This is a genomic window from Dactylosporangium vinaceum, from assembly GCF_019904175.1.
GTDB classification, from domain to species: domain Bacteria; phylum Actinomycetota; class Actinomycetes; order Mycobacteriales; family Micromonosporaceae; genus Dactylosporangium; species Dactylosporangium vinaceum.
Map to the genome: position 1 here is coordinate 8,843,413 of NZ_CP061913.1, position 115,343 is coordinate 8,958,755.

General features: G+C 73.0%; 101 protein-coding genes (2 of these 101 only partly in view). 58 read left to right on the forward strand and 43 right to left on the reverse strand.

Annotated features, from left to right (window positions below):
* Positions 1-123, reverse strand: partial view of a hypothetical protein gene (locus tag Dvina_RS39625; protein WP_223095058.1) — the beginning only. The gene continues 585 nt to the left of window position 1, outside the view; 123 of the gene's 708 nt are visible here — the first part of the coding sequence; its start codon is at positions 121-123; its stop codon lies off the left edge, out of view.
* Between the two features lie 107 nt (positions 124-230).
* On the opposite strand from Dvina_RS39625, the gene yczE reads away from it, so the two are divergent.
* A complete protein-coding gene (yczE, locus tag Dvina_RS39630; protein WP_246655613.1) occupies positions 231-875 on the forward strand; it encodes a membrane protein YczE in 645 nt (214 codons plus the stop codon).
* On the opposite strand, the gene Dvina_RS39635 is transcribed toward yczE, so the two are convergent.
* Complete coding sequence (locus Dvina_RS39635) at positions 835-1,200, reverse strand: STAS domain-containing protein (protein ID WP_223095060.1); 366 nt, start codon at positions 1,198-1,200, stop codon at positions 835-837. The genes yczE and Dvina_RS39635 overlap by 41 nt on opposite strands.
* 147 nt (positions 1,201-1,347) lie before the next feature.
* On the opposite strand from Dvina_RS39635, the gene Dvina_RS39640 reads away from it, so the two are divergent.
* The 5 genes from Dvina_RS39640 to Dvina_RS39660 all read left to right on the forward strand — a co-directional run bounded on the left by Dvina_RS39640 (position 1,348) and on the right by Dvina_RS39660 (position 5,939).
* The gene (locus Dvina_RS39640) at positions 1,348-2,841 is read left to right on the forward strand and encodes a SpoIIE family protein phosphatase (RefSeq protein ID WP_223095062.1); all 1,494 of its coding nucleotides are present in this window, start codon (positions 1,348-1,350) and stop codon (positions 2,839-2,841) included.
* A 13-nt stretch (positions 2,842-2,854) separates the two neighbouring features.
* Positions 2,855-3,856 carry a cobalamin B12-binding domain-containing protein gene (locus tag Dvina_RS39645; RefSeq protein WP_223095064.1) on the forward strand — a complete coding sequence of 334 codons (1,002 nt, stop codon included), beginning with the start codon at positions 2,855-2,857 and terminating at the stop codon, positions 3,854-3,856.
* Positions 3,857-3,890: 34 nt separating this feature from the next.
* Positions 3,891-4,934, forward strand: coding sequence for a DNA polymerase III subunit beta family protein (locus tag Dvina_RS39650; protein ID WP_246655614.1), 1,044 nt, complete (start codon positions 3,891-3,893; stop codon positions 4,932-4,934).
* Positions 4,935-4,942: 8 nt separating this feature from the next.
* On the forward strand, positions 4,943-5,365 hold the full coding sequence (locus Dvina_RS39655) for a hypothetical protein (RefSeq protein ID WP_223105964.1): 423 nt from the start codon (positions 4,943-4,945) through the stop codon (positions 5,363-5,365).
* A 160-nt stretch (positions 5,366-5,525) separates the two neighbouring features.
* A complete protein-coding gene (locus Dvina_RS39660) occupies positions 5,526-5,939 on the forward strand; it encodes a TrmH family RNA methyltransferase (protein WP_223095066.1) in 414 nt (137 codons plus the stop codon).
* Positions 5,940-6,012: 73 nt separating this feature from the next.
* Here the strand turns inward: Dvina_RS39660 and Dvina_RS39665 are convergent, their stop codons facing one another.
* The 3 genes from Dvina_RS39665 to Dvina_RS39675 all read right to left on the reverse strand — a co-directional run bounded on the left by Dvina_RS39665 (position 6,013) and on the right by Dvina_RS39675 (position 11,583).
* The gene (locus tag Dvina_RS39665) at positions 6,013-8,202 is read right to left on the reverse strand and encodes a carbohydrate-binding protein (protein WP_246655615.1); all 2,190 of its coding nucleotides are present in this window, start codon (positions 8,200-8,202) and stop codon (positions 6,013-6,015) included.
* A gap of 31 nt (positions 8,203-8,233) precedes the next feature.
* The gene (locus Dvina_RS39670; protein ID WP_223095068.1) at positions 8,234-10,426 is read right to left on the reverse strand and encodes an RICIN domain-containing protein; all 2,193 of its coding nucleotides are present in this window, start codon (positions 10,424-10,426) and stop codon (positions 8,234-8,236) included.
* Between the two features lie 164 nt (positions 10,427-10,590).
* Positions 10,591-11,583 carry a LacI family DNA-binding transcriptional regulator gene (locus Dvina_RS39675; protein ID WP_246655616.1) on the reverse strand — a complete coding sequence of 331 codons (993 nt, stop codon included), beginning with the start codon at positions 11,581-11,583 and terminating at the stop codon, positions 10,591-10,593.
* 179 nt (positions 11,584-11,762) lie between these two features.
* Here Dvina_RS39675 and Dvina_RS39680 point away from each other — a divergent pair, with 179 nt between their 5' ends.
* Positions 11,763-12,653, forward strand: coding sequence for an SAM-dependent methyltransferase (locus tag Dvina_RS39680; RefSeq protein ID WP_223095072.1), 891 nt, complete (start codon positions 11,763-11,765; stop codon positions 12,651-12,653).
* A 6-nt stretch (positions 12,654-12,659) separates the two neighbouring features.
* On the opposite strand, the gene Dvina_RS39685 is transcribed toward Dvina_RS39680, so the two are convergent.
* The 3 genes from Dvina_RS39685 to Dvina_RS39695 all read right to left on the reverse strand — a co-directional run bounded on the left by Dvina_RS39685 (position 12,660) and on the right by Dvina_RS39695 (position 15,542).
* The gene (locus Dvina_RS39685) at positions 12,660-13,532 is read right to left on the reverse strand and encodes a TIGR03560 family F420-dependent LLM class oxidoreductase (RefSeq protein ID WP_223095074.1); all 873 of its coding nucleotides are present in this window, start codon (positions 13,530-13,532) and stop codon (positions 12,660-12,662) included.
* 4 nt (positions 13,533-13,536) lie between these two features.
* Entirely contained in the window at positions 13,537-14,178 is a 642-nt protein-coding gene (locus Dvina_RS39690) for a hypothetical protein (protein WP_223095076.1), read from the reverse strand.
* 161 nt (positions 14,179-14,339) lie between these two features.
* Complete coding sequence (locus Dvina_RS39695) at positions 14,340-15,542, reverse strand: outer membrane protein assembly factor BamB family protein (RefSeq protein WP_223095078.1); 1,203 nt, start codon at positions 15,540-15,542, stop codon at positions 14,340-14,342.
* A gap of 118 nt (positions 15,543-15,660) precedes the next feature.
* On the opposite strand from Dvina_RS39695, the gene Dvina_RS39700 reads away from it, so the two are divergent.
* Positions 15,661-17,688, forward strand: a complete 2,028-nt coding sequence (locus tag Dvina_RS39700) for a phosphocholine-specific phospholipase C (protein ID WP_246655617.1) — start codon at positions 15,661-15,663, stop codon at positions 17,686-17,688.
* A 68-nt stretch (positions 17,689-17,756) separates the two neighbouring features.
* Here Dvina_RS39700 and Dvina_RS39705 read toward each other — a convergent pair whose 3' ends face one another.
* The 4 genes from Dvina_RS39705 to Dvina_RS39720 all read right to left on the reverse strand — a co-directional run bounded on the left by Dvina_RS39705 (position 17,757) and on the right by Dvina_RS39720 (position 22,878).
* Positions 17,757-18,794 (reverse strand): LacI family DNA-binding transcriptional regulator, encoded by a 1,038-nt coding sequence (locus tag Dvina_RS39705; RefSeq protein WP_223095082.1) that lies wholly within the window; start codon positions 18,792-18,794, stop codon positions 17,757-17,759.
* 96 nt (positions 18,795-18,890) lie between these two features.
* On the reverse strand, positions 18,891-21,074 hold the full coding sequence (locus Dvina_RS39710; RefSeq protein WP_246655618.1) for a discoidin domain-containing protein: 2,184 nt from the start codon (positions 21,072-21,074) through the stop codon (positions 18,891-18,893).
* A gap of 171 nt (positions 21,075-21,245) precedes the next feature.
* Positions 21,246-22,088, reverse strand: a complete 843-nt coding sequence (locus tag Dvina_RS39715) for a helix-turn-helix domain-containing protein (protein ID WP_223095084.1) — start codon at positions 22,086-22,088, stop codon at positions 21,246-21,248.
* A gap of 88 nt (positions 22,089-22,176) precedes the next feature.
* Entirely contained in the window at positions 22,177-22,878 is a 702-nt protein-coding gene (locus tag Dvina_RS39720; protein ID WP_223095086.1) for an SDR family oxidoreductase, read from the reverse strand.
* A 78-nt stretch (positions 22,879-22,956) separates the two neighbouring features.
* On the opposite strand from Dvina_RS39720, the gene Dvina_RS39725 reads away from it, so the two are divergent.
* The 5 genes from Dvina_RS39725 to Dvina_RS39745 are packed head-to-tail and all read left to right on the forward strand — an operon-like array spanning position 22,957 to position 27,337.
* The gene (locus Dvina_RS39725) at positions 22,957-23,556 is read left to right on the forward strand and encodes a TetR/AcrR family transcriptional regulator (RefSeq protein ID WP_223095088.1); all 600 of its coding nucleotides are present in this window, start codon (positions 22,957-22,959) and stop codon (positions 23,554-23,556) included.
* A 38-nt stretch (positions 23,557-23,594) separates the two neighbouring features.
* Positions 23,595-24,608: an ABC transporter ATP-binding protein gene (locus Dvina_RS39730; protein ID WP_223095090.1), complete on the forward strand. Its 1,014-nt coding sequence runs from the start codon at positions 23,595-23,597 to the stop codon at positions 24,606-24,608.
* Positions 24,605-25,396, forward strand: a complete 792-nt coding sequence (locus Dvina_RS39735) for an ABC transporter permease (RefSeq protein ID WP_223095092.1) — start codon at positions 24,605-24,607, stop codon at positions 25,394-25,396. Before Dvina_RS39730 ends, Dvina_RS39735 begins: the two co-directional genes overlap by 4 nt.
* A gap of 5 nt (positions 25,397-25,401) precedes the next feature.
* Complete coding sequence (locus tag Dvina_RS39740; protein WP_223095094.1) at positions 25,402-26,187, forward strand: ABC transporter permease; 786 nt, start codon at positions 25,402-25,404, stop codon at positions 26,185-26,187.
* A 46-nt stretch (positions 26,188-26,233) separates the two neighbouring features.
* Positions 26,234-27,337 carry an LCP family protein gene (locus Dvina_RS39745; RefSeq protein WP_223095096.1) on the forward strand — a complete coding sequence of 368 codons (1,104 nt, stop codon included), beginning with the start codon at positions 26,234-26,236 and terminating at the stop codon, positions 27,335-27,337.
* Between the two features lie 9 nt (positions 27,338-27,346).
* On the opposite strand, the gene Dvina_RS39750 is transcribed toward Dvina_RS39745, so the two are convergent.
* Entirely contained in the window at positions 27,347-28,039 is a 693-nt protein-coding gene (locus Dvina_RS39750) for a GNAT family N-acetyltransferase (RefSeq protein WP_223095098.1), read from the reverse strand.
* 196 nt (positions 28,040-28,235) lie between these two features.
* Here Dvina_RS39750 and Dvina_RS39755 point away from each other — a divergent pair, with 196 nt between their 5' ends.
* From Dvina_RS39755 to Dvina_RS39775, 5 genes are all read left to right on the forward strand, one after another.
* The gene (locus tag Dvina_RS39755; RefSeq protein ID WP_223095100.1) at positions 28,236-28,790 is read left to right on the forward strand and encodes a TetR/AcrR family transcriptional regulator; all 555 of its coding nucleotides are present in this window, start codon (positions 28,236-28,238) and stop codon (positions 28,788-28,790) included.
* 31 nt (positions 28,791-28,821) lie between these two features.
* Positions 28,822-29,070: a hypothetical protein gene (locus Dvina_RS39760; RefSeq protein ID WP_223095102.1), complete on the forward strand. Its 249-nt coding sequence runs from the start codon at positions 28,822-28,824 to the stop codon at positions 29,068-29,070.
* 107 nt (positions 29,071-29,177) lie between these two features.
* Positions 29,178-30,614, forward strand: coding sequence for an NADP-dependent phosphogluconate dehydrogenase (gndA, locus tag Dvina_RS39765; protein WP_223095104.1), 1,437 nt, complete (start codon positions 29,178-29,180; stop codon positions 30,612-30,614).
* Between the two features lie 177 nt (positions 30,615-30,791).
* Positions 30,792-31,871, forward strand: coding sequence for an LLM class flavin-dependent oxidoreductase (locus tag Dvina_RS39770; RefSeq protein ID WP_223095106.1), 1,080 nt, complete (start codon positions 30,792-30,794; stop codon positions 31,869-31,871).
* Positions 31,872-31,873: 2 nt separating this feature from the next.
* A complete protein-coding gene (locus Dvina_RS39775) occupies positions 31,874-32,461 on the forward strand; it encodes an FMN reductase (protein ID WP_223095108.1) in 588 nt (195 codons plus the stop codon).
* On the opposite strand, the gene Dvina_RS54800 is transcribed toward Dvina_RS39775, so the two are convergent.
* A complete protein-coding gene (locus tag Dvina_RS54800; protein ID WP_246655619.1) occupies positions 32,424-33,350 on the reverse strand; it encodes a GNAT family N-acetyltransferase in 927 nt (308 codons plus the stop codon). The genes Dvina_RS39775 and Dvina_RS54800 overlap by 38 nt on opposite strands.
* 53 nt (positions 33,351-33,403) lie before the next feature.
* Between Dvina_RS54800 and Dvina_RS39790 the strand changes: the two genes are divergently transcribed.
* The gene (locus tag Dvina_RS39790) at positions 33,404-34,678 is read left to right on the forward strand and encodes an MFS transporter (protein ID WP_223095110.1); all 1,275 of its coding nucleotides are present in this window, start codon (positions 33,404-33,406) and stop codon (positions 34,676-34,678) included.
* On the forward strand, positions 34,671-35,441 hold the full coding sequence (locus tag Dvina_RS39795; protein ID WP_223095112.1) for an arginase family protein: 771 nt from the start codon (positions 34,671-34,673) through the stop codon (positions 35,439-35,441). Before Dvina_RS39790 ends, Dvina_RS39795 begins: the two co-directional genes overlap by 8 nt.
* Here the strand turns inward: Dvina_RS39795 and Dvina_RS39800 are convergent.
* Entirely contained in the window at positions 35,438-36,376 is a 939-nt protein-coding gene (locus Dvina_RS39800) for a sulfotransferase (protein WP_223095114.1), read from the reverse strand. The two genes, Dvina_RS39795 and Dvina_RS39800, sit on opposite strands and share 4 nt — an antisense overlap.
* Positions 36,377-36,527: 151 nt before the next feature.
* Between Dvina_RS39800 and Dvina_RS39805 the strand changes: the two genes are divergently transcribed.
* The 10 genes from Dvina_RS39805 to egtD all read left to right on the forward strand — a co-directional run bounded on the left by Dvina_RS39805 (position 36,528) and on the right by egtD (position 44,353).
* Entirely contained in the window at positions 36,528-36,974 is a 447-nt protein-coding gene (locus Dvina_RS39805; RefSeq protein ID WP_223095116.1) for a DUF3307 domain-containing protein, read from the forward strand.
* Positions 36,975-37,011: 37 nt separating this feature from the next.
* Positions 37,012-37,524: an RNA polymerase sigma factor gene (locus Dvina_RS39810; RefSeq protein WP_223095118.1), complete on the forward strand. Its 513-nt coding sequence runs from the start codon at positions 37,012-37,014 to the stop codon at positions 37,522-37,524.
* Positions 37,517-38,533, forward strand: coding sequence for a WD40/YVTN/BNR-like repeat-containing protein (locus tag Dvina_RS39815; protein ID WP_223095120.1), 1,017 nt, complete (start codon positions 37,517-37,519; stop codon positions 38,531-38,533). Before Dvina_RS39810 ends, Dvina_RS39815 begins: the two co-directional genes overlap by 8 nt.
* Positions 38,534-38,615: 82 nt before the next feature.
* Entirely contained in the window at positions 38,616-39,014 is a 399-nt protein-coding gene (locus Dvina_RS39820) for a hypothetical protein (RefSeq protein ID WP_223095122.1), read from the forward strand.
* Between the two features lie 14 nt (positions 39,015-39,028).
* Positions 39,029-39,433, forward strand: a complete 405-nt coding sequence (locus tag Dvina_RS39825; RefSeq protein WP_246655620.1) for a thiol-disulfide oxidoreductase DCC family protein — start codon at positions 39,029-39,031, stop codon at positions 39,431-39,433.
* Positions 39,411-40,097, forward strand: a complete 687-nt coding sequence (locus Dvina_RS39830; RefSeq protein WP_223106256.1) for a TetR/AcrR family transcriptional regulator — start codon at positions 39,411-39,413, stop codon at positions 40,095-40,097. The genes Dvina_RS39825 and Dvina_RS39830 overlap by 23 nt, the downstream gene beginning before the upstream one ends.
* Before the next feature lie 84 nt (positions 40,098-40,181).
* Positions 40,182-41,381, forward strand: a complete 1,200-nt coding sequence (gene egtA, locus Dvina_RS39835) for an ergothioneine biosynthesis glutamate--cysteine ligase EgtA (RefSeq protein WP_223095126.1) — start codon at positions 40,182-40,184, stop codon at positions 41,379-41,381.
* Positions 41,374-42,621, forward strand: coding sequence for an ergothioneine biosynthesis protein EgtB (egtB, locus tag Dvina_RS39840; RefSeq protein ID WP_223095128.1), 1,248 nt, complete (start codon positions 41,374-41,376; stop codon positions 42,619-42,621). Before egtA ends, egtB begins: the two co-directional genes overlap by 8 nt.
* Positions 42,621-43,379, forward strand: coding sequence for an ergothioneine biosynthesis protein EgtC (egtC, locus tag Dvina_RS39845; RefSeq protein WP_223095130.1), 759 nt, complete (start codon positions 42,621-42,623; stop codon positions 43,377-43,379). Before egtB ends, egtC begins: the two co-directional genes overlap by 1 nt.
* Before the next feature lie 2 nt (positions 43,380-43,381).
* Positions 43,382-44,353: an L-histidine N(alpha)-methyltransferase gene (gene egtD / locus Dvina_RS39850; RefSeq protein ID WP_223105968.1), complete on the forward strand. Its 972-nt coding sequence runs from the start codon at positions 43,382-43,384 to the stop codon at positions 44,351-44,353.
* Positions 44,354-44,652: 299 nt separating this feature from the next.
* On the opposite strand, the gene Dvina_RS39855 is transcribed toward egtD, so the two are convergent.
* Both Dvina_RS39855 and Dvina_RS39860 read right to left on the reverse strand, forming a co-directional pair.
* Positions 44,653-44,982, reverse strand: a complete 330-nt coding sequence (locus Dvina_RS39855) for a PadR family transcriptional regulator (RefSeq protein WP_246655621.1) — start codon at positions 44,980-44,982, stop codon at positions 44,653-44,655.
* A gap of 29 nt (positions 44,983-45,011) precedes the next feature.
* Complete coding sequence (locus Dvina_RS39860) at positions 45,012-45,587, reverse strand: hypothetical protein (protein WP_223095132.1); 576 nt, start codon at positions 45,585-45,587, stop codon at positions 45,012-45,014.
* A gap of 306 nt (positions 45,588-45,893) precedes the next feature.
* On the opposite strand from Dvina_RS39860, the gene Dvina_RS39865 reads away from it, so the two are divergent.
* Together Dvina_RS39865 and Dvina_RS39870 are read left to right on the forward strand one after the other, a co-directional pair.
* Positions 45,894-48,554, forward strand: coding sequence for a serine/threonine-protein kinase (locus tag Dvina_RS39865; RefSeq protein ID WP_246655622.1), 2,661 nt, complete (start codon positions 45,894-45,896; stop codon positions 48,552-48,554).
* Between the two features lie 22 nt (positions 48,555-48,576).
* The gene (locus tag Dvina_RS39870) at positions 48,577-48,990 is read left to right on the forward strand and encodes a phosphatase domain-containing protein (protein ID WP_425516482.1); all 414 of its coding nucleotides are present in this window, start codon (positions 48,577-48,579) and stop codon (positions 48,988-48,990) included.
* 30 nt (positions 48,991-49,020) lie between these two features.
* Here the strand turns inward: Dvina_RS39870 and Dvina_RS39875 are convergent, their stop codons facing one another.
* Positions 49,021-50,223 carry an MFS transporter gene (locus tag Dvina_RS39875; protein WP_223095136.1) on the reverse strand — a complete coding sequence of 401 codons (1,203 nt, stop codon included), beginning with the start codon at positions 50,221-50,223 and terminating at the stop codon, positions 49,021-49,023.
* Positions 50,220-51,665: a bis-aminopropyl spermidine synthase family protein gene (locus Dvina_RS39880; protein WP_223095139.1), complete on the reverse strand. Its 1,446-nt coding sequence runs from the start codon at positions 51,663-51,665 to the stop codon at positions 50,220-50,222. Before Dvina_RS39880 ends, Dvina_RS39875 begins: the two co-directional genes overlap by 4 nt.
* Before the next feature lie 403 nt (positions 51,666-52,068).
* On the opposite strand from Dvina_RS39880, the gene Dvina_RS39885 reads away from it, so the two are divergent.
* The gene (locus Dvina_RS39885) at positions 52,069-54,093 is read left to right on the forward strand and encodes a M4 family metallopeptidase (RefSeq protein ID WP_246655623.1); all 2,025 of its coding nucleotides are present in this window, start codon (positions 52,069-52,071) and stop codon (positions 54,091-54,093) included.
* A 70-nt stretch (positions 54,094-54,163) separates the two neighbouring features.
* Here the strand turns inward: Dvina_RS39885 and Dvina_RS39890 are convergent, their stop codons facing one another.
* On the reverse strand, positions 54,164-54,973 hold the full coding sequence (locus Dvina_RS39890) for a haloalkane dehalogenase (RefSeq protein WP_223095143.1): 810 nt from the start codon (positions 54,971-54,973) through the stop codon (positions 54,164-54,166).
* Positions 54,974-55,012: 39 nt separating this feature from the next.
* Between Dvina_RS39890 and Dvina_RS39895 the strand changes: the two genes are divergently transcribed.
* Positions 55,013-55,393, forward strand: coding sequence for a hypothetical protein (locus tag Dvina_RS39895; RefSeq protein ID WP_223095145.1), 381 nt, complete (start codon positions 55,013-55,015; stop codon positions 55,391-55,393).
* 31 nt (positions 55,394-55,424) lie between these two features.
* Positions 55,425-58,610, forward strand: a complete 3,186-nt coding sequence (locus Dvina_RS39900) for an ATP-binding protein (protein WP_223095147.1) — start codon at positions 55,425-55,427, stop codon at positions 58,608-58,610.
* Here Dvina_RS39900 and Dvina_RS39905 read toward each other — a convergent pair.
* Positions 58,548-59,030: a GNAT family N-acetyltransferase gene (locus Dvina_RS39905; protein WP_223095149.1), complete on the reverse strand. Its 483-nt coding sequence runs from the start codon at positions 59,028-59,030 to the stop codon at positions 58,548-58,550. The genes Dvina_RS39900 and Dvina_RS39905 overlap by 63 nt on opposite strands.
* Positions 59,031-59,108: 78 nt before the next feature.
* Here Dvina_RS39905 and Dvina_RS39910 point away from each other — a divergent pair, with 78 nt between their 5' ends.
* From Dvina_RS39910 to Dvina_RS39930, 5 genes are all read left to right on the forward strand, one after another.
* Positions 59,109-59,621 (forward strand): hypothetical protein, encoded by a 513-nt coding sequence (locus Dvina_RS39910; protein WP_223095151.1) that lies wholly within the window; start codon positions 59,109-59,111, stop codon positions 59,619-59,621.
* A gap of 11 nt (positions 59,622-59,632) precedes the next feature.
* Entirely contained in the window at positions 59,633-60,748 is a 1,116-nt protein-coding gene (locus Dvina_RS39915) for a sensor histidine kinase (RefSeq protein WP_223095153.1), read from the forward strand.
* The gene (locus tag Dvina_RS39920) at positions 60,745-61,401 is read left to right on the forward strand and encodes a response regulator (RefSeq protein ID WP_223095155.1); all 657 of its coding nucleotides are present in this window, start codon (positions 60,745-60,747) and stop codon (positions 61,399-61,401) included. Before Dvina_RS39915 ends, Dvina_RS39920 begins: the two co-directional genes overlap by 4 nt.
* A 233-nt stretch (positions 61,402-61,634) precedes the next feature.
* A complete protein-coding gene (locus Dvina_RS39925; RefSeq protein WP_223095157.1) occupies positions 61,635-62,699 on the forward strand; it encodes a C40 family peptidase in 1,065 nt (354 codons plus the stop codon).
* 121 nt (positions 62,700-62,820) lie between these two features.
* Complete coding sequence (locus tag Dvina_RS39930) at positions 62,821-63,873, forward strand: helix-turn-helix domain-containing protein (protein WP_223095159.1); 1,053 nt, start codon at positions 62,821-62,823, stop codon at positions 63,871-63,873.
* Here the strand turns inward: Dvina_RS39930 and Dvina_RS39935 are convergent.
* Together Dvina_RS39935 and Dvina_RS39940 are read right to left on the reverse strand one after the other, a co-directional pair.
* The gene (locus Dvina_RS39935; protein ID WP_223095161.1) at positions 63,861-65,219 is read right to left on the reverse strand and encodes an extracellular solute-binding protein; all 1,359 of its coding nucleotides are present in this window, start codon (positions 65,217-65,219) and stop codon (positions 63,861-63,863) included. The two genes, Dvina_RS39930 and Dvina_RS39935, sit on opposite strands and share 13 nt — an antisense overlap.
* On the reverse strand, positions 65,209-67,236 hold the full coding sequence (locus tag Dvina_RS39940; RefSeq protein WP_223095163.1) for a vWA domain-containing protein: 2,028 nt from the start codon (positions 67,234-67,236) through the stop codon (positions 65,209-65,211). The genes Dvina_RS39935 and Dvina_RS39940 overlap by 11 nt, the downstream gene beginning before the upstream one ends.
* A gap of 82 nt (positions 67,237-67,318) precedes the next feature.
* Here Dvina_RS39940 and Dvina_RS39945 point away from each other — a divergent pair, with 82 nt between their 5' ends.
* Genes Dvina_RS39945 through Dvina_RS39955 form a run of 3 tightly spaced genes read left to right on the forward strand, consistent with a single transcriptional unit; the run spans position 67,319 to position 69,976 of the window.
* Positions 67,319-68,239 (forward strand): carbohydrate kinase family protein, encoded by a 921-nt coding sequence (locus Dvina_RS39945; protein ID WP_223095165.1) that lies wholly within the window; start codon positions 67,319-67,321, stop codon positions 68,237-68,239.
* Positions 68,240-68,284: 45 nt separating this feature from the next.
* Entirely contained in the window at positions 68,285-68,953 is a 669-nt protein-coding gene (locus tag Dvina_RS39950) for a SanA/YdcF family protein (RefSeq protein ID WP_223105971.1), read from the forward strand.
* A 12-nt stretch (positions 68,954-68,965) separates the two neighbouring features.
* Entirely contained in the window at positions 68,966-69,976 is a 1,011-nt protein-coding gene (locus Dvina_RS39955) for a nitronate monooxygenase (protein ID WP_223095167.1), read from the forward strand.
* Here the strand turns inward: Dvina_RS39955 and Dvina_RS39960 are convergent.
* On the reverse strand, positions 69,973-70,833 hold the full coding sequence (locus Dvina_RS39960; RefSeq protein ID WP_223095169.1) for a helix-turn-helix transcriptional regulator: 861 nt from the start codon (positions 70,831-70,833) through the stop codon (positions 69,973-69,975). The two genes, Dvina_RS39955 and Dvina_RS39960, sit on opposite strands and share 4 nt — an antisense overlap.
* A 236-nt stretch (positions 70,834-71,069) precedes the next feature.
* Positions 71,070-71,414, reverse strand: a complete 345-nt coding sequence (locus Dvina_RS39965; protein ID WP_223095171.1) for a hypothetical protein — start codon at positions 71,412-71,414, stop codon at positions 71,070-71,072.
* A gap of 442 nt (positions 71,415-71,856) precedes the next feature.
* Between Dvina_RS39965 and Dvina_RS39970 the strand changes: the two genes are divergently transcribed.
* Positions 71,857-74,733, forward strand: coding sequence for an ATP-binding protein (locus Dvina_RS39970; protein WP_223095173.1), 2,877 nt, complete (start codon positions 71,857-71,859; stop codon positions 74,731-74,733).
* A 23-nt stretch (positions 74,734-74,756) separates the two neighbouring features.
* Here Dvina_RS39970 and Dvina_RS39975 read toward each other — a convergent pair whose 3' ends face one another.
* From Dvina_RS39975 to Dvina_RS39995, 5 genes are all read right to left on the reverse strand, one after another.
* Entirely contained in the window at positions 74,757-75,539 is a 783-nt protein-coding gene (locus Dvina_RS39975; RefSeq protein ID WP_223095175.1) for an alpha/beta hydrolase, read from the reverse strand.
* A gap of 61 nt (positions 75,540-75,600) precedes the next feature.
* The gene (locus Dvina_RS39980) at positions 75,601-76,284 is read right to left on the reverse strand and encodes a class I SAM-dependent methyltransferase (RefSeq protein ID WP_223095177.1); all 684 of its coding nucleotides are present in this window, start codon (positions 76,282-76,284) and stop codon (positions 75,601-75,603) included.
* Between the two features lie 72 nt (positions 76,285-76,356).
* Positions 76,357-77,022, reverse strand: coding sequence for a response regulator (locus tag Dvina_RS39985; protein WP_223095179.1), 666 nt, complete (start codon positions 77,020-77,022; stop codon positions 76,357-76,359).
* Complete coding sequence (locus tag Dvina_RS39990; RefSeq protein ID WP_223095181.1) at positions 77,019-78,215, reverse strand: sensor histidine kinase; 1,197 nt, start codon at positions 78,213-78,215, stop codon at positions 77,019-77,021. The genes Dvina_RS39985 and Dvina_RS39990 overlap by 4 nt, the downstream gene beginning before the upstream one ends.
* 10 nt (positions 78,216-78,225) lie before the next feature.
* Entirely contained in the window at positions 78,226-80,217 is a 1,992-nt protein-coding gene (locus Dvina_RS39995) for a polysaccharide deacetylase family protein (RefSeq protein WP_223095183.1), read from the reverse strand.
* Between the two features lie 260 nt (positions 80,218-80,477).
* On the opposite strand from Dvina_RS39995, the gene Dvina_RS40000 reads away from it, so the two are divergent.
* On the forward strand, positions 80,478-81,611 hold the full coding sequence (locus Dvina_RS40000; RefSeq protein ID WP_223095185.1) for a cytochrome P450: 1,134 nt from the start codon (positions 80,478-80,480) through the stop codon (positions 81,609-81,611).
* A gap of 161 nt (positions 81,612-81,772) precedes the next feature.
* On the opposite strand, the gene Dvina_RS40005 is transcribed toward Dvina_RS40000, so the two are convergent.
* From Dvina_RS40005 to Dvina_RS40025, 5 genes are read right to left on the reverse strand one after another with little or no spacing between them, the layout of a single operon-like run.
* Positions 81,773-82,360, reverse strand: coding sequence for a hypothetical protein (locus tag Dvina_RS40005; protein ID WP_223095186.1), 588 nt, complete (start codon positions 82,358-82,360; stop codon positions 81,773-81,775).
* 6 nt (positions 82,361-82,366) lie between these two features.
* Positions 82,367-83,215 (reverse strand): carbohydrate ABC transporter permease, encoded by an 849-nt coding sequence (locus Dvina_RS40010; protein WP_223095188.1) that lies wholly within the window; start codon positions 83,213-83,215, stop codon positions 82,367-82,369.
* On the reverse strand, positions 83,212-84,183 hold the full coding sequence (locus Dvina_RS40015; RefSeq protein ID WP_380028725.1) for a carbohydrate ABC transporter permease: 972 nt from the start codon (positions 84,181-84,183) through the stop codon (positions 83,212-83,214). Before Dvina_RS40015 ends, Dvina_RS40010 begins: the two co-directional genes overlap by 4 nt.
* Before the next feature lie 12 nt (positions 84,184-84,195).
* Positions 84,196-85,491 (reverse strand): ABC transporter substrate-binding protein, encoded by a 1,296-nt coding sequence (locus tag Dvina_RS40020; RefSeq protein ID WP_223095190.1) that lies wholly within the window; start codon positions 85,489-85,491, stop codon positions 84,196-84,198.
* A 50-nt stretch (positions 85,492-85,541) separates the two neighbouring features.
* Positions 85,542-86,522, reverse strand: coding sequence for a LacI family DNA-binding transcriptional regulator (locus Dvina_RS40025; protein WP_223095192.1), 981 nt, complete (start codon positions 86,520-86,522; stop codon positions 85,542-85,544).
* 212 nt (positions 86,523-86,734) lie between these two features.
* Between Dvina_RS40025 and Dvina_RS40030 the strand changes: the two genes are divergently transcribed.
* From Dvina_RS40030 to Dvina_RS40070, 9 genes are all read left to right on the forward strand, one after another.
* Entirely contained in the window at positions 86,735-87,934 is a 1,200-nt protein-coding gene (locus Dvina_RS40030) for a Gfo/Idh/MocA family protein (protein WP_246656646.1), read from the forward strand.
* On the forward strand, positions 87,927-89,339 hold the full coding sequence (gene uxaC / locus Dvina_RS40035) for a glucuronate isomerase (protein ID WP_223095196.1): 1,413 nt from the start codon (positions 87,927-87,929) through the stop codon (positions 89,337-89,339). The genes Dvina_RS40030 and uxaC overlap by 8 nt, the downstream gene beginning before the upstream one ends.
* Positions 89,336-90,622, forward strand: coding sequence for an enolase C-terminal domain-like protein (locus Dvina_RS40040; protein ID WP_223095198.1), 1,287 nt, complete (start codon positions 89,336-89,338; stop codon positions 90,620-90,622). Before uxaC ends, Dvina_RS40040 begins: the two co-directional genes overlap by 4 nt.
* Entirely contained in the window at positions 90,610-91,917 is a 1,308-nt protein-coding gene (locus Dvina_RS40045) for a mannitol dehydrogenase family protein (RefSeq protein ID WP_223095200.1), read from the forward strand. Before Dvina_RS40040 ends, Dvina_RS40045 begins: the two co-directional genes overlap by 13 nt.
* Before the next feature lie 85 nt (positions 91,918-92,002).
* The gene (locus tag Dvina_RS40050) at positions 92,003-93,004 is read left to right on the forward strand and encodes a Gfo/Idh/MocA family protein (RefSeq protein WP_223095202.1); all 1,002 of its coding nucleotides are present in this window, start codon (positions 92,003-92,005) and stop codon (positions 93,002-93,004) included.
* Positions 93,001-93,357, forward strand: coding sequence for a cupin domain-containing protein (locus Dvina_RS40055; RefSeq protein WP_223095204.1), 357 nt, complete (start codon positions 93,001-93,003; stop codon positions 93,355-93,357). Before Dvina_RS40050 ends, Dvina_RS40055 begins: the two co-directional genes overlap by 4 nt.
* Before the next feature lie 117 nt (positions 93,358-93,474).
* Complete coding sequence (locus Dvina_RS40060) at positions 93,475-94,875, forward strand: pectate lyase (RefSeq protein WP_223095206.1); 1,401 nt, start codon at positions 93,475-93,477, stop codon at positions 94,873-94,875.
* A 55-nt stretch (positions 94,876-94,930) separates the two neighbouring features.
* On the forward strand, positions 94,931-95,116 hold the full coding sequence (locus tag Dvina_RS40065) for a hypothetical protein (RefSeq protein WP_223095208.1): 186 nt from the start codon (positions 94,931-94,933) through the stop codon (positions 95,114-95,116).
* A 44-nt stretch (positions 95,117-95,160) separates the two neighbouring features.
* Positions 95,161-97,605 (forward strand): RNA repair domain-containing protein, encoded by a 2,445-nt coding sequence (locus Dvina_RS40070; RefSeq protein ID WP_223095210.1) that lies wholly within the window; start codon positions 95,161-95,163, stop codon positions 97,603-97,605.
* A gap of 16 nt (positions 97,606-97,621) precedes the next feature.
* Here the strand turns inward: Dvina_RS40070 and Dvina_RS40075 are convergent, their stop codons facing one another.
* Both Dvina_RS40075 and Dvina_RS40080 read right to left on the reverse strand, forming a co-directional pair.
* On the reverse strand, positions 97,622-98,095 hold the full coding sequence (locus Dvina_RS40075; protein WP_223095212.1) for a hypothetical protein: 474 nt from the start codon (positions 98,093-98,095) through the stop codon (positions 97,622-97,624).
* Positions 98,096-98,122: 27 nt separating this feature from the next.
* Positions 98,123-99,859 carry a RyR domain-containing protein gene (locus Dvina_RS40080; RefSeq protein WP_223095214.1) on the reverse strand — a complete coding sequence of 579 codons (1,737 nt, stop codon included), beginning with the start codon at positions 99,857-99,859 and terminating at the stop codon, positions 98,123-98,125.
* A 129-nt stretch (positions 99,860-99,988) separates the two neighbouring features.
* On the opposite strand from Dvina_RS40080, the gene fxsT (Dvina_RS40085) reads away from it, so the two are divergent.
* Complete coding sequence (fxsT, locus tag Dvina_RS40085) at positions 99,989-103,537, forward strand: FxSxx-COOH system tetratricopeptide repeat protein (RefSeq protein WP_223095216.1); 3,549 nt, start codon at positions 99,989-99,991, stop codon at positions 103,535-103,537.
* A gap of 3 nt (positions 103,538-103,540) precedes the next feature.
* Here the strand turns inward: fxsT (Dvina_RS40085) and Dvina_RS40090 are convergent, their stop codons facing one another.
* Positions 103,541-104,407 (reverse strand): alpha/beta fold hydrolase, encoded by an 867-nt coding sequence (locus Dvina_RS40090; protein WP_223095218.1) that lies wholly within the window; start codon positions 104,405-104,407, stop codon positions 103,541-103,543.
* A gap of 115 nt (positions 104,408-104,522) precedes the next feature.
* On the opposite strand from Dvina_RS40090, the gene Dvina_RS40095 reads away from it, so the two are divergent.
* The 3 genes from Dvina_RS40095 (at position 104,523) to Dvina_RS40105 (ending at position 107,812) form a co-directional block, all read left to right on the forward strand.
* Complete coding sequence (locus Dvina_RS40095) at positions 104,523-105,641, forward strand: FxsB family cyclophane-forming radical SAM/SPASM peptide maturase (RefSeq protein WP_246655624.1); 1,119 nt, start codon at positions 104,523-104,525, stop codon at positions 105,639-105,641.
* Complete coding sequence (locus Dvina_RS40100) at positions 105,638-107,368, forward strand: HEXXH motif domain-containing protein (protein WP_223095220.1); 1,731 nt, start codon at positions 105,638-105,640, stop codon at positions 107,366-107,368. The genes Dvina_RS40095 and Dvina_RS40100 overlap by 4 nt, the downstream gene beginning before the upstream one ends.
* 246 nt (positions 107,369-107,614) lie before the next feature.
* Positions 107,615-107,812 (forward strand): hypothetical protein, encoded by a 198-nt coding sequence (locus Dvina_RS40105; protein ID WP_223095222.1) that lies wholly within the window; start codon positions 107,615-107,617, stop codon positions 107,810-107,812.
* 75 nt (positions 107,813-107,887) lie between these two features.
* Here the strand turns inward: Dvina_RS40105 and fxsT (Dvina_RS40110) are convergent, their stop codons facing one another.
* The 5 genes from fxsT (Dvina_RS40110) to Dvina_RS40130 form a co-directional block, all read right to left on the reverse strand.
* Positions 107,888-111,823 carry an FxSxx-COOH system tetratricopeptide repeat protein gene (gene fxsT, locus Dvina_RS40110; protein ID WP_223095224.1) on the reverse strand — a complete coding sequence of 1,312 codons (3,936 nt, stop codon included), beginning with the start codon at positions 111,821-111,823 and terminating at the stop codon, positions 107,888-107,890.
* A gap of 9 nt (positions 111,824-111,832) precedes the next feature.
* Positions 111,833-113,125 (reverse strand): TIR-like protein FxsC, encoded by a 1,293-nt coding sequence (locus tag Dvina_RS40115; RefSeq protein WP_343217057.1) that lies wholly within the window; start codon positions 113,123-113,125, stop codon positions 111,833-111,835.
* Positions 113,126-113,176: 51 nt separating this feature from the next.
* The gene (locus Dvina_RS40120; RefSeq protein ID WP_223095227.1) at positions 113,177-114,286 is read right to left on the reverse strand and encodes a hypothetical protein; all 1,110 of its coding nucleotides are present in this window, start codon (positions 114,284-114,286) and stop codon (positions 113,177-113,179) included.
* Positions 114,283-114,774: a SigE family RNA polymerase sigma factor gene (locus tag Dvina_RS40125; protein ID WP_223095229.1), complete on the reverse strand. Its 492-nt coding sequence runs from the start codon at positions 114,772-114,774 to the stop codon at positions 114,283-114,285. The genes Dvina_RS40120 and Dvina_RS40125 overlap by 4 nt, the downstream gene beginning before the upstream one ends.
* Before the next feature lie 81 nt (positions 114,775-114,855).
* A protein-coding gene (locus Dvina_RS40130; protein ID WP_223095231.1) for an ROK family transcriptional regulator crosses the window boundary here: on the reverse strand, positions 114,856-115,343 show its 3' portion. Its footprint extends 712 nt past the window's final position; only the last 488 of its 1,200 coding nucleotides appear in the window; the start codon falls outside the window, past its right edge; its stop codon occupies positions 114,856-114,858.

Sequence of the window (115,343 nt, forward strand, 5' to 3'; positions counted from 1 at the left end):
CATCGCGGTGGTGTAGGTGCCACCGCGGGCCGCGTCGCCGTCGTCCGTGCAGCCCGCCAGGGCCAGCGTCACCGCGACGCCACCGAGCGTCAGCAGTCGGAGGGATCTCGTCGCCATCGACACGCGGCCCATCCTGACAGACGCCCGGCGACGGGCGTAAGGGTCACGCACAGCCACCGAATCCCGATTGGTCCTAGGTGCGCCGGACCGGCTCGGGCAGGCTCAAGATCATGCGCCTGCTCCTGCCCCTGCCCAACGACCGCCGGCTGCTGCGCTGGACGATGCTGCTGTGCGGGCTGGTCCTCTACGGCCTGAGCAGCGGCCTGATCCTGCAGGCCGGGCTCGGCGTGGACCCGTGGGACGTGCTGCACCAGGGCCTCGCCCGCACGTTCGGCGGCCAGGTCGGCACCTGGGCGATCCTGGCCAGCGTCGGCGTGCTGGTGCTGTGGCTGCCGCTGCGGGCCCGGTTCGGCGTCGGCACGCTGGCCAACGCCGTGCTCGTCGGGCTGTGCATCAACCTCACCGTGTGGCTGGTGCCGGCGCCGCACCGGCTCGCGTGGCAGGGGGCGATGCTGGTGGCCGCCATTGCGCTGAACGCGTTCGCGACTGGGCTGTACATCGGGGCCGGGTTCGGGCCGGGGCCGCGCGACGGGCTGACGACGGCGGTCGCCGCCCGCGGGCACTCGATCCGGCTCGTCCGGACCGTCGTCGAGGTGACGGTGCTGGCCGTGGGCTGGCTGCTCGGCGGCTCGGTCGGCGTCGGGACCGTGCTCTACGCGGTGGCGATCGGGCCGCTGACCCACCTCACCATTCCGCTGTTCGCGCTCGGGAAGGTCAGGCCGCGCTCGCGTCGTCCTGATCGTCCGCGAACGTGAAAACCTTGTCGAGCCCGGTCATCTCGAACTGCTCGGCGATCACCGGGGGCACCCGCCGCAGCACGTAGCGCACGTCGGCCTGCTGGGCGCGCTGCCAGCCGCCGACGATCACGCCCAGGCCGGAGCTGTCCATGAAGCGCAGGCCGGCCAGGTCCAGTACGACGCCCGCCGGGTGCGGCTCGATGGCGCCGAGGACGGCGGCGCGCAGCTCCGGGGCGGTTTCGTAGTCGACCTCGCCGCTGACGGTGAGCACGACCGTGTCACCGCCGGCCGCGTCGGCCGTGACGGACAGCGATGCCGTATCGCGCTCTTCGCCGATTGTCATCGCGATGGTCTCCGATCTTCTTCCGACGCGTCGTCCCAGCGTACGGCGGCGATCGTGGTCGCGCACGGCAGGCCGAAAGCTTTGTTGTCCTCTGGCAATGGGCGTAGTCTCGGGGTTACGGGACCGGCCACTGATTGGATATACCCAATGCGCGAGATGGCCGCACCTGTCGGCACGGTGCCCGATACCGCACTGTTCCGCCTGCTCGACCATGTCGGCGAGGGCGTGCTGCTCTGCGACGGTGCCGCGACGGTCCGCTACCTGAACCCCGCGGCGTCCGCGATGCTGCCGGACGTCCGTCCGGGAAGTCCGAAGCCCGATGGGCTCACCGGGCGCGAGGTCACGCTCGGTGATGGTCTGGTGGCGCTGTATCTCGATCGGGTCGACAGCGCCGCGGCGTTCCTGGCCGCGACCGCCCAGCGGCTCGGCGGGCAGCTCAACGCCGCCCGGGTGTGCCGCGCGACGGTCGAGCTGGCCGTCGGCGAGCTGGCCGCGGCCGCGCTGCTCGTGCTCCCGACGCGCCGCGGCCGGGTCCGCTGCTGGCACGCGGCCGGGGCCCAGGCGGTCCGGCAGGACCAGGCCACGCTGGCGGATCTGCCCGGGGCCGTGCGCGACACGCTCGACGGCCATCCGGTCGCCCAGCCGTTCCTCTGGCCCGGCGGCACGCCGTATCTCGGCGGCGGGGACGCGAACCCGGCCGCCTGGGTGGTGCCGATCCAGGCCGCGAGCGGACGCTCGGCCGCCCTCATCGTCACCGAACTCGGCGACGGCCGCGTGGAGCTGCTGGAGGAGTTCGCGGCCCGGGTCGGGGCCGCGCTGGAGGCGGCGCAGCTGTACGCGGCCCAGTCCCGCGTGGCCGTCACCCTCCAGGAGAGCCTGCGGCCCGAGCCGCCGGCGCCGGTGAAGGGCCTGGCCTGGGGTACCGCCTACCGCCCGGCCCGCGCCGCGATGCGCATCGGCGGCGACTTCTACGGCGCGCACCCGATCGCCGGCGGTGGGTCCGTCTTCTACCTCGGCGACGTCTCCGGCAAAGGCGTCGACGCGGCCGTCCTCACCGGCCAGGTCCGGCACAGCCTGCGCGCGCTGCGCCGCGTCGAGGGCGACCCGCAGCGGCTGCTGCACCTGCTCAACGACATGCTGCTGGAAGGCGCACACGACGGCCGCTTCGCCACGATGATCCTCGGCACCGCGCACCCGCGCCCGGGCGGCGGCGTGCGGCTCACCCTGGCCGGCGGAGGCCACCTTCCCCCATTGATCCTGCGCGGCGACGGGACCGTCGACACGCTCGCCCTGCGCGGCATGCTCGTCGGCGTCACCGACGAGCCCGTCTTCGGGCAGCGCGAGGTCCACCTGGCGGCCGGCGAGAGCTGCCTGCTCTACACCGACGGCGTCACCGAGGCCCGCGGCGGCCACCGCGGCGACGAGATGTACGGGCTGCGCCGCCTCACGGGCGCCGTGTCCGGCTGCGCCGCCATGCCGGCTCCCGCCCTGGCCGAGCGGGTCGAGCAGGTCACCGCCGACTGGCTGGGCGGCCGCGACCACGACGACATCGCCGCGCTCGTCGTGCGGGCCGAGCCGGTCCGCACGCCGTCGCGCCACCTGTACGCGGTCCAGCGCCCGGTGGCGACAGTCGCCTCGTGAGCCCGGTCGCCGGATGACTGACGCCTACGACGCCTACGTGCAGTGCCTGGCCGCCGCCGACGAGGACGGCGCCATCGACATCGCCGGCGGCCTGCTCCACAGTGGACACGACGCCGAGGCGGTGCTGCTCGACCTGGTCGCGCCGGCCCAGCGGCAGGTCGGCGAGTGGTGGCAGCGCAACGAGTGGAGCATCGCCCAGGAACACGCGGCGACCCACATCAGCGAGCGGGTCGTCGCCGCGCTCGCCGCGGCCACGCCCCGGCGCGCCGCGACCCGCGGCCGGGTGGTCGTCGCCTGCCTGGACGGCGAGTGGCACGCGCTGCCGGCCCGGATCGTCGCCGAGGTGCTGCGGCTGCGCGGCTGGAGCGTGACGTTCCTCGGTGCGAGCGTGCCGGTCGCGCACCTCGTCACCTACGTGCACCAGCAGGACGTCGACGCCGCCGCCCTCAGCTGCGCGCTGTCCACCCGGCTGCCGGCCGCGCACCTGGCCGTCCAGGCCGCCCGCCGGGCCGACGTGCCGATCATCGTCGGCGGCCGCGGCTTCGGCCCCGACGGCCGGTGGGCCCGGGCGATCGGGGCGAGCTGGGCCCCGGACGCGACGGGCGCCGCCGCGCTCCTCGACGACCGGGCCGCGCTGCGCCGGCCGCCGCCCGCGACGCTTGCGCATCTGGGCGACGATGAGTACGCGGGCCTGACCAAGCGGCGCGGCGACCTGGTGGACGAGGCGGCGGCCGAGCTGGCGCGCCGGTTCCCGCCGATGCGCGACTACTCCCCGGCCCAGCTCGACGCCACCCTGACCGACCTGACCCACATCGTCGACTTCCTCGCCGCCGCCGTCTACGTCGACGACCCCGAGCTGTTCACCGGATTCCTGGCGTGGACCGCCGAGGTGCTCCAGAGCCGGGGCGTCCCCGCCACCAGCCTCAAGATCCCGCTGCACCGGTACCGCACCCTCCTCTACGACTTCCCGCGCGCCGGCCGCATGCTCGCCGCCGGACTCGCGCAGCTGCCTTGACCTTCGGGTTGGTCGAAGGTCCAGGATCAGGGGCGTGGAGTACGAGGATCGGCTGACCATCGGCGCGTTCGCCCGGGCCGCGGGCGTGACGCCGAGCGCGCTGCGCTTCTACGACGAGTGCGGCCTGGTGCGCCCGGCCTTCGTCGACGCGGCGACCGGCTACCGGTACTACCGGCCCGCCCAGGTCGACGAGGTCGTGCTGATCCGGCGGCTGCGCGCGGCCGGGCTGCCGCTCGCCGACGTCCGCCGGGTGCTCGCCGGCCCGGTGGGGGCGGCGGAGGTACTGCTGGCCGATCACCTGGAGGCGATGGAGCGGGCGGTCGCCGAGGCCCGCGCCACGGTGGCGAGCACCCTGGCGCTCCTGCGTGACAGGCAGCGCAGCAGCGTCACGGTGCCCGGCCGGCTGCTCGCCGACGCGATAGGTCAGGTCGCCGGCGCGGCCGACGCGACAGGTGACGTGCCGGTGCTCGGGGGTGTCCTGCTGGAGCTGGCCGGCGGGGAGCTGCGGCTCGTGGCGACCGACCGCTATCGGCTGGCGATCCGGTCGCTGCGGCCCGAGCTCCGGCGCGGGGCCGACGCGTCGGCGGTCGTCGCGGCCGCGCAGTTGTGGCACCACCGGGCCTGGCTCGGCGCGCAGGACGTCGTCCGGCTGCGCTTCGGCGGCCCGGCCCTGCACCTCGGGGAGCGCCCGCTGCCGGCGATCGCCGAGCCGTATCCGGACTACCGCGTCGTCCTGCGCCAGCTGCCCGAGCCGGTGACAACAGTGGTGGCCGCGCGCCGGCCGCTGCTGCGCGCGCTCGGCGACGACCCCGCCGCCCGCCTGGACCTGCTCGTGGACAAGGGTCTGCGCGTCCGGTCGTCCGCGCGGCCGGCAGCGGCCGTCGACGTGCCGGCGGACGTGCGGGGTGAGCCCTCGGCCGTCAGCTTCCGGTTCACCACCCTGCAGCCGGCGGTCGCGGCCGGTGTCGGGCCCGACGTGCTGCTGCGGATCGGCCCGCCCGGGCAGCCGGCGGTCGTGCGCTCGGCCGACGACAGCGACTTCACCATCCTGGCCATGCCGTGTGAGGAGACGCAGTGACCGACGACATGATGGCCCGCATCGGCGCCGCCGTGCAGCAGGGGCGCGACGGGCGGCCGGTGCTCACCGCGCTGTGGGACGAGATCGGGCCCGCGGGCGACCCCCTGCACCGGTGCAGCCTCGCGCACTACCTGGCCGACCTCCAGGACGACGCCGAGGCGGAGCTGCTGTGGGACGAGCGGGCCCTGGCCGCCGCCGCCGAGCTCACCGACGCGCGGGCGCAGCAGTATTACGCGGCACTGCAGGTGCGCGCGTTCCTGCCCTCGCTGCACCTCAACCTGGCCGACGTACACCATCGCCTCGCGCACCCCGAGCGGGCCCGCGAGCACCTGGCCGCCGCCCGCGCCGCCGCGCATCACCTGCCGGACGACGGGTACGGCGAGATGATCCGCGGCGGCATTTCCAACCTGGAGGCCAGGTTGCTACCCTGAAAGCGGCCCTGTCGCCGTCGATGGCCCGCGTGCGCCGAGAAGCACGCCCCATGTGAGCACTACCGCCATCCGAGTGCGGACCCCGAAAGAACTCCGATCCGCCCGCCGCCCCCGCCGGCACCGTTGCTGGGGCCACCTCCTCGCCGCACCGCTGTGGCCGATGCACGGCGCGAACCTCGGCACCCTCCTGCGCACCTGCGACGCCGTCGGCGCGTGCCTCGCCGTCCCGCCCTGGGCCTGGGTCGACGAGGCCGTGGCCCGCGGCAACACGCTGCGCCACCCCGCCTGTGTCCACCGCACCGGCGACCCGCTGCGCTGGCTCGCGTCCGAGCGCGCCGCCGGCAGCCGCATCCTCGGCGTCGAGCTCGCCGACGAGGCCGTCCGCCTCGCCGACCTCCCCGCCGCCCGCCGGCGCACCGTCATGGTCCTCGGCCACGAGCAGACAGGTATCCCGCCCGAGGCCCTCGACCTCCTCGACGGCGCGGTCGAGATCCCGATGGTGGGCACCGGTGCGAGCCTCAACGTCGCCGTCGCGGGCTCCCTGGTGCTGTACCGGCTCGCGGGCCTGCTGTAGTGGCGCGGCGACAGCCACGGCCGGCACCCCGTGGAGCGGGCGCCGGCCGTGACCCGGGTGCTGCCGGGAAGGATCAGGTGCTCAGGCGCAGGTAGTCCAGGTTGAAGCCGCCCGTCTCGCAGTACACCGTGAAGAGCTGGTCGCCCGCCGGGAGTGTGACTGTGGTGTGGACCGACCGGTAGGCGGCCCAGCCGCCGGTGTCCGGGACGGCGACGGTGGACAGGACCTGGTTGTTCGCGTCGCGGAAGGTGATCGCGCCGGGCGCCGGGGCGCCGCTGCCGTTGGCGACCCGCAGCTCGAGGTCGTAGGTCCCGGCCGCCGCCACGTCGAGGCGGTACTGCAGCCAGTTGCCGGCCGCGGTCCAGCCGACGTTCCGGCCACCGCTGGCCGCCGGGTTGTTCTCGACGAAGTTGGCGCCGCCGTCGGTCCAGCCGTGCTCCGCGGTGTACGCCTCGGCCTCGACCTTCTCGCCGATCGGGGCGCCGTGTGGCACGACGTCGACCCGCACTGTCACCTCGTCGCTCGCGGCGCCGTCGGTCACCCGGAACCTGAGGTGCAGGGTCCCGGCCGTCGTCGGGTGCAGGCTCACCGCGCCGGTCGCGGCGTCGACGGTGACGCCTTCGGGCAGGTCGACCGCGTAGTACGCCAGGGCGTCGCGGTCGCGGTCGGTGGCCTTGAGTGTGAAGGTGGTCGTCGTGTACTGGTCCGCGCTGACGTCGGCCACCGCGGCCAGCTTCGGCGCGTGGTTGCCGCGCGCTGACGGGACGTCGGCCCTCCAGCGCAGCGTCGCGTAGGCGCCGGCGGGCACCGTTTCGACGAACTGCCGCCCGGCGAGCACCACGCGGACCTTGCGGGCCGCCGCGTTCGCGTTGCCGAGCACCGCCACGAAGTCGTCGCCGTCGCGGTACACCACGTTGCTCACGCCACCGTCGGCCGCGCTGGACTCCACGCGGGTGTGCCGCGGGGTGAGGTACTTCGCGAACTGGCCCATGAGGTAGAGCTCGTCGCGGACCGTGTAGGTGCGGGCCGCGGTGTCGACCTTCACCAGGCGGTCCGGCCACTTCGTGGTCGCCGCGATCTGGTCCCAGTCCACGTTGTTGTCCCGCAGCGGCGTCCAGTGCAGCGTGCCGCCGTCCTGGTCGGTCGTCTGCGCCCACATGACGTAGGAGCTCGCGTCGAGCCGGAAGTAGCTGAGGATCGTGGCCGGCGACAGGTCACTGGTCTCGGTCATGTGGACGGGCTTGCCGGTCTGCTCGTAGGCGTCGCGCATGACCGTGGGGTCGCCCCAGTACGGGTGGAAGGCGATGGCGTCGGCCGCCCGCGCCGCCGCCGGGTCGTCCAGGACGCGGTGGTAGTTCTTGGTCTCGGTGCTGTTCGGGTCCTTCCAGTCCCAGAAGTTGAAGTCGTGGATGTACACGTCGACATCGCGCGGCAGGTGCCGGCGCATCGCCACGGCCAGCTGCTGCTGCTGCGCCACGCTGATGTCCATGGCCGGGTACACCACGTCCATGCCGGGCTCGTTGAGCAGCGTGAGCGCGTCGACCCGGATGCCCTGGCGGGCGTACGCCTCGACGTACTTCGCGTAGTAGCGGGCGAACACGTCGATGCAGTCGTCGCGCAGCTTGCCGACCTGGTAGTAGTCGGTGGTGCTGCCGGGCTTCAGCGCGACCTCGCCGAGGAACCTGTTGTTGGTCTTCATCCACGCCGGCGCGCTCCAGGCGGAGGCGAAGAACGTGGCCCTCGGGTTGTACCGCTGGATCAGCTTGACGGTGTCGACGATGTGCAGGTCGATGTCGCGCTGGATGGAGAAGTACCGCAGCCCGAAGTCCTCGGTGACGCCGGGCGGAAGGTCGTCCTCGGACCAGAACGGCAGGTGCTCGATGAGGTCGGGACTGCCGATGGTGAGGCGGAACCGGCTGAGCCCCGCCCCGGTCCGCGGGTCGACGAGGAGCCGGATCGCGTCCTCGCGCTGCTGCGGGGTGAGTTTCCAGAGGTTCGACACGCTCGTCTCATCGAGCGAGAAGCCGATTCCGCTGTACCGCTGCCGCGCCTGGCTTGGATCGATGACGACCGTTGCATCCGCGGCGGTGGATGCGCCGTCGCCGACCCGGACCGGTGGCAGTGGTTGCCAGGCCTGCGCGGCACCTGTCGAGTAGGTGCCGGTCACTGTCTGCGCCCGATGCGCCGGGGCCGCGGTTGCGGGCGCGGCCCCGGCAATCAGGGCGAGCAGCGCGGTCGAGGTGACCGTGATGATGCGTCGCACGGTGTCGCTTCCTTCGTGTCGGCCGGCGCCGTTACGGACCGCTCACCAGGTACTCGACCTGGTGCCCGGAGTTCACCGCGGCGCCGGTGTTGTTGATGACGTGCGAGATCGTGCCGGTGCCGCCGAGCGACACGGTCACCATGTCGTGGAACCTGACGCCCGCCTTGGCCGGCGCCTCGAACGCGTGCGCGGCGACGACGCCCGGGTTGACGTTGAAGTAGCAGTAGCTGCCCAGGCCCCACGCCTCGTGGGTGGTGACGCTGTCGGCCACCTTGTACGCGGCCCAGCCCTGCGTGCTGCCGTTCATGAACGCGGCCTGGTTCGGCGGGTCGTACGGCATCTCGTTCTGGTAGAAGTACGTCCGGCCGTTGTTGCCGTTCCAGATGGTCTGGTACTGCTGGAAGTGCTCCACGAACAGGCCGTAGAACGTCACGTTGTTGCCGTTGACGACCAGGCCGTTCTGCGCGGTGTTGCTGGTCCAGCCGACGCCGGAGCCGTGGTCGGCCCGCCAGATCCACGAGTGGTCGCCGATCACGTCGTTGCTGTTGATCCGCAGGCTGACCGTCGCCTTGCCGACCCCGGCGCCACCGATGCGGAAGAACACGTCGGAGAGGCTCGTCGGGTTCGCCGCGTGGCTCGCGCTCGAGCCGGAGGGGCCGATCTCCGCCAGTACCGCGGAGTTCGTCGAGCCGGCGTCGAAGAGCAGGCCGGCGAGCTTGACGCCGTCCACGTCAGCGGTGCGCAGTGCGGTGATGCCACCGTCGGGCACGAGCGTCGCCAGCCCCAGCCCGAGGATCACGGTGTCGGCGCGGGTCACGTTCAGCGTCTGGTCGAGGTGGTACACGCCCGGCGTGACGAGCAGGTTCTTGCCGGCCGCGAGCGCGTTGTTCATCGTCGCCGCGGTGTCGCCGGGCCTGATGACCTGGAACTGGCTGATCGGCAGGCTGGCCCCGGCCGGGTTGCCGCTCGCCCAGCTCACGCCGGCGGAGTTGGTGCGCAGTGCGGGCACGAACACCTGGTAGGCGCCGGCCGCGTCGACGTACAGGAACGGCTTCTCGCGCACGACCGGGGCCGTGCCGACGGTCGTGTACGGCGGGCTGGGGAAGCTGTTGGCGGGTGCGCCGGTGGCCCCGACGAACACCTGGTTCCAGTTGGAGCCGTTCCAGCTGCCCATCGCCGAGTTCCGGGTCAGCCACTGCTGCTGCGTGCCCGACTGGATCTGCCCGTCGATCTTGCTGTCGGCGATGAACCCGCCCGAGGACCAGCCGCCGTCGGACAGCGCCAGGTTGCCGCGCACGTGCATCCGCCGGTAGGGGGCCGCCTGCGACACGGCCCACCGGTCGAGCCCGCCGTTCGGTGTGACCGACAGGTTCTCGGCCGAGCGCCAGAAGTTCTGGGTCGCGTTCTGCGAGCCGTCCGGCCACCAGTCGGCCTCGGCGTGCACGGCGCCGTTGATGACGACCGCGTCAGGCGTGAGGCCGAGCCCGGCGACCTGGGTGTAGAAGCCGACGTTGGCGTCGACGTTGTAGGTGCCGGGCTTGAACAGCAGCGCGTAGCGCTGGGCCCCGAACTGGTTGCTCACCTGGCCGTTGAAGACGCTCGTGAGCTTGCTCTGGATGGTGGCCTGGGACATCGACGGGTCGAAGACCGTGACGTTCGGGCCGAGGTCGGGGTTGTTCGGGTTGTTCGGCACGCCGGTGGCGGTCGCGGTCGGCTGGCTCGTCCCTCCGGAGAAGTTCCACTTCTGGTTCGCGCCGCCGCCGCAGGTCCACAGCTGCAGCTTGGCCCCGTCGGCGAGGTTGTTGTCCTTGATGTCCAGGCACTTGCCGGAGTTGGTGTTGATCAGGTCGTGGGCCGCGTTCAGCGACCACTTCTGGCTGGCCACCGAGTCGTAGCAGGTCCACAGGTGCACGACGGCGCCGTCGTTGGTGGCCCCGTTGACCACGTCGAGGCACTTGCCGAGCCCCTGCACGGAGCCGTTGTCGGCGAGGGTCCAGCGCTGGTTGGCGCTGCCGGTGTAACACGTCCACATCTGCGGCTGGTTGCCGTCAGCGGTGGACCCGTCGGTGACGTCGAGGCACTTGCCGTTGGCCGAGCTGGTGATCTGCCCGGTACTGGCGGCGGAGGCGGCGGTCATGGCCACGGCGCCGACTGTGCCGACGGCCGCGGCGGTGACCGCGATCGCGAGCAGCGTCGAGCGCCGCACTCGTCTGGGTGCGTGCATGCGGGGGCTTCCTTGTCCCTGTGGCGGAGGGTGGGGTATCGCCAGGAAACACGCCGCCGGCTGCGCATGTCAATGAATGTCTGTCACTTTTTTCGACTCTTGACCGAAGCATTTTCTGAAACACACGTCAATCGCTACTCGCCGTGTAGGGATTTGGGCCGGCGCTACGCCGGGGCGGGGCCGGTGGAGCCGCGGATCACCAGCTCGGTGGCGAGCTCGATGTGCAGCGCGTCCAGGTCCTGCCCGGCCAGCATGCGGCTGAGCAGTGACACCGCCATCCGCCCCATCTCCCCCAGCGGCTGGCGCACCGTGGTCAGCATCGGGCTGGTGGCCCGGCTGACGTCGATGTCGTCGAACCCGGCGATCGACAGGTCCGCGGGCACCCGCAGCCCCCGCGCGACAGCGGCCTGCAGGGCGCCGACGGCCATCTTGTCGTTGAACGCCACGAGCGCGGTCGGGCGGTCCGGGCGGTCCAGCAGCTGCGCGGCCAGGTCGCGGCCGGCGTCCACCGTCGGGTCGGTGACCGTGCGCAGCAGGTCCGGCTCGGGGTACATCCCGGCCGCGACCAGGGGCGCGGCGTATCCGGCCACGCGGTCGCCCATCGCCAGCCACTCCAGCGGCCCGCCGAGCACACCGACGCGGCGGTGCCCCAGCTCGACGAGGTGGCTCATGAGCCGGCGGGCCCCGGCGAAGTTGGCGGCCGACACGGCGGCGATGTTGCGCGGCGGCGCCGTACGCGGGTCGAGCACCACGAACGGGAAGCCCCTGTCGCGCAGCCGCTCCAGATCCTCCTGCGGCTCCGGCGGCAGGATCAGGATCGCGCCGGTGACCTGCGGCCACGCGGTGAGCGTGAGCAGCACGTCGGTGCGCCTCCAGGCCGACTCTCCGGCGTCCACGATCGCGTGCATGCCGTGCGCGTCGAGCGCCTCGGTGACGGCCGAGACGATCAGCCCGAAGTAGTCGGTCAGCACGTACGGGCAGCGCACGTACACACCGCTGTCCGCCTTCGGGACCCCCGCCCCCCGCCGCCGCGGCGCCCGGTTGCCCAGGCCGCCCATCGCCTGCAGGACCCGGTCGCGGGTCTCGGCGGCCACGTTGGCCCGCCCGTTGAGCACCCGCGAAACCGTCGCGATCGACAGCCCGGTCTGCGCGGCCACGTCGCGGATCGTGACGCGCCGGTCGGACGTTGTTTCAGTAACATGTTTCATCGGCGAACACAGTACCCGGCGCGGCCCCCTCGCCGCTGTCCCGCACCGCCCGGGCCCGCGGCGCCACGAGGATGCTCAATTTTCCCGGCCACCTGAACCGATCAGGCGTTTTTGCAGTAGTAAGGTGTGTGACCTCTTCGACCGCGGCGCACGCTGAGCTCGTTCGCAAGTACTACGACCAGAACACGGCCGCATTCGACCGGCTCGGTCAGGGCGGCGCCTCGATCCATCGCGCGGTCTGGGCGCCCGGCGTCCGGACGCGGGCCGAGTCGTTCCACTACGTCGACGAGCTCATCCTCGCCGCGCTGCCCATCGATGTGACGCAGCCCGCGGGCCGACCGGACGTCACCGACCGGCAGCCCACTGTCGTCGATCTCGGCTGCGGGCTCGGGGCCAGCCTGATGTATCTGGCCGGGCGCGCGCCGATCCGCGGTGTGGGGCTCACGATCAGCCCGAAGCAGGCCGAGGGCGCGACGCGGCTGCTCGACGCGGCCGGGCTCGGGGATCGGGTGCGCTGCCGGGAGGGGAACTACCTGGAGGTGCCGGCGGATCTGTACGCCACGGCGGACCTGGTGTTCTCGATCGAGGCGTTCCTGCACAGCCCCGACGCTTCCGGTTACTTCCGGGAGGCGGCGCGGGTGCTGCGGCCGGGCGGGCGGCTCATGGTGTGCGACGACTTCCTGACGCCGGAAGCGGCCGGGGCGACCGGGCCGCGGGGGCGGCGGCTGGCCGAGTTCCGCGACGGGTGGCGGGTCGGATCGCTGCTGACGGTGGCGCAGGTCCAGGCCGCGGCCGCCGACCACGGCCTGGAGCTGATCCAGCAGGTCGACCTGACCCCCTACCTGGAGCTGCGCCGGCCCCGGGACCGGTTCATCGCCGCGCTGGTGGCGGCGGGGCGCCCGCTGCGGCTGTCCGGCGAATACTGGAAGATGCTGGCCGGCGGCGACGCCCTGCAGTGGTGCCTGCTCAACGGCCTGCTGGACTACCGCGTCCTGGCGTTCCGGGCGCGCGCCAACTAGCCGCGACTAGATCAGTGCCCGGATGGCGTCCATGGCCTTGAGCCGCGCCGGCCCCTTGCCCAGCAGGCCGTCCGGGACGATGAACTCCTCCAGACCGATGCTCCGGTACTCGTCCAGGACGTCCCGCAGCGCGTCGGGCGAGCCGCCGACGACCGGAAACGCCACGTCCGGCACGGGCCCGTCGACCACGACGAGCGCCTGGGCGGTGCGGGCGATCGTGGCCGGGTCCCGACCCTGGCGCGCGCAGTACTCGTCGAGCACCGCCGACTTGTGGGCGATCAGGTCGGGCTTGCCCCAGGTGTTCCACGCGTCCGCGTACTTCGCGACGATCCCGAGCATCCGCTTCTCGCCGCCGCCCCCGATCAGGATCGGCAGCGGCGACTGCACCGGCTTCGGCTCGCACACGGCGTCGGTGAGCCGGTAATACTCCCCGGCGAAGCTGGTGACCGGCCGGCGCAGCAGCCCGTGCAGCACCTCCAGCGCCTCGACGAACCGGTCCAGCCGCTGCTTCACCGGCGGCAGCTCGATCCCGTACTGCTCGTGCTCGTTGAGCTGCCAGCCCGCACCGACCCCGAGCGTGAACCGGCCGCCGGTCACGTGGTCGAGGGTGGCCGCCATGTTCGCGAGGACGGCCGGGTGGCGGTACGTGTTGCCGTAGACGAGCGTCCCCAGCCGGACCCGGGGCACAGCGGCACCGAGCGCGGTGATCAGCGTGGCGCACTCGAGCGTCGGCCCGTGCGGGTCGCGCCCGGGCACCGCGTTGGGCATGAAGTGGTCGGCCACGTAGACGCCGTCCCACCCGGTCGCCTCCGCGTGCGCGGCCACCTCGAGGATCTCGTCGTACCGCTGCGCGGCACCGGGCCAGATCGAAAGTCGCATGACCTCATCTTGCCGCGAGCGCCACGTCCGCGTCGGTGCAGACCGGCAGCCCGGGGTCCGGCTGGTCGTCGGCGCCGCCCAGGAAGTACACCTCGGGAACGAAGCCCCAGGCGCCGGAGTGCTGATCGCCCTGGGTGAGTGCCCACCAGGAGTGCCGGGCCGCGCCCAGCCCGTACTGCGGCGGGAACTCGAAGGTCGCCCCGCGCGTGTGACAGCGGAAGTACTGCTCACCGGCTTCCCGGTACAGCTGGTTGACCGCGCCCTCGGCCTGCGGCCACGGCGAGCGGAACACGGGGACCCGCGTCATCGCCGCGCTCGTGCGGGGGCTGCTCCAGACCAGCGGGCAGCGGTACGGCAGCGCCTGTTTCTTGGGCTCCCGATCGACCCAGACACAGGGGTGGCTGTCCCCGCTCTCACCGACCATGCCGTCACTGCCCTGCACCGTGCGCCCCGGCTGCGGCGCGGTCACGGTCGGCGACGGCACCGGCGGCGCGTAGGCCACCTGCTTGCGCGCGACGGCCGGGAATGCGGCACCGGCGAACGTCTCACGCTGCGCCGCGACCGCGACGGCCGTGCCGAGCGCGACCGAAGCCGCAACGGCCGACACGACCACGGCCGTCCACGCGGTCGGACCCATCCGGCTCATCGCTCGCCACCTCCAGCCCGAACGCTAGGACCGAAGCGGACGCAGCGCCATCGGACGAATACCCAACGCTCGTTCGGGGTCGTCGCAACGTGCGGCCGGATCACCGGAACGGACGGTCCGGCGGCCAGGTCGACCCGAGCGCCATCGGGTGTGCCCCGTGCTCACGCCGGCCACACCGACACCCGCTCGCGATGGCAGGCCACCAGCGCGGCGGTCACGATGCACTGCGGCGGCGCCGGCCAGTGCTCCGTGCGGCCCAGCACCCGCACCGCGCCGGTGACCAGGTCCAGCCGGGCGATGAGCGAGCCGCCGGGATTGCGGCCGGTCACCAGGGCGGCCCGGCCCGGCAGCGCGGCCACCACGTCCCACGCGCCGAACCGCCGCACGATCCGGCCCGTCGCGGCGTCCACGACGACGGCACCGACGGCCGGGTCGGCGGCGTTCGGCGTCGGCGCGGTCGCCCACAGGTGCCCGGCGTCGAACGGGCCCAGGTCGGACCAGCCCGCGAGGCTCCACCGCTCGGCGCCGGTGTCCGGGTCGACGACGGTGGTCCGCCCGACGCTGCCGGTGCACAGCAGCGTCCCGCACCACCACAGCCCGCCGCTGGCCGCCATCGTGGTGTGCCGCCACAGCCGGCGGCCGGTCGTCAGGTCGAAGACCTCGGTGTTCAGCAGCGTGCTGCGCTCGAAGCGGTAGGCCAGCAGCCGGTCGCCGGAGATGTCGAAGCCGTCGACCGGGCCGAGGTCCGCCAGCGCGACAGTGCGGGTGACAGCGGCCGAATCGGCGTCGCGGATGCGCAGCGGGCCGCCGGGCTCGAGGTCGGCGATCTCGAACCGGCCGTCGGCGGTCCGCAGCACCCGCCGGAACGACGGCGTGGCCAGCTCCCAGCGCACCGCGCCCGTCGCGATGTCCAGCCCGAGCAGGCGCTCGTTCGCGCGGGCGATCACGAGACGGGCGGTGGAGGAGGCGGCCGGGTCGAGCCCGTCGCGCCGCCAGACCTCGGCGCCCGTCGCGGCGTCGAGACCGACGAGCCCCGACGAGCCGGCCAGGACCACCCGGCCCCCGGCCGCCGTCACGAGCTCGGTGCCGGGCTCGGCCGGGACGCTCCAGCGCCGGGTGCCGCCCGGCATCCGGTACGCCGCCACGGCCGTGCGCATCAGCAGGAACAGCGCGTCGCCGTCGGCCCGCAGGTCACCGATCCCGTCGCCCTCCAGCACGACGGCCGGGGCCGATGGCGTGCCCGGGGCGCCCCCGGCAAGCAGCAGCGTGAGCGCCAGCAGCACCGGCAGGGCCCGGCGGCGGCGGGCGGGCCGCGGCGGGGCCGGCGCCGGTCCGGCCGGGCCCGGCAGGTCGAGATCGATCACCGCATCAGTATGTTTCGGCAACGCACGACAAGCTTGCCCCGAGCGGGCGCCGGTTGTTCAGCATCCCGTTCTAGCGTCCGGGGGCATGGCTCACGTCGATCGTCGTACATTTCTGCAGATGGCGGCGGCCGCCGCCGTCCCGCTGCCGTTCGAGCAGGCCCTGTCGATCCCGGCCCACAACCGGCACGGGTCGATCGAGGACGTGGAACACGTCATCTTCCTGATGCAGGAGAACCGCTCGTTCGACCACTACCTCGGCTCGCTGCGCGGGGTCCGCGGCTACGCCGACCCGCACCCGGTGCGGCTGCCCGGCGGCAGGAGCGTCTTCCACCAGCCGAACGGCGCCGGCGAGGTGCTGCCGTTCCGGCCCGAGGTGCAGGACATGGGCAAGACGTTCCTGCCCGACCCGCCGCACGGTTGGAACGACACCCACGGTGCCTGGAACGGCGGGCGCTACGACGGCTGGGTGCCCAACAAGGGCGTCACCACCATGACCATGCACACCCGCAAGGACCTGCCCTACCAGTACGCCCTGGCCGACGCGTTCACGGTGTGCGACAACTACCACTGCTCACTGCTGGGCCCGACCGACCCCAACCGGTACCACATGTGGAGCGGTTGGGTCGGCAACGACGGCAAGGGCGGCGGGCCGGTCATCACCAACGCCGAGGCGGGCTACGACTGGTCGACCTACCCGGAGCGGCTGGATCGGGCCGGGATCTCCTGGAAGGTCTACCAGGACATCGGCCTCGGGCTCACCGCCGACGGGTTCTGGGGCTGGACGAGCGATCCGTTCATCGGCAACTACGGTGACAACTCGCTGCTGTACTTCCACCAGTACCAGAACGCCGCGCCCGGCACACCGCCGGCGAAGGCGAAGCAGGGCACCGAGATCAACAAGCAGGGCCGCAGCCCGGACGCGCTGCTGGCCGACTTCCGCGCGGACGTGGAGCACGGCACGCTGCCGGCCGTCTCCTGGATCGTGGCTCCGGAGGCCTACACCGAGCATCCGAACTGGGAGCCCGACTACGGCACCTGGTACGTCTCCCAGGTCATCGACATCCTCGCCAGGCACCCCGAGGTGTGGAGCAAGATGGCCCTGTTCATCACCTACGACGAGGAGGGCGGCTTCTTCGACCACCTCGTGCCGCCGACCCCGCCCGCGAGCCGGGCCGAGGGCCTGTCGACGGTCCCGGTGACGAACGAGATCTACCCCGGCTCCGCGGACCACCCGGCCGGCCCCTACGGGCTCGGCGTGCGGGTACCGATGATCATCGTTTCGCCGTGGACCCGCGGCGGCTACGTGAACTCGGAGCTGTTCGACCACACGTCGCTGATCCGCTTCCTGGAACGCCGCTTCGCGCGCGGCGACAAGGACCTGATCGAGTCCAACATCACCCCGTGGCGGCGGGCCGTCACCGGCGATCTGACCTCGGCGTTCGACTTCAGGACCCCGAACGCGTCGCGCCGCGTCGACCTGCCCGGCACCGCCGGGCTCAAGCCCGCCGACCTGACCCGCCAGCCGGACCAGGTGCCGGTCCCGCCGGCCGGCGGCCGGGTGCCGGCCCAGGAGCGCGGCGTCCGCCCGGCCCGGGCCCTGCCCTACGCGCTGCACGCCGACGGCCGCCCGTCCGCCGGCGCGTTCGCCGTCGACTTCCGCAACGCGGGCCGGGCCACCGGGGTCTACCAGGTCCGCTCGGCCGACCCCGCGACCCCGCCGCGCACCTACACCGTCGAGCCGGACAAGCAGGTCACCGACGTGTGGCCCGCCGACAGGGGCTTCGACCTGGAGGTGCACGGCCCGAACGGCTTCTTCCGCCGCTTCGCCGCCGGCCCGCGCCACCCGGGCGTGACGGTCCGCGCCCGCTACGACGCCGGCGGCCGGGACATCGTGCTGGAGTTCGCCAACAAGGGCGCCCAGCGGGTCGACCTCACCGTCGCCGACCGCTACACCGGCCACCCGGTGCGGCTGTCGCTGCGCGCCGCAGAGACCAGGACGCAGGCGTTCGCACTGCAGAAGAGCCGGGGGTGGTACGGCCTGTCGGTCACCGTCCCCGGAGACGCCGCCTTCGCCGTGGAGTACGCCGGCCACGTCGAGAACGGCGAGGAGTCGATAAGCGACCCGCTCATGGGCGGCCTGATCTGACCCGCCCGCCGGCCGGCGGGGCGCCGCTCCCGTCCGGCCGCTCGCGGACAGGTGGGCGACCGGACGTGTCAGGCCGAGGCCCGGACGATGAGCTCCGGGTTGAAGATGACCGACCGCGGGGTGCGCTGCGGCTCGCGGATGCGGGTCATGAGCAGCTGGGCCATCTCCCCCGCCATCTCCTCGACCGGCTGGCGGACGGTGGTCAGCGGCGGGTGGCACTCCAGCGCCGCCGTGCTGTCGTCGAAGCCGATCACCGCCACCTCGTCCGGCACCTTGCGGCCGGTCTCCTGCACGACCCGCAGGGCGCCGTCGGCCATCAGGTCGTTGGCCACGAAGATCCCGTCCACGTCCGGGTGCTCGGTGAGCAGGCGGCGGGCAGCGCGCTCGCCGCCGGAGCGGGTGAAGTCGCCCTCCACGTGCCGCGGCTCCAGGCCGTGGGCGCGGACGGACTGCTCGAAGGCGGCCAGGCGGTCCTGGGCGGCCGGCATGTCCAGCGGGCCGGTGATCGTGGCGAGGCTGCGGCGGCCGAGGCCGGCCAGGTGGTCGACGGCCAGCCGGACGCCGGCCCACTGGTCGACGTCGACGTAGCTGATGGTGACCGGGTGGCCGGGGCGGCACGAGAGCACGACCGGCACGCCGAGCTCGACGAGCTGGCCGGGGAGCGGGTCGTCGACGTGGCTGGAGATCAGCAGCGCGCCGTCGACGTGGCCCTGGCGGAGGTACCGCAGCAGGTGCGGGCGCGCGGGCGGGTCGGCGAGGAAGATGACCAGGTGGATGCCCAGCGGGCGGAGGACCTCCTGGGCACCGGCGGTGATGCGGCCCAGGAACGGGTCGGTGAACATGCGGGTCAGGAACGGGGTGGAGTACCCGCGGTTCTCCGGCTCCGAGACCACCAGTGCGATCGAGTCCGTACGGCCCGTGACCAGCGAACGGGCGGCCAGGTTCGGCACGTATCCGGTCGCGGCGATGGCCCGCTCGACCGTCCGGCGCAGCTCCGGATCGACGGTCTGCACACCGTTGATGACCCGGGACACCGTGGCGCGTGACACTCCTGCGTAGTTGGCGACCTGCTCGAGGGTGGGCGGTCGCGAATCGCTGCCCGTCATGGTTGTCACGGTAGATCGTGCCCCGAGCCGGTGAGGAGCCGCGGGTGGACGGACCTTCATGTCACGTCCCCCCGCGGCCAGATCAATCGATGGAAATTACTTGTAGACCCGGACGTAGTCGACGTACATCCGGGCCGGGAACGGCGTGGTGGCGTCGATCGGGCCCGGGAAGTCACCGCCCACGGCCAGGTTCAGGATCAGGTAGAACTGGTGGTCGTACACCCACGGACCGCGGGTGGTCTCGACGGTGTCCTTGTTGGCCACGAGGATGACCGTGTTGTCGACGCGGAACGTCATGTGCTTGCTGTCCCACTCGACCGAGTACACGTGGTAGTCGAGCGAGAGGTCCACGGTGGTGAGCTTCTGGCCGTAGCCGCCGCCACCGTTGTAGGCCGGGGCGTGCAGCGTCGAGTAGACGTCGGTGGTGCTCTTGCCGAGGATCTCCATGATGTCGATCTCGCCGTTGTACGGCCACGGGCGGCCCTGCAGGAAGTCGGCGCCCATCATCCAGAACGCGGGCCACAGGCCGTTGCCCTTCGGCACCTTGATCCGGGCCTCGACCCGGCCGTACTGCGTCGTGAAGCTCGTGCTGGTGTTGATCCGGCCCGAGGTGTAGTCGCGGCCGCCGGCGGTCTCCTTGCGGGCCTCGATGACCAGCGAGCCACCCTGGATGCTGGTGTTGTTCAGGTTCGAGTAGTACTGGATCTCACCGTTCTGGCCGGTGCCCGGGTCGACGTGCCACTTGGTGGTGTCGACGTTGGTGCCGGTGTTGAACTCGTCCTGCCAGACCAGGTTGGTGGCCGGGAAGATCGGGTCCGCGGGCGGGACCGGCGGCTGGGTCGGGGCGCCGCCGGTGCCGTACACCTTGAACTCCCACAGCGAGTAGCCGTAGCCGTTGGAGCGCTGGGTGCCGTACATCCGCACGTACCGGCCGTTGCCGTTGACGGTCAGGGTCTCCTTGAAGCCCTTGCCCGTCGTGGTGGTGTAGATCGACGTCCAGTTGACGGCGTCGGTGGAGGTCTGGATCTGGTACGACACCGCGTACGCCGGGTCCCACTGCAGGACGACCTGCGTGATGTGGGCGGTGGCGCCGAGATCGACGTAGATCCAGCCCGGGTCGACCCAGCCGTTGTCGGGGCTCGTCGCCCAGCGGCTGGCCGGGTCGTTGTCGAACGCCTTGTCGGGCGTGCACGGGTTGCAGTTGGTGTCGTTCTGCGAGGTCGAGGCGACCGCGGGCTTCTTGTAGGACAGCAGCACCGCGTTGCCCGGGTTGGTGCTGGGCGTCGGCGACGTGCTGGGCGAGGTCGGGGTGTCGTTGGTGGTCGACGGCGCGCCGGTGACGCGGACCTGGAACTCCCACAGCGAGTAGCCGTACTGCGTGGCCCGCGCGGTGCCGTTCACCCGCACGTAGCGGCCGCTGCCGGTGACGTTGAGGTTCTGCACGCCGCCGGTGCCGGTCGTGGTGGTGTAGATGCTCGTCCAGGTGTTGCCGTCGTTCGACGTCTGGATCTGGAACGCCGTGGCGTACGCGGCCTCCCAGTTCAGCGTCACGCCGCAGACCGCCTGGACCGAGCCCAGGTCGACGCGCAGCCACTGCGGGTCGCTCGCGGCGCTGGACCAGCGGGTGCCGGTGTTGCCGTCGAACGCCGAGGCGGCCGGGGTGCCGGCGTTCTCGGTCGAGGAGGCCAGGGCCGGCTTGTTGAGCGCCGCGTTGGTGGCGCCGCAGCTGCCCGGGGTGCTGGGCGAGCCGCCGAAGATCTGCAACTCCCAGAGCGAGATGCCGTACTGGGTGCTCTTGGCCGTCGCGTTGAGCCGCACGTAACGACCGCTGCCGGTCACGGCCAGGCTGACGTCGCTGCCGCCGGTCCCGGTCGTGGTCGAGTAGATCTGCGTCCAGTTGGCGGCGTCGTTCGACGTCTGGATCGTGAAGGCGGTGGCGTACGCCGCCTCCCAGTTCAGGGCGACCCGGGTGATCGACTGCTGGGAGCCGAGGTCGACCTGGATCCACTGCGGCACCGTGAAGGCGCTCGACCACCGGGTGCCGGCGTTGCCGTCGGTGGCGCTGGAGGCGGGCGTGGCCGCGCTTTCGGCCGACGAGGCGGTCGTCGGTTTGCCCTGCGAGAGCAGGGTCTCGGCGGCGTTGGCCCGGGTGACGACCACGACGACGTACGCGCAGAGCATGGCGGCCACGGCCAGGGCGATGATGCCGTAGCGCAGCGTGCGTCGACGGGGCCCGGACCTGACGGATGCGTGGCCGGGGGCGGAGACCGACCAATCCATGGGTGACTCCTTCTGGCGGGTGGGGTGTAGCGGCGGTGTGAGAGAGCGCTCTCTCAGACAGCCACAATGACCCCTCGGTCAAACCCCTGTCAATGGCTCCGGGCGAACAGGAGAGCGCTCTCCTCATCCCGGGGAGCGCTCTCCGGCAATTTTCGGGCGGCAGCGTGCTCGCTAACCGGCCACGAGCCGCAGCGGCTGGGTGGTGAGCCGAGTCAGGGCGGCCGCGGTCGCGGGGTCGGCCGGCAGGTACACCACCAGCCGCTGGTCGTCGTCGACCGGCAGCTCGAGCGTCTCGAAGTCCAGCCGCAGCGCCCCCGCCACCGGGTGCGCCATCCGCAGCACCCCGCTCGATCGCGGCAGCCCCGCAATTGCCGACACCCGCCCGGTGAACGCCTCCCCCGCCGTCACCGTGAGCTCGTCGGCCAGCGCGGCCACCGCCGGGTCGGCGCGGAACGGCCCGCTCTTGAGGGCCGCCACCTGGTCGTCCGCCACCACCTCCCAGTCCGGGAAGGCCGAACGGGCCCGCGGGTCGGCGAGCACGAACCGCGCCATGTTCGGTACCGCGTGGTCGAGCAGCCCCACCGCCCGCATCAACGCCGCGAACGCCGGCGTGCGGGCCACGACGTCTCCGAGCCGGTTGAACACCGCGGCCGGCGCCGGCTCCAGCCGGTCGAGCAGCGCCCGCACGGGCGCCCGGACCGACAGCGCGGGCGCGGCCCCGGGCCCCCGGCAGGTGAATCCGGGGTCAGCCGCCTTGGTCAACCGGTGCAGGTGCACCCGCTCGGCCGTGCTCAACCGCAGCGCGTCCGCGAGCGCCGACAGGACCTGCGGCGAAGGGTGCCGGTCGCGGCCCTGCTCGAGCCGGGTGACGTACTCGACGCTCACCCCGGCCAACGCCGCCACCTCGGTCCGCCGCAGCCCCGGCGTCCGCCGCCGCGCCCCGGCCGGCAGCCCCACATCGGCCGGCGTCACCGCGGCCCGGCGGGTGCGCAGGAACAGTCCGAGCTCGCTCACGCCACGACCGTACAGCCGCGGCCGCACCCGGACAGTGGCCCTGGCGCTACCACCTTGAGCCCGGACCGGCCGGGCGACGCGGCGGCGATCACGCGCGGGGACCGGCCGCCAGCTGGACGCCGCCGGCCACGGGCAGGACCGTGCCGGTGATGTAGCCGTTTGTCGCCAGCGCGACGATCGCGTCGGCCACCTCCTCGGCGCGGCCGATCCGGCCGGCCGGGAGCGCCGCCGCGTAGGACTTGAACAAGGCGTCCCGGTCGGCCGCAGGCACGCCGTCCCACCAGGGGGTGCGGATGACGCCCGGTGAGACGGCATTCACGCGGACCGGCGCCAGCTCGACCGCGAGCGGGCCGACCATCGCCTCGAGCGCCCCGTTGAGCGCGGCCAGACCGGACGTGCCCGGCAGCGCCGCCTGGGCCGAGCCGGCCGTGACGAGCGTGATCGACGCATCCGCGGCCAGGTGCGCCGGCGCGGCCCGCAGCAGCTCGACGTGCGGCCAGAACTTCTCGTCGAACGCCGCCCGCAGGTCGCCGAGCGCGCCGAGCGGGCCGCCACCGCGGGAGCCGCCGAGCGCCAGGACCAGGTGGTCGTAGCGCACCCCGTCCGCGAACGCCGCCCGCACCCCGTCGGCGGTGCCGGCGTCGGCGACGATGCCGCGCAGGCCGGATGCGTCGATCTTCTGCTGTGAGCGGCCGGTGATGGTGACGGCGTCACCCCGGGCCGCGAACGCCCGCGCGGTGGCCAGGCCGATGCCCGAGGTACCGCCCGCAACGAGAACATGCTGCGCCATGCTTGACCCCTTTATCGAGACTCTCAGTCTCGACAAGCATTGCCGAGACTGACGGTCTCGGCAAGTTAGGATCATCACATGCACCGCGAGCACACCGGCCGCCGCCGCAACGACGCCGCGCGGCAGGACATCCTCGACGCGGCCGCGGCGCTCATCGCCGACCCGGGTGGCCAGCCGGTCACCGTCGACGCCATCGCCGCCCGCGCGGGCGTGGGGAAGCAGACGATCTACCGCTGGTGGCCGTCGAAGTACGCCGTCATGCTCGACGCCCTCCTGGAACGCGCCCGCGTCGACGTCGTCGACGAGGGCGACGGCACCCTGCTGGGCGACCTGACCGCCTTTCTGGTCAGCTCGTTCGCCGGCGCCGAGCGCCCCGGCGGGCGCGCCTTCCTGTCCACCGTCGCCGCCCTGGCCCAGACCGACCCGGCCGCCCGCGACCTGCTGCAGCAGTTCACCAGCCGACGCCGCGAGGCGCTGCGCACCCTCCTGCAACGCCATGGCGTGGCCGAGCCGGACCTGATGGTGGAGCAGGCGTACGGCGTCCTCTGGTACCGCCTCCTCGTCTCCGGCACCCCCCTCGACCGCGACTCCGCCGAGCGGCTCGCCGCCCTCCTGACCCTCCAGGCCGACCGCCGTCCATCCACAGTGGACCAATTTGACGAGGGGGCGCGTAATTAGTTCGAGTATCGAAAAAAGAGCGACTATGGTCGCCGTCGATGGCACTCGTGGAAGCACGTCAGCTGACCAAGGTCTTCCGCCGGCCGGAGAAGGATCCGGGCCTGCGGGGGGCCGTCAAACACCTTTTCACCAGGAGGTTCACCGACAAGGTTGCGGTCGATCAGCTTGACCTGGCGATCGAGGCCGGCGAGGCGGTCGCGTACGTCGGGCCGAACGGGGCGGGCAAGTCGACGACCGTGAAGCTGCTCAGCGGGATTCTCGTGCCGACCTCCGGGGAGGTGCGCATCGACGGGCTGTCGCCGCGCAAGGACCGGGTCGCGGTGGCACATCGGATCGGGGTGCTGTTCGGGCAGCGCACGCAGCTGTGGTGGGACCTGCCGGTCGCCGAGTCGCTGGCGGTGCTGCGCGACGTGTACGGCATCGACCACGGCACGTACCGCAAGCGCCTCAAACGCTTCGACGAGGTCCTCGAGCTCGGCGACGTGCTGCCGGTGCTCGGGCGCAAGCTGTCGCTCGGGCAGCGGATGCGGGCCGACCTCGCGGCCGCCCTGCTGCACGCGCCGCCCGTCGTGTACCTCGACGAGCCCACGATCGGGCTCGACCTGGCCGTCAAGGACCGGGTCCGCGAGTTCTTCCGGACGGTCCGCGACGAGGGCACCACTGTCATGCTCACCAGCCACGACCTCGGCGACATCGAGGGCTTCTGCCGGCGGCTGGTCATCATCGACTCCGGCCGGATCATCTTTGACGGGGCGCTGGAGGCGGTGAAGGACGCGTTCGCGCGGGAGCGCATCCTCAACGTCGAGGCCGAGACCGCGGTACCGGTTGCGACACTGCGGGAGGTCCTGCCCGGCGCGACAGTGGAGCCCGGCGAGACGCCGCTGCAGTTCGCGGTGCGCTTCGACCGGTTCGCGATGACGGCGGGCCAGGCGGTGACGGCCATCGCGCCGCTGACGAACCTCGTCGACTTCCACGTGGACGAGCCGTCGATCGAGGACGTCATCCGCCGCGTCTACTCGGGCGAGCTCCAGCTCGAGCGGGACAGCGCATGAGGGCCTACACCGCCCACGCCCGCGCGGCCGCACTGAGCGCCCTGGCGTATCGCGGCAACTTCCTCATGTCCCTCGGCGGCGTCGCGTTCCAGCTCATCGCCCTGCTCGCGGTCTGGAAGGTGCTGCTCGGCGGGGCCGGCACGCGGATCGGCGGCTTCGACTGGCCGCACATGCGCAGCTACCTGCTCGTCGCGTTCGCGTCGGGCGCGCTCGTCGGCACCTTCGTCGACTTCCGGATGGCCTGGCGCATCAAGTCCGGGCTGGTGGCGCTCGACCTCGTCAAGCCCGTCGACTACCAGCGGGCCCGGCTGTGGGAGGCGATCGGGGGCGTGTGGATCGAGATCGCCGTCATCGCCGTGGTGGCCACCGTGTCCATGCTGTTCAGCGGCGTACCCGACCTGCCACCGGGCCCGGAGCTGGCGCTGTTCGCGACGAGCATGCTCCTGCTCATTCCGCTGAAGTTCATCATCGTGTACTTCTCCACGCTCGCCTGCTTCTGGACGCAGAACGACGTCGGCATCCTGTGGGCGCGCCAGGCGGTCACCGGCCTGCTCTCCGGGGCGCTGGTGCCGCTCGCGTACTTCCCCGGCTGGCTCGCCACCGCGGCGCAGTGGTCGCCGTTCGCCGGGCTCACGTCCACGCCCGCCCTGATCTTCGTCGGCCAGGCGTCGGGCGGCCGCGCCCTGCTGCTCGTCGGGGTGCAGCTGGCCTGGGTGATCGTGCTCTGGTACGCCGCGCGGGCCCTCTTCAGTCGCGCGTTGCGGCAGCTCACGGTACACGGGGGATAGACGCTATGCGGATCGTTCGGCTCTATGGGCGGCTCCTCGGCGCGCACCTGCGCTCGCTGCTGGAGTACGAGGGCGACTTCTGGATCATGATGGCCGGGACCCTGGTGATGCAGGTCGTCAACGTGGTGTTCCTGTCCGCCATCTTCGCGAAGGTCCCGGCCATCAACGGCTGGACGTTCTGGGCGGTGGTGGCGATGTTCGGCATGGTCGCCGTGGCCGAGGGCGTCGGCTCGCTGTTCTTCGAGGGCATGTGGAGCCTGAGCTGGCAGATCAACCAGGGCGAGATCGACTACAAGCTGGTCCGCCCGTATCCGGTGGTCCTCCAGGTCAGCAGCACCAACATCGGCATCCACGGCCTGACGAACATCGTCACCGGCGGCCTCATGCTGGGCTTCGCCGTGTTCCACCTCTCGGTGCCGTGGACGCCGCTGCGCATCCTGCTGGCCCTGGTGATCCTGCTGTCCGCGATCGCCGTCAAGGTCGCGGTGAACCTGGCCACCAACTCGGCCGCGTTCTGGATGCAGAGCCCCAGCCCGCTGTTCGCGATGGCCGTCCACCAGGCCGGCGACCTGGCCCGCTTCCCGCTGAGCGTGTATCCGTGGGCGCTGCGCGCGGCGCTGGGCTTCGCCCTGCCGTTCGCGTTCGTGAGCTTCTTCCCGGTCGCGTTCCTGCTGGGCTCCGGCCAGGCGTGGGTCGGCCTGCTCACGCCGCTCGTCGCGGCGTACTCCGTCCTCGTGGCCGCCTGGATCTTCAACCGCGGCCTGCGCCGCTACGAAAGCGCGGGCAACTGACGGGGTTTGTCCTCAACCCGCCGGGCGCGCCGCCGATGGGGCGATCGTGAAGGCGTGGCTCGTCGCGGCCGCCGTCGTGGTCGCGGTCGCGCTCGGCGGGACCGCGACCTGGCAGCACTATGTCGGCTCGGTCGAGAACGCGGACCTGCTCGGCGACGCCGGGCGCGACCGGGCCGGGTCGCCGCGCCAGATCGACATCCAGTCCGCGCCGCGGCTGTCGGGCGGGCCGGGCGGCGGGCCGAGTGCGGACGTACAGCAGCAGCTCGATTCGGAGCCGGGGCGCAACATCCTACTCGTCGGGCTGGATGCGCGGCCCGAGGAGGACCGGGCGGCCGCGCGGGCCGACACGGTGATCGTCGTGCACGTCACGGAGGGCGGCGACCGGGCGTTCCTGGTGTCGCTGCCGCGCGACACCCGGGTCGCGATCCCCGGGCACGGCACCGACAAGCTCAACGCGGCGTACGCGTTCGGTGGGTTCGAGCTGCTGGCCCGGACCGTCCAGCAGATCACCGGCCTGGTCTTCGACGCCGGGGCGATCATCGACTTCGCGGGGCTGCGCAAGGTGGTCGACGCGGTCGGCGGGGTCGAGCTGTGCGTGGACGAGGAGACGACCTCGGTGCACATCGGCTGGGACGCCGCGGGGCGCGAGACCCCGCCCTACCGGCTGATCCCGCCGTCGTTCCGGCCGGAGCGGATCGCGGGGGTACGTCCACAGGTCTACCACGTCGGCTGCCGGCACTTCGCCGGCTGGGAGGCCCTCGACTACGTGCGCCAGCGGGAGCTGATCCCGGACGGCGACTACGGCCGGCAGCGCCACCAGCAGCAGCTCCTGCGGGCCCTGGCCGAGAAGGTCACGTCGGCGGGCGTGCTGGCCAACCCGCTGGCCCTCAACCGGGTCGTCACCGCCGTCGGCGACTCGCTGACGTTCGACGGCAACGGCTCATCGGTCACCGACTGGATCGTCCGCCTCCGCGCGATAGGCCCGTCCGACCTGACACTGCTGCGCACGAACGCCGGCCAGTTCCACACCGAGCAGCGCGACGGCCGCGACTACGAGCACCTCGACGCCACGACGGCCGACCTGTTCACCGCCGCCCGCGACGACCGGCTGGGCGAGTTCGCCGCCGCGCACCCGGACTGGGTCATCTAGGGGCGCCGTCTAGGCCCGGCTCCACCACCTGGACAGGGTGACGTGCTCGAACCCGAGCGACTCGTACAGCGGCCGCCCGAGCGTGGACGCGGTGAGCGTCATCGGCCGGTCGTCGAAGCGGCCCAGCAGCGCGTGCATGAGCGAGCGCCCGACACCCCGCGACCGGAACCGGGCCGCGGTCGTCACCCAGTAGACGCCGACCACCCCGGCCTGCGGCACGGCGACGGCGGCTCCGACCGGCTCACCGTCGAGCTCGGCCAGGTAGAACTCGAGATCCTCGAGGAGGCCGTCGGGAAAAACGACGCCGCGCTGATACGGCTGGAACCGCTCCAGCGCGAACTCATCGACCACGAGCCGCTCGACGGTGCGCAGATCACGTGGCGCGCCGACCCGGCGCACGGGGACCTTCGGCTCGCCGGCGGGCTTGTGGGGGTCCAGGATCAGGATCGGCAGTCGTCGTTCGGCAAGTCCCTGGGAGCCCAGGTCGAGCGCCCCGAACGCGTCCTCGACCACGACCCGGCCGGCCGGCACGACTACCGAGTCGACCGCCCGCACCGTCAGGATCCGGGTGCCGTAGCGCTCGTCGCCCCGGACCTCCAGCCACCCGTCGCCCACCTCGACGCCGTACCCCCTGGCCCGGGCGATCCGGCTCCACAACTCCGCCGCATTCCCGGCGGCCAGCGTCAACGCGTCCCCGTTCATCCCGGCAGCCTAGGCGCTCTGCGGCCGTTCGTGAGGAACCGGCCGACCGCCCACCGGCCAGGCAAAGGCCCTGACGATCAGCAGCCCCGTGAAGTCGCCCGTGTCCGCGGCGGCGCCGACCATGAGTGCCTTCGCCCGGGGTGACCAACGGGCCCGGTGATAAAGTGGAGGAGTACCTCCGATCAGGGCAGGTTGTATGACGACGCAGCCGGGTGTGCGGCGGCCGCAGCGGGCTGACGCGCGGCGCAACTTCGACGCGCTCATCGCGGCCGCGCGGGAGGCGTTCGCCGAGCACGGGACGGGTGCGTCGCTCGAGGACATCGCGCGGCGGGCCGGGGTGGGGATCGGGACGCTGTACCGCAACTTCCCGACCCGGCAGGACCTGTTCGACGCGGTCTACCTCGGGGAGCTCGACGCGCTCTGCCGGGCCGCGGACGACGTCGCCGGGCTCGCACCCTGGGACGCGCTGGCGGCGTGGCTGCGCCGGTTCGTCGGCTACGTCGCGACCAAGCGGGCCATCTACGAGGAGATCAACCGCGACTCCGAGATGGTCCGCGGCGCGCGCGAGGCGATGTACGCCGCGTTCGCGCCCCTGCTCGCCCGGGCCCAGGAGTCCGGCGCGGCGCGGCGCGACGTGAGCACCGACGACCTGCTGCGGCTCGTCTCGGGGCTGACCGCGGGCGGCTACGTCGACGAGGCGCAACGCGAGCGCGTCCTCACGGTTGCGCTGGACGGCGTGCGCGCGCGTTAGTTTTCCGGCGTGTCCGGGTATGACCGCGCGCATGGGTGTCGATCTGCTGCACAAGCCGGTCGTTGATCTGGCCGGTATGCCCGTCGGAACCGTCGACGGGGTCGAGACGGTGGTCGGGGTGGACGGCACGCGCGAGATCTCGGCGCTCGTCGTCGAGCCGCGGCGGTGGTTCGGGTTCGGCGACCCGGCTGCGCGGATGCGCATCTCCTGGGACCTGGTGGCCTTCTGTGACCGCAGCATCACGCTCATGGTCCGGAAAAACCGCCTCCGGCTGTCCTGATCCTTGGAACAGGTAGCGTCTTGTCCAACGTGCGCTTCGAGCCGTGATCACGGGGTAGTGATCGCCGGTCCGGGGCATGGAGCTCGACTGGATGAGGTGCATCGCAGATGTCCGACCTGGCGCAGATCGGCGTGACCGGTCTCGCGGTGATGGGCCGCAACCTGGCCCGGAACCTGGCCCGCAATGGTTACACCGTCGCCGTGCACAACCGCTCGTACGAGCGGACGCGGCGGCTGGCCGACGAGTTCGGGCACGAGGGCACCTTCGTGCCGAGCGAGTCGATGGCCGACTTCGTCGCCTCCCTCGCCCGCCCGCGGGCGGTCATCATCATGGTCAAGGCCGGCGGCCCGACGGACGCCGTCATCGACGAGCTCGTGCCCCTCCTGGAGGAGGGCGACATCGTCATCGACGCCGGCAACGCCCACTTCGCCGACACCCGCCGTCGCGAGCAGTCGCTGCGCGACAAGGGCCTGCACTTCGTCGGCACCGGCGTGTCCGGCGGCGAGGAGGGCGCCCTGCTCGGCCCGAGCATCATGCCGGGCGGCTCCCCCGAGTCGTACGAGAAGCTCGGCCCCATCTTCGAGAAGATCTCGGCCAAGGTCGACGGCACGCCGTGCTGCGTGCACATCGGCCCCGACGGCGCCGGGCACTTCGTGAAGATGGTGCACAACGGCATCGAGTATGCGGACATGCAGCTCATCGCCGAGGCGTACGACCTGCTGCGGGCCGGCCTGGGTGCCACGCCGGCCGAGATCGCCGACATCTTCCGGACCTGGAACACCGGCGACCTCGAGTCGTTCCTGATCGAGATCACCGCCGACGTGCTCTCCCAGACCGACGCCGACACCGGCCAGGCGTTCGTGGACATCGTCCTGGACCAGGCCGAGCAGAAGGGCACCGGCCGCTGGACCGTGCAGAGCGCGCTGGACCTGGGCGTGCCGATCACGGGCATCGCCGAGGCCACCTTCGCCCGCTCCCTGTCCGGCCACGCCGACCAGCGCGACGCCGCCCGGGCCGCCTTCGGCACCGACGTCGCCGAGCTGTCGATCGCCGACCGCGACCAGTTCATCGAGGACGTGCGGGCCGCCCTGTACGCCTCGAAGATCGTCGCCTACGCCCAGGGCTTCGACCACATCCAGGCCGGCAGCGAGGAGTTCGGCTGGAACATCGACCGCGGCCGGGTCTCCACCATCTGGCGCGGCGGCTGCATCATCCGGGCCCGCTTCCTGAACCGCATCCGCGAGGCCTACGACGAGAACCCGGACCTGAAGAGCCTGATGGTCGCCCCGTACTTCGCGGACGCCGTCAACGCCGGCGTGCCGAGCTGGCGGCGGGTCGTGGCCGCGGCCGCGGCGGCGGGCATCCCGACCCCGGCGTTCTCCTCGTCGCTGTCGTACTTCGACGGCCTGCGCGCCTCCCGCCTGCCGGCCTCGCTCATCCAGGGCCTGCGCGACAACTTCGGCGCGCACACCTACAAGCGCACCGACCGCGAGGGCACGTTCCACGTCGAGTGGGCCGGTGACAAGAAGGAACACAGCGCATAACGCCGGCCCGGTGCGCTCCGCCGACGACTCGCGGAGCGCACCGGCCCGTCCGCGGCGGCGCGGCCCGAGCGCGGAAAAGTCACCGAACTTGACCTTTCACCGGTGGAATGTTTGACGCGACACCTACGTTGTAGGGCGCAGAAGCAAGAGCTACAGCCGGTGAAGGTGGCGTTCGAGATGCAGTTCGGTGTGTTCACCGTTGGTGACGTGACGCAGGACCCGACGAACGGGCGGGTGCCCAGCGACGCTGAGCGGGTCAAGGCGATGACCACGATCGCGCTCAAGGCCGAAGAGGTCGGGCTCGACGTGTTCGCGCTCGGAGAGCACCACAACCCGCCGTTCGTGCCCTCGTCGCCGACCACCATGCTCGGGTGGATCGCGGCCCGGACCGATCGGCTGCTGCTGTCCACGGCGACGACCCTGATCACGACGAACGACCCGGTGAAGATCGCGGAAGACTACGCGATGCTGCAGCACCTGGCCGACGGGCGGGTCGACCTCATGATGGGCCGCGGCAACACGGGGCCGGTGTACCCGTGGTTCGGCCAGGACATCCGCCAGGGCATCAACCTCGCGATCGAGAACTACGCGCTGCTGCGCCGCCTGTGGCGCGAGGACGTCGTCGACTGGGAGGGCAACTTCCGCACGCCGCTGCAGGGGTTCACGGCCACGCCGCGCCCGCTGGACGGGGTGCCGCCGTTCGTCTGGCACGGGTCGATCCGCAGCCCGGAGATCGCCGAGCAGGCCGCCTACTACGGTGACGGCTTCTTCGCCAACCACATCTTCTGGCCCAAGGAGCACACTTCTCGCATGGTCGACCTGTACCGCCGGCGCTTCGAGCACTACGGGCACGGCTCGGCCGACCAGGCCATCGTCGGCCTCGGCGGGCAGGTGTTCATGCGCAAGAACTCGCAGGACGCGAAGCGCGAGTTCCGGCCGTACTTCGACAACGCCCCCGTCTACGGCCACGGCCCCTCGATGGAGGACTTCACCGCGCAGACGCCGCTCACCGTGGGCTCCCCCCAGGAGGTCATCGACCGCACGCTGGGCTTCCGCGAGTACGTCGGCGACTACCAGCGCCAGCTCTTCCTGCTCGACCACGCGGGACTGCCGCTGAAGACGGTCCTGGAGCAGCTCGACATCCTCGGCGAGGAGGTCGTGCCGGTGCTGCGCAAGGAGTTTGCCATCGGGCGGCCCGCGCACGTGCCGGACGCGCCCACCCACGAGTCCCTCAAGCACCAGAAAGTAGACGCGTAGCCATGATTGTCGCGATCACCGCCGGGCTGAGCCAGCCGTCGTCGACCCGGCTGCTGGCCGACCGGCTGAGCGCCGCGGTCAGCGCGAAGCTCCAGGCCGAGGTGCAGACGTTCGAGCTGCGCGACCTGGCCCACGACATCACCGACCACCTGCTCACCGGCTTCCCGTCGCCGCGCCTCAAGGAGGTCGTCGACGCGGTCGCCGGGGCCGACGCGCTCGTCGCGGTGTCGCCGATCTTCAACGCGTCCTACAGCGGCCTGTTCAAGTCGTTCTTCGACGTGCTCGGCGACGACGTGCTGGACGGCAAGCCGGTCCTGCTCGGCGCGACCGGCGGCACCGCCCGGCACTCGCTGGCGCTGGAGCACGCGCTGCGGCCGCTGTTCGTGTACCTCCACGCCGTCGTCGCCCCGACGGCGGTCTTCGCGGCCACCGACGACTGGGCGGCCGGGGGCCACAACACCCTGCACGACCGGATCGCCCGGGCCGCGGGCGAGCTCGCGGCACTCGTGCAGGCGACCGGGCCCACCCGGGCGCCGAAGGACCCGTTCGCGCTCACGACGTCGTTCGAGGACCTGCTGGGACGCTCATGATCCAGACCGGCAGGTCGTCGACCTGCAGGTGCTCCACGACCTCGAAGCCGGCGGTACGGTACACCTGCACGTTCTTGGGGTTCGAGGTTTCCAGGTAGGCCGGGAGTCCGTCGGCCGCCGCGCGGGCCAGCCCGGCGGCCATGACGGTGCGGCCGAGCTTGCGGCCCCGGTGATCGGGGTGGACCGCCACCACGCCGAGGTACCAGTGCGGCGTCTTCGGCAGTTTGGTGTGCACGATCGACTGGTAGCGCCCGAAGCGGCCGCTCTGCGGAGGGTGCTCGACACCGTTGCCCCCGGGTGAGCGCGGCGGGTCCCACATCGCGACAGCGGCGCCGCCGTCGGCGACCCAGACCGAGCCGTGCCCGACCCGCGAGTCGAAGAGCGAGCCGAACATCTTCCCGGCCTCGGCCGAGTACTGGTCCCCCGGCAGGAACCAGCGCAGCGCCGGGTCGGCGGCGAACGCGGCGACGGCGGTGGCCACGGCCGCGTCGCGCTGCTCCACGGTGGCGATGGTGACTGTCGTTTCAGGCATGCGTTGCGTCACTTTCGACAGGTACGCGTCAATGGCGTCACGGTTGCGGCTCAGGCAGGCGATCCGGGCGTCCATGCGCTCGCGCTCGTGCCGCAGCAGCGCGACGACCTCGGGCCCGGCATCGGAGATCGTGATGCTACAGGGGTTGTCCAGGCACGGCAGCACGTTTTTGATCAACCGGGTGGGCAGGCCGGACTCGAGCAGCCCGCGGATCTGCTGGACCCGGTCGACGAGGTGCTCGCCGTAGTCGCGGTAGCCGTTGGGCCGCCGCTGCGGCGTGAGCAGGCCCTGCTCCTCGTAGTACCGCAGCAGGCGGGCGGGCGTCCCGGTGCGGGCGGCGAGCTCGCCGATGCGCATGTGTGACGTGCCTCCCTCGCGCTGGACCTTCACACTAGTGAGAGGGTCCGACCATGGCGAGCATGATTCTCGCCGTGCTGGCGGCGGCGCAGTTCCTGCTCGCCCTCGACTACTCCATCGTGTACGTCGCGCTGCCGGTCATCGCCCGCGACCTGGGCCTGCCGCTGGGGGCCGCGCAGTGGGTGGTGAGCGCCTACGCGGTCCCGTTCGCCGGGCTGCTGCTGGTCGGCGGGCGGCTCGCCGACCGGTTCGGGGCGGGCCGGCTGTTCCTGGTCGCCGTGCTGCTGTTCGGCCTGTCGTGCGCGGTCGCGGGCCTCGCGGGCGGCGGCACCGTGCTGCTGGCCGCGCGCGGGGTGCAGGGCCTGGCCGCGGCGCTGCTGCAGCCGGCGATCCTCGGGCTGATCGGCGCCCGGTTCCCGGCCGGCCCCGCGCGGACGCGGGCGCTGTCGGTGTGGGGCGCGGTCGGGGCGTCCGGGCTCGCGGCCGGTGTGGTGCTCGGGGGCCTGCTCACGGCGTACAGCTGGCGCTTGACGTTCTTCGTGAACGTCCCGGTGACGCTCGCGTGCGCGGCCGGTGCGGCCGTCTGGCTGCGGCCCGGGCAGCAGCGCCGCGCTCCGGGGGCTCCGCTCACCCGGACCCTCATCGCCACGACGACCACCGTCGCCCTCGCGCTGGGCCTCACCCTGGGCTCCGTCGCGCTGGTGGCCGCCGCGGTGCTGCTGGGCCTGACGCTCATCGGCCCGGTGGTGCGGCTGCGCCCGCGGGCGCTGCGGACCGGCTCGCTGGCCGCCGCCCTGTACATGGCCAGCGTCGGATCCGAGTTCTACGTGGTCACGCTGATGCTGCAGGACCGGGACGGGTATGCGCCGCCGGCCGCCGGGCTCGCGTTCCTGCCGCTCGCCGCGCTTGTCACAGTCGGCAGCTCGCTGACCGAGCGGCTGGTGAGGCGCTTCGGCCTGGCGCCGGCGCTCGGTGGGGCGTTCCTGGTGGCCGGCCTCGGCCTCGGCTGGCTCGCCGTCGCCTCCGACCTCGGCTACCCTGCCGGCGTCCTGCCCGGGCTGCTGGTCAGCGGGGCGGCCCACGGCGTGATCTACACGGCGATGTTCGTGCTCGGCGCGCGTGACGTGCCGGCCGAGCGGCAGTCGTCGGCCGGGGCCACGATGACGACCGCGCAGTACCTGGCCGGGGCGGTGGCCGTCGCGGCGCTCACGCTGCCGCTGCACGGCGGCGCGTACGCGGCCGCGTTCTGGCTCACCGCCGCGGCCGCGGTGGCCGGGGCGGCGTTGGTGCTCGGCCCGCGGATGTGGTCCGCTACCACGCATGGCTGAGCGCAACGACTGGGCGGCGATCGTCTCCCCCTGGCACCTCGACGAGTACATCCCGGGCTTTACGGTCCCGGTCGCGGCGGCCGCGACGATCCGCCCCGACCTCCCCGACGGGCCCGTCCCCGATCGGATGAGCCTCCTGCACCGGGCGGTGGCCGAGGCCGTGGCGAGGGTCGAGCGGCCGCTGCTGCTGGCCGGCGACTGCCCGACCGCCCGCGCCGCCCTCGCCGGGCTGCAGCGGCGCCACCGTGACCCGGCCGTGCTGTGGCTTGACGCTCACGGCGACTTCAACACCCCGGCCATCACGACAAGCGGCTACCTCGGTGGCATGGCCATCGCGATGCTGACGGGCCGGACGCCCGGCCTGTTCGCCGACCCGCTCGACCTGCGCCCGGTGCCCGACGCCGGCGTGATCCTCGCCGACGCCCGCGATCTCGACCCGGCCGAGCGCGACGCCCTGACCGCCAGCGGAGTCCAGCGCGTCGCGGCCGACCCGGCCGCGATCACCGCCGCGCTCGCCGGGCTCGGCGGCCGGCCGGTGTACGTGCACATCGACATCGACATCGTCGACGGGGCCGAGCTGCCCGGGCTGCGCTTCCCCTCCGGCCCGGGCCCCTCCCTCGCGCAGATCGAGGCGTGCCTGACCGCCGCCTGCTCCGCCGCCGACGTGGTGGGCGCCGGCATCGCCTGCGCCTGGCTCCCCGCGCACGCCGGCGACCCGGGCACCCGCGACGCGATCGGCCGGCTCATCGGGGCCCTCGGTTAGTGGTAGCCGTACCGGTGGCGCAGGGGGACGGTGACCGCGCCGGTGAGGTACCGGTGGCGGGTCGCCATGCCCGTCGTCCACTCGTCGTCCAGGCGCAGGGCGACCGGGCCCGTGTGGAAGCGCATCGGGTTGCCGGAGACCTGGTGCGTGCGGGGGACGAAGACCTCGCCGCGGTCGCCCAGGGGCAGGGCGGCCGCGGGCACGCCGCTGAGCTTCGTGATGGCGGCCAGGGTGCCGGCCGGGTCGGCGATCAGGTCCTCGTAGCGGAAGCGTAGGTACGGGCGGCCGGTCCGGGTGGCGATGCGCTCGGTCGCCAGGTTCCAGGCCGACCAGTACAGCGCCGTGGCGCCCGGGTGCATGCGGGGCATCTGGGCGTCGCCCGGGGCGTCGGGGTCGGCGCGGTGGCGCTGCCAGGAGTACGCGACCGCGCGGGGGTCGCGCACGATGTGGGCCACGCGCACGTCGAGGGCCGGGCCCTGCAGGAGCGCGGTGAGGTACGACGGGAACTTCGACGAGTCGACGACCACCTCGGCCCCGCTGACCCGGGCGACCGCGCGGTAGAGCCGCTCCAGGGTCTGGTAGTACCAGAGCATGGCGTCGGCGTCGGGCGGGCTGGCCGGCTTGAGCAGCAGGCCGGGCAGGTGCCGGGTCCGGAACCGGCGGGAGGCGGCGTCGAGGGCCCGCGCGGTCGCGTCGTCGGGCAGGCCGCCGAACGTCTCGCCGAGGACGTCGACCCAGAACTCGCACGACCGCAGCGGGGTGCCGCAGCTGCAGCGCCGGTTCTGCAGCAGGCCGCGCTCCCAGAGGAACTTGATCTCACCGACGCCGACCAGGCCCGGGACCTGGTCGAGCAGGCGCTCGGCGAGCGTACTGCCGCTGCGCCCCCACCCGGCCAGGTAGAGCACACGGGTCGTCGAGCTCGGGTCGCTGTGCACCTTGACTCAACGGCCGACATGTCCGGTTAGTTACTGAAATATGCAGGTCCGGGGCGATCGAGGACACATGTGTTCTGCATCGTTCGACGTAGTAGTGGATCGCCGGAGGGCGGATGATCGGAGCTCACGTCGATGTGAGGAGGCGGTCTGCATGACCGGTCTGCCGGAGGAGACGCTGACCCGGGCCGTGGTGTTCGCCGTCGCCCTGGTCGCGCTGTTCGTCGGCCACAACCTCGGCGACCACGTCTTCCAGACCGACCGCCAGGCCGGACTCAAGGCGGGCCCCGGCGGCGCCGCGTGGCGGGCCATGGCCGGGCACCTGCTGGGCTACCACGTCACGGTCCTCGCGGTGCTGCTGCTCACCGCCGGCGTGCTCCGGCTGCCGCTGTCCCCCCTCGGGGTCGTCGCCGGCCTGGTGTTCTCGGCCGTCACCCACGGGCTGCTCGACCGGCGATGGCCGGTGCGGGCCGTGCTGAAGGCCACCCGCTCGCCGCAGTTCGCCGAGACCCAGTCGCCCGTCTGCGGCATGTACGTCGCCGACCAGGCGCTGCACCAGCTGTTCCTGCTCATCGCCGCCCTGATGATCGCCGCAATCTAGGGTGCAGCGGCCGGGCCGGTCCGCGCGTGACATAGACATGCCGGAGCCGCCCTGTGACGACGCAGACTCCTCAGCTTCACGCTTCGCCGAGTTCTACGGCGCGCACTTCCAGCGCATCGCCGTGCAGCTCTACGCCTACCTCGGCGACCACGCCGAGGCCCAGGACCTCGCCCAGGAGGCGTTCTGCCGGGCGCTCGAGCAGTGGCCGCGGATCTCGCGGTACTCCGACCCCGCCGGCTGGGTCCGCCGGGTCGCCTGGAACCTGGCGACGAGCCGCCTGCGTCGCCTGCGCACCGCGATCGGCTTCCTGGCCCGGCAGCGCGAGCAGCACGTCGACGGCCCGACCCCGGACCGGGTGGCGCTCGTGACCGCCCTCGCCGGCCTGCCCGCGGCCCAGCGGCGCGCGCTTGTCCTGCATCACCTGGCCGGGCTCGGCGTCGCCGAGATCGCCGAGCAGGAGGCCGTCGCCGAGGGCACCGTGCGCTCCTGGCTCACCCGCGGCCGGGCCCGGCTGGCCGCCCAGCTGACAGTGGAGGTGTGGCATGCCTGACGCGCGGATAGCGGACGAGTTCGCGCGGTTCGCCGACGAGTTCACGGGCTCGTTCCGGCCGGTGCCGGTGGAGTCCATGCCCCGCTGGCGGCGGCACAAGCGGCGCGCGGCGCTGTGGATGGGCGGGCTGGCGGCGGCGCTCGTCGCGGCGCTGTCGCTCAACGCGCTGCAGCCCGGGGCCGGCGGCGAGCGGCCGCTGTGGACGGATCGGGCGGTCCACCTGGAGGGCGCGCACGGCGAGCTGCACGTCCAGTTCGCCGACCGGTGGCACGGCTGGGCGCTGGCCGGCGCCTGCCGCGCGGGGAACATCTGCGACTACGTCCTGGGCCGCACCACCGACGGCGGCCGCACGTGGACCCGGGTGGACCTGTCCCGGGTGCCGTACCAGGGGCGGCCGGTGCTCGCGGTCCGGGGACCCGACCGGATCATCTTCGGCGTGACGGGCCCCACTGACGACCTGTGGGAGTCCACCGATGCCGGGCAGACGTTCCACCGCCCCACCGGCGACGCCATGGGTATCTTCCCGGCGCTGCCGCCCGACACCGTGACCGGGGCCGACCACACGGCGTGGAAGATCGTCCGTGAGGGCCTCGACAGCTATGCGTCGTACTCCGCGGACGGCGGCGCCACCTGGCGGGTGCTGCGCCCCGCCCTGGGCACCGGGGCCACCCTGCGCCTCTCCCCCAACGGCCGCGACGCCTGGGCGTTCGCGAGCAACCCGACGCGGGTCTGGCGCCTCGAGCGCGACGCCGCCTACGCCGAGCCCGACTTCCCCATCTCGGCGAGCCCGGACGGGATCGGCCCACTCAACGGCGGCGGGCTGCTGGCGCTGGTCCCCGGCCAGGGCGTCGGCGTCTGGCGCGGCGGGCACTTCGCGCCGTTGCCGAGGCCACTGCGGGACGCCGAGCCGTCGATGGTGCTGCCGGACGGCGCGATCGCGCTGGTCCTCGACGGCACATTGATCGTCGGCCGCGAGGAGGGGGACTGGATCCGCTACGTCCAAGGGTGACCGGGCACACAGTTGAACGTGTTCAAGTTACGGGTTACCGTCGACCTCGAACTGAACGCGTTCAAATTCCTGGGAGGCCGGTATGGACCTCAAACTCATCACCTACCTGATCTACCTCGCGGTCAGCGGGCTGCTCACGGTGTGGGTCGCCCGCACGCTGTTCCGCAACGGCCAGGTGTTCCTGGACGACGCCTTCGCCGACGAGCGGCTGGCCGAGTCGGTCAACCACCTGCTGGTGGTCGGGTTCTACCTGCTGAACCTGGGCTACATCGCCATCGCCATGAAGACCGCCGACACCATCCTGACCGGCAGCGGGGCGATGGAGACGCTGGCCTGGAAGCTCGGCCTGGTCCTGCTCGTGCTGGGCGGCGTGCACTTCGGCAACCTCTTCGTGCTCGGCCGCTTCCGCCGGCGGCGGCTGCTGGAGCAGGCGGCGCCGCCGGTCGAGCCGACCCGGACACTGAGCTCGCCGCCGCGATGATCACCAGGCTCACGGTGCTGTTCGACGACGGCTGCCGGCTGTGCCGCACGGCGAAATCGTGGCTCGCCGGCCGAGCCCAGATCGTCCCGCTCGAGTTCGTCGCGGCGGGATCGGACGAGGCGCGCCGCCGGTATCCGGCGCTCGATCCGGCCGACACCCTGGCCGACATCACGGTGGTCGCCGACGACGGCGGCGTGTACACCGGGGATGCGGCCTGGCTGGTCTGCCTGTGGGCGCTCGATGGCTATCGGGGGCTGGCGGCGCGCCTCGCCCAGCCGCACCTGCGGCCCGTCGCCCGCCGGGTGGCGCAGTCGGCCGGGTCCCTGCGAGGCCGGGGCGGGCCGATCGAGCCTCCGCCGGCGTGGCCCGGGTCGCCTGATCGCTATCGTCAGGACTGTGGTGACTCCTGCGGTACCTGACAGCGCCCCCGAGACCAGCCGGGGCGAGCAGACGCGCAAGCTGATCGTCGACACGGCGGTGCGGCTGTTTCGCGACCAGGGGTACGACAGGACCACCATGCGGGGCATCGCGCAGGAGGCCGGCGTCTCGGTCGGCAACGCCTACTACTACTTTCCCTCCAAGGATCACCTGGTCCAGCAGTTCTACGCGACAGTCCAGGAGGACGCCGCGGCCGCGAGCGCCGAGCGGCTGGCGCAGCCGGGGCCGTTCGACGAGCGGCTGCGGGTGGCGCTCACGGCGATGTTCGACGTGATGACGCCGTACCACGCCTTCGCCGGCAAGTTCATCAAGACCGCCGTGGAGCCGGGGTCGGCGCTGAGCCCGTTCAGCGCCGAGTCGGCCCCGGCCCGGGAGCGGTCGATCACGGTCCTGCGCAGCGTGGTCGAGGGCGCCACCACGAAGATCGACGCGGAGCTCCGGGCCGACCTGCCGGAGCTGCTCTGGCTGGCCGAGATGGGCATCACGCTCTACTGGGTGCACGACACCTCACCCGGCCAGGCGAAGACCCGGCTGCTCATCGACCGGGCGGTGCCACTGGTGGACCGGCTGGTCGGGCTGGCCCGCGTGCCCGGCTTCAAATCCGTCACCCGCGAGGCGCTCAAGCTGTACCGCCTGCTGCGCTGATCACGCCCGCCGTAGTCATTCGGTAACCATTTGTTCAACTCCAGCGTTCGCCGAAGCGCGGATCCCGAGGTAGCGTCGGCTCCCATGGCGACCTTGCAGGGCATCCGCAGGGCCGACCACGACGCGGTCATCGCCGATCTGGAGCAGGCCGAGGGCTACATTGCATCGATCTGCTTCAAGACCGGCCCACCCGCGGCGGTCGGTGTCGAGCTCGAGTTCACCGTGCACCATCGCGACGATCCGGCGGCCCCGCTGGATCATCAGCGGCTCTGTCAAGCCCTCGGCGACCACGCGCCGCCGACCTTGCGGGCCGACTCCCCCGCGCTGCCACTGCGCCACGGCAGCGGCGTCACCCTCGAACCCGGCGGCCAGGTCGAGATCTCCAGCCGCCCCCACCCGTCGCTGACCGCCCTGCACGGGGCCGTAGGCGCCGAGATCGAGCAGCTCACCGCCCTGCTCGCCCGGACCGGACTGGTCCTGGGCGACTTCGGGGCCGACGCCCACCGGGCACCCCGGCGGCTGCTGCGCACTCCCCGGTACGACGCCATGGAGGCGGCTTTCAGCCGTCGCGGCGACGCCGGAACGGTCATGATGTGCTCGACGGCCGGCCTGCAGGTCTGCCTCGACCCCGGCCCCGCCGACGAGCTCGCCGCGCGCTGGGCCGCCGTCCACGAGCTCGGCCCGCCGCTCATGGCCCTGTTCGCCAACGCCGGCCGGCTCGCCGGTGCCGAGTCCGGCTGGGCCTCGGCCCGGCAGCGGGCGTGGCACGGCATCGACCCGTCCCGCACCCGCGCCGCCGGCCCCGGGCCCGACCCGGCCGCCGACTGGACCGCGTACGCCCTGGACGCCGAGGTCCTGTGCGTGCGCCGCGACGACGGGGCGTGGGGCACCCCGGCCGGGGTGACGTTCGCCGACTGGGTCCGCGGCGCGCTGGGGCCGCGGCCGACCTTCGCCGACCTGGACTACCACCTCAGCACCCTCTTCCCGCCGGTCCGCCCGCGCGGGTACCTGGAGATCCGCTACCTCGACACCCAGCCCGGGCGCCACTGGTTCGCGCCCGCCGCGCTGCTGACCGCCCTGCTCGCCGACCCCGCCACCGTGGCGCGGGCCCGCGAGCTGTGCGCGCCGGCCGCCGGGCGCTGGGTGGAGGCGGCCCGCGACGGGATGGCCGACCCGGTCCTCGCCGGGGTCGCCCGGGCCGTGCGCGAGCTGGCGCTCGACCGGCTGGATCTGCCACCGCACCTGCTCGCCGACGTCGTCGAAGGGAGTACACGCAATGACTGACCTGCGGGAGCGCGTCGCGCGCGAACTACTGAGGACCCGGCAGCGCTCCACCGTGCTCACCGAGGCGGTGGACGACGGCGACCTGATCCGCCAGCACTCGCCGCTCATGTCGCCGCTCGTGTGGGACCTGGCGCACATCGGCAACCAGGAGGAGCTGTGGCTGGTGCGCGACGTCGGCGGCCGCGACCCGGTCCGGGCCGACATCGACCACCTCTACGACGCCTTCAAGCACGCCCGCCGGGACCGGCCGGCGCTGCCGCTGCTCAGCCCGCGGGAGGCGCGGGCCTACGTGGCGACCGTGCGCGACAAGGTGTTCGACGTGCTCGAGCGGGTACCCCTGGAGGGTAATCGGCTCACGGAGCACGCCTTCGCCTTCGGGATGATCGTGCAGCACGAGCAGCAGCACGACGAGACGATGCTGGCCACGCACCAGCTGCGCGCCGGCGACCCCGTGCTGGCCGCGGCCCCACCCCCGCCGTCCACTGTGGACGTTTCCGGGGAGGTACTGGTGCCGGGCGGGCCGTTCACGATGGGGACGTCGACCGAGCCGTGGGCCCTCGACAACGAGCGGCCCGCGCACCTGGTCGACGTGCCGGCGTTCTTCATCGACCGGGCGCCGGTGACAAACGCGCAGTACGCCGCGTTCCTGGACGAGACCGGCGCCGAGCCGCCGCTGCACTGGAGCCGGGACCCGGGCGGCTGGCTGGCCACCGCATTCGGGCGCACCGCGCCGATCGTGCCCGACGCGCCTGTCGTGCACGTGTCGTTCCCCGAGGCCAAGGCGTATGCCGAGTGGGCCGGGCGGCGGCTGCCGACCGAGGCCGAGTGGGAGAAGGCGGCCCGCTGGGACCCGGCGACCGGGCGTTCGCGGCGCTACCCGTGGGGCGACGAGGACCCCGAGCCGCACCACGCCAACCTGGGCCAGCGCCACCTCGCCCCGGCCCCCGTCGGCGCCTACCCGGCCGGCGCCTCGCCCCTGGGCGTGCACCAGCTCATCGGCGACGTCTGGGAGTGGGTCGACAGCGACTTCACGCCCTACCCCGGGTTCGCCGCCTTCCCGTACCGCGAGTACTCCGAGGTGTTCTTCGGCCCCGACTACAAGATCCTGCGCGGCGGCTCGTTCGGCACCGACGCGGCCGCCTGCCGCGGCACGTTCCGCAACTGGGACTACCCGATCCGCCGGCAGATCTTCAGCGGCTTCCGCACGGCGCGCGACAGGTCCCCCGGGGAGCTCGCCTAGTGTGCCGGCACCTGGCGTACCTGGGGCCGCCGATCCCCTTGGCGGACCTGCTCTTCACACCCCCGCACTCCCTGGAGCGCCAGTCCTGGGCGCCCCGGGACATGCGCGGCGGCGGGACCATCAACGCCGACGGCTTCGGGGTCGGCTGGTTCCAGGCGCAAGAGCCTGTGCCGCTTCGGTACCGCCGCAGCGCCGCACTGTGGACCGACAGCACACTGCCACAGCTCGCGGCCGCGACGCGCTCCGGCTGCGTCCTGGCCGCGGTCCGCTCGGCGACCGTCGGCATGCCGGTCGTGGAGACGGCCGCGGCCCCCTTCACCGAGGACCGCTGGCTGTTCTCCCACAACGGCAAGGTCACCGGCTGGCCGGACAGCGTGGCCGCGCTCGCCGCCGCGCTGCCGGTCCGCGACCTGCTCACGCTCGACGCCCCCACCGACAGCGCGCTGCTGTGGGCCCTGGTCCGCGACCGGCTGCGGGCCGGCCTCGAGCCCGGGAAGGCCCTGGCGGAGGTCGTGACCGCGGTCCGGGCCGCCGCGCCCGGGTCCCGGCTCAACCTCCTGCTCACCGACGGCGAGTCGATCGCCGCCACCACGGCCGGGCACTCCCTGTCGTACCTGGCCACCGGAGACGGCGCCGTGCTGGTCGCCTCCGAGCCCCTGACTCCCGACGCGGCCTGGACGGCCGTACCCGACCTGTCCCTGCTCGTCGCGGCCCCGTCGGCCGTGGCGGTCATCGCACTGGAAGGCCAGACCTCGTGACGCTGCCCGACCTCGAGCTCGACATCCACCTGACCGACGCCGACCTGGCCGCCGCGCTGCGCTCGGACGCGCGCACCGGCCTGACCGCCACGCCGAAACACCTGCCGCCGAAGTACTTCTACGACGCCCGCGGCAGCGAGCTGTTCGAGGAGATCACCCGGCTGCACGAGTACTACCCCACCCGGGCCGAGCGCGAGATCCTGGCCGAGCGGGCCGGGGCCATCGCGAGGCGCACCGGGGCCAAGACGCTCATCGAGCTCGGCTCCGGCTCCTCGGAGAAGACCCGGCTGCTGCTGGACGCCCTGCGCGAGCACGGCACCCTGGCCTCCTTCACCCCGCTCGACGTCTCCGCGGCGGCGCTTCGCGGCGCCCTGAGCGACCTGCGCCGCGAATACCCGGACCTGCACCTGCAGGGCATCGTCGCCGACTTCGTGCACTCCCTCGACGTCCTGCCCGAGGCCGGCACCCGCCTGGTCGCCTTCCTGGGCGGCACGATCGGCAACTTCACGCCCGCCGAGCGGGCCCCGTTCCTGGCCGCCCTGCGCGCCCGCCTCTCCCCCGGCGAGTTCCTGCTGCTCGGTGCCGACCTCGTGAAGAGCCCCGCCGTCCTGATACCGGCCTACGACGACGAGTCCGGCGTCACCGCCGAGTTCAACCGCAATGTCCTGCACGTCCTCAACCGCGAGCTGGGCGCCCACTTCGACCCGGCGCTGTTCGCCCACGTCGCCCGGTGGGACGCGGCGAACGAGTGGATCGAGATGCGCCTCCGCGCGCTGGTGCCGATGACCGTGCCGATCGACGCCCTCGACCTCACCGTGTCGTTCGCGGAGGGCGAGGAGCTGCGCACCGAGGTGTCGGCCAAGTTCCGCCGGGAGGGTCTGACGGCCGAGCTGGCGGCGGCCGGGTTCGCGGTCCGCGACTGGTGGACCGACGCCGCGGGGCGGTTCGCGCTGACGCTGGCGACGGCGGCCTGAGCCGAGCGGGGTGCAGGGGCGCGCAGCCCCCGGCCAGGCGGGAGCGGAGCCGCCCCGGCACCGGCCGCCGCGACGTATCGGGAATTCCGGATGTGCCGGTTTCGCTGACGGCGGCCCGGGGATCTCGTTTCAGCGGCGCGTCAGGGCGCTCGGCGAAGGTATGGATCGGCGGACCCCGCCGTGATCGGACCGGAGTGCGAGAGCCGAGAGGATGACCACAATGCGCAACCAATGGGCCGGACCGACCCGTTGACGACCCTGACGGTGCGGGCCTCAGCCACCCGCCCGTCCCGCCCCGCTCACCGGGCCCCGGCGGCCCGCAGGCGGAGGCGCTTCGAAGCCGCGGCGGCATTGCGGCGCTGGCGGTCGGCATCCGCGGCCAGCGCCGCGACGCCCTCGTCGGTCAGGCGGTAATAGCGGCGGTGCCGGCCGTCGACGACCTCGGAGCCCTCGGGCTCCACGAGGCCCTCGGCGGTGAGCCGGTCGAGGGCGGCGTAGAGCGTCCCGGCCGGCAGGACGACCCGGCCTCCGGAGAGCTCGCCGACCTCCTGGATCACGGCGTACCCGTGCATGGGCCGCACCGCCAGCGCGGTCAGGATCAGGAACGTCGGCTCCCGCATCGGGGTCATACCGATCTTTATACGGCCATTTGCCGACATCAGGGGGCCCGGTGGCGTGCCCTTCCGGCGGACGGGTCGGCGAACTCGACCTGACGCGGGCCCGGCTGTCGCGGGATGTGGCCGGTCGGCTGCGCTGCGTGCGCACCGGAGCGCCCGTCGGCCCAGGGGTCGGGCGCGGCGTACTGGCTGAACGGGCTGCCGGCGGGCGCCGGGTAGCCGTGGTGCATGGCGGCGTACGAGGTCGGCGGATACGGCCGGAAGCCGCCGGGGCCGCCGTACTCGCGCGCGGCCGGGTGCGGGCGGTAGCCGGCGTAGGCGCTGCGCCGGCGGTGGCCGGTGACCACGTGGCGGACGGTGCCGAGCACGCCGATGAGCAGCAGGGCGAGCGGGGCCAGAAAGGCGAACACGCTCACGTACACGGTGCCGCCGAACATCATGAACTTCGCCGCCGCGACCGCGATCACGCCACCGACGATGAGCGACACGGCCCGGTACAGCGGCGCGTTGCCCGGCAGGAAGGCCGCCGCGAACACCGCGAGGCCGATGACGAGGTACACCAGCGCGACGACGCCGGGGTCACCCTCGAAGAGGTTGTGCAACAGACCTTCGCTCACCGAACTCCTCCGCCACCTGCAAGCAACCGTTCCGCAACCACGGTAGGCGAGCGATCATGCGCGCACTGTCATGAGATCGGGCCGGGGCCCGGCGCGACCGGATGACACGGCCGGCCCGTCGCGCGGGCGTTGCGACGCCGATGGGGGTGATCCGGGTTGCGGCCGCCGGAAATCTGTCCGGCACCACACACGGGCGAGGGCGGTGCGTGGTGGCGAGATCCTTCGGGTACACAATGGTGCATGACCGCCGCGCCCCCCGTCGTTGCCAACCGTTATCGTCTGCTCGAGCCACTCGGTGTCGGTGGCATGGGGCGGGTGTGGCGCGCCCGCGACGAGACGCTGCATCGCGATGTCGCGGTCAAACAGATCATCCTGCCGCCGGAGCTGCTGGACACCGCCCGGGACGTGGCAATGGAGCGGACGCTGCGCGAGGCGCGGGCGGCGGCACGGCTGAGCCACCCCAACGTGGTGCGGGTCTACGACGTGCTGGCCGCCGAGGGGCAGCCGTGGCTGGTCATGGAGTACGTGCGGTCCCGCTCGCTCGATCAGGTGATTCGCGAGGACGGGCCGCTGCCGCCGCGGCGGGTGGCGGAGATCGGTCTGGCCGTGCTCGATGCGCTGCGGGCGGCCCAGAAGGTCGGCGTCGACCACCGCGACATCAAGCCCGGCAACGTCCTGCTGGCCGAGGACGGCCGCGTCGTGCTGACCGACTTCGGCATCGCCCGGGTCGAGGGCGAGGGCCACGTGACCCGCACCGGCCTGGTGCTCGGCTCCCCGGAGTTCATCGCCCCGGAGCGGGCCCGCGAGGGCATCGCCGGCCCGGCCAGCGACCTGTGGTCGCTGGGCGCCACCCTCTACACGGCGGTCGAGGGCCGCTCCCCGTTCGGCCGCGGCTCCGCGATGGAGACCCTGTCCGCCCTCGCCTCCGAGGAGGCCGACCCGCCGCAGCGCGCGGGTGCCCTCACCCCGGTGCTGCGCGCCCTGCTGCGCAAGGACCCGAGGGCCCGGGCCAACTTCGTGCAGACCGACGAGCTGCTGCGCAAGGCCCTGATCCAGCGGGAGCCGGCGAAGAAGAAGCGCTCGTGGCTCAGCGGCTGGGGGCGCACCGAGCCCGCGGCCCCGGCGGTTCCGGCCCAGCGCACACCGCGCACCCGGCCGGAGCCGGTCGCGCTGTCCGGGGCCGGCTCCGGCGAGACGGCCAAGCCCGCCGCACCGCCGGGTCGAGGGGCTCCGCCGTCGGGAGCGCCGGGGGCCGCGACGGCCGGCGGGTCGGCGGCCGGGACAGTGGCCGGGGCGTCGGCTGCGGCGTCGGCTCCGGCCGTGGTGCGGGGCCACGCGGTAGTGCCGGCCCCGGCACCGGCCCAGACGCCACCGCCGGCCTGGCCACCGGTGCCCGACGAGGAGCCGGCGAGCGCCGGGATCTCCGGGAAGTCGGGCATCATCGAGGGTCCGATCTTCGGCACGGCGACGGCGGACGAGCTCGACCCCGACACCGAGTCGCAGACCGAACCCGCGAGCGCGACCGACGCCGAGGTCGCGACCGCGGCCGATGCGGGGATTGCGACCGACACCGAGCCCGCGAGCGCGACCGATGCCGGGGTCACGGCCGATGCCGGGGTCGCGACCGGCACCGAGCACGTCGCCGGGCGCGCTGACGAGGCCGCTGACACGGGCGCGGATGACAGCGCGAACGCGGTCGCGGACGACACGGAAGCCGAAACCGCCGTCGACGCGGCGCCTGCTGTGGAGGACGAGCCCGAGCCGGTGGCCGCGGCCGAGGAAGCAGCAGCCGAGCCGGAGCCCACGACGGAGCCGCAGCCGGTCACCGCGGTCGTCCCGGAGCCGCTCACCGAGCCCGAGCCCGAGCCGGTCACGGCGGTCGTGCCCGAGCCGGTCACCGCACCCGAGCCCGAGCCGGTCACCGCGGCCGAGCCGGAGCCGGTCACCGCAGTCGAGCCCGAGCCGGTCATCGCGGCCGAGCCGGAGCCGGTCACCGCAGTCGAGCCCGAGCCGGTCATCGCGGCCGAGCCGGAGCCGGTCACCGCAGTCGAGCCCGAGCCGGTCATCGCGGCCGAGCCGGCTACCGAGCGGCGGGCGGCGGCGGCCGGGGCGTTTGCGGCGGCACCGGCACCGGCGCCGGTCGAGCGGCCGGAGCGGGCGGCGGCTGGAGCGCCCCGGGCGGCGGGGCAGGCGGCCGTGGTGACGCGGCCGCGGCAGGCCGATGCGCAGAAGCGGCGGCGCAACATCGTCGCCGGTGCGGTCGCCGCCGTGCTCGTGGCGGCGGTGCTCGTGTGGGTGGCGGTGCGGTCGGACGACGACGGGAGTGTCCCGACGGCGGGCAGCACCGGTGCGGCGCAGACCACGGCGGCCGGGGCGGCGCCCGCGCCCAGCTCGGCCGGGCCCACCTCGGCCGCGGCGACCGGCGGGGCGAGCAGCGCGCCGGCCGACAACCAGCCGAGCGCGACGCCGACCCAGCAGCAGCAACAGCAGCCGCAGAACGCCGGCACCGCCTCGGGCACGCTCCCGCCGCTGCCGGCGGGCTGGCACGACTACACGGACCCGACCGGGTTCAAGGTGTACGTCCCCGACGGCTGGAACCGGTCAGTCGACGACGGCATCGTGTATTTCCGGGGCAACGGCCGCTCGCTCGGCATCGACCAGTCGGACAAACCGAAGATGGACCCGGTGGCGGACTGGCGCGCGCAGGAGGGGCAGCGGGCCAACACGTACTACAAGAACTACACCGGCCTGCGTATCGACAAGGTCGACAACTACTTCATCGTCGCGGCCGACTGGGAGTTCCTCTACGGCAGTAACCCCAACGCCCGCCAGCACGTGAACAACCGGGGTCTGGTGTCCTCGCCCCACCAGGCGTACGGCATCTGGTGGTCGACCCCGGAAGGCGACTGGAACAACGCACACTCGGACCTCGACCTGGTCTTCGCCAGCTTCCGGCCGAAGCCGTGACCGCCGAGACGGAGCCGCAGCGGTGAGCGCCTGGATGGAGCTGCCGTCCGGCCGGCGGATTCGCGGCCGCGGCCTGCGCGAGCGGGGCGAGCCGGTGCCGCCCCCGCAGTTCGGCCTGTATCTGCTGGGCAAGCCGCCCCCGCCGTTCGCGTGGGAGTCGACCTGGGTGCGCTGGCCCGACTTCTGGCTGCCCACGGACCGGGAGGCCGCCGCGGCGGCGTTCGCGGCGGCATGGCGGCGGGCCGAGCACGAGGCGGTCGAGGTCGCCTGCGGCGGCGGGCGCGGCCGGACCGGCACTGCCCTGGCCTGCATCGCGATCCTTGACGGCGTCCCGGCGCAGGAGGCCGTCGCCTACGTGCGCCGGCATTACTACCACGGGGCCGTCGAGACCCCGTGGCAGAAGCGCTACGTGCGGGAGTTCAGTTCGCCGTCGTGATGAGCATCGCCGGGGCCCGGCGACGGACCGCTATGCGGGCGGCGGCGGAGGGGTCGCTGCTCGGCGCCTGATCGGCGTGAAGAGCGCGGCCAGCGCGGTGATCGTGACGGCGGCTCCGGCCACCGCAAGCGTCAGCGGTACCCCCAGCTGCTTCGCCGAGAACGTGAGCGCCGCATCGCCGGCGGGTGCGAGCACGAGCTGCAGTGTCCAGAACGCCGCAGTGACGCGGCCGAGCAGATGGCCGGGCGTCACCTCCTGGCGCAGCGACACCGAGGAGATCCCCGCGATCCCGGTGCACAGCGTGACCGCCGCCGCGAGCACCGCGATCAAGGGCACGTTCGACGCCAGCCCGATCCCGGCCACCAGGAGCCCGCACAGGCCGAACGCGCCGATCCAGGTCGCGCCGAACCCGGCCCGGCGGCGCAGCGGGGCGACGGCGGCCGCGGCGAGCGTCGAGCCCAGCACGCCGGCCGTCAGCACCAGGCCGATCACCGCGTCGGACTGCCCGAGCCCGCGCATCAGGTGGTAGACGACGACGTCGTTGAGGCTCGAGGTGAAGAAGATGAGCACGGCCAGGAGCACCGTCAGCGGCAGCATCACCGGGTGCCGGCGGATGAACCGCACCCCGGCGCCGAGGCCGCGCTCGGTGCCCTCGGTGGCCGGCCGCCGGATGCGGATGAGCAGCAGCCCGACCGCGGAGAGCAGGAACGACACGGCGTCCAGGCCGATCGCCGCGACCGGGCCGGCCCCCTGGGAGAGGACACCGGCGACCGCGGGGCCGGCCAGGTACGCCACCGAGTACGACCCGTACAGCAGCCCGTTGGCCTCGGCGATCCGGTCGGCCGGGACCAGCGCGGGCACGACCGCGACGTAGGTGACCTGGAAGACCATCGCGAACACCGCGGCGGCCGGGAGCACCAGGAACAGCAGCCAGGGCTGTGGCCCGGCGAGCCAGGCCAGCGGGATGGAGCCCAGCAGCACGAACCGGGCCAGGTCGCACATGCGCAGGACGGTGCGGCGGTCGAAGCGGTCGGCGACGACCCCGGCGACGACCCCGGTGAGCAGGGTGGCCACCGCCGACAGCGCCCGGATCCAGCCGAGGTCGGTGATGGATATCGCGCCCGTGCGCATGAGCAGGGGCACGGCGGCGAAGGTGAGCGCGTCGCCGAACGCGGACAGCGTCTGCACCCCGAGCAGCACCAGGAAGTCGCGGCTCCGCCAGAGGCCGCTCACCGGTGCAGCAGCGGCACGATCACATGGCGCGGCACATCGAGCAGGCGCGCGTCGAGATACTCGGGCCGCCCGACCAGCTCGGCGGCGCGTGCCGCGGCGGCGGCGCGGGGCAGGCCCGTGCGCACCAGAGCCTCGCGCAGGACGTTGCCGAGCTTGCCGTGCGCGTGGGTCAGCAGCCAGCCGGCGACGCCGTCCTCGCCGGCCGGGCGCAGGGTGGCCTCGACCGTCGCCTGTTTCGGGCCGGGCGTGCTGCGGCGCAGGCGCAGGTCGTACTTCGCCCCGATCAGCTCGCGCAGCGCGGTCTGGCCGGCCTCGTCGCGCAGATCGGGGTGCTGGTTGGGCACGAGCAGCGTGACCTTCGCGACGTTGACGGCCAGCAGCACCCGGGCCAGCCACGCGCCGGGGTCGCCGGACAGGTCGACGGTGAGCTCGTCCGCCCGGAGCGGGCCGCCGCCGAGGATGCGGGCCGGCCCGCGGGCCGCGGCGCCCTCCAGCGACTGCTCGCCGTGGGTGTAGATGTTGGCCGAGCCGGCCAGCCGGTCGAGGCGGCGGTCGAGGATCTGCCAGGTGTGCTGGGTGGGGCGGCAGACGTAGAGGTCGCTGGCGCTGCCGACCGCCTGGGCGCCGTGGTACCGGTTGAACGCCGGCAGCATCGCCTCGATCACGAGGTCCAGGTCGAGCACCGCCCGCTGCACCTTGAGGCCGAGGGCCGGGGTGAGCGGGCTGAAACCGTAGGCCATCACGAGCCGCCCGTTGGCGCGGTCGCGCAGCGCCTGGGCCCCGCGGCCGAGGAACAGCTGGACGCCCTCGGGCGTGTAGGGCGGGTCGGTGAAGATCAGGTCGGCGCTCCCGGCGACCGCGGGCGGGAGGCCGAAGCGCAGGTCGGCCTGGTAGCAGGCGATGCCGGCGCCCTGGCCGTCGATGTAGGCCAGGAGCCGCTCGTCGACGTCGACGACGGTGACCTCGGTGTCCGGGCACGCCCGGCGCAGCGCGAGCGACGTGAGGTCGTGGTCGCCGATGCAGACCACGCGCGCGCCGGCCAGGTCGTAGGTGGTGGCCAGCCACCGGGCCCGGCGCTCGGCCGTTTCGGCGGTGGCGGCGACGTGGTCGAGGGCCTGGTCCGGGGCGGGCGCGGCGGCGATGAGCGCCGCCATCCCGTCCACCCGGGGCTCGTCGGGCAGGCGGTGCAGGGCCAGACGGTCGGAGTACACGGGCGAGATCAGGGGGTTGAGAAAGATCTTGCCGCGCTCTTCGCGCACGTCGGGGCCGGCCGCCCGCAGCAGCGCCTCGACGCTGCGGCGCGGGACGGCGTGGTCGCGGACGAGGTCGTCGAGGGTGGTCGGCCCCGCGGCGAGGGCGGCGATCACCTCACGCAGCCGGCGGCCCGCGATCCCGGATGCTGAGACGGCGGCGGCCACCGCATCGATCCCCCCGGGCTCCACCGGGGCACCTTACCATCGCCACAGCTCGTGATCCGAGCCGAACACAGTGTGACTTGACAGTTAAAAGTTAACCCGTAGTAACGGCCTGGTGGGATCGAGATCTACAGAGCGCAAGATTTCTCGCATGTTTCCACGCCCGAAGTACAGGGTGGGGGCGAGGGTGAAGTTAGGGCATCGACTCTTGTCCAACTCTTTCGATATGTGTGATCGTCACCGCATCGCTGCAAGTCGATGCGGATGCCGGGCCTTCGTACGGCGCGCACAGGGCCCCCAGACACTTCGACGAGCACGTGACCTCCGTTGGTTCCGGCCCACCCCGTCAAACATTCCCCGGTGAGGTTGGGTCGTTGCTGAAAGAAGGCACCCTTTGAAGCTCTCCCCACGGTTCGCTACAGCGGCCGGAGTGTTCGCGGTCGGGCTGGTCACAGCCGGCACCGCCGCGGCCGTGCAAGCCACGACCGCATCGGCGTCCACGGATGCCGTCGAGGTCTCCAACGCCGTCGCCGCCCAGTCCGTCGACGCCTACGTCAAGAGCAAGCCGGCAGTGATCCAGCCCAGCGCCGACGAGGCGTATGTGCAGAAGTCGGTCACCGCGTACGGCGGCTCGAAGTACATCGCGTACGACCGGACGTACAAGGGCCTGCACGTCAAGGGCGGTGACTTCGTCGTCGCCACCGACAAGGCGGGCGCGACGACGTACACCTCGGTCGCGCAGACCAAGGCGATCGGCAACCTCTCGACCACCCCGTCACTCACCTCGGCGGCCGCCGAGACCGTCGCGAAGCAGCAGCTCAAGACGGTCAACAACGTCGAGGGCACCACGCTCGTCGTCTACACGGTCGACGGTGCGGCCAAGCTCGCCTACGAGACCACGGTCAACGGCCTCGGCGCCGAGGGCATCAGCCGGCTCACGGTCGACGTCGACGCCAACACCGGCGCCGTGCTCGACAAGACCGAGCACGTCATGGCCGGCACCGGCACGGGCTGGATCAACGGCTCGGTGACCATCAACACCACCCAGTCGGGCAGCACGTACAGCATGAAGGACCCGAACTACACGAACATCTCCTGCCAGGACGCGGCGAACAACACCACGTTCACCGGCTCGGACGACGTGTGGGGCAACGGGACCGGCACCAACCGCGAGACCGGCTGCGTCGACGCGCTGTACGTCGCGCAGAAGGAACTCTCGATGCTGTCCTCGTGGCTGGGCCGCAACGGCTTCAACGGCTCGGGCGGCGGCTGGCCGATCCGCGTCGGCCTGAACGACCAGAACGCCTACTACGACGGCACCCAGATCCAGATCGGCAAGAACACCGCCGGGCAGTGGATCTCCTCCGCCGACGTGCTGGGCCACGAGGCCGGTCACGGTGTCGACGACACCACCCCCGGTGGCATCTCCAAGAGCGGCACCCAGGAGTTCGTCGCGGACACGTTCGGCGCCGCCACCGAGTGGTTCGCCAACAACCCGAACGACCCGCCGGACTACCTGGTCGGCGAGGAAGTCAACCTGGTCGGCAGCGGCCCGATCCGCAACATGTACAACCCGTCGTCGGTCGGCGACGCGAACTGCTACTCCAGCAGCATCCCGGGTGGCGAGGTCCACGCGGCCGCGGGCCCGGGCGACCACTGGTTCTACCTGATGGCGCAGGGCTCCGCGGGCAACGGCCAGCCGGCCAGCCCGACCTGCAACGGCTCGACGGTCTCCAACCCGCTGGGCATCCAGAACGCGATCAAGGTCATGTACAACGCGATGCTGATGAAGACCTCGTCGTCGTCGTACCTGAAGTACCGCACCTGGACGCTGACCGCGGCCAAGAACCTGTTCCCGGGCAGCTGCACCCAGTTCAACACGGTCAAGGCCGCGTGGGACGCCGTCTCCGTGCCGGCGCAGTCGGGCGACCCGACCTGCTCCGGTGGTGGCACCACCCCGCCGCCCACCACCAGCTCGCCCACCGGCGGCCCGACCGGCTCCTGCTCGGGCCAGAAGCTGCTCAACGGCGGCTTCGAGTCCGGCTCGGCCAGCTGGAGCGGCACCACCGGCGCCATCGGCCAGTGGTCCGGCTCGGGCCAGGCCGCCCACGGCGGCACGTACAGCGCCTGGCTCGACGGCTACGGCTCGACCCACACCGAGGCGATCCAGCAGTCGGTGACAGTCCCGTCCGGGTGTAGGGCGACCCTGTCGTTCTACGTGCACATCGACTCGGCCGAGACGACCACCACCACGGCCTACGACAAGCTGACCGTCACGGCCGGCTCGACGACCCTGGCCACGCTGTCGAACCTCAACAAGGCGTCGGGTTACCAGCTGAAGAGCTACACCTTCACCGGCACCGGCGCGGCCGTCTCCATCGGCTTCAGCGGCACCGAGGACTCCTCGCTGCAGACCTCGTTCGTCATCGACGACGCCGCGGTCACGCTGGGCTAGTTCGTTCGGCACGTCGGAAGGCCCGGGCCGCGCGTCGCCCGGGCCTTTCGCCGTCTCCGCCGCGCGTCGCTCACTCGTCGAACGTGCGCAGCCAGGCGCTCAGCGCCGCGGCGAGCGCCTCCGGCGCCTCCGCGGGCAGGAAGTGCCCCGGTGCGTCGATCCGCACCGTGGTGAGCGCCGGCAGCTCGGCCCGGCACTGCTCGACCTTCGCCGGCGTCACCACGACGCCCGGCGCCGCGTGCACCAGCAGCTTCGGCACCGGCGAGCGGCGCAGATGGGCCCAGCCGGCGGCCATGAGCGCGGCGGTGTCGCCCGGCTCCCCCGCGATCGGGATCTCCCGGGTCCACTGCAGCAGCGGGCGGCGGGACCGGGCATCGGGGTAGAACTCGGCGTAGTCGGGCGCGACCTGCGTGATGAGCCAGTTGTCGTCGAGCACCATCCGCTCGCCCTCGTCGCGGGTCCGCAGGCGCCGGAACACCTCCCGGCCGCCCTCGTCGAACTCGCCCCAGCTCTCCAGCGGCCGCAGGTGGCCCTCCATGAACGCGAAGCCGCGGACCCCGTCCGGGCGGCGGCGCAGCAGCTCCATGCCGATCGCCACGCCCCAGTCGTGCCCCACCAGCACTAGGCGCCGCAGGCCGAGCGCGTCGAGAAACGCGTCCACGTACTCGACGTGATCGGCCAGTCGGTACTCCAGGTCCGGCCGGCCCGAGCGCCCCATGCCGATCAGGTCGGGGGCGATCGCCCGGCGGCCGCCCAGGTCAGCGTGCTCCAGCGTCTTCGCCCACAGGCGGGACGAGGTGGGGTTGCCGTGCAGGAAGACGACCGGTGGGCCGTCGCCGCCGGTGTCCAGGTAGTGCATGTGACTGCCGAGCACCTCCACGGCAAGCATTCTGCAAGACGAGCCGTGTTTGCTGAAACCGTGACAGAGATGCGAGTGGTACGGCGAGTCCCGCCGGCGCGTAGGGCGGTCACCAGCCGGGCCCTCGGCTTCTACGTGTTCGACGACCGGCTGTTCGAGGAGCTGGACTGGTACGAGCTGATCGACCCGGCCGAGGGTGACGAGCACCCGGCGGCGGCCGTCGCGGCGGTGCTGCAGGGCGGCAGCAAGGCCCGTTTGGTTGGAGTTGCCGCGCCGGGCGGGCGCAGCGACCTCGCCGTTCAGGTGCTCATCGCGCTCGTGGACTCCCTGCGGGCGAGCCCGGCCCGTAGGCTCGTCGCGGCGCCCGGGGCGCACGACGAGGACGTGCTGCGGCGCGCGGGTTTCGGCCCGTTGGACGGTTCATTCGCCGTGGAGCTCTGAACTCCCGGCCCGGTGCTTGTCGGAGGGCACGTTGGGCCTGCGGTTCCGCATTCTCGGCCCGCTCGAGGTCGAGTCGGACGCCGGCCCGGTCGACACCGGCACGCCGAAGCAGCGCGCCGTCCTGGCCATGCTCGCCACCCAGCCCGGCCGGATCGTCTCCGTCCAGCGCCTGATCGACGAGCTGTGGGCCGACGAGCCGCCGGAGCGGGCGATCGCGTCCCTGCAGGCGTACGTCTCCCGCCTGCGCCGCGCCCTGGAGCCCGGCCGCACCGCCCGTGACCGCTCCGCGGTGCTCGTCAGCCGCGCTCCCGGCTACGTGCTGCAGGTCCCGGCCGACTCCGTCGACGCCGCCCGGCTGGCCGCGGCCGTGGAGCAGGTCACGGCCGACCCGCACGCCGCGCTCACCGCACTGACCGCCGCGCTGGAGCTGTGGCGCGGCGACCCGCTGCCCGAGCTGGGCGAGTCACCGCTGGCCCGGGCCGAGCGCGGCCGCCTGGTCGAGCTGCGGCTGACCGCGCTCGAGCGGCACTCGGAGGCGCTGCTGTCGCTGGGCCGGGCGTCCGAGGTGGTGTACCGCACCGAGTCCGCCCTGGCCGAGGCCCCCTACCGCGAGCGCCTGTGGGCTCAGCTGATCCTGGCCCTGTACCGCACCGGCCGCCAGGCCGACGCCATGTCCGCCTACGCCCGCGCCCGCCAGGGCCTGATCGACGAGCTCGGCATCGAGCCCGGCCCGGAGCTGCAGCAGCTGGCCCAGGACGTGCTGCGCCAGGCCCCGCACCTGGCCGGCCCTCCGTCCGCCGCACCCACCTCCGCGCCGCCGGTGCCTACGTCGGCACCCCCCGCATCCGCCGTCCCCCGCCGCCCGGACATCGCGGCGACGCCTGGCGCGCCGGACGACGAGCCCGAGGCGCTCGTCGGGCGGGACGAGCAGCTGCGGACCGTCGATCGGCTCATCGCCGAGGCGGCGGCCGGGCACGGGCGGCTGCTGCTCGTCTCCGGATCACCGGGCATCGGCAAGACGGCGCTGCTGCGGGAGGTCGCGGCGCGCGGGGCCGGGCGGGGGCTTGTCGGGACCGGGGTCGGGGTGGACGGCGAGGCGCCGCCGGTGTTCCTGCCCTGGGCGCAGATCCTGCGCGGGATCGCCGGTGGTGAGGGTGCGGCGGGCGCGATGGCCGAGGCGTTCGCGCCCTACGGCAACCTGCCGGCGGTGCTCGATCCGACGCTCGGTGACGTGCTGCCCCTGGCCGCGGCCGAGCGGATCGCCGATCCCGAGATGGCGCGGTCGCGGCTGCTGCAGGGGATCGTCGACGGGCTCGGGCGGCTCGCCGGGCACACGCCGCTGGTGCTGGTGCTCGACGACGCGCACTGGCTCGACGCGCCCTCCACGGTCCTGCTGACGCTGCTGGCCAAGGCGCTGCGCGGGCGGCGGGTGCTGCTCGCCGTCGGCTACCGCGAGGCCGAGCTGGCGGCCGACGCGCCACTGGCCGGGGTGCTGGCCGAGCTGGTCGCGGCGCCGGCGGCGGTGCGGATGCCGCTGGACGGGCTCGGGCTCGACGGGATCGCCGCGCTGGCGCGGTCGGTGACCGGCGATGCGCTGCCCCCGGAGACCGTGCTGATGCTCGCCGACCGGACCGGCGGCAACCCGTTCTTCGTCGTCGAGCTGCTCAAGGTGCTGGCGGCCGAGCACACGCTCGCGCCGGAGCACGTGCCGGTCCGCGTGCAGGAGGTCGTGCGGCGGCGGCTGGCGAAGCTGCCCGGCCAGGTCAATGCGGTGCTCGCGGTCGCGGCGGTGCTCGGGCGGGACGTGGCCGTGCCGGTGCTGCGCGAGGTCGTACAGATCGACGAGCTCGACCTGTTCGACACGCTCGACACGGCCGTGGTCGCCGGGCTGCTGACCGCGACCGACGACCCGGGGCTGCTGCGGTTCTCCCACGACCTGGTCCGGCAGACGGCGTACCAGGACCAGGGCCCCATGCGCCGGGCCCGGCTGCACGCCCGGGCCGCCCAGGCCCTGCGCGACACCGGCCTGGGCAACGCCGCCCAACTGGCCGGGCACCTGCGGGCCGCGCTGCCGGTCCTCTCGCCGTACGACGTGGTGCCGGGCCTGACCGCGGCGGCCCGGGAAGCGTACGACCGCACGGCCCACGAGCAGGCCGAGGCGCTGCTGGAAGAGGGGCTCGAGCTGCTGCAGCGGGTGCCGGCGGGCGAGCGGCGCGACGTGGCCGAGCTCGACCTGCGGATCCGGCTCGCGTACATGCGCCAGGCCAGCGACGGGTACCTGGCGCCGGTCGCGGCCGAGCAGTACGCGGCGATGGAGCCGCTGCTGATGCGGCTGCGCGGGCGGCCGGTGCTCGACGTGCTGCCGGCGCTGTGGGGCTACGCGTCGTTCCACACGGCCGCCGGTGACGTGCCGCGGGCCGTCGCCGTCGCGCGGTCCATGGCCCACGGTCCGGGCGATCCGTGGGGGGTCGTCGTGGCCGAGGTGCACGAGGGGCACGCGGCACTTACCGAGCTGGACCTCCCCCGGGCGTGCGCGCACTTCGAGAACGCCCTGGACGCGCTGCCGGGCGGGGACCTGCCGGTGTTTCCGATCGTGAACTGGGACCCGGTCATCGGCGCGCTCGCCCCGGCCGCACTCGTCTGCGGGCTGCTCGGCGAGGACGGCACGGCGCAGGAGCACCTGCGGGCCGCGCGGGACCGGGCGGGCCGGGTCGGCGAGCTGTTCCTGGACATGTACGTCGCGCACTTCACCGCCGTCGTGGCCGCGGACCGGGACGATCCCGTCGCCGCCGCGGCCGCCGCCCGGGACACGCTGGCGCTGGCGGAGCGGGGCGGATACCGGGAGTACCAGAGCCTCGCCGGTCTGGTCCTCGGCTGGGCCGAGGCGCGCACCGGCGACCCGGCCGGGCTGGAGCGGATGACCGCCGCCCGCGCGCACCTGGGCCCGGCGATGAGCCGCTTCGGCCGCCTGGAGGCCCTCTACGCCGACGCGCTGCTCGCCGTCGGCCGCCCCGAGCAGGCCGGTGCGGTCGCGGCCGCCGCCCTGGCCGCCGGGCTCCCGGGCCAGAGCGGCTTCGCCGAGCCCGACCTGCGCCGCATCCAGGCGCTGGCGACCGGCGAGCCCACGGACGCGGCCAGGGAGCGGGCGCTCGCCCTACACCACGCCCACGCCACCGCCCGGGCCGAGCGCACGCTCGTAGCAGACGGAGAGCTCTGAGCCCACATACACGCCGAAGCGCGGGATCCGGTGGTACCCCTCCCGCTCGTAGAATCGCCGCGCGTCCGGCTGCAACGTGCCGGTCTCCAGGCGCAGCGTGCCCCAGCCGAGCTGCACCGCCCGCCGCTCCAGCGCCCGCAGCACAGCGGCCGCCACACCGGTGCCGCGGGCGGCCGGGACGACGTACATGCGCTTGATCTCCGCGCTCGACGGGTCCAGGCGGCGCAGCGCACCGCACCCGACAGGCGCTCCCGCGCGCGTCGCCACCAGGAACACGTCGACGTCGGCCGCGCTCGGGTGGTCGCCGGGCTCGTGGCTCTCCCCGCCGTACCGCGCGTCGAGCTCCGCCTCCTGCGCCGCCCGCAGCGCGGCGCCCGCCGGGTCGTCCCAGGCGCGCTCCTCGATGATCAAGTCGCTCATGGGTGGAGCCTACGTTCCACCCGGATCTCCACCCGTGGGTGGCGGCTCATCGCATCGAAGATCCCTAACTTCAACGGCATGAACACGACCACGCTGCTGATCGCCGTCGCCGTCATCGTCCTGCTCATGGCCCGCCGGTTCGCCGGAGAGCCGCTGGAGGCCCGCCGCCTGATCCTGCCGCCGGTCCTGCTGATCGTCTTCGGCGGCTACACGCTGTCCCAGGTGGACTTCGCCGCCGCCGCGCAGCACCCGGCCGTCGACGGCGCGGTCCTCGGGATGGGCGCCATCGTCGCCGTCGCCGGTGGCATCGTGCGGGGCCTCACCGTGAAGGTGTTCGTGCAGAACGGGCACGTCTGGTACCGCTACACGCTCGTCACCATCGGCGTGTGGATCGCCATGGTGGCGCTGCGCGTCGGCCAGCTCTTCGCCGGCCGCGCGCTCGACGCCGACCAGGCCGTGCTGTCCGCGGGCCTGCTGGTCATCCTCGGCCTGAGCTTCCTGGGCGAGGCCGCGATCATCGGCAAGCGGGCGATCGCGACAGGCGCCCCGTTCGCGCCCAAGGGTGCCCGCCGGGCCGCCCGCCGCGGTTGAGATACACCGCGATGGCGCAGACTGGTGCGGTGCTGGAGCAGCTCATCACCGAACGCCGCGTGGCCCGCTACCGCCAGCTGCGCAGCCTGGTGATCCTGATCGTCATCACGATCGCCATGTTCCAGGACGAACCCCGGCCGGGGCTCACCGGCCGGGGCGCCGCCCTGCTGGCCGCCATGACCGTCGCGTCGGTGGCCTGGGTCATGATGGCGCTGCGGATCGGCGACCCGCGCCGGTACCCGTACGCCATCGGCACCTGCATGGCCATGAGCGTCGTGATCACGCTGCTGCGCCACGGCAGTTTCGCCGGCGTGTACGCCCTGGCCGCCGTCACCGTGGCCACGGCCTGCCTGTCCTTCGCCGTCGCGGCCGTCATGACCGGCACCGGCGCGCTGCTCCTGGCCGGCGCCTACGCCGCCATCGGGGCGCCGCTGGAGACGATCGTCATCTGGTCCGGCGCGATGGTGGTCCTGCTGCTGCTCGGCACCGTCCGCCGCGAGCGCGAGGGCCGCGCCGAGCAGGACCGGCTCCTGGCCGGCGAGCAGGCCCGCACCGCCGCCCTGGCCGAGCGGGCCCGCCTGGCCCGCGAGATCCACGACGTGCTCGCCCACTCCCTCTCCGCCCTCTCCCTGCAGCTGGAGACGGCCGCCGCCCTCCTGGAGCGCGACCGCGCCGCCGAGGCCGCCACGATCGTCGACCGGGCCGGCCGCCTGGCCCGCGACGGGCTCACCGAGACCCGCCGCGCCGTGAGCGCCCTGCGCGGCGATCCCGTGCCGCTGCCGGAGCTGCTGCGCGAGCTGACCGCGGAGCACGAGTTCGCGCTTGTCGGCGAGGTGCGCGAGCTGAGCGCCGAGACCGGCCTGGCGCTCTACCGCAGCGCGCAGGAGGCGCTGACGAACGTCCGCAAACACGCTCCCGGCAGCCGCATCACGGTGCGTCTGGAGTACACCCCGGACGAGATCCGGCTGACCGTGCGCAACACCGGCCCCTCGGGCCCGCCGACCACCGGTCTGTCCTCCGGCTACGGCCTGCAGGGCCTGCGCGAGCGGGCCGAGCTGGCCGGGGGCACCTTCGAGGCGGGCCCGTGCGAGGACGGCTGGCAGGTGGATGTGAGGATGCCGGGATGAGCATCCGGGTTGTCGTGGCCGACGATCAGACGGCGGTACGCGAAGGGCTCGCCCTGATGCTGAGCCTGCTCGACGACGTCGAGGTCGTGGGCGAGGCCGCCGACGGCGAGGCCGCGCTGGAGCTGGTGGCCGCGCACCGGCCCGACGTCGTGCTGATGGACCTGCGGATGCCGCGCCGCGACGGCGTGTCGGCCACCGCCGAGATCCGCGCCACGCACCCGGAGACCCGGGTGGTCGTGCTGACCACCTTCGCCGACGACGAGCACATCCTGTCGGCGCTGCAGGCGGGCGCGCTGGGGTACCTGACCAAGGACGCGGGCCGGGTGCAGATCGCCCACGCCGTCCGCGCGGCCGCCGCCGGCCAGTCGGTCCTCGACCCCCAGGTGCAGCAGCGTCTGGTGGCCGCCGCGGTCCAGGGCGGCGGCTCCGCCACCACCGCCGAGGCGCCGGCCGCCGTGGAGGGCCTGACCGCCCGCGAGACCGAGGTGCTGACCCTGATCGCCGCCGGGCTGTCCAACCGCGAGATCGCCGAGCGCCTCTACGTCACCGAGGTCACCGTCAAGTCCCACATCAACCGGCTGTTCGCCAAGATCGGCGTCCGCGACCGCGCCCAGGCCGTCCGCTACGCCTACGAACGCGGCATCCGCCCGTAGGGGCTCGTCCCGCGTCCCGGCCGGCGTCCCGCGTCCGCCGTCCCACCCCAGCTCAGCGCCGGGCTGCCGTCCCGGCGTCCCAAGTTCACGGCCATCCGTTGCCATCCCGGCGGCGCCCCTGCCACGGTCCTCATCGCGGTCGATGGAATCCCGTCGGCCGCCCGGCCCGGTACCACCGGGCGTGTCGATGACCGGCCGCAACCATCACGGGGGCCGGCAGAGGGGACTGACGGATGACACACCAAGCATCCCGGCGGCGCTGGGCGCGCCGTGCCGTACCACTGGCCGTGGGAGCGCTGCTCGCGGGCGTCGTGCCGAGCCTGGCCATCCAGAACTGGGCGTACGCGGCCGCGGGCTGCGGCAGCCAGCCGGTGGCCAACAACGACGACGGGTTCATCGTCCTGGGTGAGAGCGCACCGCTGCACAAGGCCCCGTACAACGCGTGCGGCGTGTTCCAGACGGTCCCGGCCAACACCAAGATCTGGACCTGGTGCACGATCGAGAACGACTACGGCAACACCTGGATCTGGGGCCGCATCGACGGCACGCAGAACCAGGGCTGGATGTACATCGAGCACGCCAAGCAGGTCGAAGAGGCTCCCACCAGCAACGACGGCTGGTGCCCGGGCGAGGCGCCGGCCGACCCCGACGCCATCGACGGCGCCGACCGCATCGTGGAGCAGGCCCCGCCGGCCGACGCCGACGACGCGCTGCCCCCGGCCGACTTCGACCCGGCGACCGACGTCGACACCGCCGTGCCGACGGTCGGCGGCGCGGAGAAGGGCGTCGAGCCGGACGCCGACTACGTGGCGCCCGAGGGCGACGAGGACGCTCCCGACGCGGGGACGAGCACGCTGGCCGCGGCGGCCGCGGCGCTGAAGTACGGCAAGCCGATCAAGCGCACCAAGGTCATCGCCCGGGCCAAGAACTGGTACAGCCGCAACGTGCAGTACAGCCAGAGCGCCTACGCCTGGGACGTCAACCACGGCAAGAAGTTCCGCACCGACTGCTCGGGCTTCGTGTCCATGTCGTGGGCGCTGACCTCCAGCCGCACCACCCGGACCCTCGACGGGGTCTCGCACCGGATCAACTGGTCCAGCCTCAAGCCGGGCGACATGGTCCTGCGCAGCGGCCACCACGTGCAGCTGTTCGAGAAGTGGGCCAACAAGGCGCACACCCGGTTCTGGCTGTACGAGGAGGGCAACCCCAACTCGGACATGAACCACTACAAGCTCTACGTCAGCACGGCCAAGAGCAACGGGTTCAAGCCGTGGCGGTACAACAAGATCCGCGACTGACGCCCGCCTCCCCCTGACACGGCCCCGAATCGTCTCCGACGGTTCGGGGCCGTTTGTTACGGGTCGGTACGGAACGGCCGGATCGGCTACATTGCCCACCTACGCACACCACGGGGAAGCAATGGCAGTCGATGCGTCAAGCGAACTCGCCCAGCGATTGACGAGCCTCAAGGAGGCCACCGGATGTAGCTACACCGAACTGGCGGGCCGGGCCGCGCTCAGCCGCTCGACCGTGCACCGCTACTGCTCCGGGGCGGCGGTGCCCCCGGACTTCGACACGGTCAGCCGGCTGGCCCGGGCCTGCGGCGCCGACCGGGGCGAGCTGCTGGACCTGCACCGGATGTGGGTGCTGGCCGCCGCGGCCCGGCCCACGACCGGGAAGCCGGCCGAGCCCGCGCCACCGCCCGAGCCCGCGCCCGCGCCACCGGTCGACCGGCCGCCGGCACCGCGCCGCCGGCACCGCCGCCTCCCGGACCGGGCCGCCGTCGCGATCTTCGCGCTGTTCGGCCTCATCGCGCTCAACGTGTTCGCCGGCTCCGGCGCCCCGCGGTCCGCCCGCGCGGACGCCGGGGCCGAGCTGAAGGCCACGGCCTGCGCCTCGGTGATCGCCCTGGGTGAGCACGGCGACTGCGTCCGGGAGATCCAGATCCTGCTGATCAAGAGCGGCACCGTGCTCACGGCCGACGCCAACTTCGGCACCGAGACCCGCCGCCGGGTGGTCGCGTTCCAGGTGCTGGCCGGGCTGCCCCCGACCGGCCGGGTCGACGACGCCACCAGGAAGGCCCTGGTCTCCGGCCGGATCTCGATGCGGACCTGGTCCGAGGAGCAGGTCGAGCGGCGCATCCGCGAGGTGTTCCGCAACCCCCGGGCCGGCGACGAGGCGGTCCACGTCGCCCGCTGCCGCTCACACCTGGACGCCCTCTGGGTCGGCCTGGACCCGGACGGCGGCTGGGGCGTGTTCCAGCTGACCGACGAGGTGCTGAGCAACTACGACGGCACCCAGCGGGTCGCCCTGGACCCGGAGTGGAACATCCAGGCGGCCCACTGGATCTGGGCCGAGCACCGCGACTTCAGGGCCTGGCCGGTCTGCGCGGACGCCGCCCCGGCCACCCCGTTCGCGCCCCGAACCGCCCTGCGCGCCCCCGGCCGCCACCATCGACATCAGCGTTTGTAGCCCTTCAACGCCGCCTCCAGGCGGGGCTTGGCGTCGGCCGGGAGCTGGCCGCCGTCGGCCAGCGCCTGGCGCACGATCGCCCGGAACGTCTCCGAGAACAGGGCGTAGTGCGGGGTCACGGGCCGGGTGCGGGCGGTGCGGATGGCCTCCAGCAAGGTCGGGGCATACCGGTACAGCGCGACGACCTCGGCGTCGCGGTAGACGATCTCCCGGGTGGCCGCAAAGCCGCCCCGCTCGAACAGGATCTGCTGGCTGCGCTCGCTCGTCAGAAACTCGATGAGCTGCCGGGCCGCGTTCGGGTGGCGGCTGTGGGCGGAGACGGCGAGGTTCTGGCCGCCCAGTGCGCTCGGGCCCGGCAGGCGGGTGACCTCGAACTCCAGCGCGGGGCGGGTGTCGGCCGGCGGGGCGGCGGGGCCGGGGGTCGGGCCGGGAGCGGGGGCGACGGCGGGCGGGGGGTCAAGCGTGCGGTGGGCCACCGGCCAGTTGCGCATGAACAGGACCTTGCCCTCGGCGAACGCCTGCGTGGCGGCCTGCTCGTCGAAGCCGGCCGACTCCGGGAGGATCACCTGCGGCGCCGAGCGGTTCAGGCCCTCGGCCAGGCGATGCAGGCCCTCCTGGGCCTCGGGCGAGTCGATGACGACACGGCCGCCGGCGTCGACCACGTCGCCGTTCGCGGCCCAGATCGCCTCCAGGGCGTTGACCGTCAGGCCCTCGTAGTCGGCCAGCTGGCCCGCGTAGCCGGCGGTCGGGCGGGTGCCGTCGGCGGTGAGGGCACCGAAGCCGGTCAGGACCGACTGGGACTGGGCGACCAGCTGCGGCCAGCTCGTCGGGGCGGTGCCGACGTAGTTGTCGCGGTAGTACAGCAGGCCGGCGTCGGTGTTGAACGGCAGCGCCCAGAGCTTGCCGTCGTAGCGGCACGTGTCCAGCGGGTGCTGGAGGAAGCCTGCCGGGTCGGCGTCGTCGAGCCGGCGGATGTACCCCTGCGAGGCGAACTCGGCCGTCCAGGTCACGTCGAGGTTGTAGATGTCGGCGTCGCCCTGCCCGCCGCCCTGGGCCCGGGCCACCATCTCGCTGCGCTGGGCATCGGCGACCGCGGCCAGCTCCTCGATCCGGGCCGGGTTGCGCGGATGCAGCGCGTTCCACTGGTCGACGAGCGCCTGGCGCTGGTGGCCGTAGCCGTCGTCGCGGCCGCTGAGGATGACCAGCTCGCCGTCCTCCGGCGCGTGGTCGTCGTGGAACCACGGCACCACGAACGCGTTGACCAGCAGGGCCAGCGCCGCACCCACCACGGCCGCGGCCAGCAGGGCCCGGTGGCGCTCGAGAAAGCGCGGTACTTTACGTGCCATTGCCGGGCTCGCCTCCCCAGAGCAGGCCGAACAGGTCCTGCAGAATGTCGCCGATCGCGCCCGGATCGGCGTCGTAGCAGGCGCCGCCCGTGTGGGCGGTGATGTCCTTCAGCGCGAACGCGCCGCAGCTGGCCTCGCCGATCGCGATGACGAAGACCCGCACGCCCTTGCCGCGCACCTGGGCGTCGACGCTCGACGGGTCGGTGCCGCTGGTGTCGCTGCCGTCGGTGAGCACGACGAGGCCGGCGATCTGCTCGTCCTTGCCGGCCGCCGCGTCCCGCACGCCGTCGGCGATCGTGGGCAGGAGCGGCGTGTTGCCGGCCGGCCGCACCTGGCCGAGCGCGTCGATCGCCGCCTTCGCCCGCGGTACCCCCGAAATCGGCACGTCGGCCCTTCCGAGCGGCACGATGTCGCGCGAGCCGGTGCCGCGCCCGTCGGCCGGAAACACGCGCAGACCGAACTCGTCGCGGCCGCTCATCAGGTCCAGGGCCCGCCCGACGCCCGACGCCGCGACCTCGTAGCGCGTCCGGCGCCCGTCGGCCAGGGTCTGCATCGAGCCGGAGACGTCGAGGGCCAGCAGGACCCGGCCGGGCCGCCGGGCCTGGGCGTAGCGCTGCAGCGTCGTCCTGATGAGGTCCCCCGGCGGCGGCCGGCGCTCGAACGCGATCCCGGCGTGGGCGCCGAACCGCTCCGTCAGCGGCTCGGCCACGTCGAACAGGGGCGGCGGCCGCAGCGCGGCCCGGACCAGCGCCCGCTTGCCCTCGTCGCGGCCCAGCCAGCCCTCCAGGTCCTTCGCCGCCGCCGTCGAGGGGGCCGCCGTGGTGTCCCAGCCCAGCCGGGCGAGGGGGTGATCGGCGCCCGCGGTGTCGGTCGGATAGAACGCCACCAGGCTCGCCTCGCTGCCCGGCCGCCCCTGGTCGAAGCCACAATCCAAGCCTTGGTTGTACCGCACCAGCGCCTGCTCGGTCGTGAGGACGGCCGCCCGGTGCGGGTCCTCGGCGCGCTTGCGGCACAGCAGCTCGGTGCTGTCGCCGAGGGGGAAGCCGCCCGCGTCGAGCGAGCGCTCGATGCGCTGCTCCACGGTGCGCGCGGCCGGGCCGTCGACGTGCGTGCGGTCATAGAGCACCGTCGTGGCCAGGGCGCCGGCCCCCGACACCGACGGGTCGGGCCGCAGCACGTCCCAGCCGCGCCGCGTCACCTCGTCCCACAGCTGCTTCCAGGTCAGGTCCTCGCGCCGGTCGGCCAGGTCGCCGGGCACCGCGGCGGCCGGGACGCCGAGCACGATCGGGGACGCGGCGATGATCCGCTGCTCGGCGATCGGCACGGGCACCGCGAACTTCGCGGCCGCGTCCCGGGCGGCGTCGATGTCGGCGGTGGAGTCCGGCAGCCACACGTCCGGGCGGGGGCCGATCTGGCCGAGGGCGTCGTTTGACCAGCCGGAGCCGATGGCGTCGCGGGCGTCGGCCGGGCGGGCCGCGTAGACGTACAGCTCGGCCGTCGGGCAGCCGTGGTTGGCCGCGGCCGTGGCCGATTCGTAGGCGTCGGCGAGCTGCCGTACCGCATCCAGCTGCTCCTGTGACGTGAGCACCCGCACGCCGGCCGGCCGGGGGCAGCCGTGGATCCAGCGCTCGAAGGAGTCGATCGCCGGCTTGACGGCGTACCCGGCGGCCAGCGCGACCAGGCACAGCACGCCGACGAAGAGGGCCCGCCACCGCAGGATCGACCGGAACTTCCCCAGGACCTGGCCGAACCACTGCAGCAGCGACTCGAACAGCCCGGCCGCGAAGAGGCCGCCGAGCCCGCCGATCAGCGAGCCGCCGATGAGCATCGCCCACCGCGCGAACGAGGCGGGCTGGCCGGTGGAGAGCTGCTGCAGCGAGATCCCGGCCCCGGTGAACAGCGCGACCAGGATCGACACGATGGGCCGCGCCGTTTCGCGTCCGTTGCCGCCGTTACCGTTGCCGTTGCCGCTACTGCTGCCGTTGCTGCTGGTGTCCGTGTCCCCCGTGTCGATCATGCCGGCGGCGCACCCCCTGGCGGTAGGGTTGTCGTTCTATCATCCCTCTCGATGGCCACTCCTGCCGAATATGCTCGGCGGCATGATCGAGTTTGACGTGCTGGTGCTCGGAGGCGCCGGGATCGACACCATCGTGCGGGTGCCCGACTTCACGATCCCGCCGGGCGACAGCACCCCCGTGCCGCCGATCCACGACTACGTCGCCCACTCGGGCAACGGCGTGGCGCTGGGGCTGCACGCGCTGGGCCGGCGGACGCGGTTCGCCGACGCGCTCGGCGACGACGCGCAGGGTGAGCTGATCCGCTCGCGGTACCGGCAGACGGGCCTCGACTTCGTCGCGCACCCGGCGCCGTACGGCACCCCGCGCAGCGTCAACCTCGTCGACGCGGCCGGCCGCCGGTTCTCGTTCTTCGACGGGCGCTACCCGGCCGGGTACGCCTACCCCGAGGACTTCTACCTGCCGCTCGTCGAGCGGGCCGCCCACGTCCACGTCGCCACCCAGCGCACGCCGGCCGTCTGGGCCCGGGCCCGCGCGCTGGGCATCACCACCTCCACCGACGTCCACACGTGGAACGGCACCGACGACTGGGCGTGGCCGATGGCGGGCGAGGCGGACCTGGTGTTCCTGTCGGCGGCGGCGGTACCCGACCGGATCGACGACGTCATGCGGCGCATCCTGGCCGAGGGCCGGGCGTCGATGGTGGTCGCCACCGAGGGCGCGCACGGCAGCCGCGTGCGCACCGCAGCGGCGGCGGTCCGCTTTCCGGTCGTGCCGCTGGCCGGCCCCGCCCTCGACTCCAACGGCGCCGGCGACGCCTACAGCACCGCGTTCATGAGCCGGTGGCTGCAGGGGCGCCCGGTGCCGGAGTGCGCGCTGGCCGGTGCCGTGTCCGGGGCGTTCGCCTGCGGGTTCGCCGGCACGCACGAGCGGTTGATCACGGAGGCGGAGCTGGCGGCCGGGATCGCCGATGTGCAGCATTCGTGGAGGGCCCTGTCGGATTGACGTCGTAGCGTTGAGAATTCGCTGGTGAACGCCATCCTCGGGGGCATGTACCAGACCTGGCTGCGGCGCGTGGTGAAGCTCGGCATCGCGATGGCGATGGCGGGCGGCCTGGTGACGGCCGAGGCGTCCATGTGGCTGCAGTCGGCGTCGCGCGACTACGTGTACGGCGTCGACGACGTGCCGGAGGCGCCTGTCGCGCTGGTCCTGGGCGCGCAGGTGTACGACGACGGCAGCCCGTCGCCGTTCCTGGCCGCGCGGCTGGAGATCGCCCGGCAGCTGTACGCGGCCGGCAAGGTCAAGGCGATCCTGGTCTCCGGCGACCACATGGACTGGGGCTACGACGAGCCGGGTGCCATGTGGCTGTGGCTCAACGACCGGGGCGTGCCGGCCGGGCGGATCATCGAGGACCACGCGGGCTTCGACACGTACGACTCCTGCGCCCGGGCGAAGCGCGTCTTCGGCGTCGACCGGCTGATCGTCGTGTCACAGGCGTTCCACGTGCCGCGGGCCGTCGCACTCTGCCGCCACCTCGGCGTCGACGCGGTAGGCGTGGGCGACACGACGATGGCCCGGTTCCACGCGCCGTGGTGGCAGGCGTCGCTGCGCGAGTACGGCGCCGCCGACAAGGCGGCGTTCGACGTGCTCAGCGGCCGCGACCCGGTGTTCCTGGGCCGGCCCGAGACAGGCGTGCAGGACGCGCTGCTGCAGGGCTGAGAGAATGCGGCGATGAGCGCGCTGCTGGGAGTGTCGTCGCCGGTCCTCGCCGCGCCGATGGCCGGAGGTCCGTCGACGCCGTCGCTCGTCCTGGCCGCAGCCCGCGCCGGCTCTCTCGGCTTCCTGGCCGCCGGCTACCGCACGGCCGCGGACCTGGCCGCCCAGCTCGACCAGGTCCGGGGCGCCTTCGGCGTCAACGTGTTCGCGCCCAACCCGGTGCCGGTGGACCCCGAGGCGTTCCGGCGCTACGCGCGGGAGCTGCAGCCCGAGGCCGATGCGTTCGGGCTCGACCTGGCCGGCGCCGCGCCCGTCGAGAACGACGACGACTGGGCGGCGAAGATCGACCTGCTGCTCGCCCGGCCGGTGCCGGTGGTGTCGTTCACGTTCGCCCTGCCGCCCGCGGCGACCGTCGCCGCGCTGCGCCGGACCGGCAGCGTGGTCCTGCAGACAGTGACGTCCACTGTGGAGGCTCGGGGGGCGGCGCTCGTCGGCGTGGACGGCCTGATCGTGCAGTCCTGCGCGGCCGGGGCCCACTCGGGCACGTTCACGCCCGCCGAGCTTCCCGCCGATCGCGATCTGGCCGATGTGGTACGTGCGGTGGGCGCCGTCGTCGACCTCCCGCTGATCGCGGCCGGCGGCATCGGCACCCCGGCCGACGTCACCGCGGCTCTTGCCGCCGGGGCGCAGCACGTCATGGTCGGCACCGCGCTGCTGCGCACCGACGAGAGCGGCGCCGGCGCGGTCCACCGGGCGGCCCTGGCGGCCGGAGCCGGCGAGACCGTCCTGACCCGCGCGTTCAGCGGCCGCCCGGCCAGAGCGCTGCGCAACGGCTTCGTTGACCGGCACCACGCCTCGGCCCCGTCCGGCTACCCGGCCGTACACCACCTGACCACCCCGCTGCGCCGGGCCGCCGCGCAGGCCGGCGACGCCGACCGGGTCAACCTGTGGGCCGGCACCGGTTTCCGCCACGCCCGCACCGGCCCGGCCGCCGCCGCCCTCGACCACCTGGCCGGGAAGGCCTAACCGCGCCGGGTGGCGTGCAGTGAGGCCAGCAGCGCCAGCCGCTCGGCGTCGGGCGAGCCCGGCTCGGCGGTGTAGACGAGCATGACCGGCCCCGGGTTGCCGGGCAGCGGGTACGTGTCCCAGTCCAGCGTCATGTCGCCCACCTCGTGGTGGCGGAACACCTTCGTCCCGTGCACCTCCTCGGCCACGTCGTGCCGCGCCCACAGCCGCCGGAAGTCGGCACTGCCGATGCTGAGCCGCCCGATGATCGCCGTCGCCCGCGGATGCGTCGGATCGGCCGCCACCGCGGCCCGCATCATGCCGATGTACTGGACGGCCATCTCCTCCCAGTCGGCACACCGCAGCGGCGAGCCCGGATCACTGAAGATCACCGTCAGCATGTTCCGCTCCTCGGGCGGCAGCGCCGCCGGGTCCCCGAACAGCGCCTCGGCCATGCAGTTGTACGCGAGCACGTCCAGGTGCCGGCCCAGCACCATCGCCGGCGTGTGCATGACGTGCAACAGCCGCCGGGTGCTGCCCGGCACCTCCTCGGGCGCCCGCCGCGCCGGCCGCACCGGCACCGGCCGCCGGGCCGCCCGCGCCAGCGCGAACAGATGCCGCCGCTCCGCGTCGTCCAGGTCGAGCGCTCCGGCGATGGCGTCGAGCACGTCGTCCGACGGCCGCACCTCCCGCCCCTGCTCCATCCGCTGGTAGTAGTCGGTGCTCAACCCGGCGAGCAGCGCCAGCTCCTCCCGCCGCAGCCCGGCCACCTTGCGCCGCCCACCCGGCTCGAGCCCGACGTCCTGCGGCCGCAGCTGACTGCGCCGGGCCCGGAGGAACTCGCCGAGCTCCTGCGCATACGGGTGATCGCTCGCCATGCCCCAAGTGTGCCCGGCCCCGCCCGAGCTCAGGGTAGGTCCCACAAACCCAGCCAACGCCGGGCCGCGAAGCCTTGCCGATGACCGCAGTGCGCAGCCGGCCGCCGGCGTGCCCGTCGATGTCAACCATCAGGCACCGGTCTCGCCGTTGTGCGTCCGTATCGGTGGACGACATCCCGACGCGGCGGGCCGGCTCCCGCCCGGCGCCCAGCCTGCCGGGAGGCCGCACCACGGGACTACAGACGCTGGCGGCCGTTACGGTCGGAGCGAGCGGCCGGGCGCGCGGCGCCCGGCGTCGACACTTCACGGCCGGCCGCGTAGGCCCGGTCGATGGGCGGCGGTGGAGACTCGCGCCATGTGTCGCCGAGCTCGCCGGCGCCGGGCGGCTCCACCGGCATGTCAGCAAACATGCGCAGCAGAATCCGCTGGGTCCGACCATCTTCGCGGATCTTCTCGCGCTTGGTCTTCTCGTGCTCCCTGACCCATTCACGAACAGCAAGCCACAGTCCGCGAACGGCCAGCCAGAGCCCGCCGCCCGCGAATGCGGTCGTCACCAAGGGCGCGAGCTCGGAAAAGTTCACCAGCGGTCCCTACGCCGACGTCAGCCGGCGACCGGCAACCGTGGACGCACAGACCACCGCTGCAGTGCCGCGTCATGCACAGCGCGAAACACAGCGGGCGGCCGGCGCCGCAGTGGGCCCCCGATCGCCGATGGGGTCGATCGGACGGCCGATCGGTGATTTCCGCAGATCTCGCTCGGCATCGGACCCCTCCACAGCGATTCGTCACGTGACCGGCCCGTCAACTATCCCGTGCACCAGCACTGCCGCACAACCATTGAGTAAAGAAAATCTTTATAGCCACGGACCCGAGTTGCCTAAAAGTCCCCTAGATCAATTCTCCGACGCTGGTCAGGGCCGCTCTAGTGGCCACTCCAGCTGGTCGTATTCCGATCGAGAACGGAGTACGATGACCGCCATCCTTTAGAGCTGTCAGGTTCCCGAGCGATCACAGAGGAGCAGGGTGACGGCTGAGACCTTCATCGGCCGAGCCGACGAACTGGCCGGGCTTGACGAACTGCTGGCCGGGGCGAGCGACGCCCGACCGGCCGCAGTGATGATCCGCGGCGACGCCGGCGTCGGCAAATCACGGCTCGTGGGTGAGTTCGCCGATCGGGCTCGACGGCAGGGAGCTCAGGTCCTGATAGGTGCATGCGTGCAGCTCGTGGGCGGCGAAGGCGAGGGGACGTTCCCATACGCGCCACTGATCGACGCCTTGCGACGCTATGTGCGCGCCAACGGCGACCCGGCACTGCACAACCTCGGCGAGCTCAGCGAGCTGGTCGCCGATTTCACCGACAGCCAGCCGGTGGGCGGCGGGGCGGGCGGCCTCGGCAGCCAGCGGAAGCTGTTCGGGGCGGTGCTGCGGTTCATCGACCGGCTGAGCACCTCCGGACCCGCGGTCCTGGTGTTCGAGGACCTGCACTGGGCCGATCAGTCCACTGTGGACCTCATCTCGTACCTGGTCCGGGCGAAGTCTGACCAGCGACTTGTGCTGGTCGGGACGTATCGCACCCAGGTTTCGAAGGGACAGCCGCTGCGCCGGGTCCTGGCGGAGCCCGACTTCCTGCGCCGGGTGACGACCGTGACCGTCCCGCCGTTCTCGGAGCAGGAGATGCGCCAGCTCGTCCAGGCGGCCCGCGGGCCCGAGACCCGCGACCTCGTCCATCACGTCTTCAACCTGTCCGGCGGCAACGCGTTCTTCGCCGAGGAGTTGATCAGGGCCACGAGCACGCGGATTCCGGGTTCTCTGCTGGAGCTGATGCTCACCAGGATCGAGGGCCTCCCCCCAGAGGCGAGCCACCTGATGCGCGTCGCGGCCACGGCTGGTCCGCGCGTCAGTGAGCGCCTGCTCGTGGCGGTCTGCGGGCTCAACGAGGACGAGCTCGCGGCGGCGCTGCGCACCTGCCTGGATCGGGATCTCCTCGTCACCGGCGACAATGACGAAGCCTACGCATTCCGGCATGCTCTACTCCGGCAGGCGGTCTACGGGGAGATTCCCGGCTTCGAGCGCCGGCGCCTGCACACCCGCATGGCCGAGGCTCTCACCGCCGACCCCGCGCTGGGCATCTCGGCCGGCTCAGTCCCGATCGAGCTCGCCCATCACTGGTTCGAGGCGGGCCGGCACCGGGAGGCGCTGGCCGCGACGGTGGCCGCCGGCCGGGCCGCAACCGCCATACCCGCATACCGCGAGGCCGAGCTGCAGTATCGGCGGACGCTGGAGCTGTGGTCGTCCGTGCCGGATGCCGCCGAGGTCACCGGGCAGTCCCGGGACGAGGTTCTCGAGGCGCTGGCGGCCACCTCTCGCTGGGCCGGGCACGTCGCCCGGGCCGTCGAGTCGATCGAGGCGGCACTCCACGAGGTCGCCGCGGATGCCACCCGGACCGCCGAGCTGCTGGAGCGACTCGGCACATACCAATGGGAGGCCGGCGACACGACCGGATCGGCCGCGTCCTACCTGAGGGCCAAGGACCTGCTGCCGAGCCGGCCGCTTTCGCCACTGCACGTCCGCGTCGAGGCCGACCTCGCCACCGCCGCGCTTCGCGCGGGTGACTACGCCGAGGCCCGGGCCCACGCCGACGCGGCGGTCGCCATGGCCGACGACGTCGGCACGGCCGCCGAGCGAGGCTTCGCGCTCCAGGTCTCCGGTCTCGCCATGACGCTGCTCGGCGAGCCGGCCGGCGGCATCGACCGGCTCCGCGAGGCGGTCGAGGTCACCGAGGCGACCGGTCAGTTCGAGGATCTCCTGCGAACCTACGCCAACCTCGCCGTGGCGCTGGAGCACTCCGGACAGCTCGAGGCGGCGGCGGACGCCTCTCGACGCGGCTTGCACACCGCGCGCGGACACGGCCTGGACGGCTCACGAATCGCCGTTGCGCTTGCAAACAACGCCGGTGTTGCGCTCAATCTGCTGGGCCAATGGGACGAGGCGGGCGAGCTTCTCGACGACGCGCTGCTGTTCGGCACACCTGTCGGGCAGAGCGCGTACCTCCGGCTGACCCAGGCGGAGATCGACGTGGCCCGCGGACGTTTCGCCGCGGCCCGCGAGCGGCTTGAACAGATCCGCGAGCGGCCGATCCGAGACCCGCGGTTCGTCCGCGCCCGATTCACCTGCGAGGCCGAGCTCGCCCTGTGGACGGGCGACGTCGCTGCGGCCCGGAGGGCGGCGGCGGATGGCCTCGAAGCGATGGGCGCCGCACCGCCCGCCGTCGAGGCGCTCCGGCTCCACGCCGTCCAGCTGCGTGCCGCCGCCGACGCCCGCGCCGGGGACGCCGATCGGCGGGAGGTCGCACGCGCCGCCGAGCGGCTGGCCCGGCTGGCCCGGGCCGTGTCGGACGTCGGCGAACCCGGTGAGGAGTCCGCGGCCCTTCGCGCGCAGTGCGAGGCCGAGGCGCACCGGGCCGCGGGCACCGACAGCGCCGCCGAATGGGCCGCGGCGGCCGGCCGGTGGGAGGCGCTGCACCGGCCCTACGCGGCGGCGTACGCCCGATGGAAGGAGGCCGAGGCCGCGCATGTCGAAGGCGATGCTCCCCGGGCCGCGGCCGCCCTCGGGCAATCGCTGGAGACGGCCGAGCGGCTCGACGCCCGACCGCTCCTGGACCGGCTTCGCGCGCTGCATTCGCAGTTGTCCGGCGCGACGACCCGGCCGGACGTGGCCGCGCTGTCCGAGCGTGAGATCGCGGTGCTGCGGATCGTCGCGACCGGGGCCACCTATGCGCAGGTCGGCACCGAGCTCATGATGGCCGAAAGCACTGTTGGGGTGCACGTGTCAAACGCCCGCCGGAAGCTGGCGATCTCCGACCGGCGCGAGCTCGTCGCGTGGGCCCGGGCCAACCTGTGATCGGTGGCTGAGCTGTCGAAAGGCTACAGGCGAGAAGCGGTGGCAGCTGTACCGCGAACGAGCGCGGCGATCGCGCGGAGAGCCTCTGAGGTCGGGGTGAAGTAGCCGTCGTGGCCGTCGACGCCGCCGACCGGGATGGCTGTCGCGCCGAAGGACGGGGTGTAGACGTGGGTGCCGTGGCCGGCGCCGAGGAGGTGGAGGGCGGGGATGCGGCGGGTCCAGTCGTTGGGGGCGGTGCCGGCCCAGATGTGGGCCTGCGTGTGGAGGTCGGCGGCCCTGTCGACGCCCAGGCCGGGGCTGCCCAGCGCCACGATGTCGGTCACGCGCGGGTCCAGGGTGTGTGCGGCCAGGCCGGCCACCGTCGAGCCGTAGCTGTGGCCGACCACGACGATGCGCCGGCCGGGCAGGCGGGAGACGAACTCGCGCAGGGCGGCGGCGCCCGCGCCGGCCAGGTCCTCGCGGGCCGCGTCGAGGCCCACGCCGTGGGGTGGGTGGTAGCCGAGCCAGGCGACCACGGCGACGGCCGGGTCGTCGATCGCGGCCGCCAGCTGTCTGGCCTGCCAGGCCGGGGCCCTTCGCTGGACGCCGCCCAGGCCGCGGTCGAAGTTGGCGGCCGTGGTGTCGACGCCCGGGATCAGGACCACGACCGTGCGGGCGGCCGGCAGGTCGCCGACGATCTCCAGTGCGCGGCCGTCGGGCAGGCGGACGTTCTGCAGCGGGAGCGGGGCGGGGGTCGCCGGGGCGTGGGTGGGGCCGAAGACGGTCAGGGCGGCGGCGATGACGGGCAGCAGCAGGAGCGTTCGCATGCGGTGCAACGTAAGGAGGCGGGCGGGTCCGGATCGTCATACTGCGGAGTGGTTGCCGGGCTCACTCCGCGGTACCGAAGAAGGCCATGGGGTCGGCTTTGCCGGAGTGGACGGCGGCGGCCATCCGCAGCCGCCGCTTCACGCCGGTGAGGTGGTCGTGGACGTCCGGGTCGCCGTGGCGGGAGGCGGTGAGGTGGGGCAGGCCCCGGGCGCGCAGCCAGCGCAGGAGGACGGCGCCCTCGCTGTTGGGCCAGGGGCGGCGGCCGTGGTAGACGTCGTGGACGGCGACGGCGGTGCCGGGCTTCAGGTGGTCCAGGAGCGCCGTGGTGTACCAGCGGGCGAAGCCGGCCGTGTGCAGGGCGTCGATGAGGACGAGGCCCGGGTCGGCGGGGAGGTCGGCGGTGCGCACGTCGCCGTGCGTGAAGCGCCAGCGGGTCTTCGTGAGCTCGTCGGGCAGCGTGCGCCGGGCGTGGGCCACCCGGTCGTAGCTGTAGAGGATGCCGTCGCCGTTGTCGCGCAGGGCCCGCAGCAGCCAGCTGGTGGACCAGCCGTGGAAGGCGCCTATCTCGATCACGGTGTGCGGGCGCAGGGCGCGGACGGCGAGGTACATGATCTCGGCCTCGATGTCGTCGAGCTTGGGGTGCATCGGGGCCTGGACGAGCAGTTCGCGCTGCTCCTCGCGGGCGGTGCGCAGGTCGGTGGCGTGCTCGCGGTACCAGGAGATGATCGTGTCCACGGAGAACATGGCGCGACCGTAGGGTGCGGGGGACGAAACGGACGTCACTCCCGGGAGCCATCCGCCGGTGCTACCGGGGTACTACTCTCCCGCGGTGACCACGCCCGTCTCGTAGGCGAAGACGACGGCCTGGGCCCGGTCGCGCAGGTCGAGCTTCTGCAGCACCCGGCTCACGTGGGTCTTCACCGTCTGCTCGGCGACGACGAGGGTCTCGGCGATCTCGGCGTTGGAGCGGCCGCGGGCGATCAGCCGCAGCACCTCGATCTCGCGCGGGGTCAGGTCGCGCAGCCGGGCCGGCTGGTGGGTGACGGCGCGCGGGCGCGCGGCGAACTCCTCGATGAGCTTGCGGGTCACCGACGGCGCGAGCAGGCCCTCGCCGGCCGCGACGACCCGCACGGCGTTGACGAGCTCGGCCGCCGGGGCGTCCTTGAGCAGGAAGCCGGACGCGCCCGCGCGCAGCGCCTCGAAGACGTAGTCGTCGAGGTCGAACGTGGTCAGGATGAGGACCCTCGGGCGGTGCAGGTGCGCGCCGACGCCGAGGATGCGGCGGGTCGCCTGGAGGCCGTCGAGGACCGGCATGCGGATGTCCATCAGGACGACGTCGGGGGCGCGCTCGCGGGCCAGGGTCACGCCCTGCTCGCCGTCGGGGGCGTCACCGACGACCGTGAAGTCGGGCTGGGCGGCCAGCAGCGCGGCGAAGCCCTGGCGGACCATCGCCTGGTCGTCGACGATGAGGATCTTGATCATGCGTCTCCCAGGGGCAGTGTCGCGACGACCTCGTAACCGCCGTCGGCGGCGGGGGCGGCACGCAGGGTGCCGCCGATGGCGGTGGCGCGCTCGTGCATGCCGATCAGGCCGTGACCCTTGCCCTCCGGGACCAGGGGGCGGCCCGTGGGCTCGTTGCGGACGAAGACCCGCAGCTCCGCCTGGTCGCGGAAGATGACGATGGCGACCGGGGCGCCGGCGGCGTGGCGGCGGGCGTTGGAGAGCGCCTCCTGGACGATCCGGTAGGCGGCCAGGCCGACGCCGGGCGGGACCTCGATGCCGGGGGCGGGCGAGTACTCGATCTGGACGCCGGCCGCGCGGGCCTCCCGGATCAGGCCGGACAGCTCCTCCAGCGTGGGCTGGGGCTCGGTCAGCGGGACCGAGTCGTCGCGCAGGACACCGAGCAGGCGACGCATCTCGGTGAGCGCTTCTCTCGACGTACCGGCGATGGCCTGAAGCTCTTCGGCGACGGCCGGTGGGACGCCCTCGATGCGGTAGACAGCGGTCTCGGCCCGCACGGCGATGAGGGACATGTGGTGCGCGACGATGTCGTGCATCTCGCGGGCGATCCGGTTGCGCTCCTCGGCGATCGCGCGCCGGGCCTGCGCCAGCTCCGTGCGCTCGGCCTCCTCGGCCAGTTCGCGCTGGACCTCGCGGCGGCGGCGGATCTGGTCGCCGATGACAAGCACGGCCAGCACCAGCAGGAACAGGCCGGCGACGTTGCCGGGGTTGACGTACGCGAGGATCAGCAGGAAGGCACTGAGCCCGGCCGCGACGACGACCTCACGGCGGTGCCGGACGGCGACCACGAAGAGGATCACCGGGTAGCTCATGATCTGCACCGGCTGGAACGGCCACGGCGTGCCCTGGACGATCTTCAGGACGAGGCTGGTGTAGATCGCGGCGAAGAACGCGATGCGCCAGGCCAGCAGCGGCCGGGTGGCGACGATCCCGATCGGCACGGCGATCAGGATCGAGCAGGCGATGATCTGGATCCAGTTGCGGGTATCGGCCTCGGGGACGTTGCCCTGGTAATACTCGAACGCGAGCAGCCCGCACAGGATGCCGAGGATGGCGCCGGCCATGGGCAGCGCCCGGCCGACCTTGGTCCTGGGGTGGACCGGCGGATCCTTGGCGGCGATGAGCCCCCACAAGCCGCGCGCGATCCACCCCACGATCGACATGCTATGACAGCTGGGGCGTCACCTCGTCCAGAGCCTGGTCAACCGTCTTCACGGTGATGCCCTTGGACTGGATGAGCTGCAGCTCCTTGTCCAGGTTGGCCGGCGTCACGGCGTAGGTCGGGTCCTCGGCCGTCGCGCTCACCTCGTGGTAGACGAGCACCAGCCAGCTCTTGTCCCGGATCGCCTGGTCGATCCACAGGCCGACCTGGGCCGGCGTGGTGGTGTTCAGGATGTTCTGCACCTTGATGTTGTAGACGTCGGTGCTGTCCTTGGTGTTGTACCCCTCGTCGGTCGAGCGGTGCGAGCGGTAGTACTTCTTGCTGCTGGCGATCACGTTCGCGTTGTACTCGCCGAACGGGGTCGCGAAGTTCTTCGCCACGGTGTTGGTGCCGTACCACTGGCGCAGCGTCGCCTGGCTGTCCTTGAGCTCGGCGTCGATCTGCGCGGCGGTCATCGTCGGCAGGTGCGGGTGGTCGACGGTGTGCGAGGCGACCTCGATGCCGTGGGCGGGCAGGTTGAGCATCTCCGCCTTGGTCATGTAGTCCGGGTAGTCGGTGGTGCTGGTCAGGACGTAGTAGGTGGCGTCCATGTTGTACTTGTCCAGCAGCGGCAGACCCGCGGTGTACTGCGTCTTCCAGCCGTCGTCGAACGTGAGGCTGACGAGCGCCCGGTTGAGCTGGGCCGGGGTGTACTCGGCCAGGCTGAAGTCGTCCGACGTGACCCAGCCGACCTTGGCCAGCACCTGGAACACGGTGATCTTCGTGGCGCCGGCCGGGACCGTGTACTGCGCGCTGACCTTCGCCCAGGCCGCGGACGTGGGTGCGGCGGCCAGGTACGCGTACTGCTCCGAGCCGTCGGTCATGGTGACCTCGACGTCGATCTCGCTGTCGACGCTCGACTGGTACCAGTTCGAGTACTGGTAGGTCTTGCCCGGCGTGACGGTGACCGCGGCCGGGCTCCACTTCGAGTCGCCGCTGGTGTACTGCGAGATCTGCGTCTTCACGCTGTGGCTGCCGGTGTGCCCGGTCGTGAGGTAGCTGAACGCGGTGGTGTTGGTGCCCCAGGTCGAGCTGGTCCAGCCGGCCGGGGCGGTGCCGTTGGCGGTCTCGACCCCGGGGTTGGCGATCAGGTTGCCGGTCGTGGTCGGGGGCGGCGGCGTCGTGGTCGTGTTGTTGACGGTGACCGTGACCTTCGACTGCGCGGCGGTGGCGCTGGAGGCGGTCCGGGCGGTGGCGGTGACCGTGTGGACGCCGTTGGTGGCCTTCTTCGAGTCCCAGGCGGCGGCGAACGGCGCGGCGGTGTCCTCGGCGGCCAGGTCGACGCCGTCGACGGCGAACTTGACGCCCAGCACGTCGGCGCTGGCGGTGGCGGTCACCTGCTGCGTGCCGGAGACGGTGGCACCCTCGGCGGGCGCGGTGATCTGGACCGAGGCCGGCGTGGGCGTCGGGTCCGCGGCGCCGGACTCGGCGAGGAAGTACAGGTCGGTCTGCAGGCTGCCCTTGGCCGCCAGCACGTGGTAGACCGACGCCTTCACCGCGTCGGCGGGCGTGGTGAACTCGATCGAGAGCTGCTTCCACGCGGCCGAGACGGGGGCGTCGGCCAGCCAGACGAACGTCTGCTTGCCGGCGGCGTTGGTGTAGACGACCTCGAGGGAGGTCTTGACGGTCCCGATGTACCAGTCGGAGACGACGTACTTGGTGCTCGGCTTCACCGTCACCGGCGCCGCCATCCACTTCGCGTCACCGGAGGTGCGGGCGGTCATGGTGATGGCCAGGCTCCGCCGCCCGTCCTTGCCGGTCGTCTGCCACGTGGACGTCGCGGTGTTGGTCCCCCACCTGTCGAACGTCCAGCTGGCCGGCCCGGACCCCGACGCCGTCTCCGCCGAGGGGTTCCCGATGAGGTTGGCCCCGACCGCGAACGCCGTCACGTTCGGCAACAGCGCGGAGACAACGGCCGCGAGGACCGTGCCGATGAGTAATCTGTACAGTCGCACGCGCCGGTACCCCTTTTTTCCCGTTGAGCAACTTCGGACGGGGTATCAGACCAATCGTCCCCATATCGAGTCAACGCACAGTGGGGACGCGCTCACGACATTGCTGATCCCCGCGGTCGTGACCTGCGATGACTCGCAGATTAGCCGGTTGGAGAGTGCACGTTCGGATTAACTCCAACGCGCGCGGGGTGATACTGAGAGTCACCCAAAAGTGGTGAGACCCCTGCTGTTCATGGGCCACCTTCCGTAGCGTCTCCCCCGTGGCTGTTCGGAAGATCGACCGCAACGACACGGTGAGCGGGTGCCCCGTGGCCCACGACGGTGACGGGGTGTGGCGGCTGCGGGGGTACTCCGCGGGCCGCGCCCTGCTGCGCAGCACCGAGACCGTCCAGGCCGGCATGAACGTCGAGGGCATCGAGAAGATGCCGAAGCGGATCCGCCGCCCCGTCCTCTACCGCGACGGCGAGGAGCACCGCGAGCACCGCCGGCAGACCGCCCGCTACTTCACGCCCCGCCGCGTCGACGCCGCCTACCGCGCGCTCATGGAGCGCATCGCCGACGAGCAGCTCGATCGCCTGCGCCGGGAGCGCCGGGCCGACCTGTCGCAGCTGAGTTTCCGCCTGGCCGTGGCCGTCGCCGCCGCGGTGATGGGGCTGACCGGCGGGCGCCCGGGCATGCCGTACCGGCTGGAGAAGTTCTTCCCGGAGCAGTACGGGCAGCCGGGCTTCACGAGCCCGAGTGGGGTGTACTGGTTCGCCCGCCAGAATTTCTGGACCCTCGCCTTCTACATGTGCGACGTCCGCCCGGCGATCCGCGCCCGCCGCCGCGAACGCGCCGACGACGTCATCTCCCACCTGATCGACGAGGGCTGCTCCGACGGCGACATTCTGGGCGAGTGCCTGACGTTCGCCCCGGCCGGCATGATCACGACCCGCGAGTTCATCAACGTGGTCGCCTGGCACCTGTTCACCGACGCCGACCTGCGGGCCCGCTACATGGCCGCCGACCCGGCCGGGCGGCTGGCCGTGCTGGAGGAGCTGCTCCGCCTGGAGCCGGTGGTGTCGACGCTGAAGCGGCGCACCACCGCCGAGGTCGAGGTGCCCGGCCCCTCCGGCCCGATCGCGATCCCGGCCGGCTCCAGGGTCGACGTGAGCATCACGAACGCCAACCTCGACCCCGACGCGCTCGCGGCCGGCGGCCCCGGCCTCAGCTTCGGTGACGGCCCGCACCGCTGCCCGGGCGCGCACGTGGCGCTGCAGGAGACCGACATCTTCGTGCACCGGCTGTTCGCCCTGGACGGCCTGCGCATGGCCACCCCGCCGCGCGTGTCGTTCAAGGAGGACATCGCCGCCTACGAACTGCGCGGCCTGACCGTGGAGCTCGCCCCGCAATGACGGCGTGAAGCCGGTCCGCGTCCCCTCGAGTGCTGCGCCGGCGTGGGCGTCGCCGCCGCGCCTCCGCGACCTCCCGGGTCAGCCGCGCAGGTGGGCCTGGACGGCGCGCTGGAAGGCGCCGGCGGGCAGGGACCAGGCGTCGGCGATGGTCCAGGCGGCCATCACGCGGGGCTCGGGGACTTGACCAGGCGGGTGGTGACGGCGTGGGCGGCGTACAGGGCGTAGCCGACCAGCAGGGGCGCGGTCAGGGGGACGAACAGGGCGAGCGCGGCGGCGACGGCCGACACCCCGGCCACCGCCGCCGCCGCACCCGGTTGCCGCCATGCTGTGCGGGCGGCCCAGCGCAGCGCCTCGCGCCAGCTGGACGGGGACGTGCCCCGGCCCAGGCGGACGAGGGTGAGCATGCCGATCGCGAGCAGCACGACGACCGCGACGCCGGTGCCGGCCAGCGCGGGCGACCCGCCCGGGACCCGGCCGCCGGCCACGGCGCCGACGTTGTAGACCAGCAGGAGGACGAGGGCGGACGCCGCCAGCGACGCGAGGAGGCCGCGCACCAGCGAGGCGCGGAAGAGCCGCCACATCGCCGGGAGCGACACCTTCTCGCCGCGGGCGATCACGCCCACCGCCGATGAGCCCGTGCGCACCGCGGCGCCGAGGGTCACCAGCGGTACCGATGCCACGGTCACGAACAGGCCCACCAGGGCCACGTCCGCGGCGACCGTGATCGTCTCCGACCAGTCTCGTCTCACGGCGACCTATCCCTTCAGGCCCGAGGTGTTGATGCCCTCGACGAGCATCCGCTGGAAGGCCAGGAAGAACAGGAACACCGGGACCAGCGACAGGACCGACATCGCGAACATCGGGCCCACCGAGACCTGGCCCGAGGAGTCGATGAACGCCCGCAGCGCCACCGGGACCGTGTTCTTCGTGGTCTCCGAGACGTAGACGAGCTGGCGGAAGAAGTCGTTCCAGGTCCAGATGAACGAGAAGATCGCGGTGGTCACCAGCGCGGGGCGCGACAGGGGGAGGATCACGCTGCGGAACACGCCGAACGGTGAGCAGCCGTCGATCTTCGCGGCCTCGTCCAGCTCGCGGGGGATGCCGCGCATGAACTGGACCATGAGGAAGACGAAGAACGCCTCGGTGGCCAGGAAGTGCGGCACGATCAGCGGCAGGTAGGGGAACTCGCCGCCGACCAGGCCCAGCTGCTTGAACAGGATGAACTGCGGCACGATGAGGACGTGGCCGGGCAGCAGCAGGGTGCCGATCATGACGGCGAACCAGATCCGGCGGCCCTTGAACCGCAGGCGCGCGAAGGCGTAGGCGGCCAGCAGGCAGGAGACCGCGTTGCCGACCACGACAAGCAGGGAGACCAGGGCGCTGTTGAAGAAGAACCGGCCGAAGGTGACGGCGGCGCTCTGGAAGTGGGCCCACCCGTCCGGGTAGTTGGACGGGGTCCAGCTCTGCGGCCAGACGGAGACGTTGCTCAGCACCTCCTCCTGGCTCTTGAAGCTGCTGCCGACCATCCACACCAGCGGGTACAGGATGATGAGCAGGATCGCCAGGACCACGAGATACCTGGCGCTCGCCTTGATCGCGGTCATCGGTCGTCGCCTCCGTCGGAGTAGTGCACCCAGAAGCGGCCGGTGCTGAACAGCACGACCGTCAACAGGCCGATCGCGGCGAGGAAGACCCAGGCCAGCGCCGAGGCGTAGCCCATCTCGTAGTCGGTGAAGCCCTTGATGTACAGGTAGAGCGTGTACATGAGGGTGGAGTCGACCGGGCCGCCGGTGCCGCCGGAGATGACGAACGCCGAGGTGAAGCCCTGGAAGCCGTGGATGGTCTCGAGCACCAGGTTGAAGAAGATGACAGGCGACATCATGGGCATCGTCACCGACACGAACTTGCGCCACGCGCCGGCGCCGTCGACGGCGGCGGCCTCGTAGAGCTCCACCGGGACCTGCTTGAGGCCGGCCAGGAAGATGACCATCGGTGCGCCGAACTGCCACACCGCCAGCAGGATCAGGGTGCCCAGGGCCCAGTCGGGGTCGTTGACCCAGCCCTCGCCGTGGATGCCGAACAGCGCGAGCAGGCGGTTGAACGAGCCCTCGCGGTTGAACATCGAATACCACACGAAGCCCAGGGCCACGCTGCCGCCGAGCAGCGACGGCAGGTAGAACAGGCCGCGGAACAGCCCGACGCCGCGCATCCGCCGGTTGAGCAGCAGGGCGACGCCGAATGCGGCGGCCAGTTTGAGCGGGACCGCGATGACGCCGAAGAGCACCGTCACCGTGACCGCGTGGTAGAACGCCGGGTCGTCGGTGAACATCCGCACGTAGTTGTCGAAGCCGACGAAGTGCAGCTCCGACCAGTCCGAGAGGATGTCGTAGTCGGTGAAGCTCAGGAAGAGCGAGCCGAGCATCGGCAGGAGCGTGAACGCACCGAAGCCGAGCAGCCAGGGTGACAGGAAGACGTAGCCGGCCCGGCCCTCGCGGCGGACCCCCCGCCCAGACCCCGAGGGGGCCTGGGCGGAGTGTCGCGGCGCTGGCCGTGCCGTCGCGGTGACAGCCACTGGAAGCGTTCCCTACTTGGAGATGGCCGTCTTCACGGCGCTGATGAACGCGTCGGCGGCCTGCTGGGAGGACGCCTTGCCGGCCTGCACCGACTCGGCGGCCTTGATCAGCTCCGAGCGCAGCGTGCTGTGACCCTTGAGCGGCACCGTCGGGGACGGGCCGAAGGTCTTGCCGAGCGTGTTCTCGACGTCGATGGAGGTCTTCATCGCCTTGTCGGTGACGGCGCTCTCGACGGCGGTGCGGACGTCCAGGTTCGACGGCAGGCCGCGGTCGGTGCCGAGGACCTTGCCGGCCTCCGGGTCGTTGGCCAGGAAGTTGATGACGTCGACGGCCACGTCCTTCTTGTCGCTGCCGCGGTACACCGAGAAGTACATCGACGCGCGCGCCCACTGGGCCTTGGGGTCGCCCGGGTAGGCCATCACGCCGAGCTCGTCCTTGGTGTTCTTCTGCAGCTCCGGCAGCTGGTTGACCCACACCCACGAGGTGAGGGCCTTGCCGGTGACGACGAGCTGCTTGGTGACGTCCGTGGCGTTGCCCTCGCGGATCACGTCAGCGGTCGGCGTCGCCTTGGCGTCGCGGGCGCCCTTCCACAGGTCGAACCAGGCGGTCACGTCCTGGGCGGTGAAGCCGAGCTCCTTGCCCTTGTACAGGTCCTTGCCCTGCTGGCGCAGCCACACCCAGAACGCCTTGTAGTCGGCGCTCGGGTCCTGGGTGCCGGGGACCTTCGTCGCCGCACCGGCCGTCTGGGCCCAGGTGATGAACTCGGGCCAGCTCATGCCGGTCTTGGGCTCCGGCTGGTTCGCCGCCGCCAGTTTCGTCTTGTTGTAGACCAGGCCCTGCGTGTTCTCGCCGAACGCGACGCCGGCCAGCTTGCCGTCGACCTCGCCGTACTTCCACAGACTCTCGGGGAACTTGGAGGTGTCGAGCTTGCCGGACTTCTGGTACGAGCTCAGGTCCAGCGTGACGTTGCGCGACGCGTACTCGGTGAGGAAGTTGTCGTCGATCTGGAAGATGTCGGGCGCGGCGTTGCCGGCCGTGAGGGTCGCCAGCTTGTCGAAGTAGCCCTGGTTGGCCTGCCATGTCGTCTTGAACGTGACGTTGGGGTGCTTCGCGGTGTACAGCTTCAGTGCGTCCTCGGTGAGCTTGGCGCGCGCATCGCCGCCCCACCAGAAGAAGCTCAGCTCCACCGGCTTCGTGGAGTCGGCCGACGGCGAGCCGCCGGAGTCGTCACCACACGCGGCGAGGGGTACGAGCAGAGCGGCGGCGGCGGCTACCGCGAGCAGCCGGCGACGGGGTGTTCCGGACATCGAATAACACTCCTGTGTCTGTCTCTGGCACGTGGCCGCGACAACTGGGGTCAGACCGGCGCGGGACCGGTGGAGTCGCGGATGACCAGTTGGGTCTGGAGCGTGACAAGTGCGGTTGAGCGCTGTTCGTCTTCGTGGTGCAGCAGCATGTCCACGGCCGCCCGTCCGGCGGCCGCGGTCGGGGTGGCCACGGTGGTGAGCTTCGGGCGCACCAGCCGGCTGAGCATGATGTCGTCGATGCCGACGACGCTGATCTCACCCGGCACGCTCACATTGCGGTCGTGCAGCCCTTCGAGCAGGCCGATCGCCATGAGGTCGTTGTAGACCAGCACGGCGGTCGCCCCGGTGGCCAGCACCGCCGCGCAGGCGGCCGATCCGGCCGCCTCCGTGGGCTGGAAGGGCCCGAGGACCGTGAGCGTGGCACCCGCGGCCTTGGCCGCGGCGGTTGCGGAGCGGCGGATCTCCCGGTTGGTCCACGAGCCGCGCGGCCCGCCCAGCAGGGCGATGTCGCGGTGGCCGAGGCCGACCAGGTGTTCGATGGCGGTCCGGGCGCCGCTGGCGACGTCCATGACGACCGCGGGCAGCCCCTCGACGGGCCGGTTGACCACGACGAGCGGCACCTCCTTGCGGAGCTTCTCGATCAGGTCGTTGCTCATGCGCGGGCTGCACAGCAGCACGCCGTCGACCTGTTTGGCGAGGGCGTGGACGAGCTGCTCCTCGACCACGGGGTCCTCGTTCGTGTCGGCGACGAACAGGTGGTAGTCGCGCTGGCGCGACTGGGATTCGGCGGCCTTGATGAGCGGCGGGAAGAACGGGTTCGCGATGTCCGCGACGATCAGCCCGATGTTGTGGGTGCGGCCGGTGATCAGGGCGCGGGCGGCGCGGTTGGGCCGGTAGCCCATGCTCTCCGCGGTGGACAGCACGCGGCTGCGCGTGTCGGGGTTGACCAGATGCGGTGCCGAGAAGGTGCGCGACACGGTGGAGACATGGACGCCGGAGGCGCGGGCGACATCTCGGATCGTGGCGGGCACGTGGAGTCCTCTCAAAGACCGTGATGCGGGTCACCGGGTGCAGCCAATTATGCAAACGTTTGCTCCCGTGTCAACGCCCCTCAATGGAAGTTTCGCGCTGGTATTGACCCCGCCAGGCCCCTTTGCGCATAGTTTGCTGCAAACCTTTGCAGCCCCAAGGGGGTTCCTTGAACAAGCGCTATGCGATCGTCGGCACCGGATCGCGGGCGGCCATGTTCGTGCGGGCGCTCACCGGCGAGCACCGCGGCACCAGCGAGCTCGTCGCCCTCGCCGACCCGAACCCGGTCCGCATCGCCGTGCACAACGACCGCCTCGACCGACCCGTCCCGGCCTATCCGGCCGGCGCGTTCGCCGAGATGATCGAGCGTGAGCGGGTCGACGTGGTGATCGTCTGCACCGTCGACCGCTACCACGACGAGTACATCGTCGCGGCCCTCGAAGCCGGCTGTGACGTGCTCACCGAGAAGCCGATGACGATCGACGCGCAGCGCTGCGCGCGAATCCTCGACGCCGTCGCGCGCACGGGCCGCCGCGTGCAAGTTACATTCAACTATCGCTACAACCCGCTGCACGAGGCGGTGAAACGCATCCTGGCATCCGGCGAGATCGGCGAGGTCGGCTCGGTGCACTTCGAGTGGCTGCTCGACGTGCGCCACGGTGCCGACTACTTCCGGCGCTGGCACCGCGACAAGGCCGACTCCGGGGGGCTGCTGGTCCACAAGGCCGGACACCACTTCGACCTGGTCAACTGGTGGCTCGACGACGACCCTACGTCGGTCTACGCCGACGGAAGATTGTTTTTCTACGGTACTGCGGGTGCCGGCCACGGCGCCGGGAAGTTCGCGATCGACATGGGCGACCCCGACCTCGCCGCGCTCTACGGCGAGGCGGCCGTGCGGGCCGACGGGTACCACCGCGACCAGGACGTCTTCGCTCCCGGCGTGACGATCGAGGACGATCTGGCGGTGATGGTGCGCTACGCTCGCGGCGCGACCCTCACGTATCACCTGACGGCCTACGCGCCCTGGGAGGGGTACCGTATCGCCTTCAACGGCAGCCGCGGCCGGCTCGAGCTGGACGTGACCGAGACCGACCACGTCTCGGCCGAGGCCGCCGACTCCCTCAAGGGCCATCGCGAGCCGGGCACCGCGAGCCTGCGCCTGCGCCGCTTCTTCGGCGCTCCGGTGGAGGTGCCCGTGGAGGGGTACCGCCGCGAGGGCCACGGCGGCGCCGACGTGCGGATGCTGGCCCAGCTGCTCGATCCGGACGCGCCGCCCGACCCGCTGGGCCGCTCCGCGGACGCCGCCGCCGGGGCCCGCGCCCTCCTCGTCGGGCTCGCCGCCAACGAGTCAATCATCACCGGTCGGCCCGTCCGCACCGCCGAGCTCAAGGCTGGAATCGTCAATGCATGAGGACCACCTGCTCCCCGCCGAACCCGGGGTCCGCGCGATCGCCCGCGAGCTGTACGGGCACGCCAAAGGTCTGCCGCTGATCAGCCCGCACGGCCACGTCGACCCGGCCATCCTGGCCGACGACCAGCCGTTCCCGGACCCGGCCCGGCTGATCGTGGTGCCCGACCACTACGTCACCCGGATGCTGGCCAGCCAGGGCGTCGCCCCGGCCGACCTGGGCGTGCCGTCGCTCGACGGATCGCCGGTGGAGACCGACGGGCGCACGATCTGGCGGCGGCTGGCCGCGCAGTGGCACCTGTTCCGCGGCACCCCGTCGCGGCTGTGGACCGAGCGCGTGCTGGCCGAGGTGTTCGGCGTGGACGGCCCGCTGAACGCGGACACGGCCGACCGGGTCTACGACACCATCGCCGAGCGCCTGGCGAGCCCCGAGTTCCGGCCGCGGGCCCTGTTCGAGCGGTTCAACCTGGAGGTCCTCGCGACCACCGAGTCGCCGCTGTCCGACCTCGGCGCCCACGCCAAGCTCGCCGCCGACGGCTGGGGCGGCCCGGGCGGGCGGGTCATCACCACCTTCCGCCCCGACGACCTCGTCGACCTGGACTGGCCCGGCTGGGCCGACCGGGTCGCGCAGCTCGGCGCGGGCACCTACGCGCAGTTCCTGGACCGGCTCCGCGAGCGCCGCCAGGCGTTCATCGCCGCCGGGGCCACCTCCAGCGACCACGGCCACCCGACCGCGGCCACCCTCGCCCTGGCGCCGCAGCAGGCGGCGGCGCTGTTCGACCGGGCGCTCGGGGGCCGGGCCGAGCCGGGCGACGCCGAGACGTTCCGGGCCCACATGCTCGTCGAGTTCGCCCGCATGTCGGTCGAGGACGGCCTGGTCATGCAGCTGCACCCGGGGGCCGTGCGCAACCACAACGCGGCGCTCTACGCCCGGCACGGCCGCGACGTCGGCGGCGACATCCCCAGCCCGACCGAGTACGTCCGCGCGCTCAAGCCGCTGCTGGACGAGCTCGGCACCGACCCGCGGTTCCGGATCGTGCTCTACACGCTCGACGAGACCGCGTTCACCCGCGAGCTGGCCCCGCTGGCCGGCGGCTACCCGGCCGTCTTCCTCGGCGCGCCCTGGTGGTTCCTGGACAGCCCCGAGGGCCTGCGCCGATACCGCGAGGCCGTCACCGAGACCGCCGGCTTCTACAACACCGCCGGGTTCGTCGACGACACCCGCGCCTTCTGCTCGATCCCGGTCCGCCACGACGTCGCCCGCCGCGTCGACGCCGGCTTCCTGGCCCGGCTCGTCGCCGAGCACCGCCTGCCGCTCGACGAGGCCGCCGAGACCATCGCCGACCTCGCCTACCACCTGCCGAAGCGCGTCTACGCGCGCACCGTCCACAATGGAGCTTCCGCGTGACCCTCATCACCGGCCTGACCGTCCACGACGTGCGGTTCCCGACCGCCGCGGCCGGCGACGGCTCCGACGCCATCAACAAGGGCGACTACTCGGCCACCTACGTCGTGCTCGACACCGCGGAAGGCACCCAGGGCTTCGGCCTCACCTTCACCAACGGCCGCGGCAACGAGATCACCTGCGCGGCCGTCCGGGCCCTCGAGCACCACGTCGTGGGCCACGCGGTCGAGGACCTGTGCACCGCCGCCGGCCAGCGGACGATCACCGCCGACGTGCAGGTGCGCTGGCTCGGCCCGGAGAAGGGCGTCGTGGCCATGGCGGCCGGGGCGATCCTCAACGCCGTGTGGGACCTGCGCGCCCGCCTCGACGGCAAGCCGCTGTGGAGGCTGCTCGCCGAGCTGCCGACCGCGGACCTGGTCGCGGCGGTCGACTTCAACCACATCACCGACGCGCTGAGCCCCGAGGAGGCCGCCGCGATCCTCGACGGCGGCCTGGACGGCTACGGCGAGCGGCTGGCCCACGCGACCGAGCACGGCTTCCCCTCCTACACGACATCCGTCGGCTGGCTCGGCTATGACGACGAGAAGGTCCGGTCCCTGACCCGCCAGGCGGTGAAGGACGGCTTCGACGCGTTCAAGATGAAGGTCGGCGGCCCGATCGAGGACGACGTGCGCCGGGCCGGCATCATCCGCGCCGAGATCGGGCCGGCCGCGCGGCTCATGATGGACGCCAACCAGGTCTGGGACGTCGGCGTGGCGATCGCCAACATGGAGCGCCTGGTCGCCTTCGAGCCGTACTGGATCGAGGAGCCCACCCACGCCGACGACGTCCTCGGCCACGCCGCGATCCAGCGCGCCCTCGGCGACCGCTGCAAGGTCGCCACCGGTGAGGTCGCCGCCAACCGAGTCATCTTCAAGCAGCTGCTCCAGGCCGGCGCCATCGGCATCATGCAGGTCGACGCCTGCCGGGTGGCCGGCGTCGGCGAGGTCCTGGCCGAGCTGCTCCTCGCGGCCAAGTTCGGGGTCACCGTGTGCCCGCACGCGGGCGGGGTCGGGCTGTGCGAGTACGTCCAGCACCTGTCGTTCTTCGACTACCTGCGGGTCAGCCGCTCGATGGAGGGGCGCATGGTGGAGTACGTCGACCACCTGCACGAGCACTTCACCGACCCGGTGCGGATCGCGAACGGCCGCTACGTGCTGCCCGAGCGGCCCGGCTACAGCGTCGAGCTGCGGCCCGAGTCCATCGCGCAGTACAGCTTCCCGGAGGGACCGGTATGGAACGCCTGAACCGCTCCACGTTCCGCGACGTCATCGAGCCGCCCGGCACCGGCATCGTGCACCTCGGGCTCGGCGCGTTCCACCGGGCCCACGAGGCGGTCTTTACCGAGGACGCGATCCGCAAGGCCGGTGGGGACTGGGGCATCGCCGCCGTCGCACCCCGGTCCCGGGCCGTGCTCGACCCGCTGCTGGAGCAGGACCGGCTGTACAGCGTCCTGACCCTCGACGGCGAGCGGGTGACGCCGCGGGTGCTCGGGGTGCACACGCAGGCACTGCACGCGGCGAGCGCGCCGGCGGCGGTCGAGCGCCTGCTGGCCGACCCGGCCGTGCGGGTCGTCACGCTGACGGTGACCGAGAAGGCGTACCGGGCCGACTCCGGGATCATGCGGCTGCTGCTGGCCGGGCTGCGCGCCCGGGCCGCCACGCAGGCCCCGATCGCGCTTGTCAGCTGCGACAACCTGCCGTCCAACGGGCAGCGGCTGCGCGAGCTCATCACGCCCGAGCTCGACGACGTGAGCTTCATCGGGTTCCCCAGCACCATGGTGGACCGCATCGTCCCGGCCAGCACCGACGCCACCTACGCGACGGCGCGCGACGTGCTGGGCCTGGAGGACCGGGCCTGCGTGGCCGCGGAGCCGTTCAACGCCTGGGTCCTCGAGAACGACTTCCCGGGCGGCCGGCCGGCGTGGGACCAGGCCGGCGCCGTCATCACCGACGACGTCGCGCCGTGGGAGGGGCTGAAGCTGCGGGCGCTGCTCGGGGTGCACTCGGCGCTGGCCTATCTCGGCGCGCTCGCCGGCGCCCGCACGGTCGACCAGGCCCTGGCCCTGCCGGGGATGCGCTCGGCCATGGAACGTTTCATCGCCACGGACATCGCGCCGACCCTCACACCGCCCGACGGGGTCACCGTCGAGCAGTACGGCCGCAGCGCCCTGGAGCGCTTCGCCAACGCCGGCCTGCGCCACCGCACCCTCCAGATCGCCATGGACGGCTCGCAGAAGCTGCCGCAGCGGCTCCTCGGCACCATCGCCGACCGGCGGGCGGCCGGCAGCGTCCCGGTGTACGCCACGCTCGTGCTCGCCGCCTGGATGAAGTTCGTGCGCGGGGCGGCCGACGACGGCACTCCCCTGCCGCTCGACGACCCGATGGCCGACCGGCTGCGGGCCACCCCGTCGCTGCTGGAGCTCGACGCCGTGTTCCCGCCCGGCTTCGCCGACGACGCCGAGCTGCGCGCCCAGCTGTCGGCGTGGAGCGCCGACCTGGACCGCCACGGCGTGGTCGGCACCCTGCAGGCCCTGCGGTGAGCGGTCCGCAGGGCGGCGGAGGGGCCGCGGCCCAGCCGGCCCGGGGCCGGCCCGCGACGGCGCCGCCGCCGGCGGAGGTGACGGCGTGACGACCACGGTGGCGCTCATCGGCGCGGCCGGGCACGGGGCCTGGCACCTGCGCGCGCTCGACGCGCTGGGCGACCGGGCCCGGCTCGTCGCCACCTGCGACGTCCAGCCCGGCTACGACTACACCGACCACCGCACGATGCTGGCCGAGCGCAAGCCCGAGGTCGTCATCGTCTGCACCCCGCCGCACACCCACCTGCCGATCGCCCTCGACGTCCTGGACGCCGGCTGCGACCTGCTGCTGGAGAAGCCGCCGGTGCTGACCCTGGCCGACCACCGCACGCTCGCCGCGGCGGCCCGCGGGCGGGTCCTGCAGGTGAACTTCCAGGCGCTCGGCTCACCGACGATGCCGATGCTGGCCGAGCGGGTCGGCGAGGTGCACTCGGCGTCCGTGGCCGGGGCCTGGTGGCGGCCGGACGAGTACTGGCGGCGCTCCTCCTGGTCGGGCCGGCGCGGGCTGGACGGCGCGCTCGTGAACCCCTTCGCGCACGCGCTCATGCAGGCCCTGGCGATCACCGACCTCCGTCCACCGTGGACGTTCAGCCTCGACCGGTACCGCACCCGGCCGGACGTCGAGGTGGAGGACACGGCCACGCTGCGCCTCACCGGCCCCGACGGCCGCGGCGTGTTCGTGGCCGTCACCCTGTGCTCCGGCGAGTTCGTGCCCGGCGACATCACCGTCACCGGCAGCGCGGGGACGGTCGAGGTCGGCTACGCCCAGGACCGCCTCGACGGCCAGGTCGTCCCCGGCCGCATCGGCCTGCTGGAGAACCTCCTGGACCACCGCGAGCACGACGCGCCGCTGCTCGCCCCGCTGGCCCGCACGGAGCCGTTCGTGGCGCTGGCCGAGGCGATCCTGGCCGCCCCCGACCCCGTACTGCTCGACCCGGCCCGCCTGGCCCGCCGGGAGGACGGGCCCGAGATCCCGGGCGCCGCCGCCCTGGTGCGCCGGGCCGCCGCCGAACGTGCCCACTTCCGCGAGATCGGAGCCTTCCAATGAGGAAACTGTCACTGGCCGACCTGCCCGACGGGGGTACCCCGGCCACGCTCGCCGCCATCGGCCAGGGCTGGGGCCCGGTCCAGCGCGGCGGGATCAGCCGCTACGACGCGCCCGGACACCGGACCCACCCGGAGTCGGACGTGCACGTCCACGACGTGCCGGAGATCTTCACCATCGTCCAGGGCGCCGGGGTGCTGGAGCTCAACGGCGTGGCCGAGACCCGGTTCGCCGCGGGCGACCTGCTCATCATCGAGCCCGGCGAGAACCACCACCTCGTCAGCGACGGCGACGTGCCCCTCGTCTTCACCTGGATGCACCTCTCACCGGTTGACGCGGGATCGACATCGGTCTAGCTTGAGCGCTGAGGAAACCGCTTTCCTAAGGCGGTTCCTCAGCCCCTCGCATCGCGGCCGACCCGCCCAGTCCGAGCCGCACACCCCATGCGTCACGTCTCCCTGACCGGAGGAAGCATGGAAGCCCAACCCAGGCGGCGCCGATGGCCGATCGTGGCCGGTGGCGTCGCCGCGTTCACGGCCGTGGCCGCGGCCGCCGCACAGCTCGCGTTCGCGGCCACACTGTTCAGCGACAACTTCGAGGACGGCGACACCGGCGGCTGGTCGAAGTCCGGCGGCACGTGGGCCGTCGTCTCCGACGGCTCCAAGGTGCTGAGCCAGAGCAGCTCGGGCAGCGAGAACGCCCGGGAGTTCGCCGGCGACGCGGGCTGGACGAACTACACCGTCTCGGCCCGCGTCAAGCCGGCCTCGATCGGCAGCGGCGGCCACGCCGCCCTGCTGGCCCGCGCCTCCAGCTCCACGACGTTCTACCGGCTCGCGCTGCTGTCCGGCAGCGTCCAGCTGCAGGCCGTCAACAGCGGCTCGGTCACCGTGCTCGGGCAGGTCTCGCGCACGGTGAGCACCGGCACCTGGTACACCCTGTCGCTGTCCGTCTCCGGCAGCACCATCGCCGGCTCGGTCGACGGCACCTCGGTCGGCTCCGCGACGAACTCGTCGGTCGCCAAGGGCCGCATCGGCGTGCAGACCGTCTATGCGGCCGCGGCGTTCGACGACGTCACCGTCAGCGACACGGCCGGCCCGACCCCGACCACCACGGGCCCGGGCTCCACGGCGAGCCCCACCAAGTCCCCGACCCCGACCCCGACGCCGACGCCCACCGGCACCGGCGGCGGTGGCAGCACCCCGACCGGCGCGTGGCCCACGTCCACCGGCTCGGTCACGGTCAGCGGCACGATCTCCGTCAGCGGCACGCTCGACGGTGGGCTGAAGCGGTACTGCTGCATCGGCGACGGCGGCCAGAGCGAGTCGCAGGACCCGATGTTCGAGCTGGCCGACGGCGCGACGCTGAAGAACGTCATCATCGGCTCGCCCGCCGGTGACGGCGTGCACTGCCTGGGTCGCTGCACCATCCAGAACGTCTGGTGGGAGGACGTCGGCGAGGACGCGGCCACGTTCCTGGGCACCAGCGGCGGTGACTCCTACGTCATCGGCGGCGGCGCGCGGTCCGCGACCGACAAGGTGTTCCAGCACAACGGCAACGGGACCGTGCACATCAGCGACTTCTACGCCAGCGGCATCGGCAAGCTGTACCGCGGCTGCGGCAACTGCACCAACCACTACGAGCGCCACGTCGTGGTCGACAACGTGCTGCTGGTGAGCACGAAGTACGTGGTGGGCATCAACACCAACTGGGGCGACACCGCCACGCTGACCCGGGTCGTGGTCCAGAGCTCGTCGGGCATCCACATCTGCGCCGAGTACACGGGCGTGGCCAAGGGCAGCGAGCCCAAGTACCTCGGTGACGGCCAGGGCGACGGGCACTGCAACTTCAGCGCGTCGGACATCACCTACAAGTAACAACGTGCAGCCGCGGCACCCGGGGTCCGGGTGCCGCGGTCTAGCATCGACGGCCATGGACCCGACGACGACGCCGACGCTCGACTACAACGACCCCGCGGTGAAGGCGGGCGAGCTCGCCGGACGGCTGCTGCCCGCGTGCTGCTGCTTCATCGTCATCGTCGTGCTCATCGCCGTCCTGGTGATCCTGCTGCGCCGGCGCAAGGACCGCGAGCAGCGCCGGCAGATGGGCCACCACTGAGAAATCGGTCGCCCCGCGCCGCCGGCCGGGCCTAACCTCGCCTGATGAGACCCGTGCAGGACGTCGTCTCGCGGATCCGCTACGACGCCGCCCTCGACGCCGCGCGGTTCCGCGTCGGCTACGAGGACCGCGGCGCCGGCATCCGCGAGACGCCCCTGCTCGCCTTCGTCAGCGGCGGTGACGTGCCGTGGCACCGGGTCCGCTACGTCAAGGCCGGCACCGTCACCGTCTGGGACCGCCAGTCCCGCACCGACCTCGTCTTCGGCCCCGGCGCCGCCGACCTGGCCGCGCTGTCGGCCGCCCCGGCCGCACCGGTGGCGAAGGCGCCGAAGCGGTCGGTGGCCGCGTTCGCCGCGGCCGAGTGCCTGCGCTTCACCGGCGACTGGGCGCCGGCCGGCCCGCCCGCCGCCGTGCACGTGGACGCGCTGCAGGTGGCGACGTTCAACGTGCTCTGCGACGCCTACGACCGGGAGCTCACCTACCCCGAGCGCCGGGTCGCCGCCTGCCTCGAGCTCCTGGAGGGCCTCGACGCCGACGTCGTCGCGCTGCACGAGGTGACGCACGACCTGTGGGCCGCGCTGCTGGCCGCGCCGTGGGTGCGCGGCACCTACTGCGTGTCCGCGGGCCCCGACGCGGGTGTCGGCTACGGCACCGCACTGCTGTCGCGGTGGCCCGTCGCGCTCGAGGTGCAGCGGCTCTCGACGTACAAACAGCTCGTCCTGGGCTTGTTGCCGGTCAACGGGAGCACCGTGGGCTTCGTCGCCGCCCACCTCACCAGCGACCACACGGAGGGTGCCGAGCAGCGCCGCGAGCACCAGCTGCGGGTCATCGACGAGCGCCTCTCCCGCGGCGACGTGGACGCGGCGGTCGTGCTCACCGACCTGAACGCGGGCGACGACGCGGCGCCCGCGGTCCCCGGCTACGTCGACGCGTGGCGCGCCGTGCACCCGCACGACGCCGGCTTCACCTTCGACCCGGCCGTGAACCCGCTGGCCGCCATCGCCTCCCGCACCGGCCGCGCCGCCCGCCTCGACCGCATCCTCGTGCGCGGCCCGCTCACCCCGGTCGTCGTGGAGCGCTTCGCCGACCGCCCGTTCGCCGTCGACGCGGGCGTCCCGCACTACGCCTCCGACCACTTCGGCGTGACCGCCCTGCTGCAGCCGGCCCGGGAGACCGTGGACGCCGCGGCCGTGCCCACCTCGGCGCTGGTGATCCGCCCGCCCGCTCACCTGTGGGACCGGATCCAGGCGATCCGCGCGGCCCACGACCCCGCGTACCGCCGCTGGATGCCGCACATCAACCTCATCTACGGCTTCGTCCCCGAGACCTCGTTCGACGCCGCCGCCCGCGTGGTGGCCGCCGCCGTCGAGGGCGCGGGGGCGTTCACCGTCCGCCTGACCCGCCTCAACCGCTTCGACAATCGCGGCTCGACAACGGTCTGGGCCCAGCCGGAGACCACACCGCCGGATGCACTCCAGCGCCTGCAGTCGGCTCTGCAGGCCAGATTCCCCGGGTGTACCGCCGGTGCGTTCACCCCGCACCTGACGCTCGCCAAGCTCACCCGCGATGTCGAGGCGACCTACGCTTCCCTGCAGCGCTCGTGGACGCCCCTCGAGTTCACGGTGACCGCCGTGGACCTGATCAGCCGCCGCGCCGACCTCCCCTTCGCGGTCCGCCGCACCGTAGCGCTGACCAACGGCCACACCGCCGCCCGCGACCTGGTCACCGCCGCCTGCCTGGCCCTGGTCCCCGGTTCGCGGGTCCACGTGGTGGGCTCCGTCCGCCTGGGCGTCTTCGGCCCCTCGACCGACCTCGACCTGGTCTGGGAGGGCCCGGCCGGCAACCCGCTGCCCGCCCTGGCCAACGCCCTGGCCGGCCGGCTCGCCGGCACCGTGGTCCCGGTGGTCCGCGCGGAGGTGGCCGGCGTGGCCGTGGACATCCAGTACGCCACCGACGACGAGCCGGGCCGCCGCGCGATGGCCGCCGTCCACGACGCCGACGCGTTGCTGGAGGGCCTGGACCCGGCCGCCTTCCGAGCCCTGCTCACCGAGGTCCGCCGATGGTCCCGCGAACGCGAACTGGACGGCGCCGCCTGGGGCCTGGTGGGCGGCTTCACGTGGGCCGTGCTGGTCGCGGAGGCCCTCCACCGCCACGCGACCGATCTGCCGGGCTTCCTGCACCACTGCGCCACCCACCCCCGCCGCCCCCGCACCGGCGACCGCCACGCGTACTGGCCCGTCTACTCCCCCACCCAGCCGGCCGTGAACACCACCCGCACCATGACCCGCTCGACCGCCGCCGTGGTGACGGCCGCCCTGACCGACGGCGCCCTGCCCGCCCCGTGGACCCACGACCGCCTCGAGACCCTTCCCGCCGACGACGACCTGGACGGCAGGGTCCTGGGCCGGATCCTGGCCCTGGAGGCGTCAGGGGCGACAGTGCGCCCCTATCCGCGGCGCCGCCGGCTCGGCATCGACGGCGGCGGGTAGACGCTCGCGGCCCCGGTCAGGCTCGTTCGGCGCCGGCGGGCCAGATGACCTTCAGGGGGAGGTCGGCCTCGCGGGCCTGGGTCACGACGTCGGCGGTGCCGCCCGGGGTGCCGTGGTCGTGGCCGTCCCAGACGGCCAGGAGGCGGTCGACGCGGGAGAGCATGATGCGGTTCGCGGCCACGTAGGCGCGGCGGCCGGCTCGGCGTTCGCCCGTCGGGACCACGCGGCTGGCGCGGGACAGGAGGGTGTCGTAGTCGTCGCGCCGGTCCAGGGGTACCACGCGGCGGTAGTCGGGGGCCGGGAGGATGACCTCGTAGGCGCCGCCGACCTCGTTGACCGCGTGCGCGAAGAGCTGGTCGGCGCCGTGGGCCAGGCAGGTCACGCCGATGAGGCCGGGGCCGGCGGTCAGCAGCTCGGCGACCAGGGCGGAGTAGATGGCGGCCGCGGTGCCGTTGGTGAGGTTTGTGTGGCCCGTAATGCCGACTCGCATGGCGGTCCCCCCAATGGTCAGCCGGTCTCAGCCGGTCGCAGCCCGGATCGGTTCGTGCAGGCGGACGATGGTGAAGCCCTCGTCGGCCAGCATTTCGGTCATGTAGCGCACAGCGTCGCGGGCCTTCTCGCGGCCGGGCTCGGGCAGATCCTGCCACGCCACGAGGTCCGGGTGGCGGCGGTGGCGGTCGTCGCGGTCGGTGTCGTGTCTCCAGCCGCGGCTGCGGCGCTCGTCGCACCAGCGGCGGTGTTCGAGCTCGGCGAGCTGCTCCAGCTCCCGCTCGGTGATCAGGCCGTCCTCGCCGTTGCGCACGGCGATCACGCAGCCGATCGCGTGCATCTTGGCCGCGATGCCCTGGACCTGGGCCCGGTTGGCGTTGCGCATCGACTCCGACAGCTGCGACCAGCCCACGGCGCTCGTCGGGCTGGCGGTGCCGTGGGTCGTTTCGAGGTACCGCTGATGGAAGCGCATGGCGAGGCGCTCGGTGAGGTCCTCGGCGATCAGGTGGGCGTCACACGCCCGGGTGATGATCGGATACACCCGCAGCTTGCGGTCGACCTCGTCCAGGAGGTCGTTGTGCTCGCCGCCGTGGAAGGCGTCGGCGAGGGCGGTGGCCCGGTAGGTGCAGACGAAGACGGCGTCGCTGACCGCCTGCCACAGCTCGGTGCTCTCCAGGGCCAGGTCGAGCATCCGCTCCTCGTCGCGGTGGCACAGGTAGATGCGGTCGTAGCGGGCCGGGCGGGTGATCCGGGGCAGCCAGGTGTCGAGCAGCTCGTTGTGGGCGCGGATGTGGCAGACGGAGTCGAGGAACGGGAAGCGGGCCAGGAGCGTGGCCAGGGTGCGGCCGGCGTCGGTGCCGATGAGGTCGATCTCCAGCTGGTCCCGGCGGCCGCCGGTGGCGCGCCAGTAGCGGGCGCTCTCGACGAGCAGGACGCGCGGGAAGGAGTTGTCGCCGGAGATGAGCAGGCGCACGGGCGGGCCGCCGGGGGCGGGCCGGCGCAGCGGGTTGAGGCGGTAGAGGGTGCGGGCGGCGACGTCGTCGACGTGGAAGTAGTCGAGCCGGAAGCGGTTGGAGCCGGCCGCGCCCAGGCGGCGGGCCTGCAGCAGGTGACAGGTCTGCTGCCGGTTGAGCTGGACGTAGATCCACGGCGGGGAGCGCAGCAGCTGCAGGTCGGTGCCGGCGGCGACCGACACGGCGTGGTTGAACTGGTCGTCGTCGCCGCAGATGTAGAGGTACCGGGCGCGGCGCAGGCCCGCGGAGCGCAGGACCTCGGGCGAGCGGGCGTCGCCGGAGACGCCGAGGAGCCGGCGGTGGCGCAGCTCGAACGCGCGGATCGGCGTGGAGCGCACGACCACGACCCGCTCGCCGCCGGCGAACAGCTGCTCGGCCAGGGCCTTGGCGAACGGGGTGTCGCCGCAGACCACGGCGTGCCGGCGGGCGGTGCGGGAGCGCAGCTTGCGCAGCTCGCCGGCGAGCAGGAGACGGCCGGTCTCGACGACCGTGCCCACGGTGAACAGCGGGGCGAGGAAGCGCGCGTACTGCAGCTCCGGCGGCAGCGGGCCGCTCGGGTCCTGCAGCGGGTCGGAGCCGAGCACGAACAGCTGCAGCGTGTAGTACCAGGTGTCGAACCAGTCGCGGCCCGGGTCGAGGAACTTTCGCATGCCGATCAGGCCGAGGATCAGCGCGACGACACCGACGATCCCGAAGACGGCCAGCAGCATGCTGGCGCCCGCCCGGCCGCCGCCCCGCTCGGGCCCCGCCACCGCACACCTCCGAAATGATTGACCGGATCTCCAGTGTGCGGTAATCGGAGCGTCACTGACAGATCCCGATGCGTGAGGATTTCGCGTGAATGTTTTGGCGGCGGCCGGGATATCGGGGACGATCGACGGGTGCCGCAGCAGCCAGAGGGTCGCGTCGTCACGTTCCACTCCTTCACCGGCGGCTCCGGGCGCACGATGGCCGCGGCCAACACGGCCTGGATCCTGGCCGCGGCCGGGCTGCGCGTGCTCGTCGCCGACTGGGACCTCGAGTCGCCCGGCCTGCACCGGTACTTCCACCCCTTCCTCGACACCGCCGAGTTCGACAGGTCGGGCGGCGTGACCGACCTCCTGCGCCGCTTCGAGCGCGCCACCGTCGACCCGTTCGCCGTCACCCCGCCGGTCACCGTGCACTGGCCGCACTTCGCCGGCGGCATCGACCTGCTGCCGGCCGGGCGCCAGGACGCCGCCTATGCGGGCGCGCTCGGCGGCCTCGGCGGGCTGGACTGGGACGACTTCTACCGGGCGGGCGGCGGGGAGTTCCTCGACGAGCTGCGCCGGCACATGACCGGCCGCTACGACTACACCCTGATCGACAGCCCGGCCGGCGTCGGCGACCTGGCCCAGATCTGCCTCGCGCACCTCGCCGACGACGTCCTGGCCTGCTTCACCCTCAGCGCCAAGAGCATCGAGGGCGCGGCCCGGGCCGCCGCGGCCACCCGCGAGGCCGAGCACCCGCCGCGCGTGCTGCCGGTGCCGATGCGGGTCGACCCGGCCGACCGGGCCCGGGCCGAGGCGGGGCGGCGGGCGGCCCGCGAGCGGCTGGCCGGCCTGCCCGCGGGGCTGGGCGCCGACGAGGCCGAGGCGTACTGGCGCGACGTCCAGGTGCCGTACCAGTCCGCGTACGCCTACGAGGAGGTGCTGGCCGCGCTGAGCGACCTGCCGGGGCAGCCGGACTCGCTGCTGTCGGCCTACGAGCGGCTGGCCTGGTACCTCACCGACGGCGCCGTGAAGGGGCTCACGCCGGCCGACGAGGGGGTGCGCTACCGGGCGGCCGCGCAGTACCTGCGGCTCACCACGGCCCGCGAGGACCGGGTCCTGCTGCGGCACAGCCCCGAGGACCGGGTGTGGGCCGAGTGGATCGCCGAGACGCTCGCCGCGGCCAAGGTGCACGTGATCGTCGAGTCCGGCGCGCCGGCCGTCGGGGCGCCCCGGGAGATGATCGTCATCTCGGCCGGGCCGGGGGCGGCCGAGGCCCAGCGCCGCTTCGCCGGGCGTGCGGCCGGGCGCCCGCCGCTGGCCGTCTACACCGACACCGTCGCCGCGCTGCCGGCCTTCCCCGAGCACGCCGCGGCCCGCCTGGCCGGGCTGGGCGAGCCCGAGGCGGCCCGGGCCCTGCTCCGGCTGGTGGGCCGGGAGGAGGAGCCCCGGCGCACCGGCGCCCTGCGCTACCCGGGGCTGGAGCCGGCCTGCTTCCACGCGCCCCCGCGCCCCGCGGCCTTCACCGGGCGCCAGGCCGACCTCGACCGGCTCCGCGACCGGCTGCGCCCCGACGAGCACGGCAGCCCGCGGCCGGGGCCGGTCGTCCTGCACGGCCTGGGCGGGGCGGGCAAGTCGGCGATCGCCGCCGAGTACGTCCACCGCTTCCGGGCCGCCTACGACCTCGTCTGGTGGCTTGACTGCGCCGCGCTGGACAACGGCCTGGCCGAGCTGGCCCGGGCGCTCGGCGTCGGGCCCGGCGCCGTGCTCGGAGCCCTGCGCCGCGGCGAGCCGCACCGGCGCTGGCTGATCGTGCTCGACGACGCCGAGGACTACGAGCAGGTGCGGCGGGTGCTCCCGCAGGGCGGCGGCCAGGCCATCATCACCTCCCGCAACCTGTCCTGGGGCGGCGGCTTCGCCTCGGTGCCGGTCTCGGTCTACGGGCGCGACGAGAGCATCGTGTACCTGCGCCGCCACCTCCCCGGGATCACCACCACCGAGGCGGACGCGGTGGCCGAGGCGCTCGGCGACCTCCCCCTGGCGGTCGCGGCGGCGGCGGAGGCGCTGCGGGCCCCGGGCGCGTCGGTCGCCGGCTACCTCGCCGAGCTCGACCGGCCGCAGTTCACCATGCCGGCCGTCGAGGGCGCGTTCGACAGGTCCCTGGCGCGCCTGCGGGCCCAGTCGCCGGGCGCGCACCGGCTCCTGCAGCTGTTCTCCGTGCTCGCCCCGGACACGGCGACCGGGGTCGTGTACAGCGACGCGATGGCCGAGGTCCTGAAGCCCTACGACGAGTCCGTCGCCGACCGCGTGATGCCGGCCGCGCTGGTGCAGCAGATCAGCCGGCTCGGGCTGCTGCGCCCCGACCTGCCCGGCGGCCGCATCCACATGCACCCGCTGCTGCAGCGGATCGTCCGGGAGCGGATGACCCCCGAGGACCGGCGCGAGGCCCGCCACCAGGTCCACCTGGTGCTGGCCGGGCTGAGCCGCGGGCACGACGTCGACGACCCGCGCTCCTGGCCGCAGTACGAGCTGATCTGGCCCCACCTCGACGCCTCGGCCGCCGCCGGGTGCCGCAACGAGGCCGTCCGCGGCCTGGTCGTGGACCGGGTGAGGCGGCTGCGCCACGCCGGCGACACTGCCCGTGGCGAGCGCCTCGCGCGGCAGGTCGAGGCCGAGTGGGCCGGGACCGCCCACGAGCGGCAGCGGCTGCAGCTGGCGGGCGTGCGGGCCGGCATCCTGCGCGACCAGGGCCGCTACACCGAAGCGCTCGAGCTCGACCGGGAGGTCGCCCGGGAGCAGGAGCGGCTGCTCGACCGGCACCATCCGGCCACCCTGGCCACCCGGGACCGCCTCGCCGCCGACCTGCGGGCGCTGGGGCATTACACCGAGGCCCTGCACCTGGCCCGGCGCACCTACCGCGCCTGGTCGCGGGTGGTCGGGGCCGAGCACGCCCGCACCCTCAACGCGCTCAACGGCCTCGCCACCGCCTACCGGGCGGCCGGGCACTACCGGGCGGCCCGCCGCTGCGACGAGCGGGTCCGCACGTTCCGGCCGTTCCCGGGGCCGGACCGCGACCCGGCGGTCCTGCGGGCGGCCGCGAACATGGGCCGGGACCTGCGCGACGCCGGGCTCTACGCGGAGTCGGCGGCCCTGCTGCGGGAGCTCGAACCGGCCTGCGCGGCCGCCTTCGGCGACGGGTCCCGGGCCGCGCTGAAGGTGCGCACCAGCCTCGCCGTGTCGCTGCGCCTCGACGGCCGGGCGGCGGAGTCGGCACCGCTGCTGGAGCACGCCTACGAGCAGTTCGCCGACGCGGGCGGGCCGGCCGGGCCGGAGACCCTGGCCTGCCGGCACAGCTGGGGGCTGACACTGCTGGCCACCGGGCCCGTCGAGCGGGCCCGGGCCGAGCTCACCGGCGTCGCCGACCGCTACCGCGACCAGCTCGGCCCGGCCCATCCGCGCACGGTCATCGTCCGGGCCAACCTGGCCCTCGTCGACCGCGACCCCGAGCCGGCGGCCCGGGCCGCGGCCGATCTCGCGGCGGTGCTGGCGGCCAACCACCCGCACGCGCTGATCGCCGCGCGCAACGCCGCCCTCCTGGCCGGCGGGCCCACGGCCGACCTGGAGCAGCGGCTGCGCCGGGCCCTCGGGGAGGGCCACCCGCTCATCGCTGTCAGCGACCCGACATCTATCGATCCCTACTGACTGTCACACCTCGGCCAGCCACTGGATGATCCGCGGCATCACCCGCAGCGCGCCGAAGTGGGCGGCCCCGTGCTCGACCTCCAGCTGGGCGTGCGGGATGTTGTCGGCCAGCCAGCGGGTGTGGCTGACCGGCGCGAACCGGTCGTCGCTGCCGTGCCACAGCCGCACCGGCGCCACGATCCCGTCCAGCCGGAAGCCCCAGTCGCCCCGCAGCGCGAGCAGGTCGTCGATCCAGCCGTAGGGCCCGTCGCCGAGCGCCGCCGCGTAGGTGCGCAGCAGCAGCCGCTCGATCGCCACGTCGTCGACCACCCGCAGGTCGGCCGCCGGCATCTCCTCGCGCAGCAGGCGCAGCAGGTGGGCCGGGTCGTCGCGGACCCGGTTGGCCCGCAGTCGCAGCTGCTCGGCGATCAGGTCCTCGTCGAGCGCGGCCGCGCGCCAGGAGCGCTGGTTGGAGGGGACCATGTCGCCGTACCAGTCGAGCCCCACCGCATCCGCCGGAGCCAGGCTGACCAGGGCGGCCGCCCGGGTGACCCGGTCCGGCAGCAGCGCCGCGCAGGCCAGCGCGTGCGGCCCCCCGCCCGAGCGGCCCAGGACCGCGAACGTGTCGAGCCCCAGCGCGTCGGCGAGCGCTCCCACATCGGCGGCGGCCTCGGCGACCGTGCGGCCCGCGTGCCGGCTCGACCCCCCGTAGCCGGGTCGGCAGTAGGCGATCAGTCGCACGCCCAGGCGGTACAGGATCGAATGTCTCGGCTTCGGTCCGTCGCCGCTGCCCGGCGTCCCGTGATGCAGGAACACCGGGCGCCCCTCCGGCTTGCCGGAGTCCTCGTAGGCGATCGAGCGGCCGCTGCCCAGGTCGAGAAACTTGAACACGGACCGCCTCCTTCGGCGTGACGCGCCGTCGCGGAAGCGTCCAGGATACCGAGCGGGAATGAGCTTGGAAGGATTCGCTGGACAACGCTTGACCGCGACCCCACCATTGGTGCACGTGGGCCCGCCGACGCGCCAGCTGATCGTGAAGATTCACAGCCGATGCAACCTGAGCTGCGACTACTGCTACATGTACGAGAGCATCGACCAGAGCTGGCGAACCCGGCCCACGACGATGAGCCCGGCCACGATCACCGCGGTCGCCGCGCGCATCCGCGAGCACGCCCGCGTCCACGACCTGCGTGACCTGCAGGTCGTGCTGCACGGCGGCGAGCCGCTGCTGGCCGGTCACGCCGGGCTGGAGGCGGCGCTGGCCGAGATCCGGGCCGCGTTCCCGGCCGCCCGGTTCGCGATGCAGACCAACGGCATCCTCATCGACGAGCGGTTCCTGGAGCTGTTCCACCGCTACGGGGTCCGGGTCGGGGTGAGCGTCGACGGCGACCGGGCGGCCACCGACAGGCACCGCCGCTACGCCAACGGCCGCGGCTCCTACGACCGGATCGCGGCCGGGATCGAGCTGCTCATGCGGCCGGAGAACGCACCCGTCTACGGCGGGCTGCTGTGCACCATCGACGTCCGCAACGACCCCGGCGCGGTGTTCGACGGCCTGCTCGCGTTCCGCCCCCCGCGGGTCGACCTGCTGCTGCCGCACGGCAACTGGACCACCCCGCCCCCGGACCACGAGCGGCCCGGCGCGTACGGCGAGTGGCTGATCGCGGTCTTCGAGCGCTGGTACGGCCGGCGCCCCGAGCCGACCCGCATCCGGATCTTCGAGTCGATCATCGCCCGGCTGTTCGGCCTGCCGAGCGGGACGGAGTCGATAGGCGGCGACGAGCCAGGCATCGTCACGATCGAGACCGACGGCACCTACGAGCAGTCCGACGCGCTGAAGACGACAGCCGAAGGCGGCCCGGCCACCGGCCTCGACGTCACCGCCCACAGCCTCGACGACGTCCTCGAGCACCTCGCCGTGGCCGCGCCGTACCTGCTCTCGGCGCAGTGCCGGGCCTGCCCCGTCGTGGCCGTGTGCGGCGGCGGCCTGCGGGCCCACCGGTTCCGTGCGGACAACGGCTTCGACAACCCGTCCGTGTACTGCACGGACCTGTTCGCGCTCATCAGCCACATCGGCCGCCGGGTGCGGGCCGATCTCATCCAGGCGGCGGCGGTCGACAGGTGACGACACAACGGTTGCCACAGGAAGCCTTCGCGGGCATCGCCTCCGGTTACGGCGACGCGGCGGCGATGGCGGTGCTGGCGGCGGGCCAGCTGGCCAAGCGAAAAGCCCTGATCGCCATGGTACTGCGGGCAGCGCACCCGACACCGCTCGCCGAGCCGCTGCGCGCCGCGACCGAGCTGATCACCCGGGCCGAGGAGCTCGCCGAGCCCGCCGTGGCCGGCATCCTCGCCCTCCCCCACCTCGACGCCTGGGCCACCCTGTGCCTGCACCGCCTGGCCGACGGCGCCGCCGACGCGGACCTGCTCGAGCACCTCAACGGCTACGCGGCCGCGGCGGCGATCGCGGCCGGGCTCGACTTCGAGCTCGTGCTGCCGACGGTCGACGGTGCTGCCACCATCCCGGGTCTGGGCAGCGCCGCGGGGCTGGGGCCGGGGCCGGCCCGCGTCGTGAGCCGGGGCGGCACGGTCAGCGTCACCGGCGCCGGCGGCACCGCCGTCGAGCCGGGCGGCCCCGGCTGGCGGCCCCGCCGCAGCGCGCCCCTGCCGGGCTGGACGCTCGCCATTGAGGACCTGGACCCGTACCGCAACTGCTACCAGTGGCAGCCGCTGACGTACCTGAGCGAGGCCCGCGCCCGGCACTTCGAGAAGCTGCTGGCCGACGCGTGGCAGCTCATCGAGGCCGACCACCCGCGCCACGCCGAGGGCATCCGGCACAGCATCAGCGCCGTCGTCCCCCTGGCGACGCCGGACAACGGCACCATGATCAGCGCCGCGTCCCGCCACGCGGCCGGCGCGATCGCGGTGTCCATCCCGGACACCGCGGCCGAACTGGCGCTGTTGCTGATTCACGAGTACATGCACGCCAAGCTCGGCGCCCTGCTCGACCTGGTCGACCTGCACGACCGGCCGCGCACCGGCTCGCCCGGCTTCCATGCGCCGTGGCGGCTCGATCCCCGCCCGACCGGCGCCCTGCTCCAGGGCGTCTACGCACACACCGGGGTCACCGACTACTGGCGGATGCGCCGGCACAGTCCGGATGCCGACACGCGCCGGGCCTCCGCGCAGTTCGCATACTGGCGGGCGATGAATCGGGTGGCCATCGAGGCCCTGATCGGCAGCGGTGAATTGACCGAAGCCGGCGCCCAATTCAGTGCGATCCTGCGCGCCACGCTCGAGCGCTGGGATGCCGAGCGGATCGCGCCCGACATCGCCGCCCGGACGCAATTGTTCGTTGCGGCCCAAACGACCCGCTGGCTGCTCATCAATGCACATGCACGTGCGGACGAGATCGAAAAACTGCTGCGTTTCCTGCGTTTCGGCACGCCTCCTGGCTCGTTGGCCGAACGGGGCACCATCGCCGCCGGCCCGACCCGCGGCCCGGCCGACGCCCCCGGCCTGCTCGCCGAGCTCCATCAATGGCTCGACGGGCACACCGAACCGGTCGGATCGAATGGCCCTGACCCGCTGACACCTGGAGTTATGCTCCTCAACGACGACCTCGCCGGTGCCGAGCGCGCGTGCCTGGCCCGGCTCGACGCCGACGCCGCGGACGACGACGCCTGGATCGGCCTGGCGGTCGCCCGCACCCGCGCGGCCGACCGCGACGGCCACCGCGACCTGGTCACCCGGCTGCTCACGACCAGGCCGGAGTTACTGCGCGCCGCCGTTTCCGCCGCGCAACGCGAAGGAAATACAATCGCCGCTTCTGAGCTCGTAAAACGCAGATAACAAGTCGGGGTGGACAGCAGTCCCCGGCCCCGATTGCTGTGCCATACTTCTGCCGTGGTTTGTGCTTGCACACAGCTTGTGCTGTGCCGACGGTGTCGTCACCCGCTGCATCCGTAGGACCCTCGGAAGGTCACCCGGGCTCAGTGAAGCACCGCACCCTGACCCTAGGCCAGCCTTAATGGGGTCTTGCCCGCGCCGCGGACCATGGCAACCACGCTCTCTCCCAACACACCCATAGGTGGAAGCATGCACAAGCCAGGCGCTGTCGCCGTGGCCGAGGACCCCAGCGAGGGGTTACTCGATCTTGCGGCGGTCCGGTTGCGGACACTGCTGACCGAGCCCGACGAGGCGACCGCCTCCACGCTCGACAGCGTGATGAAACGACTGTTCGACCCGCGTGAGCGCGATCTGCTCACGGTGTCGGCGTTTGGTTCCGCACTGTAGAACTTCACAACGGCTTCAGTACGGCGAAAGGGCCGGGGCGAGTTGCTCGCTCCGGCCCTTCGCCTGGGCCGCGGCCTACGTGGGCGGCGGGGAGATGTCGCAGTTGAGGCGGCGGCCCTCCTCCATGGCCAGGGTGTTGGGGTGGTTCTCCCCCAGCCGGCGGCGGCTGCGGTCGAGCGTCACCGCGAGCAGCTCGTCGGCGCCGGCCGTGTCGCCGGTGATGCGGCGGCTGTCGACCAGGTTGGCCGCGGCGGCGAGGGTGTCCGGGTTGTCGACGCCCAAAATCCGCTCGAGGGCCGCCTTCACGCTCTCGTCGATCGCGCGGGCTCCGGCGGGGTCGCCGTCGTCGACGAGCGCGTTGGCCAGGTTGATCCGGCTCGACAGCGTGTAGGGGTGCTCGGGGCCCAGCGCCCGCTCGAACAGCTCGGTCGCCTGCTCGGACAGCGCCTTGGCCGCCTTCGCCGCACCGCCGAGCCGAACGAAGATGGCCAGGTTGTTCAGCGCGGCCAGGCGGAACGGGTGCCGCTCGTCGTACAGACTCTCGTAGCCCGCCAGCACCTGCCGGGCGATGCGCTCGGCCGCGTCGCCGTTGCCGAGCGCCGACTCCTCGAACGCGGCGTTCATGAGACACGACAGCGTGTCCGGATGCTCCTCGCCGTGCAGGTCCCGATACCGCTGCAGCGTTTCCCCGGTCAGCTGCCGGGCGCCCCGGATGTCGCCGAGCTTGCGCAGCGTCACCGCCATGTTCTTGGCCGCGCGCAGCGTCGCCGGAGCCGACTCGCCGACAAGCGACCGATACGTCTGCAGGGTCTTCTCCAGCAGCTCCTTGGACTCGTCGAAGCGCCCGATGGCCCGCAGGTCGTGGGCGTAGTTGTTGGCGGCCAGCAGCGTGTAGAGGTGCCGTTCCCCGAACACCCGGCGCCGGCGGCTGAGGGTGTCCTCGTCATAGTTCGCGGCGCCGTTGAAGTCGCCGACGAGCCGCAGCGACACCGCGACGTTGTTGGCGGCCAGCAGCGTGCGGTCGTGGTCCTCGCCGAAGGTGCGCTGGGCCCGCTCGTAGGTCTCCTCGGCCAGGACCCGGGCCTCCTCGAACCGGCCCAGGGCGCGCAGGTCCGCGGCCACGCCGCCGGCGGTCATGACGATGTAGGGGTCGTCCTCCTCCTCCACCGTCTCCTTGAGCCGCTCCAGGGCCCGCTGGTCGATGTCGAGGGCCCGGTCGAACATGGCCTGGGAGCGCAGCGCGTTGCCGAGGTGGAAGTCCAGCAGCAGCGTGACCTGGTCCTCGCCGATGCGCGGGTCGCCCCGCCACAGCTGCACGGTCTCCTCGGCCAGCTCCTGGCTGCTGGAGAAGTCGCCGCGGGACCACAGGTAGCGCACCACGTCGACCACGAACAGCCGCACCTGCATGTCGGAGGAGTGGTTGGCCCGGGAGCCGCGCACGTGGGGCAGGAGGCGGGCGTAGGCGGGCCAGCTCGCGACCTCGTCGGGGTCGGCCCGCTCCGCGGTGGCCAGGACCTGGTAGACGTGCTTGCGGTTCTCCTCCCGCTCCGCGGGCGTCAGGCTGTCCTGGATGACCGCCTGCACCAGGCGGTGGATCTGCATGATCGTCTGGCCGGAGTCGACGGAGGCCAGGGCGTATCGGCCGATCTGGCGGATCAGCCGGCCCTGGCGGATCGGGTCGTGCAGCGCCGGGTCGTACTCCAGCAGCGGAGCAGTGAACCGCGGCGTGTACAGCAGCCGGGTCGGGATCGGCTCGGGCGCGAAGAACGCGCAGATCTCCAGCAGCTTCGCCGCCGCCGGGGACTGCTTGCGCAGCTGCTCCAGCGACAGCTGCCAGGTGGCGGCGGTCGAGCGGTCGTAGCCGACCGGCGGGTTCTCGTCGAGGATGCGCAGCGGCTGGGTGTCGAGCAGCTCGAGGTAGCGGGTCACCGGCATGCCGGTCTCCGAGAGCCAGGCCGCGGCCTGCTCGATGGCCAGGGGCAGGTCGCCGAGGCGGTTGGCGACGGCGTCCGCGTCGGTCACGGCCAGGCCCTGCACCCGCCGGGTCAGGAAGGTGATGCTCTCCGACCGGCTGAACGTCGTGATCTCCACGACCGTGGCGTCCTGCGTCCACTCCTGGTTGCGGGAGGTCAGCAGGACGTGGCCGGGGCCCTGGGGAATGAACTCGCGGATCGTCTCCGGGTCGCCGACGTTGTCGAAGATGAGCAGCCACCGGCCGGGGCGGCCCTGGCGCAGGGCGTCGCGGACCATCCGGACGCTCTCGCCGAGGGTGTCCGCCTCCTGCAGGCGCAGTTCCCGGGCCAGCTCGCCAAGGGCCGAGCGGACCTGGGAGACCTGCTCGGCGGAGATCCACCAAACCAGGTCGTAGTCGGCCGCGAACCGGTACGCGTATTCGATCGCCACCTGCGTCTTGCCGACGCCGCCGAGGCCGTAGAGGGCCTGCGGCACCACCACCGTCACGCTCGCGGACAGCCGGTCGCGCAGCTGCTCGAGGGTGTCGCGGCGGCCAGTGAAGCCCGGGTTGCGCTGCGGGACGTTCCAGATCGGCGGCAGCACCCCCGGGAAGCGCGGGCCGGTCTCCTCCAGCGGCGCGCCGGTCGGCGAGTGCTGGGGCACGCCCAGGGCGATCAGCAGCGCCTCGTGGGCCCGGTCGCGGGGCTGGTTGGCCAGCTCGGCCGGGAGCCGCTCGGTGAACGGCGGGCTGAGCCGGGTGCTGTCGAGGCGGATCGGCACGACCGCGGGCGTCCCGGCCGAGCTGCGGCTGTCCAGCAGCGCCCACAGCTGGGCGGCCTGCGGCGATGACACGTAGTCCTTGGACAGCAGGACAAGCGTCCGCCCGACGGTGGCCAGGCGCCGCTCCAGCTCGCCGGTGAAGTGCGGGCCGGCGACCGAGTCGATGTCCAGCAGGGTGACCCGCATGTCGACGTCGACCAGGCGCTGCTGAATCCACTCGGCCCACATCCGGTCGACGGCCGCGTAGCTGATGAGCACGTCGGAGGCGCTGCTGGGCCGGGGCCGCTCGAACTTCTGCAGCCAGCGCCGCCGCTCCGACTCGTCGATGGCGGGCATCTCGCGGACCTGGCCCTGCGTCAGTACCCCCACCAGCCGTTCGAAGGCGGCCAGCAGCGAGGTCTCCAGGCGGGGCCGTTCGGCGAAGGTGGCCAGGATCTCCTCGTAGGCGAAGTACGGCTTGTACGGCACCTCGACGTCGCCCCAGTAGCGGTTGGCCTCATCCGGGCTGGCGTGCTCCAGGAACGGCCGGAACCGCCGCCGGGCGTGGTCGCGGCCGATCTCCAGCTTCACCTGCTCGGCGTCCTCGACCCGCATCAGCACCGGGAGGAAGCGCAGGGGCCGGCCGCGGCGCTGGTGGCGGATCGACTCGCTGACCGCGACCGCCCCGTCGACGCTCTGGATGCTCAGCGTGAAGCAGTTGACGACGACGTCGGGCAGCAGGACCGTGCACACGCCGGCCGCGTCGCTCAGGCCGGTGCGGCTGTCGACGAGGATGTAGTCGTAGTGCTGGCGCATGTTGCGGGCCAGGGCCTCGATGAACGCCGCGCCGGGCAGCCGGTCGTAGAACTTCGGCCAGTCGAACGTGCTCACCGCGGCCGCGTAGGAGCGGGTCTGGCGGCCGGACGGGAGCAGGTCGACGCCGCCCTTGCCGGGGAAGCGCCACTCGAGGGAGACGGCGTGGTCGAGCACCTGCGCGGCGGCGTCGATCCAGCCGAGGTCGTCGTCGCGGTCGGGCTGCAGCGCGGCGGTGACGAAGCCGGTGAGCATCTCGATGACGCCCGGGGAGTTGCGCAGCTCCTTGTCGAGCAGGAACGGGTGGAAGTAGCGGTGCAGGCCCGGCGACTCCAGGTCCCAGTCGACGACGAGCACCCGGTGGCCGTTGCTGGCCAGGATCCAGGCCACGTTCGCGAGGGTCATCGTGCGGCCGGAGCCGCCCTTGTACGAGTAGAAGGTCACGATCTGCCCGGGCGCCGGCGGCGCCTGCTCTGTCACGGTCATCGTGGCCTCCTACGGTCCTTCGAGGATGGGGCGCGGGGCGTAGTCGCCGGGGGGCGGGCGGCGGTAGACGCGGCCGTCGGCCACGAGCCGGTTGCGGGCCTCGGCCAGCACCACCGCGAGGTCCGCCTCGAACGACGGCCAGGTGAGCACGCTGCGGCGCAGCATCACCTCGTCGAGGCGGCGCTCGTTGTTGCCGAGCGTGGCGTGCATGAGGTCGGCCAGGCGGGCGCGGTGGGCCTGGGTCTGCGGGTCGGCCGCGCTCATCACGACAAGCATCGCGGAGACGTGGTCGCGGTGGTGGTCGTACTCCAGCAACCGCTCGCGGTGGGCGGCGACGTCCGCGCTCCACGGGTCGACGAGCAGCACCACGATGTGGTTGAACTGCTGGGCCACCTTCACCCGGTCGGCGAGCCGGTCGACACCGGTGAACATCGACTCGAAGCCGTACTCCGAGGCGACCTTCTGGGCGTACTCCCGCAGCGGCTGCGGCTGCGCGGGGCCGAACGGCGCCCACTCCAAGGGGTCGGCGCCGTAATAGCCGTCGTCGCGGTTGATCGCCTCGGCCTCGGCCCGGGTCGGCGCGGCCACCACGAAGTGGATCATCTGGCCGGTGCCGAACCGGGCCGGGATCAGCTCGCCGGTGTCGTCGGGCCCCGGCACCGGGCCGTGGAACGCGCTCTCGAGGCGGTCGAAGTCCAGGTCGAGCGAGCCGAGCGGCGGCGGTGGCGTGCGGGCCGCGGCGACGATGTGCTCGGTGACCGTCGACAGGAAGTCGATGTACGCGTCGTGCATCCGCTGTAATCGCAGCAGCTGGCGCAGCCCGCGCCGGCGGTAGTCGTCCTCGGGGACGTCGAGGTCGTAGTGCACGGCCTGGGCGACCGGCGGCAGTTCCCGCGGCGGCAGCCAGACGATCGGGATCAGGCCCGGGATGCGGTTGGCCTCGTCGGCCACGGCGCCGTTGGAGCGCTGCTCGAACAGCTTCCACTCCTTGCCGCAGGGGCGGCTGAGGAAGTACGCCGGAGAATAGAGCGCGAGAAACGTCGAGCATTCGGCTATCGCGTTGACGAGGGCCTGCGGCCAGAGCTGTCCCGGCTCGATATTGTGATTGTCGAGGAATCCGACCTCGACGTCGTGGCCGACGCCGGCGTGCACGCGAACCTCGCTGCAGAGGTCGTTGTAGAAACGCCTTACGAACAGATCGTCCGGACCGCGGGCGTAGCTGAGGAAAAAGTAGAGCACACAGCCTCCGCGGACATACTGAATCCGACCCCCTGGAGTGTCAGTATATAGATCAACATGCACGGAAACACCCCCGCCGATCGGGTGACCGGCGGGGGTTGCCGAGAATTTGACCTAACCGGCGAGCCGTTCCGGCCACGTCGCCGGATCGCGCCCGTCGCCCTGCCAGGTCAGGCCGGTCGCGATCGCCTGCTGCTCGTCGACGTTGTCGCCGAAACTGTGCACGGCGGCGTAGACGCCGTCCACCTCGGCCGCGTGCACGTAGTACTTCGCCGGCCCGGGCGGATCGAGGGAAAGGCTCGAGATGGGGACCACCGGCCGGAACGACTCCAGCTGCACGATCACCTGCTCCCGGCCGGCGCCGACCTCGATCACCGAGCGCAGCACCCGCGACGGCCGCCCGGCGGTGTCGCGGAAGTCGTAGCCGGTGAGCGTGACCGAGCACCCGGTGATCCCGGTCCCGGGCGGGCGATACCCGAGGCGGATCGGCGACGCACAGCGCCGGGCGGTGTCCAGCCGCAGGAAGCCGGGGATGCGGGCCACGGCGTCGAGGTCGGTGCGGGTGCCGTCGACCATGACCAGGTACACCTGCGCCCACAGGTTGCCGGCGGGCTGCCAGCGCAGCGAATACACGCCGTCGCCCGCGAAGCCCTCGGCCGGGCGGCCGCCGATCTGCCGCGGCTCCTTGCGCACGCCGGCCCAGCCGAGCCCGGCCCGCTCCGCGAAGAACCCGTCCAGCCGCGCCGGGTCGTGGGCCAGGCCGACGCTGGTCCGCGACCCGTCCGGGCCGATCAGCTCGAGGCTCTCCAGGCCGCCGCCGGTCCGCCAGACCGCGGCGCCGGTGCTGTCCGGGCCGGTGTCCAGCGTGAAGTGCAGGACCCCGGGATCGGTGCCGACGGCGGCGGCCCCGGTCGGCGCGCCGATCGCGGCCGGCAGGTCCGGCACCGGGCCCCAGCCGGGCGCGCCGCCGTCGAGCGCCGGTGGGAAGTCGTCGGCCGGCGGGGGCGGCCCAGCCGGCATGATGCCCGGCCCCTCCCCCGGCAGCAGCGCCAGGGCCATGACGGCGGCCAGCGCGGTCGCGGTGATGCCGCGCGCCCCGTGGACCAGGACCCGCCGGCGGCGGCCCTGGCGCTGCGCGCCGTGCGCGAGGGCGTCGGTGTCCACGGGGGCGGCGGCTCGGGTACCGAAGACGTCCCGAAGCTCGTCCTCCAGGCTGTCGATCATCGCGTGGTCTCCGTTTCGGGGCGTGGGGTCCGGACCCGCAGCGCGGCCAGGGCGCGCTGGGCGTTGGTGCGCACGGTGATCGGGGAGCAGTCGAGGATCTCGGCGATGGTCTGGTCGTCGAGATCCTCGTAGTAGCGCAGGACGAGCACCGTGCGCTGCTTCAGCGGCAGCCGGACGACGAGCCGCCACAGCCGGTCGCGCTCGACGATCTCCGTGCCGATGTCCCGGTCGCCGGCCCCCTCGGGCAGCTCGGCCACGGCCAGCTCCCCGTTGGCCCGCTTGCGCCACCAGGAGGCGTTGGCGTTGACGAGCATGCGCCGCACGTACACGTCGGGCCGGTCGGCCCGCACGATCCGGCGCCACTGCACGAACGCCTTGGCCAGGACGTCCTGCACCAGGTCGTCGGCCCGGTCCTCGTCACCGGTGAGCAGCCGGGCGAAGCGCACGAGCGCGGCGCCCCGGCTGTGCACGAACTCCTCGAACGTCACGTGCCGGCCCCCTCGTCGTCCGTCCACCTACAGACGCCGCGAGGGTCGGCTTTTGTTCTGTTGCTCTTCTACTGGGCTCTTCTACTGGGCCGTTGCGAACGGCACGGTGTCGATGCCCAGCGCCAGGGCGACGGCGCCGAGCGCGGCCGCGCGGGGGGTGAGCGCGCTCTGCACGACCTGCACCGCCTCGGCCGCGGCGGCCAGGGCGGTCTCGGCCAGCCCGCGCTGCAGCGGCTCGCGCAGCAGCTCGGTCGCGGCCCCGAGCTCGTCGCCCAGCAGCACCCGCTGCGGGTTGATGAGGTTGACGAGGTTGCCCAGCGCGTAGCCCAGCTGCGTGCCGGCGTCCATGATGAGCCGCCGGCAGCCGGGGTCGCCGCCGTTGGCGAGCTCGATCAGCCCGCCGAGGTTCTGCAGCTGCGGGTGGCTCTGCCGGGCGTTCGCCAGCAGCGCCCGGCCGCCGACGGCCAGCTCGACGCAGCCGCGGTTGCCGCACCGGCAGACCGCGCCGCGGGCGTCGAGGGTGACGTGCCCGAGCTCGCCCGCGGTGCCGGCCGCGCCCCGGTACAGCC

Bases quoted from the DNA above. Each gene is read 5' to 3' on its own strand.
- Dvina_RS40065 (WP_223095208.1), top strand. From the start codon at position 94,931: ATGGACCCGACGACGACGCCGACGCTCGACTACAACGACCCCGCGGTG.
- Dvina_RS39700 (WP_246655617.1), top strand. From the start codon at position 15,661: ATGGCGGCGGCCGCCGCCGTCCCGCTGCCGTTCGAGCAGGCCCTGTCG.
- Dvina_RS39670 (WP_223095068.1), bottom strand. From the start codon at position 10,426: ATGCACGCACCCAGACGAGTGCGGCGCTCGACGCTGCTCGCGATCGCG.
- Dvina_RS39705 (WP_223095082.1), bottom strand. From the start codon at position 18,794: ATGACGGGCAGCGATTCGCGACCGCCCACCCTCGAGCAGGTCGCCAAC.
- Dvina_RS39645 (WP_223095064.1), top strand. From the start codon at position 2,855: ATGACTGACGCCTACGACGCCTACGTGCAGTGCCTGGCCGCCGCCGAC.
- Dvina_RS39655 (WP_223105964.1), top strand. From the start codon at position 4,943: ATGATGGCCCGCATCGGCGCCGCCGTGCAGCAGGGGCGCGACGGGCGG.
- Dvina_RS40105 (WP_223095222.1), top strand. From the start codon at position 107,615: ATGCACAAGCCAGGCGCTGTCGCCGTGGCCGAGGACCCCAGCGAGGGG.
- Dvina_RS39790 (WP_223095110.1), top strand. From the start codon at position 33,404: ATGGCGAGCATGATTCTCGCCGTGCTGGCGGCGGCGCAGTTCCTGCTC.
- Dvina_RS39735 (WP_223095092.1), top strand. From the start codon at position 24,605: ATGAGGGCCTACACCGCCCACGCCCGCGCGGCCGCACTGAGCGCCCTG.
- Dvina_RS39980 (WP_223095177.1), bottom strand. From the start codon at position 76,284: ATGTTCTCCGTGGACACGATCATCTCCTGGTACCGCGAGCACGCCACC.
- Dvina_RS39710 (WP_246655618.1), bottom strand. From the start codon at position 21,074: ATGGATTGGTCGGTCTCCGCCCCCGGCCACGCATCCGTCAGGTCCGGG.
- Dvina_RS39910 (WP_223095151.1), top strand. From the start codon at position 59,109: ATGAACACGACCACGCTGCTGATCGCCGTCGCCGTCATCGTCCTGCTC.
- Dvina_RS40010 (WP_223095188.1), bottom strand. From the start codon at position 83,215: ATGACCGCGATCAAGGCGAGCGCCAGGTATCTCGTGGTCCTGGCGATC.
- Dvina_RS39660 (WP_223095066.1), top strand. From the start codon at position 5,526: ATGCACGGCGCGAACCTCGGCACCCTCCTGCGCACCTGCGACGCCGTC.
- Dvina_RS40060 (WP_223095206.1), top strand. From the start codon at position 93,475: ATGGAAGCCCAACCCAGGCGGCGCCGATGGCCGATCGTGGCCGGTGGC.
- Dvina_RS39640 (WP_223095062.1), top strand. From the start codon at position 1,348: ATGCGCGAGATGGCCGCACCTGTCGGCACGGTGCCCGATACCGCACTG.
- Dvina_RS39955 (WP_223095167.1), top strand. From the start codon at position 68,966: ATGAGCGCGCTGCTGGGAGTGTCGTCGCCGGTCCTCGCCGCGCCGATG.
- Dvina_RS54800 (WP_246655619.1), bottom strand. From the start codon at position 33,350: ATGCGCATCGGCGAGCTCGCCGCCCGCACCGGGACGCCCGCCCGCCTG.
- Dvina_RS39775 (WP_223095108.1), top strand. From the start codon at position 31,874: ATGATTGTCGCGATCACCGCCGGGCTGAGCCAGCCGTCGTCGACCCGG.
- Dvina_RS39985 (WP_223095179.1), bottom strand. From the start codon at position 77,022: ATGATCAAGATCCTCATCGTCGACGACCAGGCGATGGTCCGCCAGGGC.
- egtA (WP_223095126.1), top strand. From the start codon at position 40,182: ATGGCGACCTTGCAGGGCATCCGCAGGGCCGACCACGACGCGGTCATC.
- Dvina_RS39950 (WP_223105971.1), top strand. From the start codon at position 68,285: ATGTACCAGACCTGGCTGCGGCGCGTGGTGAAGCTCGGCATCGCGATG.
- Dvina_RS40045 (WP_223095200.1), top strand. From the start codon at position 90,610: ATGGAACGCCTGAACCGCTCCACGTTCCGCGACGTCATCGAGCCGCCC.
- Dvina_RS39795 (WP_223095112.1), top strand. From the start codon at position 34,671: ATGGCTGAGCGCAACGACTGGGCGGCGATCGTCTCCCCCTGGCACCTC.
- Dvina_RS39755 (WP_223095100.1), top strand. From the start codon at position 28,236: ATGACGACGCAGCCGGGTGTGCGGCGGCCGCAGCGGGCTGACGCGCGG.
- Dvina_RS39720 (WP_223095086.1), bottom strand. From the start codon at position 22,878: ATGGCGCAGCATGTTCTCGTTGCGGGCGGTACCTCGGGCATCGGCCTG.
- yczE (WP_246655613.1), top strand. From the start codon at position 231: ATGCGCCTGCTCCTGCCCCTGCCCAACGACCGCCGGCTGCTGCGCTGG.
- Dvina_RS39805 (WP_223095116.1), top strand. From the start codon at position 36,528: ATGACCGGTCTGCCGGAGGAGACGCTGACCCGGGCCGTGGTGTTCGCC.
- Dvina_RS40055 (WP_223095204.1), top strand. From the start codon at position 93,001: ATGAGGAAACTGTCACTGGCCGACCTGCCCGACGGGGGTACCCCGGCC.
- Dvina_RS39685 (WP_223095074.1), bottom strand. From the start codon at position 13,532: ATGCGACTTTCGATCTGGCCCGGTGCCGCGCAGCGGTACGACGAGATC.
- Dvina_RS39820 (WP_223095122.1), top strand. From the start codon at position 38,616: ATGGACCTCAAACTCATCACCTACCTGATCTACCTCGCGGTCAGCGGG.
- Dvina_RS39935 (WP_223095161.1), bottom strand. From the start codon at position 65,219: ATGGCACGTAAAGTACCGCGCTTTCTCGAGCGCCACCGGGCCCTGCTG.
- Dvina_RS40020 (WP_223095190.1), bottom strand. From the start codon at position 85,491: ATGTCCGGAACACCCCGTCGCCGGCTGCTCGCGGTAGCCGCCGCCGCC.
- Dvina_RS40070 (WP_223095210.1), top strand. From the start codon at position 95,161: ATGAGACCCGTGCAGGACGTCGTCTCGCGGATCCGCTACGACGCCGCC.
- Dvina_RS39930 (WP_223095159.1), top strand. From the start codon at position 62,821: ATGGCAGTCGATGCGTCAAGCGAACTCGCCCAGCGATTGACGAGCCTC.
- egtB (WP_223095128.1), top strand. From the start codon at position 41,374: ATGACTGACCTGCGGGAGCGCGTCGCGCGCGAACTACTGAGGACCCGG.
- Dvina_RS40120 (WP_223095227.1), bottom strand. From the start codon at position 114,286: ATGATCGACAGCCTGGAGGACGAGCTTCGGGACGTCTTCGGTACCCGA.
- Dvina_RS39925 (WP_223095157.1), top strand. From the start codon at position 61,635: ATGACACACCAAGCATCCCGGCGGCGCTGGGCGCGCCGTGCCGTACCA.
- fxsT (WP_223095224.1), bottom strand. From the start codon at position 111,823: ATGACCGTGACAGAGCAGGCGCCGCCGGCGCCCGGGCAGATCGTGACC.
- Dvina_RS39730 (WP_223095090.1), top strand. From the start codon at position 23,595: ATGGCACTCGTGGAAGCACGTCAGCTGACCAAGGTCTTCCGCCGGCCG.
- Dvina_RS39940 (WP_223095163.1), bottom strand. From the start codon at position 67,236: ATGATCGACACGGGGGACACGGACACCAGCAGCAACGGCAGCAGTAGC.
- Dvina_RS39690 (WP_223095076.1), bottom strand. From the start codon at position 14,178: ATGAGCCGGATGGGTCCGACCGCGTGGACGGCCGTGGTCGTGTCGGCC.
- Dvina_RS39740 (WP_223095094.1), top strand. From the start codon at position 25,402: ATGCGGATCGTTCGGCTCTATGGGCGGCTCCTCGGCGCGCACCTGCGC.
- Dvina_RS39960 (WP_223095169.1), bottom strand. From the start codon at position 70,833: ATGGCGAGCGATCACCCGTATGCGCAGGAGCTCGGCGAGTTCCTCCGG.
- Dvina_RS40030 (WP_246656646.1), top strand. From the start codon at position 86,735: ATGTTCGTGCGGGCGCTCACCGGCGAGCACCGCGGCACCAGCGAGCTC.
- Dvina_RS39945 (WP_223095165.1), top strand. From the start codon at position 67,319: ATGATCGAGTTTGACGTGCTGGTGCTCGGAGGCGCCGGGATCGACACC.
- Dvina_RS39635 (WP_223095060.1), bottom strand. From the start codon at position 1,200: ATGACAATCGGCGAAGAGCGCGATACGGCATCGCTGTCCGTCACGGCC.
- Dvina_RS39915 (WP_223095153.1), top strand. From the start codon at position 59,633: ATGGCGCAGACTGGTGCGGTGCTGGAGCAGCTCATCACCGAACGCCGC.
- Dvina_RS39760 (WP_223095102.1), top strand. From the start codon at position 28,822: ATGGGTGTCGATCTGCTGCACAAGCCGGTCGTTGATCTGGCCGGTATG.
- Dvina_RS39855 (WP_246655621.1), bottom strand. From the start codon at position 44,982: ATGACCCCGATGCGGGAGCCGACGTTCCTGATCCTGACCGCGCTGGCG.
- Dvina_RS39975 (WP_223095175.1), bottom strand. From the start codon at position 75,539: ATGCGAACGCTCCTGCTGCTGCCCGTCATCGCCGCCGCCCTGACCGTC.
- uxaC (WP_223095196.1), top strand. From the start codon at position 87,927: ATGCATGAGGACCACCTGCTCCCCGCCGAACCCGGGGTCCGCGCGATC.
- Dvina_RS39770 (WP_223095106.1), top strand. From the start codon at position 30,792: ATGCAGTTCGGTGTGTTCACCGTTGGTGACGTGACGCAGGACCCGACG.
- Dvina_RS39815 (WP_223095120.1), top strand. From the start codon at position 37,517: ATGCCTGACGCGCGGATAGCGGACGAGTTCGCGCGGTTCGCCGACGAG.
- Dvina_RS39905 (WP_223095149.1), bottom strand. From the start codon at position 59,030: ATGAGCGACTTGATCATCGAGGAGCGCGCCTGGGACGACCCGGCGGGC.
- gndA (WP_223095104.1), top strand. From the start codon at position 29,178: ATGTCCGACCTGGCGCAGATCGGCGTGACCGGTCTCGCGGTGATGGGC.
- Dvina_RS39750 (WP_223095098.1), bottom strand. From the start codon at position 28,039: ATGAACGGGGACGCGTTGACGCTGGCCGCCGGGAATGCGGCGGAGTTG.
- Dvina_RS40075 (WP_223095212.1), bottom strand. From the start codon at position 98,095: ATGCGAGTCGGCATTACGGGCCACACAAACCTCACCAACGGCACCGCG.
- Dvina_RS39920 (WP_223095155.1), top strand. From the start codon at position 60,745: ATGAGCATCCGGGTTGTCGTGGCCGACGATCAGACGGCGGTACGCGAA.
- Dvina_RS39725 (WP_223095088.1), top strand. From the start codon at position 22,957: ATGCACCGCGAGCACACCGGCCGCCGCCGCAACGACGCCGCGCGGCAG.
- Dvina_RS39810 (WP_223095118.1), top strand. From the start codon at position 37,012: ATGCCGGAGCCGCCCTGTGACGACGCAGACTCCTCAGCTTCACGCTTC.
- Dvina_RS39865 (WP_246655622.1), top strand. From the start codon at position 45,894: ATGGGGCGGGTGTGGCGCGCCCGCGACGAGACGCTGCATCGCGATGTC.